Here is a 112,411-nt window from a genome sequence, read left to right on the forward strand (position 1 = left end):
GTCCAGGTCGGCCCGCAGGAACTGCGTCGGGTAACTGTCCGGGGAGACGCCGGTGGCCCACACGTCGGCGGCGGCCAGCTCCAGCTCGCTCATCCCGGGCAGCGCCGGGATGTGCGAGGACGACCCCACCCCGGGCAGCCGGCCCGGCCGCTGGGTGGCCGCCGCCCCGGCCGCCCACAACGCCTCGCGCCGGGACATGTCGAAGCAGCCCAGCGCCCCCGCCGTCGCCAGCGCCTCGGTCTGCGGCACCGAGAGCTGCAACCGGGTCGTCAGGTCCAGCAGAGACGTGAACGGGCCGTTGGCTTTTCGCTCGTCGACGAGTTGTTCGGCCAGATCGTCGCCGATGTGGCGGACCGCACCCAGACCGAGGCGGACCTCCGTCCCGGCGTTCTCGAGGGTGGCGTGCGCCAGGCTGGCGTTGACGTCCGGGCCGTGCACCGTCACGCCGTGCCGGCGCGCATCGGCCACCAGCGACTGCGGCGAGTAGAACCCCATCGGCTGGGCGCGCAGCAGCGCCGCGCAGAACGCCGCCGGGTGGTGCAGCTTGAACCACGACGAGTAGAACACCAGCGACGCGAAGCTCAGCGCATGGCTTTCCGGGAAGCCGAAATTGGCGAAGGCCTCCAGCTTTTCGTAGGTGCGGTCGATCACCTCGTCGTCGGCGCCGTGCAGCGCGCGCATGCCCTCGTAGAACCGGCCGCGCAGCCGGCGCATGCGTTCGGTCGATCGCTTGGAGCCCATGGCGCGGCGCAGCTGATCGGCCTCGGCGGCCGAGAATCCGGCGCAGTCGACCGCGAGCTGCATCAATTGCTCCTGAAAGAGCGGCACTCCCAGCGTCTTTCGCAGCGCCGGCTCCATGGACGGGTGGTCGTAGAGCACCGGGTCCAGGCCGTTGCGCCGCCGGATGTAGGGATGCACCGAGCCGCCCTGGATGGGGCCGGGGCGGATCAGCGCGACCTCCACCACCAGGTCGTAGAACACCCGCGGCTTCAGCCGCGGCAGGGTGGCCATCTGCGCGCGCGACTCCACCTGGAACACGCCGACGGAATCGGCGCGGGCCAGCATCTCGTACACCGCCGGCTCGGAGAGGTCGAGGCGGGCCAGGTCCACCTCGATCCCCTTGTGCTCGGCAACCAGGTCGATGGCATAGTGCAGCGCCGAGAGCATGCCCAGCCCGAGCAGGTCGAACTTCACCAAACCGATTGCCGCACAGTCGTCTTTGTCCCACTGCAGGACACTGCGATTCTCCATGCGCGCCCACTCCACCGGACACACGTCGGCGATCGGGCGGTCACAGATCACCATGCCACCGGAATGAATCCCCATGTGCCGCGGCAGGTTCCGGATCTGGTTGGCCAGATCGATCACCGGTTCGGGGATGCCGTCGACATCGGGTGAGTCGGCCAGCCCGCTCCAGTGACTGATCTGCTTGCTCCACGCGTCCTGCTGGCCCTGCGAGAAGCCCAGGGCGCGGGCCATGTCGCGCACCGCGATCTTGCCCCGGTAGGTGATGACGTTGGCGACCTGGGCGGCGTAGTCGCGGCCGTATTTGTCGTAGACGTACTGGATCACTTTTTCGCGCTGATCGGACTCGATGTCCATGTCGATGTCGGGCGGCCCGTCGCGGGCCGGCGACAGAAAACGCTCGAACAGCAGCTCGTTGGCCACCGGGTCGACGGCGGTGACGCCGAGGGCGTAACAGACCGCGGAGTTGGCGGCCGATCCCCTGCCCTGGCACAGGATGTTGTTGTCCCGGCAGAACCGGGCGATGTCGTGCACCACCAGGAAATACCCTGGAAATGTCAGCTGGGCAATGACTTTCAGCTCGTGCTCGATCTGGGCATACGCGCGCGGCGCACTTTCGGCCGATCCGTAGCGGTCGCGCGCGCCGGCCATGGTCAACTGCCGCAGCCAGCTGTCCTCGGTGTGCCCGGCGGGCACGTCGAACGGCGGCAGCTGCGGCGCGATGAGCGCCAGCCCGAACGCGCACTGCTCACCCAGGTCGGCGGCCGCGGCCACCACGTCGGGCCGCTGGGCGAACAGCCGGGCCATCTCCGCGCCGGAGCGCAGGTGCGAACCGCCCAGCGGGGCCAGCCATCCGGCGGCCGAATCCAGGGACTGCCGTGCCCGGATGGCTCCCATCGCCATGGCCAGCCGGCGCCGCGACGGCGCCGCGAAATGCGCGCCGGTGGTGGCGACGACGCCGACCCCGAAGCGTGGGGCCAGCGCGGCCAGCGCGGCATTGCGTTCGTCGTCGAGCGGTTGACCGTGATGGGTCAGCTCGATGCTGACCCGGTGGGCGCCGAACCGGTCCACCAGGTCGGCCAGCGCCCGCTCGGCCGCCGGTCGGCCGCCCTGGGAAAGCGCTTGTCGCACATGCCCTTTGCGACAGCCGGTCAGGATGTGCCAGTGCCCGCCGGCGGCCTCGGTCAGCGTGTCGACATCGTAACGTGGCTTGCCCTTCTCACCGCCGGCCAGATGCGCCGCGGCCAGTTGCCGCGACAACCGCCGGTAGCCCTCCGCCCCGCGGGCCAGCACCAGCAGGTGCGGGCCGGGCGGATCCGGCTGCTCGGTGCGGGCACCCGGGCCAAGCGACAGTTCGGCACCGAACACGGTGCGCAGGTCGAGTTCGGCCGCCGCTTCGGCGAACCGCACCGCCCCGTACAGGCCGTCGTGATCGGTGAGCGCCAGGGCGCGCAGGTCCAGCCGGGCCGCCTCCTCGGCCAGCTCCTCGGGCGTGCTCGCCCCGTCCAGGAAGCTGAACGCCGAATGCGCGTGCAGTTCGGCATAAGCGACGGACGAGCGGGGCGCCCGGCCGTCATCCGGAGGCCGGTAGGTTCCACGCTTGTGCGACAGTGGGGCGTCCTCCCCGGGCACCACCGGCACGCCGGCATGGCGCGGCTTGCTGTCGAGCACCCGCTCCATTTCCGCCCAACTCGGCGGCCCGTTAAACCAGCCCACCCGCCCGAGTATATCGAACTGATGTTCGATTCAACCTCCGGCTCAGTACAACCGTTGTTAAACCGATCTTCAACTCCTAAACAAGCTCTTAATGCTGCGGGACTACCGCGGATCACGCGTTGCGCCGATACTGGCACAAGTTCAACGAAGCGGACTACACGGGGACCGGGCATGGCACAGACACTGGATACGGCATTCCTTCAAGCCCATGACCCGGATCAGCACGCGAGCCTGGCGATCGGGGCGGTCGCCATCGTCGGCGGCGTCGCGCCCGACTACGAGCGGCTGAAACGCCTTCTGGCGGAACGTATCCAGCCGATCGCGCGTTGCACGCAGCTGCTCCGCGCGCATCCGCTGAACCAGGCGTGGGTCGACTGCCCCGACTTCAACCTGGCCCACCACGTGCGCCGAGTGGCGATTCCCCGCCCCGGCGACGAGGCCGAGCTGTCCCGGGCCATCGCCTACGCCCTGGAACGGCCCCTGGACCTGGACCGCCCGCCGTGGGAGTGCTGGGTCATCGAAGGCCTGAAGGGCAATCGGTGGGCGATCCTGATGAAAACCCATCACGGCCTGTTCGACGGCAACTCGGCCGCGCGCCTGATCAGCCGGCTGTGCGACGACGCCGACGCCGACACCTTCGCCAACAACGCTGCGGGCAAGCAGGTTTGCCCACCGCCGGTGGGCAAACCGGGCTGGGCGGAGGCGCTGTGGCGGGCGTCGTCGGTCGCCGGCAACGTCACCTGCGCCCTCCTCGGTGCGATGTGGCCGGCCGTGTGCACCGACGCGGCCACCACGTCGCAGCGCTATAGCACCGTGCGCGTCCCGATCGCCGACGTCGACAGCGTCTGCCGCAAGTTCAAAGTCAGCGCCAACGATGTTGCGCTCGCCGCCATCACCGAGGGGTTCCGCACGGCGCTGCTCGGCCGCGGCGAGGAGCCGCGGGCCGACTCGCTGCGCACCCTGGCGCCGATGCCGGTCCGCTCGGCCATGCTCTCGCACCTGCCCGTCGAACACGACGACCCGGTGCGGCGCTTGCAGACGGTGCACACCAGGTGGCAGGCCAAGCAAAGCGCCCAGCCGCGACCGGCCGGCATGGTGGAGTCGGCGATCGGATTCCTGCCAACCGTGTTGCGCAGCAACGTCTTACAGTTGTTATCCCGCCTGCCGCAGCGCGCCATCGTAACGTTGGCCACCAACGCGCCGGGCCCGCGCCGTCGGCTTCAGGTGATGGGCCAGACGCTGGAACGGCTGCTGCCGATCCCCCCGACCGCCACGGCGCTGCACACCGGCGTCGCGGTGTTGAGTTACGGCGACGAACTGGTCTTCGGGATCACCGCCGAACAGGGCGACGCGTTCGACGTCAAGCAGCTGGCCGCCGGCATCGAGCTGGGCATGGCGCGGCTGGTGGCGCTCGGCGAAGACTCCGTGCTGCTGTTCAACGGGCGCAAGCGTCCCGCGCGCCCGGTGGTCCGCCCCGTGCCGCCGACGCATCCGTCGGCGCCGGGGCACGCGCGCCACTGACCCGTTCGCCGAAAGACCAACCACCGTGAGAAGGTTGGTCATGGGCAAGTCGGGGCCGGTCATCATCGACCCGCGCCGCCATGACGCGGTGCTGTTCGACGCCGACGGCGCGCTCGGCTCGGCGTTGGCCACCCAACTGCGGGAGACCGGGGTGGGCACTGCCGTCATCGCGGCCGACGGCCCGGTGCAGGCGGCCGACCGGTTGACGGTGCGCCCCGGCCGCTGCGTCGTGGTCGCCGGGGACGCCGCGGGCGTCGAGGCCGCGCGCGCCGCGGGGTTCGCGTTGGTGATCGGCGTCGGCCCGGCCGGGCAGGGCGACGCACTGGGCGAGGCCGGGGCCGACGCGGTGGTCGGCGACCTCGACGACATCACCGTGCGGACCGGGGATCACCGGATGTCGCAGCTGCCCGATGCAGTGCAGGCCCTGATAGGCACCCCCGATGGCCCGGCCACCCGGCGACCGGCCGTGTTCTTCGATTTCGACGGCACGCTCTCGGACATCGTCGACGATCCGGACGCGGCACGGCCCGTCGCCGGGGCCACCGAGGCGCTGGGCAAGCTGGCCACCCGCTGCCCGGTCGCGGTGCTGTCCGGCCGCGACCTGGCCGACGTGACGAAACGCGTTGGCGTACCGGGTATCTGGTATGCGGGTAGCCATGGTTTCGAGCTGACCGCACCGGACGGCAGTCACCATCAGAACGACGACGCGGCCGCCGCCATCCCGGTGCTCGAACAGGCGGCCGGGCAGCTGCGCGACCGGCTGGGCGTGATCCCCGGTGTTGTGGTGGAGCACAAGCGATTCGGGGTCGCCGTGCACTACCGCAATGCCGCGCGTGACCGCGTCGGTGAGGTGCTGGCGGCGGTGCGCGCCGCCGGGCGCCGCGACGCGCTTCGGGTGACCACCGGCCGCGAGGTCATCGAGCTGCGCCCAGACCTGGACTGGGACAAGGGGAAAACGCTGCGCTGGGTGATCGACCACCTGCATGAGGCCGAGTCGGGTCCGCTGACGCCGGTCTACCTCGGCGACGACATCACCGACGAGGACGCGTTCGATGCGGTGCGCGCCGATGGCGTGCCGATCCTGGTGCGGCACAGCGACGACGGCGACCGCGCCACCGCGGCGCTGTTCGCGCTGGACAGTCCCACCCGGGCCGCCGAATTCACCGGCCGGCTGGCCGATCAGCTGGCGCGCTAGCGGCGGTCGCAAGCGCGGCGCAGCCGGGCGCAGCGGGCCGCCGCCATCAGGGCTAGGCGTATTCCACCGCGCCGTCATCAAGCACCACCCGACCGGCCTCCGACCCTTCGGCACCCGAAGCCTCGGTGCGGAAGACCGCCTTGCCCGGCTCGGTGCGCCAGATCAGCGTGGTCAACGTCTCACCCGGGAACACCGGCGAGGTGAACCGCGCGGCGATCGAGGTGACGTTGGCCGCGACGCCCTGGCCGAGCTCGGCCACCAGCGCGCGACCCGCCACCCCGTAGCTGCACAGCCCGTGCAGGATCGGCTTGGGGAAGCCGGCCATCTCGCGGGCGAACCACGGGTCGCTGTGCAGCGGGTTGCGGTCACCGGAGAGCCGGTAGATCAGCGCCTGGTCTTCGCGGGTGGGCAGGGCGATGCGGGCGTCGGGCTCGCGGTCCGGGAATTCGGGTGCCACCGGCCGCTGACCCGGCATGCCCCCGAAGCCGCCCTCGCCGCGGATGACCAGGGTGGTGAGCGTCTCGGCGATCAGCTGCCCGGACTCCGGCTCGGTGCCCCGGCCGCGCAACACCAAAATCGCGTTCTTGCCCTCGCCCTTGTCCTGGATGTCGGCGACCTCGGAAACCACCGAAAGCTTTCCCGCGGGCGGCAGCGGCGCATGCAGGCGGATGCTCTGCGATCCGTGTAACAGCATGGCCCAGTTGAACTTTCCGACCAGGCCGGCCGCGCCGAAGGCCGGGCAGCAGATCACGGCGTAGGTGGGCAGCACCTGTTGGTCGATGTCGTGGCTGTTCTCGGTGGTGAAAGCCAGGTCGTCGATCCCGGCGCCGACACCGAGCGCGTAGAGCAGCGTGTCCCGGTCGTTCCATTCGAACTGCATGGGCTCGGTGACCGCGCCGACGGCACTCGGATCAATCGCCATGGAAGTCTCCTTTCGAGGATTTTCTGCACGTAACCATCGCAAACCCTTCCCACCGAAGGCGTCGGCAGGGCAGGCTAATCGACATGCCCAAGCGCAGCATGATCCGAAAGGCCGCGATAGCGCTGGCCGCACTCACCGCCACGATGATCGTCGCCGGTTGCGGCGGCTCCCCGCAGGCGCGGTCCATCACGGTGACGTTCATCCGGCACGCCCAGTCGGAGGCCAACGCCAGCGGCACCATCGACACCGAGGTGCCTGGCCCGGGCCTGACCCCGGAGGGCAAAGGGCAGGCCGAACAGCTCGCGCACCAACTGGGCCGCAAGGACTACGACGCCGTCTACGCCTCCACCATGACCCGGGCGCAGCAGACCGCCGCGCCGCTGGCCGCCGAACTCGGCAAGCAGGTCGAGGTCCTGCCCGGCGTCCAGGAGATCAACGCCGGCTGGTACAACGGCAAACCCGAGTCGATGGCGAAGTCGACGTACATGTTGGCGCCGGTGAACTGGATCAACGGCGACACGTCCAACAGCATCCCCGGCTCGATCAGCGGCAAAGAGTTCAACGAGCAGTTCACCGCGGCCGTCAACAAGGTCTACAACAGCGGCCACCGCAACCCGGTGGTGTTCTCGCATCTGAACTCGATCATGGTGTGGACGCTGATGAACGCCCAGAACGCCAAGGACAGCCTGATGAACACCCACCCGATACCCAACACGGGTCGCGTGGTGATCAGCGGTAACCCGATGACCGGCTGGACGCTGGTCGACTGGGACGGGATCCGCGACTTCCGCAACTGACCTGGTCAGTAGCGCTTGACGGGTGCGGCTACCATTGCTTCATGCGGTATGTCGTTACCGGCGGTACCGGGTTTATTGGTCGCCGGATCGTGTCTCGTCTTCTGGAATCCCGGCCCGATGCGCGGGTGTGGGTGCTGGTGCGACGGCCGTCGCTGGGCCGCTTCGAGCGGCTCGCCGCAGACTGGGGTGAGCGGGTCAAGCCGCTGGTCGCCGCGCTGCCGGAGCTGGAGCTGAGCGACGCGGACCTCGCCGAGCTGGGCGAGATCGATCACGTGGTGCACTGTGCGGCGATCTACGACATCACCGCCGCCGAGCCCGAGCAGCGGGCCAGCAACGTCGAGGGCACCCGCGCGGTGATCGGGCTGGCGCAGCGCCTGGACGCGACGCTGCACCACGTGTCGTCGATCGCCGTGGCGGGTGATTTCGCCGGCGAGTACACCGAGGACGACTTCGACGTGGGCCAGCAGCTGCCGACGCCGTATCACCAGACCAAGTTCGAGGCCGAGTTGCTGGTGCGCTCGGCGACCGGGCTGCGGCATCGCATCTACCGCCCGGCGGTGGTGGTGGGCGACTCCCGCACCGGCGAGATGGACAAGGTGGACGGGCCGTACTACTTCTTCGGGGTGCTGGCCAAGCTGGCGGTGCTGCCGTCGCTGACCCCGATCCTGCTGCCCGACACCGGTCGCACCAACATCGTCCCGGTCGACTACGTCGTCGACGCGCTGGTCGCGCTGATGCACGCCGTGGGCCGCGACGGGCAGACGTTCCACCTGACCGCCCAGAAAACCATCGGCTTGCGCGGCATCTACCGCGGCGTGGCCAAGGCGGCGGGGCTGCCGCCGCTGCGCGGGTCGCTGCCGCGTTCGGTGGCCGCCCCGGTGCTCAACGTGCGCGGGCGCGCCAAAGTGGTGCGCAACATGGCGGCCACCCAGCTCGGCATCCCCGCCGAGGTGTTCGACGTCGTCGACCTGGCGCCCACGTTCGTCAGCGAGAAGACCCGGGATGCCTTGCAGGGCACCGGGATACGCGTTCCTGCGTTTTCCGGTTACGCGCCCAAGCTGTGGCGGTACTGGGCGGAGCACCTCGATCCGGACCGCGCGCGACGCGACGATCCGCAGGGACCGTTGCAGGGCCGGCACGTCATCATCACCGGCGCGTCCAGCGGCATCGGCCGGGCGGCGGCCATCGCGATCGCCGAGCGTGGGGCCACGGTGTTCGCGCTGGCCCGCAACGGCGAGGCGCTGGATGCGCTGGTCGCCGAGATCCGCGCGAACGGCGGTGCCGCCCATGCCTTTACCTGCGATGTCACCGATTCCGCGTCGGTGGAACACACCGTCAAAGACATCCTGGGACGCTTCGACCATGTCGACTACCTGGTGAACAACGCCGGCCGGTCGATCCGCCGCTCGGTGGTCAACTCCACCGATCGGCTGCACGATTACGAACGGGTGATGGCGGTCAACTACTTCGGCGCGGTGCGGATGGTGCTGGCGCTCCTACCGCATTGGCGCGAGCGCCGATTCGGTCACGTGGTCAACGTGTCGAGCGCCGGGGTGCAGGCACGCAATCCCAAGTACAGCTCCTACCTGCCGACCAAGGCCGCGCTGGACGCGTTCTCGGACGTGGTGGGTTCGGAGGTGCTGTCCGATCACATCACCTTCACCAACATCCATATGCCGCTGGTGCGCACCCCGATGATCGTGCCGTCGCACCGGCTCAACCCGGTGCCGGCGATCAGCCCCGAACGCGCGGCGGCGATGGTGGTGCGCGGCCTGGTGGAGAAGCCGGCCCGCATCGACACGCCCCTGGGCACGCTGGCCGAAGCCGGCAATTATTTCGCCCCGCGGACGTCGCGCCGGGTTCTGCACCAGCTCTATCTCGGCTATCCCGATTCGGCCGCGGCGCGCGGGGAGACCGCCGAACCGGGGCCGGCGGTGGCTGCTCCGCGGACGGCACGTCGCAAGCCCAGCCGGCCCGTGCGCGCCGTCACCCGGGGCATCCGGGCACCCCGGGGCGTCAAGCGGCTGGTCCGCCTGGTGCCCGGCGTGCACTGGTAGTCACTTCTGCAGCGTGAACTGGTTGACGTCGATGTATCCGATCCGGAATGCGTCGGCGCAACCGGTCAGGTATTTCATGTACCGCTCGTAGACTTCCTCGGACTGCACCGCGATGGCCTCGTCCTTATGGGCCTGCAGCGCGGCCGCCCAGATGTCGAGCGTCTTCGCGTAGTGCGGTTGCAGCGACTGCACGCGGGTCACGGTGAAACCGTTTGCGGTGGCGCGCTCTTCCACCATCGGTATCGACGGCAGCCGCCCGCCCGGAAAGATCTCGGTGACAATGAATTTGATGAACCGGGCGAATTCGAACGACAGCGGCATGCCACGCTCGGCCATCTCCCGCGGGTGCAGCCCCGTGATGGTGTGCAGCAGCATGACCCCGTCCTCGGGCAGCAGGTCGTGCGCCAGGGTGAAGAACGCGTCGTAGCGCTCGTGCCCGAAGTGCTCGAACGCGCCGATGCTGACGATCCGGTCGACCGGCTCGTCGAACTTCTCCCAGCCCTCCAGCAGGATCCGCGCCGAACGGGGGCTCTGCGACTTCGCGAGCAGCTCCTCGACGTGGTCGGCCTGGTTGCGGCTCAGGGTGAGGCCGACGACGTTGACGTCGTACTTTTCCATCGCGCGCATCATGGTCGCGCCCCAACCGCAGCCGACGTCGAGCAACGTCATGCCCGGTTGCAGCCCGAGCTTGCCGAGGGCGAGGTCGATCTTGGCGATCTGCGCCTCTTCCAGCGTCATGTCGTCGCGCTCGAAGTAGGCGCAGCTGTACGTCTGGGTCGGGTCGAGAAATAGCCGGAAGAACTCATCCGACAGGTCGTAGTGGGCCTGCACATCGTCGAAGTGCGGCGTTAACTCAGCACCCTCGGGGGGCTCCGACGTTGTTGGCATCGTGCCAGCCTAGTCGCCGAACTGAGTATGTTGGAAACAATGAATTCTCCCGTGTTCGTCGACGTCGATACCGGCGTGGATGATGCGCTGGCGCTGATGTATTTGCTCGCCAGCCCGGACGCCGAAGTGGTCGGCATCGCCTCGACCGGGGGAAACGTTGGGGTAGAGCAGGTTTGCGAAAACAATCTGGGGTTGCTGGCGCTGTGCCAACGCACCGACGTCCCGGTGTCCAAGGGTTCCGGACAGACCCTGACCGGCCCGATGCGGCTGCCGTCAAAAGTCCACGGCCCCAGGGGATTGGGCTATGCCGACCTGCCGCCGGGCGAGCGCGGGCTCACCGGCTACGACTCGGCGAGCGCCTGGGTGCGCGCGGCGCGGGCCTTTCCCGGTGAGCTCATCGGCGTGGCGACCGGTCCGTTGACCAATCTGGCGCTGGCGCTGCGCGCCGAGCCCGAGCTGCCGACCTTGCTGCGCCGGTTGGTGATCATGGGCGGCTCCTACGACCATCGGGGTAACACCACCGCGGTGGCGGAGTGGAACATCAGCGTGGATCCCGAGGCGGCGGCCGAGGTGCTGGCAGCCTGGTGTCCGGAAACCGTTGGGCAACAGCGGCTTCCAATACTGTGCGGCCTGGATCTGACCCGCAAGGTCGCGATGACGCCGGATCACCTCGCGCGGCTGGCGGCCGCCGCGCAGGCGACGACGACGCAGCTGAGCGAGCACGACGAGCGCGGAACCCGGTCGACGGCGTCCAACCCGCTGATTCGGGTGATCGAGGACGCGATGCGGTTCTACCTGGAGGCCTATCACGAACTCGGCCATGGGTATCAGGCACACATGCACGACCCGCTGGCCGCCGCCGTCGCGCTGGATCCCGGGCTCGTCGCGACACGTCCGGCCACGGTGGACATCGAACTGACCGGAACCCTGACCCGCGCCATGACGGTGACCGACTGGTCCGATCGCCGAGAACCCAACGCACTCATCGGGGTTGACGTGGATTCGGCGGCGTTCTTCGATCGGTTCATCGAACGGGTGGGGCCTTTTGCCCGTCGACTAGGGGGTGTCGGATGAAGATTCGTGCGATCGAACTGATCCGGGCGGGGTGGGGCGCGGTGCTGCCAGCCGCCCCCGCCGAGGTGCTCGGCCACCTGCACGGGGTGCAAGCCGATCGCAAGGCGCTGGTCGTCACCCGGATCCTGGGCGCGCGGCATCTGACCCAGGCGCTGCTGTCGGGAGTCGACCCCGGACCGGAGGTGCTGGCGGCCGGGGTCTGGGTAGACACCGTGCACTCGGCGACCGCACTCGGCCTGGCCGTGGTCGACCGGCACCGCGCCCGCGGCGGGCTGATCGACGCCGCCGTCGCCGCGTCCTGGGCGGGGCTGGGCTGGCGCCACCTGAGCGCCGGAAAAGTCCGCACCCAGGGTGTTCGCGGCCGGGACCGGTTGGCCCGCGCCGTCGTCGGCGCCCTGCCGGGCGGTCGCGGGTTGATGGCGCGAGCGCAGGCGGTGCGTGCCGACAGCGCCGGGTGATCGCAGGGGGTGAATTGTTAAGCCATCAAACGAAAGTCCGCGTCTCGGCGCACCGAAGCATTTACGTTGGGGACAACCGCGGATTATGTTTTGATGATTTGACGGGGTGAGTGGGGCCCGACCTCAAGCGTTGGCAGCTCGCAGCGAGTGAAAGGTTTCGCGAGTCATGACGGAGCTGGTTACCGGTAAAACGCTGCCGAATGTGGTCGTCACTGGCGTCGCCATGACGACCGCGTTGGCAACCGATGCCGAAACCACCTGGAAGCTGTTGCTGGACAGCCAAAGTGGTATCCGCAGGCTCGAGGACCCGTTCATCGAGGAGTTCGACCTGCCGGTGCGCATCGGCGGACACCTGCTCGAGGAATTCGACAGTCTGTTGACCCGCGTGGAGCTGCGTCGGACCGCTCACCTGCAGCGGATGGCCATCATCCTGGGCCGGCGGGTCTGGGAGAACATCGGGGATCCCGAGGTCGACGGCAACCGCTTGTTGGTGTCCATCGGCACCGGTTTGGGTCCGTCGGAAGAGTTGGTCTTCAGCTATGACGACATGCGCGCGCGCGGCCTGAAGGCCGTCTATCCGCTCGGGATCCAGAGGTTCATGCCCAACGGCGCCGCCGCGACGGTGGCGCTGGAGCGGCACGCCAGGGCCGGTGCGATCACCCTGGGGTCGGCGTGCGCGTCGGGCTCCGAGGGGATCGCGCAGGCCTGGCGCAGCATCGTGCTCGGCGAGGCCGACATCGCCATCTGTGGTGGCGTCGAGGCCAAGATCGAGGCGGTGCCGATTGCGGCGTTCGCCCAGATGTGCGACCTGATGTCGGCCAACAACGACGACCCGGTCGGCGCCTGCCGCCCGTTCGACCGCGACCGCACCGGCATGGTGTTCGGCGAGGCAGGCGCGCTGATGGTCATCGAGACCGAGGAACACGCCAAGGCCCGCGGCGCCAACATTTTGGCCCGCATCATGGGCGCCGGCATCACCTCCGACGGCTACCAGATGATGGCCCCCGACCCCACCGGCGAACGCGCCGGACACGCGATGACCCGCGCCATCCAGCTCGCCGGCCTGAGCCCGTCGGACATCCACCACGTCAACGCCCACGCCGCCGGCACCTCGGTCGGTGACGTCGCCGAGGGAAGAGCCATCAACAACGCGCTCGGCAGCAACAAGCCGGCGGTCTACGCACCCAAAGCCGCCCTGGGCCACTCGGTGGGAGCGGTCGGCGCCGTGGAATCCATCCTGACCGTGCTCGCGCTGCGCGACCAGGTGGTCCCCCCCACGCTCAACCTGGAAAACCTCGACCCCGAGATCGACCTGGACGTGGTGGCGGGCAAGCCACGGCCGGGCAACTACGAGTACGCGATCAACAACTCGTTCGGATTCGGCGGACACAACGTGGCCATCGCCTTCGGGCGGTACTGACGCCGGCGTCGGCCCCGGGCCGGATCCCCACGCGCTCGTTTGGTGGGTGAAACACGGGGTAAAGCAGCCAATATGGCTTTCGCCGAGTATCAAAACGAGTTGTACGACCAGTCGCTGCACGGCAATCAGCCGCAGTATCCGATCAGGTTCGAGGAGCTGGAGGCCAAGGCGGCGGCGGCGATGACGCCGAAGGTGCTGGGCTACGTGGCGGGCGGCGCCGGTGACGAGCACACCCAGCGCGCCAACTGCGCGGCCTTCAAGCGGTGGGGGCTGTACCCGCGCATGGGGATCGCCCCCGAACAGCGCGATATGTCCGTCGAGTTGTTCGGCATGAGGTTTCCGTCGCCGATATTCATGGCACCCATCGGCGTCATCGGGGTGTGCGACCCGGACGGCCACGGGGACATGCTTTGCGCGCGGGCCTCGGTCCGCACGGGCGTGCCGTTCTTCGTGGGGACACTGTCGGCCGACCCGATGGAAGACCTCGCCGCCGAACTGGGCGATACGCCGGCGTTTTTCCAGCTGTACACGCCGCCGGACCGCAAGATGGCCGCCAGCCTGGTGCACCGGGCCGAGGCGGCCGGCTTCAAGGGCATCGCCGTCACCCTCGACACCTGGGTCACCGGCTGGCGCCCCCGCGACCTGAGCGGCGGGAACTACCCGCAGGTGCCCAGTGGCTGCCTGGCCAACTACACCAGCGACCCGGTCTTTCGCGCCAACCTGAGCCGGGGCGAAGACGCCACCGAAGCGGCGGTGCGCAAGCTGCCGATCTTCGGTGGGCCGTTCCGCTGGTCCGACCTGGAGTGGCTGCGATCCGAGACCAGCCTGCCGCTGATGGTCAAGGGCATCTGCCATCCCGACGACGTTCGCCGCGCCAAAGACATTGGTGTGGACGGCATTTACTGCTCCAACCATGGCGGACGGCAAGCCAACGGCGGGCTGTCCTGCTTGGATTGCCTGCCCGGGGTGGTCGAGGCCGCCGAGGGGATGCCGGTGCTGTTCGACTCGGGTGTGCGCGGCGGCGCCGACATCATCAAAGCGCTCGCGCTGGGCGCGACCGCCGTGGGGATCGGCCGCCCCTACGCCTACGGACTGGCCGTCGGTGGCGTCGACGGCCTGGTGCACGTGCTGCGCTCGCTGCTGGCCGAGGCGGACCTGATCATGGCCGTCGACGGATATCCCTCGCTCAAGGACCTGACCCCCGACGCGCTGCGGCGCGTCGAATATACTCAATGACAACGACTTTCGTAGATTATTCGTAGCTGCCCTCTACATACCAGCGCCGCTGGCGATAGCACAGCAGCAGCGCGCGCTCGTTCTCCAGCAACACCTGGGCGCGGGCGGTGCGGCCCTTGCCCAGGTCGGGGTCCCACCAGCGCTCGTCGACCGGCCAGGGCCCCGACCACCAGCACAGCCGTTCGTCTCGGCCGTGGGCAACCATGCGCGCGGGGTCGGCGGAGAACAGTCCCCTGATGGTCACTCTTATCCGGTTTCCTTGGGCGTCAAGCAGTTCCACCGGATCGTCGAGCAGCACCGCCGGTGACGGCTCGGGCAGCCGGCCGGGCCACGGCAGCTCGGAATCTACGCGCGGTACCGGCTCGTCGCCGAGCGGGATCAGCGTGATGCGTTCGGCCGGGCCCCGCCCGCCGGACAGCACCGGCACTCGCACCGCCTCCGGGCCGAGCAGGCCCTGCACCCGCACCAGGGCGCGGCGGGCCCGCAGCCTGTCCTCCTCGCCCAAGCCGCCCCAGAGCGGCAGCTGCAACGCCTCGGCCGACACCACCTCGACCGCGTTGAGCCGCAACAGCGTCACCGCGGCCGTCGGGCGGGGATTGCGCGCCGTGCGGCTGCTCAACCAGCCGTCGAGCTGCCAGCGCACCCGGTCGGCGGTGGCGTCCTCGGTCAACGGCTCGGCGCACCGCCACACCCGGTGCAGTTCTTCGCCGTTGGCGGTGACGGCGTGGATGGCGAGCCGGGTGCATCCCACGCCGGCGGCCATCAGCGTCTGATGCAACCTGCCGGCCAGTGAGCGCCCGGCGAACGCCGCGGCATCAACCCGGTCGATCGGCGGATCGCAGTCCAGCACGGCCTCGAGCTCGGCCGGTGGTTCCCGGCCCGACGGCGGCCGTTCGGGTTCGCCGCGGGCCAACCGGTGTGCGGCCACGCCGTCGGCGCCGAACCTGGAGGCCACGTCGCTGCGCGCCAGCGCGGCGAACTGCCCGATGGTGCGAATCCCCATCCGCCACAACAGGTCCGTCAGTTCTTCGCGGCCCGCGCCGGACAGGCTCGGCTCGGTGGCGAGTTGGCGGATGGACAGCACCGACAAAAACCTCGCGTCGCCTCCCGGCTCGACGACGCGGCCCGCCCGCGCCGCGAAGACCGCGGTGGACAACTGGTCGGCGATCCCGGCCTGGCACTCGGCGCCGGCCGCAGCCACCGCGTCGATCAGCCGTTCGGCGGCGTCGGCCTCGGAGCCGAAATAGCGGGCCGCCCCTCGTACCGGCAACACCAGCAGGCCGGGCCGCAGCACCTCGGCGCGGGGCACCAGGTCGTCCACCGACGCGATCACCGCTTCGAAGAAGCGGGCGTCGCGGTCCGCGTCGGCGGCGGTGACGTGCAGTTGCGGGCACCGGGCCGCCGCCTCCCGGCGTCGCAGCCCCCGCCGCACTCCCGCCGCGCGGGCGGCCGACGAGCAGGCGATCACCCGATTGGCCAACGTGACCGCGATCGGGGTGGAGGCGGACAGGCCTGCGGCCGCCGCCGCCGCGACCGCGGGCCAATCCATGCACCAGATCGCCAAAGCCCTTGAACCAGAAGGGGATACCACGGCTTTACCCCGCTCGCGCTCGGGCCGTCACCCGTCGTCCCGCACACATCCCGCTGACCTGCAGCCGCACCGCCGCGATCCGGCCGAATCCAGGGACGGGCGCCCCCCGATCACCCGGAGTGATGTCATAACCGCAGACCCGGGCGGCAAGGCGCGTCGGCGCGCCCTGCCAATCACCGCCGGTGACCAACAGGGTGCAGCCCCTGTTCCGGGCGCGGGCCACCACCGCCCGCGCCCGACTGGGCGGCACCCGGCGCCCGCCCAGCCCCAGCACCACCAGATCCATGCCGTCGACGAGCACCGCGGCCACCTCCACCGGATCGGTTCCGGGATCCGGGATCACCGCGAGCCGGCTCAGGTCCGCCCCCATCTCCGCGGCGGCCAGCAGCCCGATGTCCGGCTGGCCGACGATTGCGGCGTTGCCACCGGCCGCCGTGACCGCGGCCACCATGCTCAACAACAGCGACCGAGCCCCCGAGAGCACCGCGACCGTTCCCCGCGGCACCGGCGCGGGCAGCAGCTCGGCCAGCCACTGCGGAAGCACCAACTGGGACTCCGAGTCCGGCAGCAGGTCCTCGGCGGGCACGGCGGCGGCCGGCCCGCTCTTCCCGGAGATGCTCGCCATCCGTCGGCGAAGCGATTCTAGCTGTTCAGCACGGGTTTCTTGGCGGTGACTGGAGGCAAAAGCCGCGGTCATGACAGCCTCCTATCACCCGCTTTCCGGGAGCTTCCGGGGAGTGTATTCGAATGTATGTTCGATACATTTCGAAGTAAACACCCGCCCTCCGACAACCGTCAAGCGACGCGAGGGGCAGCGTTATGCGATCGATACTGGTGGGGCTGATGGGTGGCCTGTGGCCGCATTTTCAACCGAAATCAGGCCGGGCCGGCTACTCCCACTCGATGGTGCCGGGGGGTTTGCTGGTGATGTCCAGCACCACGCGGTTGACCTCGGCCACCTCGTTGGTGATGCGGGTCGAGATGCGCTCCAGCACCTCGTAGGGCACCCGGGTCCAGTCGGCGGTCATGGCGTCCTCGCTGGACACCGGCCGCAGCACGATCGGGTGCCCGTAGGTGCGGTTGTCGCCCTGCACACCGACCGAGCGGACCTCGCCCAGCAGCACCACCGGGCACTGCCAGATCAGGTTGTCCAGGCCGGCGGCGGTGAGTTCCTCACGCGCGATCGAGTCGGCGCGGCGCAGCGTCTCCAACCGCTGCGCGGTGACCTCACCGACGATCCGGATGCCCAGCCCGGGCCCCGGAAACGGTTGACGCGCAACGATTTCCTCCGGCAGGCCAAGCTCACGCCCGACGGCGCGCACCTCGTCCTTGAACAGCAGCCGCAGCGGCTCGACGAGCCTGAACTTCAGGTCGTCGGGCAGGCCGCCGACGTTGTGGTGGCTTTTGATGTTGGCGGTCCCGCTGCCCCCACCGGATTCCACCACGTCCGGGTACAGCGTGCCCTGCACCAGGAAATCGACCTCAGACCCGGTGTCGCTCAAGATATCCCGCACCGCGCCCTCGAAGGCGCGGATGAACTGGCGGCCGATGATCTTGCGCTTGCCCTCGGGGTTGGTCACTCCCGACAGCGCCTGCAGGAAGGTGTCGGCCGCGTCGACGGTGACCAGGTTGGCTCCGGTGGCGGCGACGAAATCGCGCTGCACCTGCGCGCGTTCGCCGGCACGCAACAGCCCGTGGTCAACGAAGACACAGGTCAGCCGGTCGCCGATCGCGCGCTGCACCAGCGCGGCGGCCACCGCCGAGTCCACGCCGCCGGAGAGTCCGCAGATGGCGTGGCCGTCGCCGATCTGTTCGCGGACCTGCTCCACCAGCGCGCTGGCGATGTTGGCGGCGGTCCAGTCCGCGCCCAGCCCGGCGAAGTCGTGCAGGAACCGGCTGAGCACCTGCTGCCCGTGCGGGGTGTGCATCACCTCCGGGTGGTACTGCACGCCGGCCAGGCGCCGCTGGCGGTTCTCGAAGCCGGCCACCGAGGCACCGGAGCTGCTGGCCACCACCTCGAACCCGTCCGGCGCGGCCGTGACCGCATCACCGTGGCTCATCCATACCGGCTGCGAACTCGGCAGCCCCGAATGCAGTTCGCCACCAAGAACTTTCAGCTCGGTACGACCGTATTCACTGGTTCCGGTGTGGGCGACGGTGCCGCCGAGGGCCTGCGCCATGGCCTGAAACCCGTAGCAGATGCCGAACACCGGCACCCCGAGGTCGAACACCGCCGGATCGAGCTGCGGCGCGCCCGGCTCGTACACGCTGGACGGTCCGCCGGAGAGCACCAGCGCCAGCGGGTCGCGGGCCTTGATCTCCTCGACCGTGGTGGTGTGCGGGATGACCTCGGAGAACACCCGGGCCTCGCGGACGCGACGGGCGATCAGCTGCGCATACTGTGCGCCGAAATCGACGACCAACACGGGCCGCTGCGAGGGGGTTTCCACGGCAGCCAGCTTAGTGGCTACCCGAGGCTGCCCGGGTGCGGCCGTACCCTCGGAATCAGCCCTTACATTCCTTGGTTGGGAAGGGCATGAGCAAACACTCAGCGATAGGCCCAGGCAGCGTCGTCGCCGCGCGAGAACTGGTCACGGTCTTCGGCGAAGCGGTCCCCGTCCCCGATCCCGATCGACTCGTCCATGTGCAGTTCCGCCGTTTCGCCGGCTGCCCCATCTGCAACGTTCACCTGCAGTCGATCGCGCGCCGGCATGATGAGATCCAAAACGCCGGTGTCCGCGAGGTCGTCGTATTCCACTCGACCGATCAAGAGCTGCGGCGCTACGTCGGCGAACTGCCGTTCCCCATCGTCGGCGACCCTACCAAGGCGCTCTACGACGAATTCGGCGTCGGCTCGTCACCGCGGTCCGTGCTTCACCCGCGGGCGCTGACACCGGCGACACTGGCCTTCGGGATCCGCCAAGGGGTGGGCAATACGAACCTGCATCCGACCGGTGGCCATCTGGGGCTGCCTGCTGACTTCCTGATCGGCTCCGACGGCCGCGTGGTGGCGTGCAAGCACGGTAGCCACGCCAACGATCAGTGGACGGTGGACGAGGTGCTGGCCCACGCCTATAGCGAAAACGCCTGACGCACCGCACTGACGGTCTGAAGGTCACCTTCGAAGTGAAGTCGCCGCAGCGCCGCCTTACGCTTGGCCTCGGTTGACCCCAGCCGGGCGTTCACCAGATCGGTCGCGCCGGCGGTGAGCGTAACCGAGGGCTCGCCGCGAGCGGCGGCCAGGCGCCCCTGCGTTATCGCGAATTCGAATCTGCGGCCGTCGATCTCGGCGCGGCACGTCACCTCCAACCCGGCCGCGCGCGCCGAGTTGAAGCCCAGCAGGAGGCCGGCGAGGAAGCCGTTCAGGGGCGTCGCCGGGCCGTCCCCGATCGGGTCGAGCCGGTCCAGCCCGAACCACGCGACGCTCTGCAGGATGGGCAGTACCCGCTGCCACCCCATGTCGCTGAGGGTGTAGACGGTGCGCCCGATCGGCGCGGGCAGGTCGGCACGGTCGACGAGCCCGGCCTCCTGCAGTTCTTTGAGCCGCTCGGCCAGCAGATTCGTTGCGATGCCTGGCAGTTCGTCGCGCAGGTCACCGTAGCGGCGCGGTCCGCCGACCAGCTCACGCAGGATCAACAACGTCCACCGCTCGCCCAGGACGTCGAGCCCACGCGCGATCGGACAGTTCTGGTTGTAGTTCCTGCGGGACGCCACCCCGCCAGGCTACCGCATGCAAGACATCTTTTTCAACTCACTACTTGATTTATTTGTCTATCGGCTTTAACGTCTTGTGCATGCTTCTCACACCGATGGTCCGCAACCACCCGATTCCCGCACTCGCCGTCATCTGCCTCGGCGTCTTCGTCATCAGCGTCGACGCCACCATCGTCAACGTCGCGCTCCCCACGTTGTCGCGCGAACTCGGCGCCGACACCGCCCAGCTGCAGTGGATCGTCGACGCCTACACCCTGGTGATGTCCGGCCTGCTGCTATCCGCCGGCAGCCTGTCCGACCGTTACGGCCGCAGGGGGTGGCTCAACTCCGGGCTTGCCCTGTTCGCGCTCACCTCCGCCGTTGCGGCGCAGGTCAATTCGGCCGACGCGCTGATCGCGGCCCGCGCGGCCATGGGCGTGGGCGCCGCGGTGATCTTCCCGACCACGCTGGGGCTGATCACCAACATCTTCACCGACGCGGCGGCACGCGCCAAGGCGATCGGGCTGTGGGCGGCGATGGTGGGCGTCGGGGTGGCCGTGGGACCGATCAGCGGCGGCTGGCTGCTCGAACACTTCTGGTGGGGCTCGATCTTCATGGTGAACATTCCCATTGCCGCACTGGCCATCATCGGCGGCTTCATCTTCGTCCCTACCTCACGTGACCCGGCCGCGCCGCGCGTCGACGTCCCCGGCCTCGTCCTGTCGGCGGCCGGCATCACAACGCTGGTCTACACGGTCATCCAGGCGCCCACCTGGGGATGGACCGACGGTCGGACCGCGACCGGATTCGCCCTGGCGGCAACCCTTCTCGCCACGTTCGCGATCTGGGAACGGCGCACCACCCATCCCATGCTCGACGTATCGGTGTTCGTCAACCGCCGGTTCTCCGGCGGCAGCCTGGCCGTGACCGCCGGCTTCCTCACCTTGTTCGGGTTCATCTTCGTCATCACCCAATACTTCCAATTCATCAAGGACTACACGGCGTTTCAGAGTGGCGTCCGGCTGCTTCCGGTCGCCGTCTCGATCGCGCTGGCCAGCATCCTGGGGCCCCGGCTGGTGGAACGGATCGGCACCACGGCCGTCGTCGCCGCCGGCCTGACCGTGTTCGCCGCCGGTCTGGCGTGGGCGTCGACGGCGGATGCCGCCACACCCTACGACCAGATCGCCATCCAGATGCTGCTGCTCGGCGGCGGCCTCGGCCTGACCGTTTCACCGGCCACCGAGGCGATCATGGGATCACTGTCCGCCGACAAGGCCGGCGTCGGCTCGGCCGTCAACGACACCACGCGCGAACTCGGCGGCACCCTGGGCGTCGCCATCGCCGGCAGCATCTTCGCGTCGGTGTACTCGGGACACCTCGGGGCGGCCGCGTTGCCGGGATTGCCCGCCGAGCCCATGCGGCATTCGATGGCATTGGCGCACAGTGTGATTCAGCAACTGCCCGCACCGCAGGCCGGTTACGTCCGCGGTGTCGTCGATCGCGCGTTCCTGGACGGCCTGCAGGTGAGCTCGCTGGTCTGCGCGGGCATCGCGTTGGGCGCCGCAATCGTCGTCGGCTGGCTGCTGCCGGCGCGTCAAACCGAAAGGGAAGTCTCATGACCGACAGCACCTATGTTCTCGGCCACGCCGACGTGGAGGTGCGGCGGCTCCTCCTGCAGGGTCGGCTGTACAACCACCACACCGAGCACGCGCTGCGGCTCGCCGGGCTGCGTCCGGGCATGCGGGTGCTCGATATCGGGTGCGGGCCCGGTGACGTGTCGTTCGTCGCCGCCCGGCTGGTCGGCCCGACGGGAAGTGTCCTCGGGGTGGACGCCGCGCCCGCGATGGTCGAGCTCGCCCGCACCCGTGCCGCCGAACAAGGCTTGGGCACAGTACAATTCACCCAGGCTGTGGTCGACTCGCTCGCGCTGGACGAACCGGTGGACGCGGTCATCGGCCGGCTGATCCTGATGCACCTGCCCGACCCGGCCGCCACGCTGCGGTACCTGCGCTCGCAGGTACGCCCCGGCGGCGTCCTCGCGTTCTCCGAGAACGACATCACCGCGACGCGCACCATCCCGGGCATCCCGCTGTTCGGGCGGACGGTGGCGGGAATCGTGCGCGCCTTCGAGACCCTTGGGCTCAGTGCACAATTCGGCACGACGTTGCATGCCGTCTTCGCCGACGCCGGCCTCGGCACGCCTCAGCTGACCCAGAGCACACCCATCGGAACCGCCGCGGACACCGACATCCTGGCCTATGCCGCGGAAGTCTGGCGGCTGGTCTCCCCCGTCGCCGAACAGGGCGGCTTCGCCATCGACGAGCTTGCCGACATCGACGACTTCGTCCCGTTGTTGCGCGAACAGGTCGCGGCGGCCGACGCCCTGGTCGCCATGCCTCCGCTGATCACCGCATGGACGAAGGTGGACAAATGAACGACACGATCGCCGGCCAGTACTCGACCGGGCTGTCGCGGCGCAACATCGAGAACGCCCTGGCCGCCGCCGGCAAGGATCTCGACCACCTGGAGCCCGCGGACCTGGGGCTGCTGGAGGACTTTCACACCATGGGTCGCTTCGCCACCGGCCAACTGGTGGACCTGGCCGGCATCACCGGCGAAAGCCGGGTGCTCGACGCGGGCAGCGGGATCGGCGGCACCGCCCGCTACGTCGCCGACCGGTGCGGCTGCGCGGTGACCGCCGTGGACCTCACCGACGAGTACTGCGACACGCACCGCTGGCTCAACCGGCTTGTCGGGCTGGGTGATTCGATCACCGTCACGCAGGGTGACGTCACCGCATTGCCCTTCCCGCCCGGCGCGTTCGACGTCGTCGTCAGTCAGCACGTTCAGATGAACGTGGCCGACAAGGCGCGTCTGTACCGTGAAGCCCGCCGCGTACTCACCGCGGGTGGCCGGCTTGCCATGTGGGACTTGACCATTGGTGATGGCCGCGCGCTCGACTTCCCACTGCCCTGGGCCGGCACACCCGCCAACAGCCATCTGGTGACCCCCGAGGAGCTGCGGGCCCTCGTCGCTTCCGCGGGGTTCACGGTCGAGCGCTGGAACGATCTCACCGAGCAGGCGGCCGAGTTCATGCGGGCATTGCTGGCCCAGCCCGCCAACCCGCTGGGGCTGCATGCGTTCGTCAGCGATTTCGGCCGGAAGGTCGGCAACCTGACCGCCGCGCTGGCGGACGGGCGCCTTCGCGCCATCCAGGGGGTCGCCGCGGCCGCGGACAGGTGAGCGCTTGGCGACAGACATAGCGGCATGGTGGAGTGGGTATCGGTTTAACCAGCCCCCGACACCAGGAAGCGAGGACCGCCGGTGAGCTCACCCCTGGGTCTGCCAGAGAAAGTGCGTGCCTGCCTGTTCGACCTCGACGGAGTGCTCACCGACACCGCCAGTGTGCACACCAAAGCCTGGAAGGCCATGTTCGACGCGTACCTGTCCGACCGGGCCAAGCGCACCGGCGGCGAGTTCGTTCCCTTCGACGCGGCCGCCGACTATCGCGAATACGTCGACGGCAAGAAGCGCGAGGACGGGGTCCGCTCGTTCCTGGAAAGCCGCGACATCCACCTGCCCGACGGCAGCCCCGACGACGCGGGAGACGCCGAGACGATCTACGGCCTGGGCAATCGCAAGAACGACATGTTCCAGAAGGTCTTGAAGGAGGACGGCGTCGAGGTGTTCGACGGGTCGCGGCGCTACCTCGAGGCGGTGTCGGCCGCGGGATTGGGGATCGCGGTGGTGTCGTCGAGCGCGAACACCCGCGACGTCCTGAAGATCACCGGCCTGGAGCGGTTCGTGCAGCAGCGGGTGGACGGCATCACCCTGCGCGACGAACACATCGCCGGCAAACCGGCCCCCGACTCCTACCTGCGCGGGGCGCAGCTGCTCGACGTCCCCGCCGACGCGGCGGCGGTGTTCGAGGACGCGATCTCGGGCGTGCAGGCCGGCCATGCCGGTAACTTCGGCTATGTGGTGGGCGTCGACCGGGTGGGCCAGGCCGAGGACTTACGCAGCAACGGCGCCGACGTGGTGGTCACCGATCTCGCCGAGTTGCTGCAGTCATGATCACCGACGAATCGTTCCCCGTTGACCCATGGCACGTCCGCGAGACCCAGCTCGACCTCAATCTGCTGGCCCAGTCCGAATCCCTGTTCACCCTGTCCAACGGGCACATCGGGCTGCGCGGCAACCTCGACGAGGGTGAGCCGTACGGCCTGCCGGGCACCTACCTGAACTCCTTCTACGAGATCCGGCCGCTGCCCTACGCCGAGGCCGGTTACGGCTATCCGGAGGCGGGCCAGACGCTGGTCGACGTCACCAACGGCAAGATCATCCGGCTGCTGGTCGAGGACGAGCCGTTCGACGTCCGCTACGGCGAATTGATCTCGCACGAGCGGGATCTGGACCTGCGCGCCGGGACGCTGACCCGCAGCGCGCACTGGCGCTCACCGGCGGGCAAACAGGTCAAGGTGGTGTCCACCCGGCTGGTGTCCCTGGCGCAGCGCGGCGTCGCCGCCATCGAGTACTGCGTCGAAGCGGTCGGTGACTTCGTCCGCGTCACGGTGCAGTCCGAGCTGGTCACCAACGAGGACCAGCCGCAGACCTCCGGCGACCCGCGGGTGTCGGCCATCCTGGAGAACCCGCTCGAAGAGGTCGCTCACGAATACACCGACACCGGTGCGGTTCTCATGCACCGGACCCGCAGCAGTGCGCTGATGATGGCCGCCGGGATGGATCACGAGGTGGACGTTCCAGGGCGCGTCGAGGTCGGCACCGATGCGCGCGCCGATCTGGCGCGGACCACCGTGATCTGTGGGCTGCGCGAGGGACAGAAGCTGCGCATCGTCAAGTACCTGGCGTACGGCTGGTCGAGCATGCGCTCGCGTCCGGCGCTGCGCGATCAGGTCGCCGCCGCGCTGCACAGCGCCCGCTACACCGGCTGGCAGGGGTTGCTGGATTCACAACGCAAGTACCTGGACAGCTTCTGGGATTGCGCCGACGTCGAGGTTGAGGGCGACTCCGAATCCCAGCAGGCCGTGCGATTCGGGCTCTTCCACCTGCTGCAGGCCAGCGCCCGCGCCGAGCGACGCGCGATCGCGGCCAAGGGGCTCACCGGAACCGGCTACGACGGCCACGCCTTCTGGGACACCGAGGGCTATGTGTTGCCGGTGCTCACCTACACCGCGCCGCACACGGTGGCCGACGCGCTGCGCTGGCGCGCCTCCACGCTGGATCTGGCCAAGGAGCGGGCGGCCGAACTGGGCCTCGAGGGTGCCGCCTTCCCGTGGCGGACCATCCGCGGGCAGGAGTGCTCGGCGTACTGGCCCGCGGGCACCGCTGCCTGGCACATCAACGCCGACATCGCGATGGCCTTCGAGCGCTACCGCATCGTCACCGGGGACAACGACCTGGAAGCCGAGTGCGGCCTGCAGGTGCTGGTCGAGACCGCCCGGCTGTGGGTCTCCCTCGGCCATCACGATCGGCACGGGGTCTGGCACCTCGACGGTGTCACCGGTCCCGACGAGTACACGGCGGTCGTGCGCGACAACGTCTTCACCAACCTGATGGCCGCGCACAATCTGCGCGTCGCCGCCGAAGCCTGCAACCGTCATCCCGACGTGGCCAAGGCGCTGGGGGTCACCACCGAGGAGGCGGCGTGCTGGCGCGATGCGGCCGACGCCGCAAACATCCCCTATGACGACGGCCTGGGCGTTCATCAGCAGTGCGAAGGGTTCACCACCCTGGCGGAATGGGATTTCCGGGAGAACCATGCTTACCCGTTGCTGCTGCACGACCCGTACGTGCGGCTCTACCCCGCACAGGTGATCAAGCAGGCCGACCTGGTGCTGGCCATGCACTGGCAGAGCCACGCGTTCACGCCCGAGGAGAAGGCCCGCAACGTCGACTATTACGAGCCGCGCATGGTGCGCGACTCGTCGCTGTCGGCCTGCACGCAGGCGGTGATGTGCGCCGAGGTCGGGCATTTGGAGCTGGCCCACGACTACGCGTACGAGGCCGCCCTGATCGATCTGCGCGATCTGCACCACAACACCCGCGACGGTCTGCACATGGCCTCGCTCGCCGGCGCCTGGACCGCGCTGGTGGCCGGCTTCGGCGGCCTGCGCGACGACGAGGGCATGCTGTCGCTGGATCCTCAACTGCCCGATGGCATTTCGCGGCTACGGTTCCGGTTGCGGTGGCGAGACTTCCGGGTCACCGTCGACGTCAACCACGACGACGTCACCTACACACTGCGCGACGGGCCCGGCGGCGAGCTGACCATTCGGCACGCCGGGGACGAGCTCGAGCTGAGCACCGACGCCGCCACGACGGTCGAGGTGCGTCCCCGCAAGCCACTGCTGCCGCCGCCGCACCAGCCGCCCGGCCGCGAGCCCATGCACCGGCGGGTGCTGTCCCGGGGTCACTGAGTATCGGCGGGCCCGAGAATCCGCTGCACCTCGGCACCGGTGGCCTGGCGTATTTCGGCATCCGTCAGCTCTTCGATTCCGGTGGCGGAGCGCAGGATTGGCGCGAACAGCCGCCAACCGAATTGCAGGGCAAGGGCATTGGCGACCGCGAGCCGGGCCTTGACGTCGTCGTCGTACAGCGGCCGTACCCCGTCGAGCAGCGTCGCGATGTTGGGAAAGCGCTTCTGTAGCTGGCCCGCCGGATAGCCGTCGAGGACGGTGCGGGCCATCACCCGCATCTGCCGGTCCAGGGACTTCTCCAGCACCGCGGGGGGCGTATCGGTGCCCAGCAGCATGCTGAGGTTGGCCCCCAGGTGATCGAGGACGGCGCCGACCAGTTGCTCCTTGGTGCCGAAGTGCCGGAACACCAGGCCGTGGTTGACGTTGGATCGCGCGGCGATGTCGCGGATGGACGTCGCGGCCGGGCCGCGCTCGGCGAACAGGTCGGTGGCGGCCTCCAGGATCGCCGCGGCCACTTCCGCGCGGCCGGTCGGCGTTTTCTCGCGGCCCCTTGCGGAAGTTGTAGTCACGTGACTACAGTACCAAATGTAGTCAGTTGACTACACCGGTTTTTGACTCGAGGAAGACGAAAATGACAGGTCAGGTAACCGTCACCAAGCTGGGAAGCCGCATCGGTGCCCGGGTGGACGGGGTTCGCCTCGGCGGCGACCTCGGCCAGGACGCGGTCGAGAAGATCCGCGGGGCGCTGTTGACCCACAAGGTGATCTTCTTCCGTCACCAGCACCACCTCGACGACGAGCAGCAGCTCGCGTTTGCCAGTCTGTTGGGCACACCCGTCGGCCACCCGGCCGCCTCGGCCCTGGCGGCCAGGAACATGCCGGTGATCACCCCGATCGACTCCGAGTACGGCAAGGCGAACCGCTGGCACACCGACGTGACGTTCGCCGCGAACTATCCGGCGGCGTCGATCCTGCGCGCGGTCACCCTGCCGAGCTATGGCGGCTCGACGCTGTGGGCCTCGACCGTGGCGGCGTACGAGTATCTGCCCGCGCCGCTCAAAGCCCTGGTGGAAAGTCTGTGGGCGCTGCACACCAACCGCTACGACTACGTGACCACCGAAGCGGCGTTGTCGATGAGCGACGCCCAGCGGGCGTTCCGCCAGGCGTTCGAAAAGCCGGACTTCCGCACCGAGCATCCCGTGGTGCGGGTGCACCCGGAGACCGGGGAACGCACCCTGCTGGCCGGTGATTTCGTGCGCGGCTTCGTCGGCCTGGACGGTCACGAGTCAAGCGTGCTGCTGGAACTGCTGCAGCGACGAATCACACTGCCGGAGAACACCATTCGCTGGAACTGGGCACACGGCGACGTCGCGATGTGGGACAACCGCGCGACCCAGCACCGCGCGATCGACGACTACGACGACCAGCCGCGGCTGATGCACCGCATCACCTTGATGGGCGACGTGCCGGTCAACGTGCGCGGCGAGCGCAGCCGGGTGGTCAGTGGCGCACCGCTGCAGGTGCTCGCAAGCTGACTCAGCCCGCCGCGCTCGCGATCGTCACGCGAGCTAGCCGGCGTCGGCGGTGGAGCTTATGTGATTGCTCGGCAACCAGCGCAGCGCGCCGGGCGCCTCGGCCGGGACGACGGGCGCCTTCGGCGGGATCGGCAGCAGCCGGCGATACGGCTCGCCCTGCACCGGGCGCTCGTCATTCTCGCCAACGTTCGGCCACAACGATGCGGCCCGCTCGGCCTGGGCGGTAATTGACAACGAGGGGTTGACGCCCAGGTTCGCCGAGATGGCCGCGCCGTCCACCACGAACAGCGTCGGGTAGCCGTAAACCCGGTGATACGGGTCGATCACCCCGTGGTCGGCGTTGTCGCCGATCACCGCACCGCCGAGGAAGTGCGCGGTCAGCGGGATGTTGAACAGCTCCCCCCAGGTGCCACCCGCGACGCCGTCGATCTTGTCGGCGATGCGGCGGGTGACGTCGTTGCCGACCGGAATCCAGGTCGGGTTGGGCTCGCCGTGTCCCTGCTTGCTGGTGTACCAGCGGATGCCCAGCTTGCCGCGTTTGGTGTAGGTGGTGATCGAGTTGTCCAGGTGCTGCATCACCAGGGCGATCATGGTCCGTTCGCTCCACTGGCGGGGATTGAGCAGTCGCAGCGTGCCGCGCGGATCCTCGCGCGCGGCCTCGATCAGCTGCTTCCAGCGGGGCACGTCGGTGCCTTCCGGGCCGTGACCGTCGGTCATCAGAGTCTGCAGCAGCCCCATCGCGTTGGAGCCCTTGCCGTAGCGGACGGGTTCGATGTGGGTGTCCGATGTCGGGTGGATCGATGACGTGATCGCCACCCCGTGCGTCAGGTCGAGGTTCGGGTCGACCTCGAGTTTCCCGGCGCCGACGATCGACTCGGAGTTGGTGCGGGTGAGCATGCCCAGGCGCTTGGACAGCCGGGGCAGTCGGCCCTGATCGCGCATGTTGAACAGCAGATGCTGGGTGCCCCAGGTTCCCGCGGCCAGGACCACATGCTTCGCCGTGTAGGTGCGCCGGTCGCGGCGCAGCCAACTGCCGGTGCGCACGGTGCGAACCTCCCACAGCCCGTCCGGACGGTGCTCGAAACGCTTCACCGTCGTCATCGGAATCACCTGTGCGCCGGCCGATTCCGCGAGAGCGAGGTAGTTCTTCAGCAGGGTGTTCTTGGCGCCGTACCGGCAGCCGGTCATGCAGGCTCCACATTCGAGGCATCCGGTGCGCTCCGGCCCAGCGCCCCCGAAGTACGGGTCCGGCACGGTCTTGCCCGGGGCCTTGGTGCCGTCGGGACCGAAGAACACGCCGACCGGCGTCGGCACGAACGTGTCGCCGCAGCCCATCTCGTCGGCGACCTGTTTGACGATGCGATCGGCGTCGGTGAAGGTCGGGTTCTCCACTACGCCGAGCATCCGCTTGGCCTGCTCGTAGTGCGGCATCAGCTCGTCGCGCCAGTCGGTGATGTGCTTCCACTGCGGGTCGTTGAAGAACGGATCGGGCGGCACGTACAGCGTGTTGGCGTAATTCAGCGAGCCGCCGCCCACCCCGGCGCCGGCCAGGATCAACACGTTCTTCAGCGGGTGGATGCGCTGGATCCCGTAGCAACCCAACCGCGGCGCCCACAAGAACTTACGCAGATCCCAGGACGTCTCGGCGAAATCCTCGTCGGCGAACCGGCGGCCGGCCTCCAATACGCCGACGCGGTAGCCCTTTTCAGTCAGCCGCAACGCGCTGACGCTCCCCCCGAAACCCGAACCGATGATCAGTACGTCGTAATCCGGCTTCATCGCACCAGTATGGCCTTACCGGCGGGTAATAAACCAACACCCCTACCGCCTGGCTGACGTCCACCTGCCCTGCCGGCGTGTCCCCCGCAAGCGGGCGGTGCCCCCAGCTCGGCGGCGAGAAATCAGCTCCCGACGGTCAGGCCGACCTTCTGGAACTCCTTGAGGTCGCAATAGCCGGCCTTGGCCATCGACCGGCGCAGCCCACCGACCAGGTTGAGGCTGCCGAACGGGTCATCGGACGGCCCGTTGAGCACCTGCTGCAGCGGCGGGCGCTCACCGACGGCGATCTGCAGCAGCGCCCCGCGCGGCAGCGACGGGTGCGCCGCGGCGGCCGGCCAGAACCATCCCTCGCCCAGGGCCTCGGCGGACTCGGCGAGCGGCGTGCCCAGCACCACCGCGTCCGCGCCGCAGGCGATCGCCTTCGCCAGCTCGCCCGAGGTGTGGACATCGCCGTCGGCCAGCACGTGCACGTAGCGGCCGCCGGTCTCGTCGAGGTACTCGCGCCGCGCGGCGGCGGCGTCGGCGATCGCGGTGGCCATCGGCACGCTGATGCCCAAGACCTCGTCGCTTGTGGTCACCCCGCGGGTCGCGCCGTAACCGACGATGACGCCGGCGGCGCCGGTGCGCATCAGGTGCAGCGCGGTGCGGTGGTCCTGCACGCCGCCGGCGACCACCGGCACGTCGAGCTCGGAGATGAAGGTCTTGAGGTTCAGCGGTTCACCGTCGCTGGCCACCCGCTCGGCCGAGACGATGGTGCCCTGGATGACCAGCAGGTCGATGCCGGCCTGCACCAGCACCGGCGTCAACGCCTGGGCGTTCTGCGGGCTGACCCGGACCGCGGTGGTGACCCCGGCCTCCCGGATCCGGGCGACCGCGGAGCCCAGCAGGTCGGGGTTCAGCGGCGCCGCGTGAAATTCCTGCAGCAGCCGGATCGCCGCCGAGGGCTCGGGCTCCTTGCTGGCCGCCTCGACGAGCTGTGCGATCTTGGCCTCGACGTCGGCGTGCCGCCCAATCAGCCCCTCGCCGTTGAGCACCCCCAGGCCGCCGAGCTTGCCGAGCTCGATCGCGAACTCCGGGGACACCAGCGCATCGGTGGGATGGGCCAGCACCGGGATCTCGAACCGGTAGGCGTCCAACTGCCAGGCGGTCGACACGTCCTGCGACGAGCGGGTGCGCCGGGAGGCCACGATGCTGACTTCGCTCAGTTCATAGCTGCGACGGGCGACGCGGCCCATCCCGATCTCGACCATCTGGGCCTCAGCGTGCGTAGTAGTTGGGGGCTTCGACCGTCATCGCGACGTCGTGCGGGTGGCTTTCCCTCAAGCCGGCCGCGGTGATCCGGACGAACTGCGCCTGGTGGAGCGCCTCGATGGTCGGCGAGCCGGTGTAGCCCATCGCGGCGCGCAGACCGCCGGTCAGCTGGTGGATCACCGAGGAGAGCGGCCCGCGGAAGGGCACCCGGCCCTCGATGCCCTCCGGCACCAACTTGTCCTCGCTCAAAGCGTCGTCGGCGAAGTAGCGGTCCTTGGAGTACGACTTGCCGCCACCGCCGCCGGAACCCCGGCCGGCCATGGCTCCCAGCGATCCCATCCCGCGGTAGCTCTTGAACTGCTTGCCGTTGACGAAGATCAGCTCGCCGGGGGCCTCGGCGGTGCCGGCCAGCAGCGAGCCGAGCATGGCTGTCGACGCGCCGGCGGCCAGCGCCTTGGCGATGTCGCCGGAGTACTGCAGTCCGCCGTCGGCGATCACCGGGACGCCCGCCGGGCCACAGGCCGCGACCGCCTCCAGAATCGCCGTGATCTGTGGTGCGCCGACGCCGGCCACCACCCGGGTGGTGCAGATCGAGCCCGGCCCCACGCCCACTTTCACCGCGTCGGCCCCGGCGGCGACCAGGGCTGCGGCCGCCGAGCGGGTGGCGACGTTGCCGCCGATCACCTCGACCTTCTCGCCCACCTCGGCCTTGAGCTTGCCGACCATGTCGAGCACCAGCCGGTTGTGTGCGTGCGCGGTGTCCACGATCAGCACGTCCACCCCGGCGTCGACCAGCATCATCGCCCGGACCCAGGCGTCGCCCCCGACGCCGACGGCGGCCCCGACCAGCAGCCTGCCGTCGCTGTCCTTGGTGGCCAGCGGGTGTTGTTCGGTCTTGACGAAGTCCTTGACGGTGATCAGCCCGGTCAGCCGGCCGTGGCCGTCGACGATGGGCAGCTTCTCGATCTTGTGGCGCCGCAACAGTCCCAGCGCGGCGTCGGCGGACACGCCCTCCTGCGCGGTGATCAGCGGGGCCTTGGTCATCACCTCGGCGACCTTCTTGGTCTGGTCGACCTCGAACCGCATGTCGCGGTTGGTGATGATGCCGACCAGCGCGCCCGACTCGTCGACCACCGGCAGCCCGGAGATCCGGAACCGCGCGCACATCGCGTCGACCTGGGCCAGGGTGTTGTCCGGGCGGCAGGTGACCGGGTCGGTGACCATGCCGGCCTCCGAGCGTTTCACCATTTCGACCTGACCGGCCTGCTCGGCGACCGGCAGGTTGCGGTGCAGCACACCCATGCCGCCGGCCCGGGCCATCGCGATGGCCATCCGGGACTCGGTGACCGTGTCCATCGCCGAACTCACCAGGGGCACTTTGAGCCTGATCTTTCTGGTGAGCTGGCTGGAGGTGTCCGCGGTGGCGGGAACGACGTCGGAGGCCGCGGGCAGCAGCAACACGTCGTCGAACGTCAGGCCGAGCATGGCGATCTTGTGCGGGTTGTCGCCTCCGGTGGGCACCGGGTCATCCACCAGACCACCCACCCGCACATACGCACTGCCGACGAGGTCGGAGCTGTCTTCCAGGTGGGACGTGCCACGGGTCATCAGTGGGGCCCTCCATACGGTGCGGGGTGAGAGCCCCATCCTATCGGCTCGGTTTCGCCCGGTGACGATGCGCGCCGTGGCGGCGCGAGGAGAAACCCGACGCGCATCGCCCTGCTGGCGTTATCCCGGGCGGGCTGCGTAGGCTAGAGGGCGTGCGCGACCACCTCCCACCGGGTTTGCCGCCCGACCCATTCGCCGACGACCCCTGTGATCCGTCGGCGGCACTGGAAGCCGTCGAGCCGGGCCAGCCCCTGGATCAGCAGGAGCGGATGGCCGTCGAGGCCGACCTTGCCGATCTGGCCGTGTACGAAGCACTGCTGGCGCACAAGGGTATTCGCGGATTGGTGGTGTGCTGCGACGAATGTCAGCAGGATCACTACCACGACTGGGACATGCTGCGGGCCAACCTGCTGCAGCTGCTGATCGACGGCACGGTGCGTCCGCACGAGCCCGCCTATGACCCCGAGCCGGACGCCTACGTCACGTGGGATTACTGCCGGGGCTACGCCGACGCCTCGCTCAACGAAGCGACGTCGGACGCCGACGGTTTCCACCGCCGGCACTGATCACTTACTGATTCGGAGTCAGCGGCACCACCGGGGGTGGTGTCTGGCCGTGATGATGGTGCTTGCCCACTGAGGGAGTCGGCGACGCGCTCGCCGCCGGGCTGAGCGGCGCAGGCGGCGCCACCTTCGTCGGTGCGACCGAGGCGGCGGGCGGCTCCGCCGGAATCGCGGTGGCCGGCCCGGGTGACGCCGCCGGCGGCGACGCGACCGGCAGCGTCGCGTTCGGGTCGCGCGCATCGACCTTGGCGTTCAACAGCTTCAGCTGCTTCATCAGCTCTTGTTTGCTGGCCGGGTCGTCGATCGACTGCACCAGGCTGCTCACGTCCGTCAGCTGATTCTTGGCGTGGTCCCACTGACCCCGGTCGATCGATTCCTGCACCTTCGCCAGGTCGGCCTTGGCCGCCAGCATTTCCTGCTTCTCATGGACCTGGGGCTGGTCGAAGAACATCGCGTGCAACCCGTACAGGGTGCCGCCGGGCCGGGCCTCGACCACCATGGCGCCGAAACCACTGGCCACCAACAGCGCCGCGGCGACCGATCCGACCACGGTCAGGCCACGATGGCCGCGCCGGCGCTCGGCCAATCCGGTGCGCAACGCGTTGACGGCCTCTTCGGGCGTCACCAGCGCGCTGGCCGGGGGCCACCGCAGGTTGTCGCGCCAGTCCTCCAGCAGGATGGTGAGCACGTCGGCGTCGGGATTTTCGACCTCGACCGGGCGGCGCTGGGCGAGCGCATCGAGCAGCAGGTCGGTGCGGGCGAATTCATCCAGGGATTCAGGCACAGTCACCTGCCGCGATCATCTCGGACTTCAACCGCGACAGTGCGCGGTGCTGGGCAACTCGGACCGCCCCGGTGGTACTGCCGACCGCGACCGCGGTCTCCTCGGCGGACAACCCGACGACGACACGCAGGATCAGGATCTCGCGTTGCTTGGCCGGCAGGATCTCGAGCAGTTCGCTCATCCGGCTCACCGAATCCGCTTCGATTGCAAGCTGTTCGGGTCCCGCGTCGTTCGACCAACGGTCGGGAATCGTTTCTGTCGGGTAGGCGAGATCGCGTCCGGCGGCCCGGTGCGCATCGGCGACCTTGTGGGCCGCGATGCCGTACAAGAAGGCCAGGAAGGGACGTCCGCGATCGCGATAACGCGGCAGCGCCGTGATAGTCGCCAAGCACACCTCCTGTGCCACGTCATCGGCTGACAGGCCACCGCGATCGACTGTGCCGACACGCGCTCGGCAATATCGCACAACGATCGGACGGATGGTCTCCAGCACCTCCCTCAATGCGTTGTGGTCTCCGGTCACGGCCTTGGCGACCACAGCGTCGAGACGTTCCCCTGCTGGAATTGTCATCGACGGTGATATCTCCAACGTTACGAAGCGGACACATCGCGGGCCAACCGGGCTAACTTACGAAATGACAATAACGGGCAGAGGGCCGTTTCAAGCGGAACGCCACGTTCCACCGGCGCGCCGCACCTGGCCTGCGCAGACATCTCGGATTTCGTGCAGCTGATGTGTTGGGAATGAGACGCTTTCGATATCAATCAGCAAGCAGGCCAGCGCCCACCGAAGTGGAAGCAGCCCTAATTGGCCGGCGGTCTGCAACGCGGTGTCCGCGACCGCGCGGGCGCGGTCGAGATTGCCCGCGCAGCACAGCGCGGCGGCCAGCACCACCTCGCTCTTGACCCGGTGCCGCGGCGACGAGACGGCCATGGCCGCCGCCAGTTCCACCGCCTCGCCGGCATGACCGACGGCGACGTCGCCCTCGCCGCGGGCCATCGCGAGCTCGGCGGCCACCCACCGCCGGCGCACCGGCAACCGGTCGGGCAGCGCGGCTTCGGAGTTCGGCGACGCGAGCAGTGCGTCGGCGCGGGCGAGCAGCGTCGCCGCGGCCGCGAATCGCCCGACGCCCAACGCGTCGGCCGCCAGCCCGATGAGGGCGTCGGCGCTTGCTTCCGGGTCGCCGCCGGCCAGCGCCAGCGCGCGCCCATCCCAGCCTCGGGCCACGGTGTGCCAACCGAGTTGGCGCAGGAATGACCCCTGCGTGCTCATGCTCAACGACACCAGTCGCCCGGCCGGGGCGCTGCGCCGCAACACCGCGAGGTCGCGGTAGGCGGCGCCGTAGCGCCCCTGTCCCCCGGCCGCGACGGCGCGCAGCCACAGCTCTTCCGGCGTCGTCGCCGCGGGCAGTGGCCAGCTGCCGGGCCGGTCACCGAAGGCCGCGGCGGCCAACCGCCGCTCAATCAAGGAAGTGTGACGAGTTTCAATCACAATGATGTAGTAAACAGTTTGTGGTCTTCATGTTACCGAACCGTTAATCACTATAGCCCATGGATAAAATCTCCTTATCCCTCCTCCACGCGCTGAGCTGGGAAATCTCGTTTCGGTCAACTCCCTGGTAGCACGCCATAGGTTTCGCAATTTCAATCGAGATGAACGCAAAGTTAATTTTGCTCAGACGCGAACATACTTTGCCGGTCTAACTGGCTATTGACGGAAATTCACCGTCGCCCCTAACGTCTACGCATGACGGGTAGTCATCGGTGACTCCACTCCACTTAATTTAAGTTGCACCCAATCGCGTTCACGAACCTGACCTCGAGCGGGCGGTGCAGAGAGGGAACGAACCAATGCCACAGCCGGAGCAGCTACCTGGACCCAACGCCGACATCTGGAATTGGCAATTGCAGGGCTTGTGCCGCGGCGTTGACTCATCGATGTTCTTCCACCCCGACGGCGAGCGTGGCCGGGCCCGCATGCAACGCGAGCAGCGCGCGAAAGAGATGTGCCGGCAGTGCCCGGTCATCCAGGAGTGCCGCTCGCACGCCCTCGAAGTCGGTGAGCCGTACGGGGTTTGGGGCGGTCTGTCGGAGTCCGAGCGCGATCTGTTGCTCAAGGGCGACATCGGCCGCGGGCGCACCATCCGCCGCTCGGCCTAAACGCCCGTTTGGACTCACCCCCGTCGGGGGTGAACGATCCACGGTGCCAATCCGTGTCCTAGTCATGGACTAGGCCGTCCGGGTCGCGGTCCCAGTCGACGCGGCGTCGAGCCCGTTGCGTCACGCCGGCTCTCGCATAGACCGGAGGGACGCCGTGGCGAATCGGTGGCAGCTTCTCGAAAAACGGATCCGCACTGCCGGGCTGGCGGTGCGGACAACATTGGGACAACAAGCGTGGCTGGATCGACCTAGCTACCGGCTCGAGCACGCGTTGACCTTCGTGTTCGCGGCCATGGGCCGCAACCGCGATCGAGTCAGCAACGCATTGCACGGCACCTGGCTCGGTCACCCCGTGCACCCGGCGTTGACGTCGGTGCCGACCGGCGCGGTGACGACGGCGCTCGTCATGGACGCGGCCGGCGCACTGCCCGGGAGTGCCGCCCGGCTGCGGGACGGGTCGAGATTTGCGTTGGGTGTCGCACTCGCGGGAAGCGTCGGCGCCGCTGCGACCGGTGTGACGGACTGGCAGCACACGCACGAGCAGTCGCGCCGGATCGGCCTGGTCCACGGCGCGCTGAACGCGCTCGCAACCGCGCTGTATGCGGCGTCGTGGTGGGATCGCCGCCGCGGCCGCCACCGGCGCGGGATGGCGACCAGCGCGCTGGGCTATGGCCTCACCCTCGGCAGCGGCTACCTCGGCGGGGCCTTGGTGTTCGGGGCGGGCACCGGCGTGGATCGGTCCGGCGCCTTATTGCGCAGTGACCGCTGGATGCCGGTGCTGCCCGCAACCGCGCTGGATGGCCAGCCGCAACGGGTCACGGCCGACGGAATCGGCGTGGTTCTGTATCGACACGACGGCCGGGTTATCGCGGTCGGTGAGCACTGTCCCCACCTCGGCGCACCGATGAGGGACGGGTGGATCGACCGCGGTCGAATCGTATGTCCTTGGCACGGTTCCAGATTCGCGTGCGGATCGGGCGAGGTGCTGCGCGGACCGGCCACCGCGGCGCTGACAAATTACCCGGTTCGGATTCGCGACGGGCTCGTCGAAGTGCACGGGGTGACGAAATGAACGCCTATGAGGTGCTTTTCGAGCACCACACCGTCTTGCGCAACCTCTGCGCGAAGGTCACCGATATACCGGCGGACAGCGATGCGCGCCAAGACGCGCTGGCCGAATTGCTGGTTGAACTAGACATCCACATGCGCATCGAGGACGACTTGTTCTACCCGGCGATATCGGAGGCCAGCAGGTTGGTCGCCATCGCCCATGCGGAGCACAGACAGGTTTGGGATCAGCTGGCGGTGCTACTGCGCACGTCGCCCGCGGCGCCGGAATACGCCGACGAGTGGCAGTCGTTCGTGACGGTGTTGGACGCGCACGCCAGCGAAGAGGAGCGCGACTTATGCCCGCCCCCAATTGATTTGAGCGCCGACATGCTCGACGCGCTGGGAAGCCGAATGGTCGAGCGGATGGATCAGTTACATCAGTCCCCCATCAACAAGTTCCGCGTCCGCGGCCGCAAGACGTTCCTGAGTCTCCTCGGGACATAGGCGCGGCGGGGCGGTGCGCAAGCCCGCCGAGTAGATCGCAGTTTCGGCCCGGGCCAATGTGGGTAGGCACCGCAAATGAACAAGGCCGCATGCTTTGCGGTCGCGGCGCTGACCGCGGCCGTCGCCCCGCTAGCCGCATGCTCGAACCAGCAAAGCAGCCAGCCCAACACCTCGCCGCTAACCAGCTCGACTCCCGGCGCGGAGCGGCTGACCACCCAGCTGAAGACCGCCGACGGCAGCCCCGTCGCCAATGCCACCTTCGAGTTCGCCAACGGCTACGCGACGGTGACCGTTGAGGCCGGCCCCAACCAGGTGCTCAGCCCCGGCTTCCACGGGCTGCAGATCCACGCGGTGGGCAAGTGCGAGGCCAATTCGGCCGCGCCGAGCGGGGGCTCGACCGGGGACTTCGACTCCGCCGGCAGCGTCTACCAGGCGGCCGATCACACCAGCTACCCGGCCAGCGGCGACCTGACCGCCCTGCAAGTGCGCTCCGACGGCTCAGCGAAACTGGTCACCACCAGCAATGCGTTCACCTCCGCCGACCTGAGGAACAGCTCGGGCACCGCGCTGATCATCCACCAGACCGCGGACAACCTGGGCACCACCGCCCCCACCGGCGAATCGGGCAAGCGGCTGGCCTGCGGTGTGATCGCCGCGTCGTCCGCCACGACGACCTCGTCGACCACCAGCGTCACGACGAGTACCACCACCACCGTGGTGCCACCGGCATCCACCAGCACGAGCACCAGCACCGTCACCGTCACCAGCACCCCGAGCCTGACGACGTCGATGCCGACCACGACCGTGACGACGCCGCCCAACTATCCGCCCGGGCGCTGACGCTCAAGCCACCATGAAAGGGAACACCCCCGATCCGCAAGGGAACGGGGGTGTTTCGCGTCGAGAACTCCGCTCAGTCCTGGTCCGCAAGGATGGCGGTGGCCTGAATCTCGACGCGCATTTCCGGACTCGCCAAAGCGGCGACGCCGATGCATGTCCACAAGGGCGCGCGGTCGCCCATGCGCCGGCGGAACTGTTCGACCATGGTGTCCAGGTGCTCGCGCCCGATCTGGCCGTCCGCGTCCGGCAGGTGATAGGAGTGCACGTGCACTACGTCGCGCCAGGAGGCTCCGGCCGTCGCCAATGTCCGTTCGACGTTGTCGAAGGCCGCAACGACCTGGTCCCGAACCGACTCGCTATAGCGCCAGTGCTCGTCCCAACCGCCTTGACCGGCGGTCTCTACCCGGTCCCCGTACCGCACGACTTGTGAATAGTGGAATTTCCGCAGCTGATGGTCGCCATAGCCGGGAGTGACAGAGAATATCGGCGTACCCATGTGTGCCATCTTCGTCGCCGGCAATCAAACGCGCGCGCGGCCAGCGGCCTTTAAGGTGCTGGCATGCAGACACTGCTGTTCACGCTCGGGCTGGTCCTGTTCTTGCTCGGACTGCTGACCGGGTTCGCCGTCGCCGCGCTCAAGAACCCGCGCATGGGGCTGTCGAGTCACCTCGAAGCCGTCCTCAACGGCATGTTCCTCGTGCTGCTCGGCCTGCTCTGGCCGCACATCCACCTGCCCCACGCGTGGGGAGTCACGGCAGCGGTGCTGATCGTGTACGCCGCCTACACGAACTGGCTGGCAACCCTGCTCGCGGCGGCATGGGGCGCCGGCCGCAAACTCGCGCCGATCGCGGCGGGCGACCACGAGGCCTCAGCGCCACAGGAGTGGATCGTCAGCTTTCTGTTGCTGTCGCTCGCAGTGGCGTCAATCGCCGGCGTGATCATCGTGATCATCGGGCTATGACACCCCACTAGACGGCGTGCACGTCGGGCGTGCGGACATGCTCCGGACGGAAACCGCGCCCGACGAAGATCGGCGGAATCGCCTGCAGCGGGCCCCATCCCACGATCTTCGGGACGCGGATCGGGGACAGGTCACCGCTCAGATTGGGCGCGATCGCCCTGTCCTGCATCAACACCTGAAAAGCCTGGACGATCAGGGTGGGCAGCTCGCGCCGCCGCTGCACCTTCGCGAGATCGTTGTCGGTCAGGCGGTTGTCGCGCAGCGGGGCGCACAAGGTGTTGGCCGCGGCCACCGCATCGGCGACGGCGAGGTTGATGCCGACCCCGCCGGCCGGTGACATGGCATGCGCGGCATCGCCGATGCACAGCAGGCCCGTACGCCACCACGTCTCGAGCCGGTCCACCCGCACGTCGAGTTGGCTGGTGTCGTCCCACGAGCTCAGGTCATCGACGTGCTCGCGCAGCCGCGGCTGCGCGGACACGATCCGCGCCTTGAACTCCTCCAGCGATCCGTCGCGGGGGTTTGATCCCTTCGGCATCAGGTAGGCGATCTGCCAGTAATCGCCCCGATAGATCATGGCCATCATCAGGCCCTTGCGCAGCACCCCGAACAGTTCCTGAGGGTCGCCGGGGCGCCATTTCAGCCGGAACCACAGCACGTCCATCGGCGAGTGCGCCGCGGCGATCTGCAGCCCCGCCGCCGCGCGCACCGCGGACTTGCGCCCGTCGGCGGCTATCACCAGCTCGGCGCGCACCTCCAGATCCGGGGTGCGCACCCCGGCCACGCGATCGCCATCGAAGACAAGCCCGGTGACTTCGGCGTTGCGGACCAGGGTGAATTCCGGGTAGGCGGACGCCTTTTCAGCGATGAAATCGAGAAAATCCCACTGCGGCATCATCGCGATATAGGGCTGCTTGAAGCCGAGCCATTTGAGCACCGTGAAGTTGCCGAAGGTGCGAATCGAGCCGTCGGTGTCGAAGGCGACGCGGTCGATCTTGGTGTGCGGCAACCGCAGGAACTCGTCGATGAACCCCAGCTCGTCCATGATCCGCAGGGTGGTCGGGTGCACGGTGTCGCCGCGGAAGTCGCGCAGGAAGTCGTTGTGCTTTTCCAGGACGACGACCCGGATTCCGGCCCGGGCGAGCAGGAGGGCGTGCACCATGCCCGCCGGCCCGCCGCCGGCGACGCACACCTGGGTCTCCATCACTTGCGTCATGGTCGCGACTCCTCATGGAGTATGGAATACAATTGCAGGCTACATCAAGTAACGTATCACAGTGGTGGAGGGGGCGGTATGGCTCGACAGGTGTCGACGCCACAGGTGGTCGAGGCCGCACTGCGCGCCGCGGAAAAGCTGGGTAAGGACGTGGCCGACGTTTCCGTCGACAGGATCGCCGCCGAGGCCGGCATCTCGCGAAGCACCCTGTTGCGACGCTTCGGCGGCTCACGCACCGCATTGAACGACGCCATCCGCGCCGCCGGGGTCGACCCCGGCGGGCTTCCCCCTGTGCGCACCCGTGCCGTAGCCGCCGCCGCATCGCTGATCGGCGAATCCGGCCTTGCCGCAGCGACATTGGAAGCCGTTGCCGCCCGGGCACATTGCTCGGTCTACAGCCTGCACGCGGTGTTCGGCGGGCGCGATGAGTTGATGCGAGCGGTCTTCGAGCAGCACAGCCCGGTTCGCGACATCGAGGAATACCTCGCGGGTGCCGACGGTGAGCTGCCCGAAACGGTGCGGGGGTTCTACCGGACCGTGGCGAACGCGCTGGGCCGCGAACCCCGCGTCGCCCCAGCGATATTCGCCGAGGCCTTCGCGCGGCCGACAAGTCCCGCCGTGCAATCGCTGGCGGCCTACGGCGCCCCGCGCATGCTCGGCGTGCTCGGTCGTTGGTTCGCAGCCGAGATCCGAGCCGGACGCATCCGCGAGTTGCCCATGCCGCTACTGGCCCAGCTACTTTTGGGACCCATCATGATCCACCTGCTGACCCGACCGGTCTTGCCGAATGTCATCGCGTGGCCACTGCCCGAAATCGACACCGTCACAGATGTTTTCGCCGACGCGTTCGTGCGCGCCGTCGCGACGTAATTTCCCCTGGATCAGCTCGCGCCCGCCGCGATCACCTCGTCCACCTCGACGGCCCGGGCGGCCATCTCGGCGTGTGCCTGGTCCAGCGCGGCGGCCTGATCCTCATCGGCCTTCATCAACGCCTCGATGTCGGAGCCGGCCATGTCGAGCACACCCATGTCCCTGAAGGCCCCCTGCACCTTGTCGCCCCACAACCCGATGTCCTTGACGATCGGCACGATCCTGCTGAACAGGTGCGAGCGGAACTGAATCATCAGCGGCGACGTGTCGACCCACTCGGCACAGGCTTTCACGTCCATACCGAGGGTCTCGAAGACCTCCTCACCGCGGAACCGGTCGCGCATCAGGTAACAGGCGTCCACGACGAACTCTTCACGCTCGTCCCGCTCGGCCTCGGTCAGTGCGGAGTAGTAGTCCTTCAGCGAGATTCGGCCAAAGGCGACATGCCTGGCCTCGTCCTGCATGACATAGGCCAGCACGGACTTGGCCAGTGAGCCCGGCGCCGACATGTCACGCAGTACCCCGAAGGCGGCGAGCGCGAGCCCTTCGATGAGGACCTGCATGCCCAGGTAGGGCATGTCCCAGCGCGAGTCGCGCAGGGTGTCGTCGAGCAGTGCGGTCAGGTGCTTGTTGATCGGGTAGACCACGTCGACCTTGTCCTGCAGGAACCGCGAGAACGCCTCGACGTGCCGGGCCTCGTCCATGGTCTGGGTGGCCGCGTAGAACTTCGCGTCCAGGTCCGGGACGACCTCGACGATCTTGGCCGCGCACACCATCGCGCCCTGCTCCCCGTGCAGGAACTGCGAGAGCTGCCAGGCCTGGAAGTGCTGGCGCATCTCGGCGCGACGTGCGTCGTCTGCGGAGTCCCACATCGGGCTGCCGAACAGCGGATGGAACTCGTCAGGCAGCCCGACCGGGTTCATCGGGTCGACGTCTTGCGCCCAGTCGATGCGCGACTGGGCATCCCACTGCTTGTCCTTCCCCTTCTGATACAGGGAAAGCAGCCGGGCGCGCCCGTCGTCGTATTCCCAGGTGAAGCGCGCGTCGCCGGCACTGGGGACTTCCCACGAGTAGGGCGCGGGCACTTCGGTGTATTTGTCCCTCGTGGTCATGAGCGACCGCCTTCCTGCCTGATGTGACCAGTGGTCATATGACGAGTATCACATTTTTCACCGCGGGCGGGGGCGCGTCAACCCTAGTGATGGTGATGCCGTCGCGGGTCAGCCCCTTAGCAGCTCGTCGGTGACGCGCCGACCAGACTGCACCGGGGTGATCCACCGTTCCAGATCAAACCCCTGCCGGGCCGCTTCCGCCAGGTAGGCCGCTTCGGTGGCGGGGTCGATGCGGGGTTCGCGAGCAAGCAGCCAAAGGTTCTTGCGGTCGGGTGTACCGACCAGGGCGACCGTATAGGCCTCATCGATCTTCAGGACCCAATAATCACCCTTCGTGAACGGTATCCACCGCAGGAACTCCGGAAGAAACGAGACCTCCAACTGGCCAGGTTTGCCGTTCACCGGCATTGCCCGGCCGATCGCCTGTGACGCTGCGCCCTTGTCGAGGCACCGGTTGTCAACCCGCACGCTTCCGTCGTCCTCGAGCGTGTAGTTGGCGGTGATGTCGGCGGCGTTGGCGTCCTCCCATCTCAGCGGGAGCCTGCCGATCTCGTACCACAGGCCGCAGTAACGGTCGAGGTCGAGCGATTCGACGGACGTGACATCAGACTGCTGGCTCATCGCTTGTTTCTCCTTCAGCTGCGCTCGGTCAGTCCACCGCGCTGGGGCCGGGCGTCGAGCAAGCAGTACGGCTAATGACCACCCGACTTTTCGTCACCCTGCTTTTTCAGGGTCTCACTCGCGCCGCTGACGACGCTTCGGATGAACTCGTACTGGGTCTTGACGAGTTTGTCGGCCATGTCGAGGGCGGCGTCGACGATGGTCTCGCGTCTCGACGGGTGATCGTCGCCATGCCCCGGCAACGACTCTTCTACGGCGCCAACGAATTTGCGTACGGCATCGATCGCGCTCCGCTGTCCGGATTCCACCGATTTGAGCACTTCGTCAGACAAGCCTGCTGCGCGTTGCGCCAGCTCGGACGCACGTTCCGCTGGACTATTTTTCTCGGTCCCCTCCGCCATGATCACTCCTGATGGATTGATTTCAGAAACGAGCCTCAAACGACTCGCCATCAGGATGCGCTCGGACGCCGGGCTCTCATAGGGCCGATGGTCCTCACTTAAGCCAAACCTCACCCGAGCCCTAAATGCCGAATGTGGGGCTTGAGGACGGAAATCGACGAGATCCCATGCATAAGCCCCACATTCGAGGCCGCAAACAACTTCTAGTGAGCGTGGCCGTGGTGATGGCCGGCGTGCTGGTCCTCGTCGGCGGGCTTGTCTACGACCGCCGTCTCAGTGGTGCTGGATGTAAGCCGTTAGCTGAGGCGGTCTATCTGAATCACTGTCGGGTCAAGGCCGAATACCTGCACCTCTACTGACTTGCCTTTCAGGGCATGCGGTCCCCGGTCGAGCAGTCCATGTGGGCGAACATTTAGGGCGTCGACGGTGTGTTGAGTAAGAAGGATCGCGTCCCCGGTGGCCTTGGTGAGCTGCTCGATGCGCGCAGCGACGTTGACGGTGTCGCCGATCAACGTGAACTCGAGTTTTCCTGCGCCGCCGATGGTTCCGGCGATCACCTTGCCGGTGTTGATTCCGATGCCGATCCGAAGCGTGTCGCCAAATCGCTCGGCAACCAGGCGATGGATCGTCGCCGCCGCGGCCACCGCGGCGTCGGCATGATCGGCGAGATCGTTGGGTGCCCCGAACACCGCGAGCGCGCCGTCGCCCAGGAACTTGTTGACGTGCCCACCGGCATCGACCACCGCCGGCACTACGATTTTGAAAAGGGCGTTGAGGTGGGCGACGGTGTCCTCGGCGCTATTCGCTTCGGCGAACGAGGTGAAGTCGCGGATATCGACGAACATCACGGTCACCTGGCGGCGCTCTCCGGTGAAGACGTCATCGCCCTGCTGCAGTAGCCGCGCCGCCAAGGCTGGGTCGACGTAGGTGCCGAAGGCTGCCTGAAGTCGTTGCCGCTCTGCCAATCCCGCCTGCATGCGGTTGAACGACGCCGCCAGCGCGCCGAGGTCGTCGTCCTGCACCACCGGTAGGCGCTGCGAATAGTCGCCGGCCACAACCCGTTTCGTTCCTTCCGCCAGGTCACGAATGGGCCGCAGGGACGGCGCGAGCGCAGCACCGACGGTCATCGGCACCCCGAAGCCGATCACCAACGCGCACCCGATACCCGCAAAGAGCACCGGTTGCTCACGCGCCCAAGGGAATGCGACCACCAGCATGGTGCCGTCGACGGCGAACAGGAACGAACTCGCCAGTAGGGCCGCGCTTGACCAAAAGGCGAAAGTCGGACGCGAGCGGGGCAGGTTGTCACCAACCGCTGTGCCACCGCCGATCGCCATTCTGGCCGGCCGAGCCGCTGCTTCCGCCGTGCCATGCACTCCACTCATCACAACGGCCGTCCCCATCAAAGCGCCCAGGACTCCGTATTGAACGCTTTGCGACCAAGTCGCCCCGGCAATGGTGGAGACAACAATGGATAACAGCCCGGTCCACGCAGCATTGAAAGCCACCGCCCGCGCGACCGTCCCCCGGGCCCATGCGTAGGTGGCGTCCAATGCGCTCGCCCGATCGACATCGCGACCGGTCACCCATCCCTCCACCAGGCGAGCGCCGCCCGCACCCGGAAGCACGGCCACGTACCACAACACGGGTGCGGCGATAAGGGCGAGAACGGCCGCCTCGATGTACCGATCGGATCCCTGCACGGCAACAATCAAGAACAACCAGAACAGGTAGGTCCACAGCATCATGGGGATTCCGACGGCGTAGACCGCCCACGAGTATCTCGCCTTGAAACGGTCCCACGCCCACTGCCAGATACGTTCCATGACGCGAGGTTAAACTTTCACGCGGCCAAGCTGCGGCGTTTAGCATTCGCGTCGAGCCGTCGCTCGACGACGCCGAACGTGGGGCTCATGTACGAAAAGCGTTGCGCTTTTGTGCGTGAGCCCCACAGTCGGGTGTCAATCAGCTAGTGCGCGTGGCCGTGGTGATGGCCGTGGCCATGCTCGTCCTCGTCGGCCGGCTTGTCGACGACGGCCGTCTCGGTGGTGAGGACCATCCGGGCCACCGACGCGGCGTTGAGCACCGCCGAGCGGGTGACCTTGACCGGGTCGATGACCCCGTCGGCGATCAAGTCGCCGTAGGTCAGCTTGTCCGCGTTCAGCCCGTGCCCGCTGGGCAGCTCGGTGACCTTGTGCACCGCGACCGCTCCGTCGAGCCCGGCGTTGGTGGCGATCCAGTACAGCGGCGCCGCCAGCGCCTCGGAGAACACGTCGACGCCCAGCGCCTGGTCGCCGCTCAGCGATTTGCGGAGCTTTTCCAGCGCCTTGCGCGTCTGCAGCAACGCGGAGCCACCGCCCGCGACGATGCCCTCCTCGACCGCGGCCTTGGCCGCCGCGACGGCATCCTCGACGCTTTCCTTGCGTTCCTTGAGCGCGGTCTCGGTGGCCGCACCGACCTGGATCACGGCCACGCCGCCGGCCAGCTTGGCCAGCCGCTCCTGCAGCTTCTCGCGGTCCCACTCGGAGTCGCTCGCCTCGATCTCGGCGCGCAGCTGCTTGACGCGGTTGGCGACCGCATCCTTGGCGCCGCCGCCGTCGACGATGACGGTGTCGTCCTTGCTGACGACCACGCGGCGGGCCGAGCCCAGCACATCCGTGCCGACCTCGCGCAGCAGCAGGCCCGCATCGGGGTTGATCACCTGCCCGCCGGTCACGACCGCCAGGTCCTCCAGGAACGCCTTGCGACGATCGCCGAAGAACGGCGCCTTGACCGCGACGGCCTTGAGCGTCTTGCGAATGGAATTGACGACCAGGGTCGCCAGCGCCTCGCCCTCGACGTCCTCGGCGATGATCAGCAGCGGCTTGCCCGATTCGGCGACCTTCTCCAGCATGGGCAGCAGGTCGGGCAGCGAGCTGATCTTGTCCTGGTGCAACAGGATCAGCGGGTCGTCCAGCACGGCCTGCTGGGAGTCGAAGTCGGTGACGAAATACGCCGACAGGAAACCCTTGTCGAAACCGACACCCTCCGTGAACTCGAGCTCGGTGCTCAGGGTCGAGGATTCCTCGACGCTGACCACGCCGTCGGTGCCGACCTTGGTCATCGCCTCGCCGACCAGCTCACCGAGCAGCTGGTCGCGCGATGACACGGTGGCCACCTGCGCGATGCCGTCCTTGCCGGAGACGGGGGTGGCCGACGCCAGCAGCGCCTCGGACACCGTGTCGGCGGCCTTGCTGATGCCCGCACCCAGTTCGATGGGGTTGGCGCCGGCCGCGACCAGCCGCAGGCCGCCCTTGACCAGCGCCTGCGCCAGCACGGTCGCCGTCGTGGTGCCGTCGCCGGCGACGTCGTTGGTCTTGGTCGCCACCGACTTCACCAGCTGGGCGCCCAGGTTCTCGAACGGGTCTTCCAGGTCGATCTCACGCGCGACGGTCACACCGTCGTTGGTGACCGCGGGGCCGCCGAATGCCTTGGCCAGCACCACATGCCGGCCGCGCGGCCCGAGCGTCACCCGTACCGCGTCGGCGAGCGTGTTCACGCCGGCCTCGATGGCGCGACGCGCTGTCTCGTCGTACTCAATGATCTTGCTCATCAGGCTCCTTCACCCAAACGCATGCCGCCCCGGAAATCACCCGCGCAGGACGCGGGGATCGCCGGGGCGGAACACGGTTCTTTACTTGGAGACGACAGCCAGCACGTCGCGTGCCGACAGGATCAGGTACTCCTCGCCGCCGTACTTGATCTCGGTTCCGCCGTACTTGCTGTAGATGACGGTGTCGCCTTCCGAGACGTCCAGCGGGATGCGCTTCGCGCCGTCTTCGTCCCACCGGCCGGGGCCGACTGCGACGACGGTGCCTTCCTGCGGCTTCTCCTTGGCGGTGTCAGGAATGACCAGACCAGACGCGGTCGTGGTCTCGGCCTCGTTGGCCTGCACGAGAATCTTGTCCTCGAGTGGCTTGATCTTCACCTTCGCCACGATTGGAGCCCTCCAGTGTTTGGGTCGGGTCCGGGACGTGCCCGGACCGGAGTTGACGGGCGGTACGGGTTGACCCCGAACCTTCCGAGTTATCAGGTGTTCGGCATCCGACCGTGCCCGAGCGCCGTCGTCGCGGGTGCCGACACAGGGCTTGGCCGATTGCCACCTAGCACTCTATACATGCGAGTGCTAGCACTCAAGGGCGCCCTGCTGCTTCTCCGGAGTTGGTGTGTCCGCGCTGAGCGAACATCAGCTCACCTGCCCTTTTAGCACCGGCAGGCCGGGGTCACTCGGCACGTCCAACGGCGACGGCGACGCCCCGGCGGCCACCAGGTGCGCGGCGAAGGATGCGATCATCGCCCCGTTGTCGGTGCAAAGCCGGGGCCTGGGGACCCGCAGCGTCAGCCCGGCCGCCGCGCAGCGCTGCTCCGCCAGCTCCCGCAGCCGCGAATTCGCGGCCACTCCCCCCGCGATCAGCAACGTGGAGACCCCGAGGTCGGTGGCCGCGCGCACCGCCTTGCGGGTCAGCACGTCGGCGACGGCCTCCTGGAACCCGGCGGCGATATCGGCGTTCGCCGCGTCCGGGTGGCTTTCCAGGTATCGCGCGACGGCCGTCTTGAGCCCGGAAAAGCTGAACGCGTAGGGGTCATCGCGCGGCCCGGTCATGCCGCGCGGGAAAGCGATGGCGTCGCGATCTCCGGTGCGGGCCAGCTCGTCGAGCACCCTGCCGCCCGGGTAGCCCAGCCCCAGCAGCCGCGCCACCTTGTCGTAGGCCTCGCCGGCGGCGTCGTCGACCGTGCTGCCCAGTTCCAGGATCGGCTCGCCGAGCGAGCGCACATGCAACAGGTGGGTGTGGCCGCCGGAAACCAGCAGCGCCACACACTCGGGCAGCGGCCCGTGCTCGTAGACATCGGCGGCCAGATGTCCGCCCAGATGGTTCACCGCATAGAAAGGCACCCCCCAGGCGGCCGAATACGCCTTGGCCGCAGCGACTCCCACCAGCAGGGCGCCGGCCAGCCCGGGCCCGATGGTGGCCGCAACGACGTCCGGCTTGTCCAGGCCGGCGGTCGACAGCGCGCGGCGCATCGCGGGCCCCAGCGCCTCCAGGTGCGCGCGCGAGGCGATTTCGGGGACCACGCCGCCGAACCGCACGTGCTCGTCGACGCTGGATGCCACCTCGTCGGCCAGCAGCGTCACCGCGCCGTCGGCGTCCAGCCGCGCGATGCCGACTCCCGTTTCATCGCAAGAGGTTTCGATGGCCAAGATGTTTATGGTCACTGGACCTCCCGTCGCATCGTGTACGCGTCAGCTCCGCTGACGCGGTAATAGCGCCGGCGCAGGCCGATCCGCTCGAACCCAACACTGGTGTACAACCCGATGGCCGCCTCGTTGTCGGTGCGGACCTCCAGGTACACGGCACCGCCCTCGGCGAAGGTCAGCAACTCGTCGAGCAGCCGGCGTCCGATGCCCCGGCCCTGATACGCGGGATCCACGCCGATGGTGTGCACCTCGTACTCGTAGGGCGGGGTGCGGCCCAGCCGCGAGATACCGGCGTACCCGACCAGCGTCTCGCCGATCCGGGCACCCACGTAATGGTTGTGGACACTGGCCAGTGCGCGGTTGAACGCCGCCGCGGGCCAGGGGTCGTCGCCGTCGAAGAGCTGCGCCTCCAGCTCGGCGCAGCGCTGCGCGTCGGCCCGAGTCAGGCCGCCGACGGTCGCGGGTTCGCTGTGGGCGGTCATTGCCGCGCCGCCAACGGTTTTGCGTCCGGGCGGCGAAGATACAGCGCCACCAGCGGTTCGGGGTCGGCGGACCAATCGGGCACCGCGGCGACGAGCCCGGCCGGTGTGGGGTAGACGGGCTCGCAGTGCGGCAGGTCGAACATCGCCGCGTGCTCCTTCGAGCCGGCCACCGCCCGCGCGGCGCCCGGATCGAGGTCGGCCGGGGCGTTGACCCCCGGCCCCTCCGCGCGAAACCCGTCGCGGTAGCGGGCCCAGTAGACCTCGCGCCGGCGGGCGTCGGTGACCACCAGCACTTCGCCGGCGGTGCGCACCCCGATGGCGTCCAGGCTGCAGACCCCACGCACCGGGATGCCGAGCGCGTGCCCGTAGGCGGCGGCGGTGGCCATCCCGGCCCGCAGGCCGGTGAACGGGCCGGGGCCGCAGCCCACCACGACGGCATCCAGGTCGGCCATCGTCAACTCCGCATCGGCCAGTGCGGCAACCACATTCGGGGTGAGCCGTTCGGCGTGGGCCCGTGCGTCGACCGTGACCCGCTCGGCGAGCACGCACAGGTCGTCACGCCGCACGATCCCGGCCGTGACGGCCGGGGTCGCGGTGTCGAGGGCCAGCACGATGCTCATGCGCGAATCCATTGCCACGAAGCGATCCGCACGTCGGACTCGCTCAGGCGTTCCAGCCGGATGTCCAGGTGACGCTCGGCAAGCCGCTCGACCAGGCCTTCGCCCCATTCCACCACCACGACAGCGTCGTCGAGATCGCTGTCCAAGTCCAGGGAATCGAGTTCGCCGAGCAGGTCGGCGCCTTGGTTGTCGGTGTGGTCGAGCAACCGGTACATGTCGACATGAATCATGGCGGGGGTGCCGGCCCGCCGCGGCGGATGCACCCGCGCCAACACGTAGGACGGTGAGGTGACCGGTCCGTCGACGTCCATCGCCGCGGCAATGCCCTTGGCCAGCACCGTCTTTCCCGCCCCGAGCGGACCGGACAGCACCACCACGTCACCCGCCCGCAGGTCCTGCCCCAGCCTGGAGCCCAGCGCCATGGTGTCCTCGACGCGCTCGAGCGTCGCGGTGCCGCCGTCAACCCGCGGCGATCGCAAGCGCGGCGAAGCCGGGCGCGGCGGGTCGACGCCGTCAACCCGCGGCGATCGCAAGCGCGGCGAAGCCGGGCGCGGCGGGTCGACGCCGTCAACCATGGCGCCGCAACTTCTCTCGTATCCGTCGTAACCGCAGCGCCGCCCTGGTCGGGGTGGCCCGCCTGACCAGTCGGACCAGTCCGCCGTTGATGGCCTCGGGCTTGTCGAGCAGTGCCAGGTGGCTGGCCCCGGCGACGATGACCAGCTCGGACTGCGGCAGGCTGGCGGCCATCTTTCGCGAATACTCGTCCGGGGTGAGCAGGTCGTGATCGCCACAGGCGACCAAGGTGGGAACCCGCAGCAGCGTCCACAACCCGGCGGTTTCGTCATGTTGTTCCAGCGCGTCCAAAAATCCCACCATGGTGGGGATCGGGGTGCTGTTCATCATCTGCTGGGAGAACGCGTCCAGGCTGCGGCTGACGTGCAGGTCGCTGTAGGAGGCGGCCCGCAGCACCGGGCCGATCAGCGACCGGGACACGTTGCGGCCGCGATGCATCAGCTTCGGCGCGGACCGCGCGGCGACCCGGACCGCTTCCAGCGCAGGGTTTTTCAGGATCTCCCCCAGCGGTGATCGCGAAACACCCTCGGCCGCCGAGGAAATCAGCGCGGCGCCGACGATCCGGCGCCCGTACTGCTCGGGGAACTGGCGGGCGTGGGACAACACCGTCATGCCGCCCATCGAGTGGCCCACCAGCACGATCATTCCGCGCGGTGCCACCACGTTCAGCACGGTTTGAAGGTCCCTGCCGAGTTGGGTCAGCGTGTAGGTCTCGGGGTCCGCCTCGCCGGATCTGCCGTGCCCGCGCTGGTCGTAGAACACCATTCGCACGTCGGGGCCCAAGTGATCGGGCAGCCGCGTGCGCTGAAAATGAAAGGCGCCCATTTGCAGGCAGAATCCGTGGACGAACACCAGCGTCAGCGGTGCATCGCCGGGGCCGGCTTCGCGGACCGCCAGCGGTATCCCGTCGGGCGTGGTCACCACCAGGCTTCCGTCGTCCTCGAGCCTGTTGAAATCCTCCTGAGCGTACGGGTCTTCGACCGTGGTGCGCTGCGTCATCGACCGTCGGGCCGAGGCTCCGACGATGGTGGCGACGGCAGTCACCCCGGCGCCTCCCGCAAGCCAGGCCCTGCCCCTGTGGCGCCTGCGGGGTTTCTCAGGGCTCAACGGTGTTCGCCTCGCGGTAGGTCCTGGTGATCCGCCCGCGGGGGCTGGTCACCACTTCGTAGTGGATGGTGCCGAGCAGGTCGGCCCAATCCTGCGCCGTGGGTTCGCCGCCACCGCCTGGCCCGAACAGGATCGCCTCGTCGCCTTCGGCCACGTCGGTGCGCCCCGGTCCGAGGTCGACCACGAACTGGTCCATGCAGATTCGCCCGACACCCGGGCGCCGCCTGCCGTTGATCAACACCTCGAGCCGGCCGCCCAACGACCGGAAGACGCCGTCGGCGTAGCCGACCGGCAGCAGCGCGAGGTTGGTGTCGCGCTGCGCGGTCCAGGTGTGGCCGTAGGACACGCTCTCCCCCGCACGAATCGACTTGACCAGTGCCACAGTGCATTTCACCGTCATCGCCGGCACCAGACCCATGTCGCCGAGCTCGGGAACCGGACTCAACCCGTATATCGCGATGCCGGGGCGCACCATGTCGAAGGCCAGGTCTGGGCGGGACATGGTGGCCGAAGAATTCGACAGGTGCGCCACGTCGAACCGCACACCCTGGTCGCGCGCCTGGGAGAGCAGCTCGCTAAACCGTTGGGCCTGAAGGTTATTCACGGGATTGGCGGGCTGATCAGCGTAGACCATGTGCGACATCAGGCCCCGCAACACGATGGCCTCCTCGGCGACGGCCCGGCGCAGCGCGGTCAGCATCGAGGGGTATTGGGCCGGCGCCACCCCATTGCGGTTCAGTCCGGTGTCGGCCTTGACGGTGACCGTCGCGGTCCGGCCGGTGCGGCGCGCCGCGTCCAACAGCTCGTCGAGCTGGCGCTCCGACGACACGGCGATCTGAACGTCGGCCAGCAGCGCGGGACCGAAGTCGATGCCCGGCGGGTGCAGCCAGGCCAGCACCGGCGCGGTGATCCCCGCGGCGCGCAGCGCCAGGGCCTCGGCGACGGTGGCGACACCCAGCTCGGCGGCCCCCGCGGCGAGCGCGGCGCGCGCCGTCTGGATGGCTCCGTGGCCGTAGCCGTCGGCCTTGACCACGGCCATCACCTGCGCGCCGCCGGCCTGCTCGCACAGCAACCGCACGTTGTGCTCAATCGCGCCCAGGTCGACCAGGGCCTCGGCGAGGACGCCCGGTGTCAGGGATATCGGCGTAACGGCCAAGGATGTCGCGCTCCCACTCGTTTGTCTGTCAGTTCGCAGCAGCCATTCTCCCAGAACGGATCGGACACACCGTTCGCCGACGGCGGACGGACCGCACACAGCCGGGCCGTGTTGTCGCAATGATCACAGCGGCCACATGCGCCCCGGCGCGTCGGTAAACACGCAATTGCCCACCTCTGCGCGACAACGCGCAGGATGACGCGGTCGCCAGCGCGTTGTCGCTGCGAGGCGGGCATCACACACATCGCTTCCGGGCCCGGGACCACTGTGGCCCGTGTGACGGAAACTCAGTGCGCGAAGTGCTCGGCGCTGTAGTGCCCGCCCGGCTTGAGCTTGTCCAGCGACGCCAGCGCGCTGCGGGCGTCGTCGTGCAGCGCCCGGGCCAGGTCGGCGGACAGGCCCTCGCGCACCACGATGCGCAGCACCGAGATGTCGGTCGCGTTGTCGGGCATGGTGTAGGCGGGCACCTGCCAGCCATAGCCGCGCAGTTCGTGGGAGACGTCGAACTCGGTGTAGCCGCGGTCCTTGGCCAACCGGAAGCTGACCACCGGGATCGCCGAGCCGTCGGAGATCAGCTCGCAATGTTCGCCGACACGCAGCTGCTCAGCCAGCCAGCGCGCGGTCGACGACAGCGTCTGCATGACCTGCGTGTAGCCCTCGCGGCCCAGCCGCAGGAAGTTGTAGTACTGGCCGACCACCTGGTTGCCGGGGCGGGAGAAATTCAGCGTGAAGGTTGGCATGTCGCCGCCCAGGTAATTGACGTGGAACACCAGGTCCTCGGGCAGGTACTCCTTGCTGCGCCACACGACGAACCCCACACCTGGATAGGTCAGCCCGTACTTGTGGCCGCTGACGTTGATCGACACCACCCGCGGCAGCCGGAAGTCCCACTTCAGTGACGGATGCAGGAACGGCACCACGAATCCGCCGCTGGCGGCATCGACGTGCACCGGGACGTCCACGCCGCCGTCGGCGGCCAGCTTGTCCAGTGCCGCGCAGATCTGGGCGATCGGCTCCAGCTCGCCGGTGTAGGTGGTGCCCAGGATCGCGACCACGCCGATGGTGTCCTCGTCGACGGCGTCGACGACCTGCTCGGGGGTGATGACGTAGCGCCCCTCCTCCATCGGCAGGTAGCGCGGCTCGACGTCGAAGTAGCGGCAGAACTTCTCCCAGACCACTTGGACGTTGGAGCCCATCACCAGGTTCGGGGTGCGCGTCTTCCACTCCTTGCCGACTTTCGCGCGCCACCGCCACTTCATCGCCAGCCCGCCGAGCATCACCGCCTCGCTGGACCCGATGGTCGAGACCCCGCAGGCGCTGGAGGGGTCGTCGTCGCGCAGGCCGTCGGCGTGGAACAGGTCGGCCACCATGCACACGCAGCGCTGCTCGATGGCCGCCGTCGCCGGGTACTCGTCCTTGTCGATCATGTTCTTGTCGAACGTTTCCGCCATCAGCCGCCCGGCCTGGGGGTCCATCCAGGTGGTGACGAAGGTCGCCAAGTTCAGCCGGGAACTCCCGTCGAGCATCAGCTCGTCGTGGATGAAGCGGTAGGCGGCCTCGGGATCCATCGACTCGTCGGGCATCCGCAGGGCCGGTACCGGCGCGGTGAACAGGCGCCCGGTGTAGGCCGGGGCGATGGCATGCGCGGGCATGGAAGGGTGTTGGGGCACAACGAAATCCTTTCTACTGCTGCTACAGGGCGGCCAGGGCGGCTCGGATGTGCGGCACCATGCGCGACGCCGAGGTGGGCGCCTCGCCGGGGCCAGGGTCGGCGGCCGACAGTGCCGCGGCACGCGCATGCACGAAGGCCGCCGCGGCGGCCGCCTCAGAAGGTGGCAAGCCCGACGCCAGCAGCGCGCCGATCATGCCGGACAACACGTCACCGGAGCCGGCGGTGGACGCCCAGGATTGCCCGGCCGGATTGAGGTAGACCGGGCCGCCCGGATCGGCGATGACCGTGACGTTGCCCTTGAGCAGCACCGTGGCGCCCAACGCGTCGGCCAGCTTGCGGCACGCACCCACCCGGTCATCGCCGGGCGGGTTACCCGCCAGGCGGGCGAATTCACCGGCGTGCGGCGTCAGCACCGTCGGCGCGGTGCGGTTGGCCACGAGGTCGGGATGGGCCGCCAGGATGGTGAGTCCGTCGGCGTCCACGATCACCGGCAGGTCGGTTTCCAGCGCGAACCACAGCGCCGCGGCCCCGATGTCGTCGGTGCCCAATCCCGGCCCGACGACCCAGGATTGCACCCGGCCGGCCGACGCCGGGCTGGGCGAGGCGATCACCTCGGGCCAGTGTGCGAGCACCTCGCGGTGTGCGCTGCCGGCGTAGCGGACCATGCCGGAGGTCGCCGCGACGGCGGCGCCGGTGCACAGGACGGCGGCGCCCGGATATGTCGACGAACCGGCCATCACGCCGGTGACGCCCTGGGTGTACTTGTCGTCGTGCGGCCCGGGTACCGGCCAGCGGGCGGCGACGTCGGCCGCCTCGAAACCCAGCGTGTCGGTATCCGGCAGATCGAGCCCGATGTCGATCAGCCGCACCCGCCCGCAGTCGGCGAGCGCGTGCACGGGTTTGAGCCCGCCGAAGGTGACGGTCAGCACGGCGTGCACCGCGGGTCCGGCGATCGCCCCGGTCGCCGCATCGATGCCGCTGGGGATGTCGACGGCGACCACCGGGATTCCCGCGTCGTCGACTGCGGCGAACACCTCGGCCGCGGCGGGTCGCAGCGCTCCCGAGCCGGAGATGCCCACCACGCCATCGATGACGAGATCGGTTGTCGGCGAGACGCTTTCGACGATGCGGCCGCCGGCTTTCCGGAGCGCCGCCAGGCCTTTGCGGTGAGTGCGCTCCGGGTTGAGCAGGATCGCGTCGGCGGCCGCGCCGCGACGGCGCAGGAAGGTGGCCGCCCACAGCGCGTCACCGCCGTTGTCCCCGGAGCCGACGACCGCGCACACACGCCGCCCGGTTACCCCGCCGGTGCGGGCGGCTAACTCACCGATGATCTCGGTCGCCAGGCCGTAGGCCGCGCGCCGCATCAGGGCGCCGTCGGGCAGGCTGGCCAGCAGTGGGGCTTCGGCCTGGCGGATCGCGTCTACCGGGTAGTAATGCCGCATCAGAGTCAGATTACGTGTCGCCGTCGCGGTGTACAGCCGCGCACGGCCCGGCCACATTCACCGCTTCCGGCACCGTTGCGGAGTGGCTTGGGCCGCAAAGCCTTTCGGCGCCGCATCAGGTCGGGGTTTCCGGCGGCACGTTGCGGCGCGCCATGGCCCGCAGGCGCGCAGGGCTCAACGGGCTGCTGCGTTTGGTGCTGCTGCGAGTCATCGGGTAGAAGCACAAGCCGATGAGGATCGAGGTGAAGTGCCCGATCGCGGTGAAGTTCAATTGGCTGCCCATCGTGATCAGCGGGAAACCGAAGATGATGAACAACACCCCCAGATAGCCCCAGCGCCACGGCCGGGCGATGTGGAAGGTCAGCACGGCCATCACGCCGACGAGGAAATAGCTCACCCCGATGTCGCGGGAGTGCACCAGCCGCTGCGGGGCGTCGTGGTCCTCGATCGCGAAGTAGAGGATGCCTTCGCTGATGTAGGTGGCAAGGATGTGCGAGCTCAATCCCACAGTGAGCCAGCGCAGCTGGCCGAGCCAGTGCTCGGCCGGCGCGAGAAACAGGGTGAACAGCAGCAGGTAGGGCTCGAAGTTCTTGCCGTCGATCCACAGCAGGCTGGCGAACAGGACGCCGAGCGGGTCGCTGCCCAACTCGTGAATGTTGGTGGAGCGGTGCAGGAGTACGGAGTGCAGCTCCCGGCCGGTGAGATGGGTCTGGATGATCGTCGTGATCATCAGCACGAGCAGCCAGCCGTAGGTCAGCGGCGCGCTGGTCACGTAATGCCAAACCACCAGCGTCATACTGCGCACTCGCCTGCGAACCGATGGATGCACCACGCCATCAACCTTCGCACGCGGGGCGTGCCGCCGGACAACTTCGGCGGCAAACACGCCGCCGGCGCCCGGCTACTTCGCGGGCGCGGGAGCCGGATCCGCCGGTGCGGGGGCGGGATTCGCGGGCGCGACGGCGGGCATCGGTTTCAAATGCCGCCACCAGGTGCTGATGTAGATCACCATGGAGAGCGCCAGCGCGGCCAGGACCCAGATGACGACGGTGATGTCGACCCAGCTGCCGAACGGCGGCGAACCGGGCAGCGCGTTGCGCAGCGGCACCACCGCAAACAGCATGGCCGCGTACCACGTCGTCATCGGCGGCTGAAACGGGCGCCGGTCGCGCGCCGTCTGGACCGCGACGAACACCGCCAGACTGGCGATCGTGATCAGCACGCCGAGGATGACGATGGCGAACGCCGCGGTGCTGAGCGACCGCCGCACGTTCAGTCGGTACGGACCGTCGGCCTGGGATCTGGTGGCGGACAGCCGCCATCCCGAAAGATGGTCGACGAAGGTGACCGGCACGCGGACCGCCGCCCGTTCGGTATCGGGTCCGTAGAAGATCTCGACTTCGATCGGCCCCGAGCGGTATTGATCGAAGGGCCAGCGTTCGATCTGCCCGGCGATGGTCAGCGGGACCGCCATCAGGCCGGGCAGCATGCCCTTGGTCCAGGTGTGCCGGGCGGGCATCGCGGCCGATCTGACCCGCAGGCTCAGGTCGTCCTTCAGATGGTGGGTCGTCGGATCCAGCAGCGCGGAACCGGGATTGAATGCCAGGTTGACGGCCAGCACGCTGTTGTTGGACTGAATGTCTTCGACGTTGATGGTCGCCGACGGCTTGTCGCCGTCGGGAGTCGCGGCGGTCGCATCCAGACGCCGGCCCGTGCCGCTTTGCGCGTACATCCCGACGGCCACCACGTACGCCGCCAGGATGAGGACGACAAGGCCTACGACGCCGTACTTCGTGCCGGCCGATCGCATACTTCCTCCCGTACGGACTTAGCCCAACCCACCTGCCGCAAAAGCTGCCCGAGGGGAAATGTAGTGGATCGGCTGCGCCTCTGCCGGGTATCCGCGCGAAGCGGCGCGAGGCATGCCGGCCTATTCGACGGTGACGGACTTGGCCAGGTTTCGCGGCTTGTCGACGTCGTAGCCGCGCGCCTGCGCCACCGAGGCGGCGAACACCTGAAGCGGGATCGTCGACAACAGGGGTTGCAGAAGCGTTGACACGGAAGGAATTTCGATCAGGTGATCGGCGTGGGGGCGCACGGTGTCGTCGCCTTCCTCGGCGATCACGATGGTGATCGCCCCGCGCGCCTGGATCTCGCGGATGTTGGACAGCAGCTTGGCGTGCAGCACGGCCGAACCCTTGGGGGACGGCATGATGACGATGACCGGCAGATCGTCCTCGATCAGCGCGATGGGACCGTGCTTGAGCTCGCCGGCGGCGAAGCCCTCGGCGTGCATGTAGGCCAATTCCTTGAGTTTGAGCGCGCCTTCCAGCGCCACCGGGTACCCGACGTGGCGACCCAGGAACAGCACCGTCGGGGACTGGGCGAATTGATACGCCAGGGCGGCCACCGGCTTGATCGTCGCGATCACCCGCGCGACAAGGTCCGGCATCGCTTCCAGCTCGTGGTATTCGCGCTGCACCTCGTCGGGGTACTTGGTGCCGCGGGCCTGCGCCAGCGCCAGCCCGACCAGATAGTTGGCGGTGATCTGCGCCAGGAACGTCTTGGTCGAGGCCACCCCGATCTCCGGGCCGGCGCGGGTGTACAGGACGGCGTCGCACTCGCGCGGAATCTGCGAGCCGTTGGTGTTGCAGATCGCCAGGACCTTGGCCTTCTGCTCCTTGGCGTGCCGGACGGCTTCGAGCGTGTCCGCGGTTTCACCGGACTGCGAGATGGCGACCACCAGGGTGCTGCGGTCCAGAACCGGGTCGCGGTACCGGAATTCGCTGGCCAGCTCGACCTCGACGGGCAGCCGCGTCCAGTGCTCGATCGCGTACTTGGCCAACAGCCCGGAGTGATATGCGGTGCCGCAGGCCACCACGAACACCTTGTCGATCTCGCGGAGTTCCTGGTCGCTCAAGCGCTGTTCGTCGAGGACGATCCGGCCGTCGACGAAATGCCCCAGCAGGGTGTCGGCCACGGCGGCGGGCTGCTCGGCGATCTCCTTGAGCATGAAGTACTCGTAGCCGCCCTTTTCGGCGGCGGCCAGATCCCAGTCGATGTGGAACTCGCGGTAGGCGCCGGGTCCCAGGTCTTCATTGCCGTCGAAGTCGGTGATCCGATAGCCGTTCGCGGTGATCACCACGGCTTGGTCCTGGCCGAGTTCGATGGCGTTGCGGGTGTGTGGGATGAAGGCCGCCACGTCGGAGCCGACGAACATCTCGCCGTCGCCGATGCCGATCACCAGCGGGGTGGAGCGGCGGGCGGCGACGATGGTGCCCGGGTCGTCGGCGTTGGCGAACACCAGCGTGAAGTGACCATCCAGGCGGCGCAGCACCGCGAGCACCGAGGCGGCGAAATCGCCCGCGGTGTCGCCGTGCCGGTAGGCCTGCGACACCAGATGCACCGCGACCTCGGTGTCGGTGTCGCTGGCGAACTCGACGCCCTGAGCCTCCAGCTCGTGGCGCAGGCCGGCGTAGTTCTCGATGATGCCGTTGTGGACCACCGCGATCTTGCCGGGGGCGTCGCGGTGCGGGTGGGCGTTGCGGTCGGTGGGGCGTCCGTGGGTGGCCCACCGGGTGTGGCCCAGACCGGTGGTTCCGGTCAGCGACGACGGCGGCATCTCGGCGACCGCCTCTTCGAGATTGGCCAGCCGGCCGGCCCGACGGCTGACCGTCAGGGTGCCTGCTGAGGGGCCACTGCCGTTGACCAGGGCGATGCCCGACGAGTCATAACCGCGGTATTCCATCCGGCGCAGGGCGGCCATGACGACCTCGCAGGCGGGCTGCTGCCCGACGTAGCCGACGATTCCGCACATTCTGACCAGGGTAGTGCAGGCGGACCACCACCCCCGCACTCCACCGTCGTGGTCAGGCCGCCCACCTGCACGAAAGGCCCGCGTCGACCCCCTACCGCCAGTTCACCCGCCGCCGGGTTTCGGCGCACCGGGTCGGTGACGGTTTCATTCACTCAATCGTCATAAACGGCGGAAAGGTTTTTCACCTGATGTATTTGTGACGTTTTCGTTTGCCTCCTCACCCGCAAGATTTATCGACCTAGCATTCGAAACGTCAGCAAATATTGGAAAGAGCCCGAGCCAGCGGAAGGACGAGCTGCTTGAAGCCCGCCCGGTCACGATTGCGCAGCTTATCAGCCGCGAAACCGTCGTCATCGCTTTGCAGTCACGCATTAATTAGGCATAAGCCAAGTATTCTGGCTACCTGGGACCACGCTTTTAGCCGAGCCATGAATTCAGTCGTCAGTGGTTGTTAACCGGGAATTGTGCAACGGGTCGTATTGAGATGCGTAACTTTTCGGACCGCCCATCAGGCGCCATGAGGAGGCAATCATGACCGCAGTTCGCTACGACGACGTGGTGCCCGCCCCGATGGCACCGGCACCGCGGCGGCCGGGCAAGCCGCGCCCGCGGGCGGCGACCGGCTCCGGTAACCCCTTGATGGACATGACCACCCAGCTGCTGTCCGGCGCCCTAAACCAGCTCTATGCGGCGCTGTGGCGGGTGGGTGTCATCGAGGTCAGGGGCTAGAAAGGGCGCGGGAGCCCGGCCGGGCGGGCGGGGCGGCGTTCCTTCTCCTCCGGCGCCCGTTTGCGATGCGCTAACGTCAACGCGTGGCCCGCACCCGCAAGCTCGTCGCAGCTGTCAGCCGCCGTGGTCCGCATCGGGTTTTGCGCGGTGACCTGGCCTTTGCCGGGCTACCCGGAGTGGTGTACACCCCCGAGGAGGGGCTGAATCTGCCCGGCGTGGCGTTCGGCCACGATTGGCTCGCCGGCGCGGCCCGGTATGCGAACTTGCTCGAGCATCTGGCGTCGTGGGGCATCGTGGCCGGCGCTCCCGACACCCAGCGCGGCCTGGCCCCGTCGGTGCTGAACTTCGCCTTCGATCTCGGCACCGCGCTGGACATCGTGTCGGGCGTGCGGCTGGGCCCCGGCAAGATCAGCGTGCATCCCGCCAAGCTGGGTGTGGTCGGTCACGGCTTCGGTGGCTCGGCGGCGGTGTTCGCCGCGGCCGGGATGCCGGGCAAGCTCGCCGCGGTCGCGGCGCTGTTCCCCAGCGTCACCAGTCCGCCGGCCCAGCAGCCGGCCGCGACGCTGAAGGTTCCCGGGGTGATCTTCACCGCACCGGGCGACCCGAAAACGCTGAACTCCAACGCGTTGGCACTGGCCGACGTGTGGGACGCGGCGACGCTGCGCATCGTCAGCAAGGCCGAATCCGGCGGGCTGGTCGAGGGCCGGCGGCTGACCAAGGTGCTGGGGCTGGCCGGCCCGCACCGGCGCACCCAGCGGTCGGTCCGGGCGCTGCTGACCGGCTACCTGCTCTACACCCTCGCCGGCGACAAGACGTATCGCGATTTCGCCGATCCGCAGGCGCACCTGCCCGGCACGGATGCGATCGACCCCGAGGCCGAAGCGATTCCGCTGGAAGACAAGATCGTCGCCCTGCTGAAGTGAGGCGGCACGGCCGAAGGGGTAGTTGCCCAGTATGTCGACCGTGCGAGCGCTCTACGACCGCTGGATCATCGAGCTGTGGAACGGCCAGCCCATCGCTGCCGAGATCGTCACCGACGACTTCGTGGGCCACTGGCCCGGCCGGGAGGTGCACGGGCCGCAGGGGCTCGCGCAGGTCATCGAACAGACCCGAAACATGTTCTCGGACCTGAGCTTTGCCATCGAGATCGGACCGCTGTCCGACGGCGACCTGGTCGCCGGGCGTTGGGTGGGTACCGGCCTTGGTCCGGACGGCCCGGTCTCGTTCACCGGCAACGACATCCTTCGCCTCGCCGCCGACGGCCAGCGGTTCGCGGAGTACTGGACGGGCACGTCGACGGGCTGACGGTCCCGGCCCGCGCGGCGGCGTGGTAAGTGTCTGTGATGCGAATCGGGATCGCTCTTAACTATTCGGGTGGCTTCCACGAGGCCGTCGACCGCGTGGTCGAGCTGGAGAAGTCGGGCATCGAGGTCGTGGTGGTGGCCGAGGCGTATGCCTTCGACGCCATCAGCCAGCTGGGCTATCTGGCCGCCAAGACGAACACCGTGGAGTTGGCGTCCGGGGTGCTGCCCATCTACATCCGCACGCCGTCGCTGCTGGCGATGACGGCCGCGGGGCTGGATTACGTGTCGGGCGGGCGATTCCGCCTCGGCATCGGCACCTCCGGGCCGCAGGTGATCGAGGGGTTTCACGGCGTGCCGTTCGACGCCCCGATCGGCCGCACCCGCGAGATCGTGGAGATCTGCCGCAAGGTGTGGCGCCGCGAACGCGTGCAATACGACGGCAAGTACTACCAGCTGCCGCTGCCCGCCGATCGCGGGACGGGGTTGGGCAAGCCGCTGCAACTCATCAATCACCCTGTGCGCGAACGTATTCCGGTCAGCATCGCCGCGCTGGGACCGAAGAATGTCGAGCTCACCGCCGAGATCGCCGAGGGCTGGCAGCCCGTCTTCTACCTTCCGGACAAGGCCGCGTCGATCTGGGGTGACGCCTTGGCGGCCGGTGCCGCCAAACGCGATCCCGCACTGGGGCCGCTCGACGTTATGGTGCACGCCTCGTTGGCCATCGGGGACGACGTCGACGCGCGGCTGGCGTGGGTCAAGCCGCAGCTGGGGCTCTACATCGGCGGGATGGGCGCCAAAGGCCGCAATTTCTACCACAATCTGGCGACGCGGTACGGGTTCGGCGAGGTCGCCGACCGCATCCAGGAGCTGTACCTGTCCGGCCGCAAGCAGGAGGCCATCGATGCGGTGCCCGACGAGCTGGTGCGCGGCATGTCGCTGATCGGCCCGCCCGGATACGTCGCCGAACGCATGGCCGCGTTCGCCGAGGCGGGGGTGACCACGCTGTTGGTGAACCCGTTGGCCGCCGACCCCGCCGAATCCGTGCGCTTCGTCGAGGAAGCCCTCAAGCTGCAGCCCTGAGCGGTCATTGCCCCGCCTGCGGAAGCTGGTCCGCGGCAATCTCGCACGGCGTCGATCCCTGGCCCGCCGCGGGTGCAGGGGCGGCGGCCGGCGACGCGGGTGGTGCGAGCGGTGGCGGGTCGGCCGGCGGCGCGTTCACCGGTGCTGGGGCGCCGACGGGTTGGATCGATTCGTCGGGCTGGTTCGGCTCCGGTTCGCCGACGGGCTGGTCGGTCGTTGCGGGGCCGTCGGTTGTGGCGGCATCATCGGTTGTGGCGGGATCATCGGGCCCGTCGCCGGCCTTATCGCCGGCGTTCTCGGCACTGTCCTCGGAATCGTCTGTGTGGAAGGGGTTTTCGTCGAAGTCGCCGCCGTCCCCGGTCACCGGATCCGCGCCGCCCAGGCCGTCACCGGCGGATCCGATCAGCCCGCCCACCGCGTCGACGATCCGGCCGGCCAGCCCGAGAAGCCCACCGCCGCCGCCGAGTCCGCCACCCAGACCGCTACCGCCGAACCCACCCAGATCGCCCGCAGGCATGCCCAGGCCGTCACCGAGCGCGGATCCCCAGTCCGCGGGAGGCGCGGCAGCGACCGGCGACGGGGCGGGGGTCACCGGATCGGGTATGGCGGAGACCGGTCCGGGCGCGGCGGCCGTCAGCGTCGGCGCCGGATCCACCGGCGGTTCGGGCGCCGAATTCACCGTCGGTTCGGGCGCGGTCGCCGGCGGGGCCAGCTGCATCGGTACCACACCCGCCCCGAGGTCACCGGGAAACTCGAAGCGCGCCGTCGGGACGGCGGCCATCTTGTCGATGACCATGGCGTAGGACGTCTCGACCCCGTCCGAGGTGGACCGCATCGCGGTCAACCAGTCATGGCGAATAGCGTTGTCCACGTAGGGCATTACCTGCTGGCGCACCACCTCCGCGGCGCGGTCCCGGTCCCCGGCCATCACCGCGGCCGCGGCGGCCAGCCATGCCGGCCGCGCGGCGGCCACCCGGTCGTCGACGGCGATGGCCGTCGCCACCTCCGAATCGATCAGGTACCACAGGTTGTCGCGCAGCGACTCGCAGCGTTGGGCCGCCGCGCGCAGCTCGGTGGCCAGCGCGTCCGCGGTTTCGCAATGCCGCTGCAACAGCTGCACCGCGGCGTCTCCGCCCGGACCCGTCCACGCCGCGGCCAGCTCGGCCACCTGGGCGCGCTGCATCCGCAGCGCCTCGGCCGCGACCACGCCCGACGCCCGCAGCTCCGCACAGTCACGATCCAGCGCGCGCAGGTCCAGGCCGTCCTCACCGGCATACCATTCCCGGATTTGCGCGGGATGCGTTGTCAGATCGGGGTTTTGGTAGCCGAGCACCTGGCAGGCCTGCACGTAGGTCTGGGTGTGCTCGACGGCCACCCGGCCCTCCTCAAGGCGCGCGGCCACATCCAACCGGTCGGCCATCGGCTAGGCGATCCGCGCCGCGGCATACAGTTCGGCGTCGGCGTAGCGCTCGGCGCTGGACCGCAGGGCGGCCGCGATCTCGGCCGACGCGCGCGACCATTGCGACACCTGCGCCACCAGCCGCTCGAATTCGATGCGCAGCGCGTCGCCGCGCGCGGTGTGGTCGCGGCCGGCGCCGGCCCCGCCGAAAGCCAGTCTGGACAGGTGGTCGCTCACCGCGCGGTCGATGAACTCGGCCGCCATGGCGAATTGATTAGCCACCCGCTGCGCCGCCGGCGCGTCGATCTGCGTGCGGGCGATGGCTACCGGGCGTGTTCCCCCAACGGATTTCATGCCTTATCCGACGCCCGCGGGGGTGGCGGGGTTCCGGTGGGTTAGGCGATCTACAGCGCGCCGCTGACCGCGTCGGCGACGCGGGTGGCGATGCGCGCGGCGATGTCCTTTTCGGGCGCTTCCACCATGACGCGGATCATCGGCTCGGTTCCCGACGGGCGCAACAGGATTCGGCCGGTGTCGCCCAGCTCGGCCTCGGCCTGCCCGACGGCGCTCTGCACCGCGGGTGCGGTCGCGGCGATGTCCTTGTCGGCGACGGTCACGTTGATCAGCACCTGCGGCAGCGTCTGCATCGCCGAGGCCAGTTCGGCCAGCGTCGAGCCGGTCTGCACCATGCGGTTCATCAGCCGCAGGCCGGTGACGATGCCGTCGCCGGTCGAACCCAGCGCGGGCATCACGATGTGCCCGGACTGCTCGCCGCCCAGGCTGTAGTCGCCGGCCCGCAATTCCTCCACGACGTAGCGGTCGCCAACCCCGGTGGTGCGCACCTCGATTCCGGCCGAACGCATGGCCAGGTGCAGCCCCAGGTTGCTCATCACGGTGGTGACCAAGGTCTTGGATGCCAGCTCGTCGGCCTCGTGCATCGCCAGCGCGAGCACGACCATGATGTGGTCGCCGTCGACCAGGTTGCCGTCGGCGTCGATCGCCAGGCAGCGGTCGGCGTCCCCGTCGTGGGCCAGGCCCAGGTCGGCGCGGTGCGCGATGACCGCCGCGCGCAGCGAGTCCAGATGCGTCGACCCGCAGTTGTCGTTGATGTTGAGCCCGTTGGGGTCGGCGTTGATCGCGATCACCCTGGCGCCGGCGGCGCGGTAGGCGCGCGGGGCCACCGCGGAGGCCGCGCCGTGGGCGCAGTCCACCACCACGGTCAGCCCGTCGAGGCGCAGGGTGCTGGCCTTGCTCAGGTGGCGCAGGTAGCGGTCGTCCGCGTCCTCGGCGTCGATGACCCGTCCGATTCCGGCGCCGACCGGACGCAACCCGGGGTCGACAGGGACATCAGCGAGCAGCGCTTCAATGTCATTCTCGGTGCCGTCGTCGAGCTTGCGGCCGCCGGGGCCGAAGATCTTGATGCCGTTGTCGGGCATGGGGTTGTGGGACGCCGAGATCATCACGCCGAAGTCGGCGTCGTAGGCACCGGTCAGGTAGGCGACCGCCGGGGTGGGCAGCACCCCGACCCGCAGCGCGTCGACGCCCTGGCTGGTCAGCCCGGCGATCACCGCGGCCTCCAGCATCTCGCCGCTGGCCCGCGGATCGCGGCCGATCACCGCGACGCGCCGGCCCGGCGCCGGGACGCTCGCCAGGTGCCGCGCCGCCGCGGAACCCAGCGCGAGCGCCAGCTCGGCGGTCAACTCGCGATTGGCGACCCCGCGGACACCGTCGGTGCCGAATAGTCGACCCATGCGGTAAACCTCTCACAGTTGTCGGGCTAGCACCTAACGTGCCCGTTCCTTTGTCGATGAAACGGGCCGCGTCGGGGCGCAGACACGCCGCATCCGGCCACAACTTGTGCACCACGATGCCAAGTTGTGGCCGGATAGCGACCGCTGATCAGCGCTTGCTGTACTGAGGCGCCTTACGGGCCTTCTTCAGGCCGTACTTCTTGCGCTCGGTGGCACGCGGGTCACGGGTGAGGAAGCCGGCCTTCTTCAGCGGCGGCCGGTCCTCGGGCTGGGCCAGGATCAGCGCCCGCGCGATGCCCAGGCGCAGCGCGCCGGCCTGCCCCGAGGGGCCGCCACCGTGCAGCAGGGCGTAGATGTCGAAGCTGTCCACCCGGTCGACGGTGACCAGCGGGGCCTTGATGAGCTGCTGGTGCACCTTATTGGGGAAGTAGCCCTCCAGCGTGCGGCCGTTCAGGTTGAACTTGCCGGTGCCGGGCACCAGGCGCACCCGCACCACGGCCTCCTTGCGGCGGCCGACGGTCTGGATGGGCCGGTCGAACACGAAGGACTCGGCGGGCGCGGCGGCTGCGGTGGTCTCAGAGGCCTCCACCGGGGCTTCGGTCGCCTCGGCGGCGACCACTGTTTCCTCGACGGTCTCTGCGACTTCTGGGGTGTCCGGGTTCTCCGGGTTTTCCGGGGCCTCGGTCGTTTCGGTCACTGGGCCACCTGCTTGATCTCGTACGGAACGGGCTGTTGTGCGGCGTGGGGGTGTGTCGGGCCGGCGTAGACGTGCAGCTTGCGCGCGATCTGCCGGGCCAGCTTGTTCTTGGGCAGCATGCCGACGATCGCGTCCTGGACGACCCGGTCGGGGTGCTTGTCCATCAGCTCGCGGATGGTTCGGCTGCTCAGACCGCCGGGATACCCCGAGTGGCGGTAAGCCAGCTTCTTGTCCAGCTTCTGGCCGCTGAAGGCGACCTTGTCGGCGTTGATCACGATGACGAAGTCACCGCCATCGACATTGGGGGTGAACGTCGGCTTGTGCTTGCCGCGCAGCAGGGTGGCTGCCGCCACGGCAAGGCGGCCAAGCACCACGTCCGTGGCGTCGATGACGTGCCACGACCTCGTGGTGTCACCCGCCTTTGGCGTGTACGTAGGCACAGCGCTTACCTTCTCTTCTTCTCGAGGTGGATCCCGGGGTGACCCGGGGGCCGGTCAGGCGTTCGCGGTGAGGGCTTGGTCTCGGCGACCGACATTGACCCGAGGCCCCGGCGTACCGCACGCCAACGGAGCAGCTTACCGACCGCCATCCCCGCAGGTCAAAATGACTGTGTGGTCCCGACGGCTCTCCCCCGTCAGGACCACACAGGTCTCACGGCGCGGCCGGGGCCGCGCGGTGTCCATTCGGCCGCTACCGCGCCCACACCCCGGCCGCCCGGCGGTCGGCGTCGGCCACCTCTTGCGCGCCGTCGCGCACGGCATTTCCCAGCTCGGCCAGTATCTCGTTGAGCGCGGCCGCCGACTGCTGCCATCTCAGCTGCTCGGCCTGGTAGGCGGCGGCCGCTTCGCTGGTCCAGAGCTGCCGCAGCGGGGCGATTTGCGATCTCAGCTCGTCCAGCGCGGCGTTGAAGCGGGCCGACGTGGCGTGGATTTCCTGGCGCACCGAGTGTTCGATTTCGCCGAAGTCATAGGAAAGCATCGGGTCCACGGGGATCCTTTCTCGTCACAGGTTTCCACCGGCGGCGCCGATGCGGTGGGCATGGTTCTGGCCGGCCTCCTGCAGGGCGGCCGCGTTGTGCCGAATGGTGTCGGCGATGGTGTTCAGGGCGTGGTAGAGCCTCAGCGACTCCGCGTTCCAGCGATCCATCACGTCTTTGAAGCGCGCGGCCGCGAGCCCACCCCACGCCGACGGCGGTACGCCATTCATGCGGCCGACGAACGACTGCAGCATGGCCCTGAGTTCCTCGTTGCGGGCGTCGGTGGTAGCCGCCACCGACCGCATCAGGTCGAAGTCCGTGCTCAAAGTGTTCGATGCAGCCATACCAACTACGACCCCCGCGGCCGTCGATCGGTTCCACCGAATTTTCATCCGATCGCGTGGGCGGATCGCACGGCCTGCTCACACGCATCGCGGACGGCGTCTTCGTCGCCGGCCCGGCTCTGGCAACCGATGCTGATCCGAACCGGGCCGTCGAGCAGCACCGTCCAGCGCACGTGATGGCCGGGGCGCACTTCGCGGTACGTCACCGCCGGTCGACCGGCGCTGGTTCCGGACGGGTTGAAGTCGACAAACACCCCGGCGGACTCGGCGTCGATCGCGCGCTTCAACCGCTCGGCGGCGCCGCTCAACGTCTCGCCCGCGACCGGTGACTGGGTGATGTGCAATGCCACTTCGGGGTCGGCCGGCGACGTGACCTGGACCCGCGCCGAGCCCGGTCCGCTGACCACCCGTTGCGCCGACCAAGTCGCGGGTACCGACAGCGTCACGCGCCCTTCCATCAGAAACGTCGTAGGCGCGGTTTCCACCGGCTTCGGTGGGACCGCGGCGGGTCGGCCCATCGTCACTGCGGTCGGTGCCGCGGCGGCGACCACGATCGCGGCCGCCGCGAGTCCGCTCAGCCTCCGACCGTGCGATCGGACGGCACCGGCCGGTGCGGGGGCGACCGGACCCGACCGCGCGGCGGTTGCCCGGTAGGCCGATCCGGCCAGACGGGCGAACCGAAAGTCGCTGATTTCCAGGATGTCCGGCACCTGCTGCCCGCCGTTGCGCACCGCGTCGGCGATCAGCGCCGCCAGCGCGGACGCACCGGCGACGCTGCCCGGTGTGTCGATCAGCACGGCCGCGGGCGCCATCGCGGCGACGACGCCCGCAACGTCGCGGGCGACGGACTGCGGCTCGGCGTTGCGCGGAATGGCAGTGACCGTGCTGGCGATGACCGCGACCAGCCGCTCGGCGATCTCGATCACTGCCGTCGCATCCGGGTCGGCTCGGGACGCCCGCGTCAGCAGCGAGGATCGCGTCCGCGTCTCACCCGCCAACGCGGCAGCGGCGGTGCTCACCACACCCGCCCGCGCCGCCGGCCACCACGACGGATGGATGACGACCATCCCGTCGCGGTGCCCGCGCGTTGCCGATCGCAGCGCGGCCTCCCACAACGCGTCGACGGCCATCGGCCGCTCCCCGACCAGCGCCACCGGGTCGTCGATGGCGTCCAGCGCCGTTTGGCTGAGGACCGCCGCATCCTCGTCGGCGCTTGTGGCGCAACACAACCGGCGGATCGTGCCGGGCCCGGCTTCGACGATCGCCGGGTGCTGACTCATGGTGGGCTCCAGGCAACCTGGACGAATTCTTCGTCACCGCCGTGGGCGGTCAGGACGCCCCGGCCCGGCGGCAGCCGGACCGGCCGGGTCGAGCCGAACGATCCGCCCCCGGCCGGACATCCGCTCATCGAAAGCGACATGCAACCGAGGTCGCGCAGACTCGCCAGCAGTGGCTCGAACATCGCGCGCTCGACTCCACCGGTGCGGCGGGCTATGACCAGGTGCAATCCCAGATCTCTTGCATACGGCAGGAATTCGACGATCGGCGCCAACGCATTGCCCGCCGGCGTGGCAACCAGGTCGTAGTCGTCGACGATGACATAGAGGTCCGGTCCAGACCACCAGGAGCCGCTGCGCAACTGGTCCTGGCTGGCGTCGTGCGGCGGCATCCGCGCCTGCAACGACTCGAGCAGGTCGGGCAACATTGCCGCCAGCGCGGCGGGCGACATGGCGTAACCGCCGAGATGGTGCGACTCGACGACGCCGAGCAGTGCGCGCCTAAAGTCGACGATCGACAGCCGAGCTTGCCCGGCCGTCTTCGTCCGGACGATTTCCCGGCACAGCATCCGCAGTGTCGCGGTCTTGCCGCACTCGTTGTCACCGAGGACGAGAAGATGCGAATGGTGCTCGAAATCGATTGCCATCGACTGCAATCCGCGTTCCCGTAGGCCGAGTAGTATCCGCGTGCCAACCTCGGCGCTCGCCCCGTTCACCACGGCCTCGCGATCCACGTGCATCGGCAGCACCGGTATCGGCGGGGCAACCGAATCACCGGCGGAAACCTCGGCGGTGGGCGAGGCGATCACCATGTGCAGACCATCACGGGAAAGGCCACGGCCCGGCCTGTCACACGGCACGTGTTGCGCGGCCCTGCGGTCGATTTCGGAGTCCGCGGGGTCGCCCAGCCGCAACTCTATGCGAGTGCCGATCTGATCCCTCAGCGCGGGCCGCACCTCGGCCCACCGCGTTGCCGACAACACCACGTGCACACCGAACGAAAGTCCTTGAGCAGCCAGCGTTGTGATCGACTCCTCCAGCGTCTCCCCTTCTTGACGCACACCCGCCCAGCCGTCGATGACGAGGAAAACGTCGCCGAAGGGATCATCGGATGCAGCGGTGTCCCCGCGCCGCTGGCGGTACTGCGCGATCGACGCGATGCCATGCTCGCGGAACACGGCTTCGCGGCGAACGACGACCGACTCGCATGCGGCGACGATCCGTTCGGCGAGACGTGGTTCCGCGCGCCCCGCAACGGCACCCACATGCGGCAGCGTGTGCACCGACGACAGTGCCCCGCCACCGAAATCCAGGCAGTAGAACTGCACCTGGCCGGGGTCATGCGTGGCGGCCAGGGCGGTGATGAGCGTGCGCAGCGCCGTCGACTTGCCCGATTGGGGTGCGCCGGCGACCGCCACATTGCCTGCCGCTCCGGACATATCGATCATCAGCGGCGTCCGGCACTGATCGAACGGCCGGTCGACAACGCCAATGGGGACTGCCAGACCCCCTGGCGTGCAGTCAGCGTCGGCCAGCACGCTACGCAGCGCCGGTGCCGCCCCGAGCGGGGGTAGCCAAACCCGATGCGCGGGCGGTCCCTGGCCGCACAGCCGGTCCAGGACGACGTGCGAGATGCTCCGTGCGGGCGTCCCGCTCACCTCGACGGCCGAAGTGATCGCCCCGGTTACCCGGCTGCTGAACGCGCGCACCGAATGCGCCGTCATGGTCGGCGTACTTCCGGGTGTGTCCACCGGCAGCGGCGCCGAAACCGAGGCGGCCTGGAAGCGAATCGGTTCGTCGCCGCTGCTGCGCAAGAAGCCGGCGCCAGGGGTGCTCGGCAGTCGGTATGCGTCGAGATTCCCCAGTGCGGCCTGGGATTCGCCGGCGGATAGCGTTTTCAGACAGATGCGGTAGGACAGGTGGGCTTCCAGTCCGCGTAGCCGGCCCTCATCGAGACGCTGACTGGCCAGCAGCAGGTGCATGCCCAGCGAACGGCCGAGCCGGCCGATCGCGACGAACATGTCGGCGAAATCGGGATGCTGGCTGAGCATTTCAGAGAACTCGTCGACGATGATGAACAGCGTGGGCAGCGGTGGCAACGCAGCGACCCCGCGTGCTCGCTCGTATGCCGCGACGCTGACGCAGCCCGCTGTCCGCAGCAGCTGCTGGCGACGGTTCATCTCACCGGCCAGGGCATCGCGCATCCGGGCCACCAGCGGCGCTTCGTCGGCAAGGTTGGTTATCACCGCGGCCACGTGTGGGGCGTGCGCATAATCGAGAAACGTTGCGCCGCCCTTGAAGTCGACAAGAAGCAGGTTGAGCGCCGCCGGCGAATTGTGGGCCATCATGCCCAACGCGATGGTGCGCAACAGCTCCGACTTGCCCGATCCGGTAGCGCCGATGCACAGCCCGTGCGGCCCCATCCCACCGTCGGCCGGCTCTTTGATGTCCAGCTCGGCCGGGGCACCCGCCGCGGTGGTTCCGATCGGTACGCGAAGTCGGTCGCGGCGCCGTTGTCGACGCCACCGGGTTACCGGGTCGAAACGATCCGGGTCGCAAAGCCCGGCCAGTTCCGGCCAACCGGGCTCAGATCTTCCCGCGCGGTCAGTGCGCGCGTGGTACCCGGCCAGCCGGCGCGCACAGATCAGCGCGTCGATGGGCGCCATCCCGTCGGGACTCAATCCCGATGCGGGTTGACCGGACGTCCGAATGGTCAGCGGTGCGCCGTCGCGGCCGGTGCCGACCCCGATGGTGGCCGCGTCGACGATTGGATCGACGCCGTCGGAAAGATCGGTGAGCATCACCACGTGTCGTCCCTGCGCCGCGGCGTGCGCATGCCGTGCCGTTGCCGCGCTCGAATAGATCATCCGCACCCGGCCCGCGTCATCGGTATCGACCGGATGTTGGTTGTGCGGCAGCCATTTCAGCCACTCCCAGTGACCGCGACGCGCATCGTCGACGGCGGCGGTGATCAGCACCTGATCGGGCGCATGCAGCACGGCGAGCTGGCAGATCACCGCGCGCAGGAGTCCGCGCACTTCGCCCGGATCGCCGTCGATCGCCACGACCGTGCCGGCGCGCAGGTCGATCGTGACCGGGGCGTGGACCGTCGAATGCTTGTGCAGGAAGCGCCGCAGTGCGGCGGCGGTGACCGGGTCGCGGAACCCCTCGGGCGGAAGCTGCGGGGCGACCAGTCCGGGGTTGAGTGGCTGGGGCCCGATGCCCACCCGGACGACGCGGAAGTCCGCGTCGGTTGGTCGCCGTTCCCACATCCGTGGGCCGCCGATCAACGTCCACAGCGTGTCGGGATCGGGATGTCTCCTGATCGATGAACTGCGCTGTGTCACAGCTATTTCGGATAGGCGGTCACTCAGTGCGCTCAGGTAGGCGAGGTAGTGATCGCGGTCGGCATCGATGCCACCGCCATGCCGGCGGGCACGACCGGTCAGACCCGTCACCACGGTGGAAACCAGCATCATCACCGGGAAAGCCAGAAACATGGGGTGGCGGGTCACGCCGCTCCCGACGGTGAACACCGCGGCCATGATGCCCATGCACATCAGGGAGAGCAGCACTGGTGCCAGCCGCGCCAGCATGCCCGGCGAGGTGCGAGGTGGTAGCTCCGGTGGCGCGTCGATAACGATGTCCCCATTCGCCGCCTGTGGCGCGTCGACAACGATGTCCCCATTCGCCGCCTGCGGTAGCGCCGGCATCAGAGCCTCTGTCATCGCTTCCCTCCCCGGTGCGACGACGGTAGGTGGCACCGGCATCGACGACAAGTCACCTGTGGACAGCCGGATACCGGGTCGTGGCGACCTGGCTAAGTTGTCCCCTAATCCGACCGAAGGGTTCGCTGTTGCCTGCATCCGATACCGGGCTGCGACGCGTCTCGGTGCACTGGGACACCACCGTCGTCGATGTGACCCTGCCCGCCGGACTCCCTGTCGCCGTTCTGATTCCGCCACTTGTCGACATCCTCGAGGTCGACCACCCCGACAATGGGCGCTACCGCCTGTCGGTCCCCGGAGCGTCCGGGCTGGATCCGTCAATGACGCTGGCGCAGCATGGCATCGGAGACGGGGCGATGCTGGTGCTGAGCCGGCGCGGCACACCACTGCCCGCACCCCGCTACTTCGACGTGGCGGAGGCCGTGTCGGCCGCACTCGACGCGGCGGCAAAGCCGAGCGGCGACGCCTCACCCGGGCGCGCGGCCCGGCTCACCGGCGCGGCCGCGGCGATCGTGTTGACCGGCGTCGGAGGACTGGTCATCGCGCGTAACACGTTAGGCACCAACGCTATCGGAGATGTCGCCACGACGGTCATCGTGTTGGTGTCGGCCGCGGCCCTCGCCCTCGGGCTTTCGGCCGTGGCGCACCGCGGCTATCGAGACAGCACCGCCGCGCTGACGTTGAGCGTGATCGCCACCGCGTTCGCAGGTGTTGCCGGCTTCGTGGCGGTGCCCGGCGTGCCCGGCGCCCCCAATGTCTTGCTGGCGGCGGTGGCGGCCGGGGTCACCTCCGCGGTGGCGATGCGCGTATCGGGCTGCGGTGTGGTCACTTTGACCGCTGCGTCGTGCTGCGCCGCGCTCATCGCGCTGGCCGGGTTGGCGGGCGCGATCAGTGCGGCGCCATGGCCCGTCATCGCTTCGGCGGCCGCACTGGCATCCCTTGGCCTGCTCGGGGTGGCCGCACGCGCATCGATCGCGCTGGCGGGATTATCGCCCCGGCCGGGGACACCGGATATGGCCGGAATCGACCCGGGCGGCGCGGAGGTGCACCGCCGGGCCGTCCGCGCCGGCAGTTGGTTGTCGGGCCTGCTTGCCGGGTTGTCGGCATCGGCCACGGCGGGCGCGGTCGTCACCGTCCTTGCCGGCGCACCGCGCCTGGCGTGCACCGCGTTCGGCACCCTCACCGGCGCGTTGCTGCTGTTGCGTGCCCGATCCGCCGACGAGAAGAGAACGCTGGTGTTTGCGATCAGCGGAATTATCCTTGCCGCAACGACTTTCGCGGTTGCCGCGTCGCGGACACCGGTGCACATCCCGTGGGTCGCGACGGCGACGACCATCTCGGTCGCCGTGGCGATGTACCTCGGCTTCGTCGGCGCGGCAATACCCGCCTCGCCCGTCGTCCGCCGATGCGTCGGATTGCTGGAGTGGCTGGTGCTGGCCGCCATGGTTCCGTTGACCTGCTGGATATGCGGACTGTACGGGACGGTTCGGGGCTTGAGCCTCACATGATTTGCTCGTGCGCCGGCCGCCTGTTGGCGGTGTCGGTGCTGGCGCTTGTGTTCGGAACGCCGACGGCGCGGGCTGTTTCGCCCCCGGATGTCGATGACAGCTGGTTGCCCAAGCCCGCCTTGCCGGCGCCCCCGTGGCCGACCGTACAACGCGAGGTGTGCGCGACGATGACCGTCGACGCGGGACCGGGCCGTAACCCGCCGGCGGGCCTGGGCGACCTGTCGGCGGTCTGGCAACTCAGCCGCGGCGCCGGGCAACGGATCGCGGTCATCGACACCGGGATTTCCCGACACCGCCGGCTGCCCGATGTCGTGCCCGGCGGCGACTACGTATCCACTGGCGACGGCACCCAGGACTGCGACGCGCACGGCACGCTGGTAGCTGGAATCATCGCGGCCACAGCCGATTCCAAGTCCGACAGCTTCAGCGGGGTGGCACCGGAGGCCACGTTGATCAGCATTCGGCAGTCCAGCGCGAAGTTCGCCCCGACCAGCGACCGGTCCCGTGTCGGGGTCGGTGATGTCGACACTCTGGCGAAAGCCGTTCGGACGGCGGCCGATCTGGGTGCGTCGGTGATCAACATCTCGTCGGTTGCGTGCGCGCCGGCGGCTTCGGCGCCCGACGACCGCGCGCTGGGCGCCGCACTGGCCTACGCCGTCGACGTCAAGAATGCCGTCATCGTGGCCGCGGCCGGCAACACCGGCGGTGCGGCAGGGTGTCCACCGCAGCGGGCGGATGCCACCTGGCAGAACCTCACGGTGGTCGCCAGTCCCGCGTGGTACGACGACTACGTGCTGACCGTCGGTTCGGTGGATTCCGCTGGGGCGCCGTCGGCGTTCACCCTCGCCGGCCCCTGGGTGGATGTCGCCGCGCCCGGTGAAGGGGTGACTTCGCTCGCGCCCGAACCGGTGTCCGGCACGAGCTATGCGGCCCCGGTGGTCAGCGGATTGGCCGCGCTGATCCGCGCACGCTTCCCGGCGTTGACGGCCCGCCAGGTGATGCAGCGCATCAAGACCACGGCGCGTCATCCGGCCGCCGGATGGGATCCCCTCGTCGGGAACGGCACCATTGATCCGTTCGCCGCGGTCAGCACCGGCACGCATGCTTCCGGCAGCACTCCCAGTCCGTCGGCGGCGCCGGTACCGATCCCGGCGGCGCCGCCGGTCCAACCGCGCGATTCGCGCGGCCGGGACACCGCGCTCCGGGGAGCGGCGGTCTGCCTGATGGCCCTGGCCGTCGTGCTGGCCACCGCGTCGGTCAGGGGTCGCCTACGGCGTGCCCGCGACCGCATCGCGTGCGATTGAGGCGTTCTGTCGGCTCAGCTCCGGTCCGGCCGGGAGAAGCGTGAGCAGCGGCCACGGCGCCGGGCCCGGCTGCGTAAGACCGAGGTCCCGCGCGGCGGCGTCGTCGTGAACGGCGAACCGGACTCCGGTGTCGGTGATCAGGTAGCTGGTGCCGGCCGTGTCGGCTGCCCGCACGTAGGCGCTGCGGCCGGGCGGCACGTACACGGCGTCCAGCGCGGGGCCGGGACCGTCGGCCTGCGCCAAAATGACCGGCGCCCGGCCGGCCGGCACCGGCGGGCGGCTCTCGGCCAGAAATGCGACGTCGACCTGGCCGGGTCGGGCCTCCTCCCAACTCGCGCACAACGCGCCGGTGGGGGCCGCGAGCGTCGGCGCCCGGTCGGGATACAGGGCAACCGGTAGCTCGGTGACGACGGGAGCGGCCCGGATCACCTCGGGTGCAACGGAGACGGGGTTGGCCGTGGCCCGCGGGTTGCCGAAGCGCAAGAGGTCGGCGGCCACCTGGCCGATGCGCTGCACCCCGGCGGCCAGCACCGCGTAATACTCGTCGCCGTCGGCCCGTGTGATGCGAAGCACACTTCCGACCGGAAATCCCGGGACCTTCGCTGTCGCGCCGCCCGGGCCGCGGATCGGTGGCGACGCGATCGGCGGCGCCTCCGGCACGGCATTCAGCAATGCCTCCGAGACGCGCAGGGGCGCACGGCCCTCGAGGCGCAGCGCGCGCACCACCGCGGCATCGTCGAGGTCCACCGTCGCGCGGTGGCCGTTGTACAGCAGGTAGGCCGGCGAACCGGAGGTGGGAGCCACCAGCATCGCCTGCGCCGCGGGGACTTGGCGCACCGCCGGGGCCTCGGAGCGGCGGGCGACGATGACCGTCGTGGTTGTGTTAGCGCCGGTGCTAGCGCATATCGACCAACCCACCTCCTCCGGGGACAGCGGCCTGCCGAGAAATTGCGGTGCGCCCGGAATGCCCAGCAGCGGGCCGCGTTTGGTGGTGTCCAGGTCGGATTCGGTGACCGGCCGCGGGTTGGCGGCGGTCGCCGCGATCAGCCGGGCGGAGGCCAGGTTGAGCACCGGATGCCAGACGTCGCCCACCCGGACGAACAGGGCGCCGGATTCCCGGCTCACCACGATCTGCTCGCGGTCGAGCGCCGCGTGGGGTCGCAGCAGGGCCAGCACCGCGCAGCCGGCCACGGCGACGGCGGTGACCACGCACCCCAGCACCAGCGCCGCCGGATACGGGCGCGGGCCCGACCCGGCCACCCCGACACCCTCGTCCAGCAACGCGCCCTCGATGCGCCGCAGCAAATACCGGTACGCGCTGATGTGCAGCCAGGCTGCCGGCTGACGCGGCACCCGATCTCCTCACCCCGTGGATCCGTCAACGCCCACGGTAAGCCGCCGTTTCGCGGCGCACGGGCGGTTATCCACAGGTCGCGGGAGTTTCAACAGATCACAAATTGGGTAACATTGCCCGGTGCAAACTCACCGTGTACGTACCCGTCGGGCGGGCACCGCGCGGTCGGCAACACGCTTCGTCGGCCTGGGTGCTGCCGCCCTGGCTACCGCTGCTGGCCTGCTCGCGACCCCCGCCGCAGCGCCCAAAGCCTCCGCGTTCGACTGCCCGGACGTCGAGGTCATCTTCGCCCGCGGCACCAACGAACCGGCCGGCCTGGGCCGGGTCGGCGACGCCCTGGTGGAGTCGCTGCGCCAGCAGACCAACGGCCTGAACATCCTGCCCTACGGCGTGAACTACGCCGCCAGCAAGCTGCAGCTGCACGGCGGTGACGGCGCCAACGACACGATCGACCGCGTCAAGAAGAGCGTGGAAACGTGCCCCAACACCAAGATCGTGCTCGGCGGCTACTCGCAGGGCGCGTCGGTGATGGACATCGTGGCCGGCGTTCCCATCGGTGGCATCAGCTGGGGCAACAAACTGCCCCCGCAGTACGCCAACAACATCGCCGCCGTCGTCACCTTCGGTGACGTGGCCGACCGCGCCGGCGGAACCCTGCCCAGCCAGAGCGCGCTGCTGGGCTCCAAGGCCGCCGACTATTGCAACCCCAACGACCCGATCTGCCACGCGGGCCAGGGCAACGAGTGGAGCGGGCACACCGAGGGCTACGTCCCCGTGTACACCACCCAGGCGGCGGCGTTCGTCGCGCAGAAGCTGGCGGCCACCGGTGTCGGCCAGCAGTCGCCCGCGTTCGGCCCGCCGCTGGGCCCCGTCCCGCAGCAGCCCGGTTACGGCCAGCAGTCGCCGGTGTACGGGCAGAACCCGCCCGGGTCGGGCCCGTCGATCCACGACGGTACGGTTCCGACTCCAGGGCCGTCGCTGCCCGCACCCACCGCGCCCGGGCCGGCCACGGACTCACCGCAAGCACCTCTCGTCTAAATCGTTACCGTCGGGTTATCAACGCACCCGTAACATCGCTGTGTGAGGCTTATCCCGTTAGGGCTGGGCATCGTAATCGGCGCGACGGCCGCGTTATTGGTTGCCCCCCAATTGGTTCCGCGTGCGTCGGCATCGTGCCCCGGCGTTGAGGTGGTCTTTGCCCGGGGCACCGACGAGCCGCCCGGTGTCGGCAAGGTGGGCGGTGCCTTCGTCAGCTCGCTGCGCGAGCAGACCCGCAAAAGCGTTGGCACATACGGGGTGAACTACCCGGCCAGCAAGGACTTCCTGGCCGCCACCAACGGCGCCAACGACGCCAGCACCCACCTGCAGCAGATGGCGGCCAACTGCCCCGGCACCAAGCTGGTGCTGGGCGGGTACTCCCAGGGCGCCGCCGTCGTCGACATCGTCACGGCCGCACCGCTGCCCGGCCTCGGCTACCGCCAGCCGTTGCCGCCCGCGACCGCCGACCACGTCGCTGCCGTCGCACTTTTCGGCAACCCGTCCGGCCGCGCCGGTCAACTGATGAGCGCCCTCTCCCCCAATTTCGAGGGCAAGACCATCGACCTGTGCAACCCGGGCGACCCGATCTGCTCGGGCGGGATGCAGTGGAGTTCGCACCTGGGCTACGTGCCCGGATTGACCAACCAGGCAGCACGATTCGCCGCGGCCAGGGTTTAGCGCGAGCGCACGTCCCGGGTGATCAGGTTGCGCGCCGCCAACTGGTCATCGGGCGGGTAATCCACCCCGACCAGCGACAACCCGTGGGCGGGCGCGGCCGCGAAGTCGCTGGACCGCTCCGTGGCGCTGAGCAATCCGCGACAGTAGGACACCGGGCGGCGGTGTTCGCCGACGGCCAGCAGCGCGCCGACCAGCGAGCGCACCATCGACCAGCAAAACGCGTCGGCGCTGACGTGCGCGGTGATCAGGTCACCGTCGCGCGTCCAGTCCAGCCGCTGCAGGTCGCGGATCGTGGTGGCGTTCTCGCGGAAGCGGCAGAACGCGGCAAAGTCATGCAGCCCCAACAGGTCTCGCGAGGCCGCGGCCATCGCGTCGACGTCCAGCGGGCGGGGCCAGGCGGTGACGTAGCGGGCCTGCAGCGGCTGCACGCCCCAGGGCGCGGTGGAAAGCCGATACACATAGTGGCGGCGCAGCGCCGAGAACCGGGCGTCGAAACCCGCAGGGGCGCGGGTGATGTCGACGACCCGGACGTCGGTGGGCAGGAACCGGCCCAGTCGGCGCACCAGCGGTCCGAATTCGGGTTCACCGGCGTGCGGTGCCCGCGGATAGGCGTTCGGCAGGGCGTCCGGCGGCACGTCGACGTGCGCCACCTGACCGGTGGCGTGCACTCCGGCGTCGGTGCGTCCCGCCGCGCGCAGCCGCACCGGCGTGCGGAACACGGTGGTCAGCGCCTCGTCGAGAACTCCGGCCACGGTCCGCTGGCCGGCCTGAGCGGCCCAGCCAGCGAAACCCGTTCCGTCATAGGCGATATCAAGCCGCAGACGGATGTCCTCGCTAATCCTCGCTGGACCCTTCGGCCTCATCGGCCTGCGCTTCGCCGGCCTCGGCCTCGGCCTTGGTCTCCTCGACCTCGGCCGTGGCTTCCTCGGCCGTCGGGCCGACGGCCTCCTGCGGCTCGACAGCCGCCTGAGGCGCCGCCGCCGCGGCGACAGGAGCGTCAGTCTTCTTGGAAGCCTTCACCCGACGAGCCCGATCGGCCTCGGAGGTGACCGTCTTCTCCCGCACCAGCTCGATCACGGCCATGGGCGCGTTGTCGCCCTTGCGCGGCTCGACCTTGATGATGCGGGTGTAGCCGCCGTTGCGGTCGGCGAAGAACGGACCGATCTCCGCGAACAGGGCGTGCACCACGTCCTTGTCGCGGATCTTCTTCATCACCTCTCGACGGTTGTGCAGCTCACCCTTTTTCGCGTGGGTGATCAGCTTCTCCGCGTACGGCCGCAACGCCCGCGCCTTGGGCTCGGTCGTCTTGATCCGGCCGTGCTCGAACAGCGACGTGGCCAGGTTGGCCAGAAGGGCCTTCTGGTGCGAAGACGACCCGCCGAGGCGAGGACCCTTGGTGGGCTTGGGCATTGCGCTATCTCCTAAGTGGGGCCGACCCCCGTATCAGGTAGGGCCGGGACGGACGGTGTTGCATGTGTCCGGTTCCTCAGCGGCCGCTGCACGGCCGCATCGTCGCCGGACGGGTTTTACAGCTGTTCGGTTTCCGCGTAGTCCTGGTCGTCGTAGGCGGCCTCGTTGGACCAGGTGCCGGTGGCGACGTCGTAACCCGCGACCTGCGAGGGGTCGAAGCTCGGCGGGCTGTCCTTGAGCGACAGGCCCAGCTGGTGCAGCTTGACCTTGACCTCGTCGATGGACTTCTGGCCGAAGTTGCGGATGTCGAGCAGGTCGGACTCGGTGCGGCTGACCAGTTCGCCGACGGTGTGCACACCCTCGCGCTTGAGGCAGTTGTACGACCGCACTGTCAGGTCCAGGTCGTCGATCGGCAGGGCGAACGACGCGATGTGGTCCGCCTCGGCGGGCGACGGGCCGATCTCGATGCCCTCCGCCTCGACGTTGAGTTCGCGTGCCAGGCCGAACAATTCGACCAGGGTCTTACCCGCCGACGCCAGCGCGTCGCGGGGGTTGATCGAGCTCTTGGTCTCGACGTCCAGGATCAGCTTGTCGAAGTCGGTGCGCTGCTCGACACGGGTGGCGTCCACCTTGTAAGTAACCTTCAACACCGGCGAGTAGATGGAATCGACTGGGATACGGCCGATTTCGGCACCGGAGGCGCGGTTCTGCACGGCCGGCACGTAGCCGCGGCCGCGCTCGACGACCAGCTCGACCTCGAGCTTGCCCTTGTCGTTCAGCGTCGCGATGTGCAGGTCGGGGTTGTGCACCGTGACACCGGCGGGCGGCACGATGTCACCGGCGGTGACCTCGCCCGGGCCCTGCTTGCGCAGGTACATGGTGACCGGCTCGTCCTCCTCGGAGGACACCACCAGGCCCTTGAGGTTCAAGATGATCGCGGTGACGTCTTCCTTGACGCCCGGCACGGTGGTGAACTCGTGCAGCACGCCGTCGATGCGGATGCTGGTGACGGCCGCACCCGGGATCGAGGACAGCAGCGTCCGGCGCAACGAATTGCCCAGGGTGTAGCCGAATCCCGGCTCCAGCGGCTCGATGACGAACTGGGAGCGGCTGTCGGTGAGAACTTCCTCCGACAATGTGGGTCGCTGAGAGATCAGCATGGTGTTTCTTCTTCTCCTTCTCGGCACCCGCTATTTGATGCCGTTAGGTTTCCGGGCCGGCTGGCCCGAAAAGTCTTTACTTCGAGTAGAACTCGACGATGAGCTGCTCGGTGAGCGGCACGTCGATCTGCGCCCGTTCGGGCAGCTGGTGGACGAGGATGCGCTGACGCTCCCCCACCACCTGCAGCCAGCTCGGGATCGGGCGGTCGCCCGCCGTCTCCCGCGCGATCTGGAACGGCACGGTGTTCAGCGAGGAGTCCCGCACGTCGATGATGTCGTGCTGCGACACCCGGTAACTGGGGACGTTGACGTGCACGCCGTTGACGCTGAAGTGCCCGTGGCTGACCAGCTGACGCGCCATCCGGCGGGTCCGCGCCAGGCCGGCGCGGTACACGACGTTGTCCAGCCGGCTCTCCAGGATGCGCAGCAGCTCCTCACCGGTCTTGCCGGATTGCCGCACGGCCTCTTCGTAGTAGCGACGGAACTGCTTTTCCATCACGCCGTAGGTGAAGCGGGCCTTCTGCTTCTCCTGCAGCTGCAGCAGGTACTCGCTTTCCTTGATCCGCGCGCGGCCGTGCTGGCCGGGCGGGTAGGGACGCTTTTCGAAGGCCTGGTCGCCACCGACGAGGTCGGTGCGCAACCGGCGGGACTTGCGGGTGATGGGTCCGGTGTAACGAGCCATGGTTCCTAGACCCTTCTGCGCTTCGGCGGGCGGCAGCCATTGTGCGGCTGGGGGGTGACGTCGGAGATCGCGCCGACCTCCAGGCCGGCGGCCTGCAGCGACCGGATCGCGGTCTCCCGGCCCGAGCCCGGGCCCTTCACGAAGACGTCGACCTTCTTGACGCCGTGTTCCTGCGCCTTGCGCGCGGCGTTCTCGGCGGCCAGCTGGGCCGCGAACGGGGTCGACTTCCGGGAGCCCTTGAACCCGACGTGACCCGACGACGCCCAGGCGATGACGTTGCCCTGCGGGTCGGTGATCGTCACGATCGTGTTGTTGAAGGTGCTCTTGATGTGGGCGGCACCGTGCGGGATGTTCTTCTTTTCCCGCCGGCGGGTCTTCTGGCCCTTCTTGGGCGCCGCCGCGCCTGCCTTCTTTGCTGGTGGCATCGGGGGTTACCTGGCCTTCTTCTTGCCGGCGATGGTGCGCTTGGGGCCCTTGCGGGTGCGCGCATTGGTCTTGGTCCGCTGGCCGCGCACCGGCAGGCCGCGGCGGTGCCGCAGGCCCTGGTAGCAGCCGATCTCGATCTTGCGGCGGATGTCTGCCTGCGTTTCGCGGCGGAGGTCACCCTCCACCTTGAGATTTGCCTCGATGTAGTCACGCAGGTGGGTCAGCTGATCGTCGGTCAGGTCCCGGGTGCGCAGGTTCTTGTCGATACCCGTCGCTGCCAGGATCTCGTTGGAGCGGGTGCGGCCGACGCCGAAGATGTAGGTCAGCGCGATCTCCATCCGCTTGTCACGCGGCAGATCGACGCCTACTAGTCGAGCCATAGGTGGCGTTTCCTCTTTTTCTAGGCGGAGGTCTGATCCCAGCCCGTTCCCGATCTGATCGGGGCCCGGCCTCCGACCGGGCGTGGATGAGCTGGCCCATCTCTAAAGATGCGGGCAGCTCAGTGGTGCTGGGAGGTCTGCATTCAGTTGTGTTGATACTGCGGGGCGCCGAAGCGCTTATGGACTAGCCCTGGCGCTGCTTGTGGCGTGGATCGGAGCAGATCACCATGACCCGCCCATGCCGACGGATCACCCTGCACTTGTCACAGATTGGCTTGACGCTCGGGTTCACCTTCACGGCTGTTCGATCCTGTTCTGTCTATTCGTAGGTTGCTGGTGATCAGGCGCTTTACTTGTACCGGTACACGATGCGGCCGCGGGACAGGTCGTAGGGAGACAACTCCACCACCACCCGGTCCTCGGGCAGGATGCGGATGTAGTGCTGCCGCATCTTGCCGCTGATGTGGGCAAGCACCTTGTGACCGTTTTCCAGCTCAATGCGGAACATCGCATTGGGCAGGGGCTCGACCACCCGGCCTTCCACCTCGATGGCGCCGTCCTTCTTGGCCATAACTAAATAAGAATCCTCGTCGTATAGTTTCGTTCGCGCCTAGTCGACGCGACAGTGCACCGACTTGGAACGTGAGCCGGTGACAGGAAATTCCTAGGGACTTGGCACACAAAAAGTCGGCGCGTATGCCGCACCGTTGTTCCACAATACCCGGTTATTCCGCTCCACCAAAATCGCTGCGGGCGGAACGCCGCCCGTCTCGCCGACCTCCCACAGGGCCGCTGACGAGCGCATACTTAACGCCGATGACGAATCCCGATGCTCCCGGCGCGGCCCAGTCCCGCAAGCCCGTCATGTTGACCGTCGATGATGATCCCTCGGTTTCCCGGGCCGTAGCCCGGGACCTGCGTCGCCACTACGGCGAGGACCACCGGATCGTGCGCGCCGAATCCGGGCCCGACGCCCTCGGCACGCTCAAAGAGCTCAAACTGCGCGGCGAGACCGTAGCGCTGCTCATCGCCGACTACCGGATGCCGCAGATGAGCGGCATCGAGTTCCTCGAACAGGCGATGGACCTGTATCCGGCGGCCCGGCGCGTGCTGCTGACCGCGTACGCCGACACGCACGCCGCCATCGACGCCATCAACGTCGTCGACCTGGACCACTACCTGCTCAAGCCGTGGGATCCCCCGGAGGAGAAGTTCTACCCGGTGATCGACGGGCTGCTGGACGCCTGGCGGGCCGCACCCGAGCACCCCATCCCGCACACCAAGGTGATCGGTCACCGCTGGTCGGCGCGGTCCTGGCAGGTCCGCGACTTTTTGGCCCGCAACGGCCTCTACTACACCTGGTTCATGGCCGACGAACCCGCCGGCGAGCGGCTGCTCACCGCGGCCGGCGAGGACGGCAAGCGGCTGCCCGTGGTGGTCACCCAGCGCGGCGACGCCCTGGTGGATCCCACCGACGCGCAGCTGGCCGAGACGCTGGGCCTGACCACCACGCCGTCACAAGAGTTCTACGACCTGATCGTGGTCGGCGGCGGGCCCGCCGGCCTGGCCGCGGCCGTGTACGGCGCCTCCGAGGGGCTGCGCACCGTGCTCATCGAGCACACCGCCACCGGCGGTCAGGCCGGGCAGAGCTCGCGCATCGAGAACTACCTGGGCTTCCCGGACGGGGTGTCGGGCGGCCAGCTGGCCGACCGCGCCCGGCGGCAGGCGGAGAAGTTCGGCGCCGAGCTGATCACCGCCCGCAAGGCCACCGCCCTCGAGGTGAACGGATCCAAGCGCACCGTGCGGTTCGCCGACGGCGGCTCGATCGACGCGCACGCGGTCATCCTGGCCACCGGCGTCTCCTACCGCCAGTTGCAGGCCGAGGGCTGCACGGAGCTGACCGGCTGCGGCATCTACTACGGGGCGGCCATCTCGGTGGCCTCGGAGTGCGAAGACGAGGAGGTCTACGTGATCGGCGGGGCCAACTCGGCCGGCCAGGCCGCCATGTACCTGTCCCGGACGGCCAAGTCGGTCAACATCGTGGTGCGCGCGCCGTCACTGGAGGCCTCGATGTCCTACTACCTCATCCAGCAGATCGAGGCGAACCCCAAGATCAACGTGCTGACCTGCACCGAGGTGCAGCGCGCCACCGGCGACGGCCACCTCGAGCGGCTGCGGTTGGTGAACAACCGGACCGGCCAAACCGAGGACGTCACCTGCGGCCGGATGTTCATCTTCATCGGCGCCGCCCCCCGCACCGACTGGCTCGACGGCGTACTGGCCCGCGACGACCACGGCTTCATCATCACCGGCCCGGACCTGCGCAACGTGTGCGGCTGGACACTCGAGCGTCCGCCGCATCACCTGGAAACCAGCGTGCCCGGGGTGTTCGCCACCGGCGACGTCCGCTCCATGTCGGCCAAACGCGTCGCCGCCGCCGTCGGCGAGGGGTCGATGGCGGTCATGCTGGTCCACCGCTACCTGGCCGAATCATGACCATCGACATGCCCTGCGAGCCCGACGAGCTACGCAGCCTGTTCCTGTTCGAGGCCCTGACCGACGAACAGCTCGCGGTGCTGTGCAACCGGGGCCACATCGAGAACTATCAGCCGGGCCCGATCTGCGTCGAAGGCGAACCGGCGACGTGTTTCTACGTGCTGATCGAGGGCGAGCTGATGATGTCCAAGCTCTCCGGCGGGCAGGACATCGAAACCAACCGCACCTCGCAGCGCGGCGTGTATTGCGGCGCCTGGCGGGCGTTCACCGGCGGCAAGCAGAAGAACTACGACGCCTCCGTGCACGTCACCAAGCCGTCGCGCTTCTTCGTCATGGACGCGCCGGTCTTCGCGCAGTTCATGCGCGACCAGTTCCCCATGGCGGTGCACCTGCTCGACGGCATCGCCGTCGGCACCGACCGCACCCGCCGGATCATCGACAACCGGGAGAAGCTGCTGGCGCTGGGCCGGCTGTCGGCCGGGCTGACCCATCAGCTCAACAACCCGGCGGCGGCGATCTCTCGGGCCGCGTCGGATCTGCGCGAGCGGGTGGCCAACATGCGGCACAAGCTGGCGATGCTCGCCGACGGCACCATCACGCCCGAGGCGCTCGGCGCCCTGGTGCAGCTGCAGGAGCGGGTCGCCGAGCAGGTCGCCAAGTCTGCTGCTCCAGGTGGGGGACAGCATTTGAGCGCGCTGGAGACCTCCGACCGTGAGGACGCCGTCGGCGACTGGCTGGAGGACCACGGCATCGAGGGTGGGTGGGACATCGCCCCGACGTTCGTCGAAGGCGGCGTCGACACCGATTGGCTGGAGCGGATTTCCGCGGTCAGCGACGAGCTCCCGTCAGCCTCGCTGGAGATGGCGATTCGATGGATCAACTACACCATCGAAAGCGAACTGCTGATGAACCAGATTCTGGAAGCCAGCAAACGGATTTCGGCGCTGGTCGCCGACGCCAAGCAGTATTCGCAGATGGATCGGGCCCCGTTCCAGGTGGCCAACGTGCACGACCTGCTGTACAGCACGCTGGTGATGTTCGCCGACCGGTTGACCAAAGACGCCGGCAGGGACGGCCCCAAGGACACCCCCGCCATCACCCTGGTCAAGGATTTCGACAAATCACTTCCCGAAATCCCTTGCTATCCAGGTGATCTCAATCAGGTGTGGACCAACATCATCGACAACGCGATCGCCGCCATGCGCGATACGGGCGGCACGCTGACCGTGCGCACCTGCCGCTACGGCGACAACATGGCCCGCGTCGAGATCTGCGACACCGGGCCGGGCATCCCCGCGGACATCCGCGAGCACATCTTCGAGCCGTTCTTCACCACCAAACCGTTCGGCGAGGGCACCGGCCTGGGGCTGGATCTCGCCTTCAACATCGTCGTCAAGAAACATCGCGGGGACCTGCGGGTGGAATCGGCGCCCGGCGACACCCGCTTCATCGTGCTGCTCCCGCTCACGGCGCCCGCCGCCGACGTCGCCGTTGCCGACCTCGACGACGTCGACGAGGGTGTGGCGACCGCGGAATAGCTCTCACCGGTCGCAGGTTGGGAACACCATGACCGATGCAGCAAGCAAGCCCGATCTCGGCCGGTTCGGATCGTTCGGACGCGGCGTCACACCGCAGCAAGCCAAGGACATCGAAGCGCTGGGCTACGGCGCCGTCTGGGTCGGCGGTTCACCGCCCGCCGAGCTGGCGTGGGTCGAGCCCCTCCTGGAGGCGACGACGACGTTGCAGGTGGGCACCGGCATCGTCAACATCTGGACCGCACCCGCCAAGCCGGTGGCCGAATCGTTCCACCGCATCGACAAGGCCTACCCGGGACGGTTCCTGCTGGGCATCGGCGTCGGCCACCCCGAGGCCCACACCGAGTACCGCAAGCCCTACGACGCGCTGGCCGACTACCTGCAGCAGCTCGACGACTACGGGGTGCCCGCCAACCGCCGGGTGGTGGCTGCACTGGGCCCGCGCGTCCTCAAGCTGTCCGCGGAGCGCTCGGCCGGGGCACACCCCTACCTGACCACCCCGGAACACACCGCGCGGGCTCGCGAGATCATCGGGCCGTCGGCCTTCCTGGCACCCGAGCACAAGGCGATCCTGACCACCGATGCCGAGAAGGCCCGGGCGGTTGGCCGCAAGGCGCTCGACGTGTATTTCAATCTCGCCAATTACCGAAACAACTGGAAACGGCTGGGTTTCAGCGAGGACGAGGTCACCCGGCCGGGCAGCGACCGGCTGGTCGACGCGGTGGTGGCGTATGGCACCGTGGACCAGATCGCGGCGCGGCTCACGGAGCATTTGGACGCCGGCGCCGATCACGTCCCCGTGCAGGTCCTGACGAAGGATGAAAACCTGGTCTCGGCGCTGGCCGAACTGGCCGGGCCGCTGGGGCTCAAGCGGTCCTGACCCGAACTCGTAGGGGGAGCTGGATGACCGAAGGAGTTTCGCTCAAGCCCGAGCTCGGCCGGTTCGGGGTGTGGTTGCCCACCCGATCCATCTCCCCCGAATTGGCCGCCGGGATCGAAGACCTGGGCTACGGCGCCGCCTGGATCGGTGGATCGCCGGACGCCGGGCTGACCTGGGCGGACCCGGCCCTGGCGCGGACGACGTCGCTGCAGCTGGCGACCGGCATCGTCAACATCTGGAACGCACCCGCCGCGGAAGTCGCGCAGTCCTTCCATCGGATCGAATCAGGCCATCCGGGAAGGTTTTTGCTGGGTATCGGGGTGGGTCACCCCGAGCACACCGAGGAATACGTGAAGCCATACGACGCCCTGGCCTCCTACCTCGACGAACTCGACGCGGCCCTGGTGCCGACCAGCCGGCGGGTGATCGCGGCGCTGGGGCCGCGGGTGCTGGGCCTCGCGGCGCGGCGCAGCGCCGGTGCCCACCCCTATCTGACCACGCCGGAACACACCGCCAAGGCGCGCGAATTGCTCGGCGGTGCAGTGTATTTGGCGCCCGAGCACAAGGTGGTGCTCACCACGGATGCGGCGAAAGCCCGCGAGATCGGGCGTCGCACGGTCGAGTTCTATCTGGGCCTGAGCAACTACGTGAACAACTGGCTGCGGCTGGGGTTCACCGAGGCCGACGTGCGCAAGCCAGGCAGCGATCGGCTGATCGACGCGGTCGTCGCCTACGGCACGCCCGAGAACATCGCGGGGCGGTTGTGTGAACACTTCGATGCCGGAGCCGACCACGTGGCGGTCCAGGTGCTGGGCGGGCACGACGAGGAAACGCTGCTACCTGCGCTGAGTGAATTGGCCGGGCCTCTGGGGCTAACTGCCACAAACTGACCGAGCGGCTCGGTTAGGGTTTGGGCATGCGGTTACTGGTCACCGGCGGCGCTGGATTCATCGGCGCCAACTTCGTGCACAGCACGGTCCGCGAACACCCCGAGGATTCCGTGACGGTGCTCGACGCCCTGACATATGCGGGCCGGCGCGAGTCACTGGCCGACGTCGAGGACTCCATCAAGCTGGTGGTCGGTGACATCACCGACACCGAACTGGTGTCGCGGCTGGTCGCCGAATCCGACGCGGTGGTGCATTTCGCCGCGGAGAGCCACGTCGACAACGCGCTGGACAGCCCCGAGCCTTTCCTGCACACCAACGTCGTCGGGACCTTCACCATCCTCGAGGCGGTGCGACGTTACGGTGTGCGGCTGCACCACATCTCGACCGACGAGGTCTACGGCGACCTGGAGCTCGACGACCCGCAGCGGTTCACCGAGGCGACGCCCTACAACCCGTCCAGCCCGTATTCGGCGACCAAAGCCGCCGCCGACATGCTGGTGCGCGCCTGGGTGCGCTCGTATGGGGTGCGCGCGACGATCTCGAACTGCTCCAACAACTACGGGCCCTACCAGCACGTCGAGAAGTTCATCCCGCGCCAGATCACCAACGTGCTCACCGGCCGGCGGCCCAAGCTGTACGGCACCGGCGCGAACGTCCGCGACTGGATCCACGTCGACGACCACAACAGCGCGGTCCGGCGCATTCTGGACAAGGGCGAGATCGGGCGCACCTACCTGATCAGCTCCGAAGGCGAGCGCGACAACCTGACCGTGCTGCGCACGCTGCTGAAGATGATGGGCCGCGAACCCGACGACTTCGACCACGTCACCGACCGGGTCGGCCACGATTTGCGTTACGCCATCGACCCATCCACGCTTTACGACGAATTATGTTGGGCGCCAAAGCATACCGACTTCGAGGAGGGACTGCGTGCAACCATCGACTGGTATCGCGCAAACGAATCGTGGTGGCGTCCGTTGAAAGACGCCTCGGAAGCACGCTACGAAGAACGTGGGCAGTAGCGTGGGAGTCCGCGAACTGAAAATCCCCGGCGCCTGGGAGATCACCCCTACGGTTCATGGCGATTCGCGGGGCCACTTCTTTGAATGGCTCACCGACAAGGGATTCAGCTCCTTCGCCGGCCATCGATTGGACGTCCGGCAGGCCAATTGCTCGGTATCATCGGCAGGCGTGTTGCGCGGCTTGCATTTCGCCCAGGTGCCGCCGAGCCAGGCCAAGTATGTGACCTGCGTTCGTGGTTCGGTGTTCGACGTCGTCGTCGACATCCGGGTGGGTTCGCCGACGTTCGGCCAGTGGGATTCGGTTCTGCTCGACGACTCCGAGCACCGGACGATCTACATTTCCGAAGGCCTGGGGCACGGCTTCCTGGCGCTGCAAGACAATTCGACGGTGATGTATTTGTGTTCGGCGGAGTACAACCCGCAACGGGAACACACCATTTGCGCGACCGATCCGGCATTGGCGATCGAATGGCCGCTGGTAGATGGGTCGCCGCCCAACCTGTCCGACCGCGATGCCGCGGCGCCCAGCCTCGAAGAGGTGCGAGCCTCCGGCCTGTTGCCGACCTGGGACGAGACGCGGGCGTTCGTCGACGGTTTGCGCGGCTGATCGCGCGCATCGCCAGAGATTTTCTCGGGCAATGCAATTGGCGGAAGACCGGCGCCGGGGCCACTCACCCATTGGCGCTCACCGAGCGCGAATAGGCATTTACCGGCTCACCAGCATAATTGCACACGTATGCAGTGAGCTTCGTTTGCGGTCCCCCGAGCCGTCGGATAACGTCAAGCGGCGCTTTTCTGTGGCGGGTGAGGCTAAGATTGCGCCGATGATGCCGACGACGCCCAGTGCAGGCGGAGGCCGCCGATGAAACTCGGGCAGGTTTTCGATCCGCGAAGTAACGCGCTCAACGCATGGCGGTTGGCGCTCGCGGCCGAGGTCATCTTCTGGCACACCTTCCCGGTTCGGGGTCATCTCCCATCGGTGCGGGCCGTCCTTCAGCTCCTGCTCTGCGTGGGTGTGGACGGGTTCTTCGCGATCTCGGGATTCCTCATCACCGCGAGTTGGGTGAGCAATCCGCGGCTGCGCGCTTACCTCGCCGCCCGGGCCCTGCGCATCCTGCCCGGCTTCTACGTCTGCATGATCGTGACCGCATTCGTGTTCGCCCCGCTCAGCGTGGCGATTCAAGGCGGGTCGGCAACCAAGCTGCTGTTCTCGTTCGCCCCGTTCGAGTACGTCCTGAAAAACGCCGCGGTCTTGTGGCTCAAGCCCGACGTCGGTGGCACTCCCCTGGGCATCCCGAACGCGGGCATCTGGAACGCGTCGCTCTGGTCGCTGTTCTGGGAGGTGATGTGCTACCTGGTCGTCGCCGTCATCGGCGTGGCCGGACTGGCCAACCGCAGGTGGGTCTCCCCGGCGATCTTGGTCGTGGCAGCGATCGGGGCGTCGATGATGCCGCCCGTCACCTTCCCGGACGTGTTCAATCGGCCCACGGGCAATTTGGGCACCGTCATCATCTTCATCGCGTGCCGGGCCGCGATCATGTTCGCGGCCGGGGCGCTGCTCTTTCAGTGGCGGGACGTCATTCCCGCTCGCTGGTCGCTGGTCGCGGTGTGTGTGGTCATCGTGCTGGTGGCCGGCCAGCTGCCGGATTACCGCGTGGTCGCCGCGGTTCCGCTGGCCTACGCCGTCGTCGTCTCCGGGGCCCTCCTGCACCACAAGCGATTGAGGTTGCGCACGGACCTGTCCTACGGCATGTACATCTACGCGTATCCGACCCAGCAGCTGCTGGCCGTCCTAGGGCTTCTCAGCCTCAATCCGTTCGTGTTCTGCCTGACCGTGGCGGTGGCTACCCTGCCGCTGGCCGCGGCGAGCTGGTTCCTGGTCGAAAAGCCGGCGAGGTCGCTGAAGGCGCGGTTCAGACGAAGGGCCGAAGGCGCCAAAGGGCAAGCGGCCATGGCGATGCCGCCGGAGGTTCCCGGTGCGGCCTAGCGACGGAGTCGCGACCTGATCAAGGCCATCGCCCGTGTCAGCGCCCGTCAGCTTTCGGCCCGTACGATGGCGCCGACGATGCGCGGTGCGCAGGGGGAGGCTGGATGAAGCTAGGGCAGGTATTCGATCCGCGCAGAAACGCGCTCAACGCGCTGCGGTTGGCGCTGGCCGCCGAGGTGATGCTGTTCCACTCCTGGCCCGCCACCGGCCACATGCCGCCGAAGTCGATCCTGCAGCTCATGTTCTCCGTCGGCGTCGACGGATTTTTCGCGATCTCCGGTTTCCTCATCACCCGCAGCTGGCTCACCGACCCGCGCGTCCGTGACTACCTCACCGCCCGCGCCCTTCGCATCCTGCCCGGTTTCTACATCTGCCTGATCATCACCGCGTTCGTCTTCGCCCCGCTCAGCGTGGCGATCCAGGGCGGGTCGCCCGCCAAGCTGCTCGGATCCGTCGCTCCGCTGCAATACGTCCTGAGGAACAGCGCGGTCGCCTACCTGCAGCCCACCATCAGCGGAACGCTCCACGGTGCGCCCGGCGGACCCGCCTGGAACGGTTCGATGTGGTCGTTGGTCTGGGAACTGCTGTGCTACCTCGCAGTTGCCGGCCTCGGTGTGGCGGGGCTGGGCAACCGCCGGTGGATTTCTCCCGCGATCCTGGTGCTGGCGTCATGCCTGGCCCTGTTACTGCCGCCGCTGACCTTCCCGGGCACCTGGACAATCCCGCAGCTGGCGGTGCGGTCGGCCATCATGTTCTCGGCCGGCGCCGTCATGTATCAATGGCGGGACGCGATCCCCGCCCGATGGTCGCTCGTCGCCGTCAGCATCGTCATCGTGGTGGCTGCCGGGTTGCTGCTGCCCGATTACCGGGTGGTCGGCGCCCTGCCACTCGCCTACGCCGTCATCGTGTCGGGCTCCCTACTCAAGAACGGCCGCCTGAGACTACGCACCGACCTGTCCTACGGCGTCTACATCTACGCATTCCCGACACAGCAGTTGCTCGCCATCTCCGGGCTCACATTTCTGCATCCGGCGCTGTTCTTCCTCGCCGCGGTCGCGGCCACCCTGCCGCTGGCCGCGGCGAGCTGGTTCCTCATCGAGAAGCCCGCGATGGCCCTCAAGCGGCGGCTTCGGGTCAAATGGTCCGCCCCCGTCGCGTCCAGCTCCGACGAGTCCCGGCCCATCAGCACGGCCGACGCCCTTGCCGAGCGGCCCGCTCCGGATCTACCCGATTCCGTCTGACTTTCGCCCTCCCGACGGCGCCGGGGCCTAGCATGGGCGCACTCCAATGGCACTCGGGCAGGTATTCGACGCGCGAAGTAACGCGCTGAACGCTTGGCGGCTGATACTGGCCGCCGAGGTGATGCTGTGGCATTGCTGGCCCGTGACGGGCCGCCTGCCGCCGGCACCGACTCTCCAACTTCTGTTTTCGATAGGTGTCGACGGCTTCTTCGCAATCTCTGGATTCCTCATCACCAGGAGCTGGCTCGAGGGCCCGCGACTGCGCGATTTCCTCACTGCCCGCGCGCTCCGCATCCTGCCCGGCTACTACGTCTGCCTGACCATCACGGCGTTCGTCTTCGCCGCGCTCAGCGTGGCGATCCAGCGTGGTTCGGTGCGCGAGCTGCTGTCCTCGGGCGCGCCGCTGGAATACATTCTCAAAAACAGTGCGGTCGCGTACGTCCATCTGGACATCGGTGGAACACCGCGCGGGATACCGCATTCCGGAGTCTGGAACGGCTCACTCTGGTCACTGTTTTGGGAAGCGATCTGCTATTTCGCGGTCGCCGGTATCGGCGTCGCCGGGCTGGCCCACCGCCGGTGGATTTCGCTCGCTATTTTGGCACCGTCGGTGCTCGCCGCGGCGGTGATGCCCCCGCTGACCTACCCGGGGGACTGGACCCTCCCGCAGCTGGCCGTTCGCTCGGCCATCATGTTTGCGGCGGGCGCCGTCATCTATCAATGGAAAGACGTCATCCCCGCCCGCTGGTCGCTGGTCGCGCTCAGCACCGTCATCGTCCTGGCGTCCAGCCTGCTGCCCGACTACCGGGTGGTCGCCGCCCTGCCGCTCGCCTACGCCATCATCGTGTCCGGTGCCCTGCTGAAGAACAGCCACCTGAGACTGCGCACGGATTTGTCCTACGGCGTCTACATCTATGCGTTTCCGATTCAGCAGTTGCTGGTCGTGTGCGGGCTCGCCCGCCTGCAACCCGGCATACTCTTTCTCGTCGCCGCGGTGGCCGTCCTGCCGCTGGCCGTGGCGAGTTGGTTCCTCATCGAAAAGCCCTCGATGTCACTCAAACGCCGGCTGAAACGGAAGCGGTCGGAACTCCCCGAAGCCGAGGGCGAACTCCGAGCCCCCACAACGCCAGCGTGAGCAGTTCGGCACCGACGGTGATGGCCGCGTACGGCGCAGGCTCCCAGCCTCGCTCCGAAAAGCCTTCCAGGCCAACGGTTCGCGACAGCGTGAAGGCGACCAGCGAAGCGCCCGCCACCGCGGCGCCTGCCCAGCGCAGCCACCCCGGGCCGCCCACCACGATCAACAGCGCGATCGCGAACGAGAGGCTGGCCTGAACCAGGAATCCGCTGCCGATGGCCGGAATGTGTTGATAGCCACGCACATACAGGAAGGCGTGGCTGAGTGCGCTGATGATCAACGACGCGGCGAGGCCGAGCCGGACCAGAATGCCCGTCACTGCAGGGTCCGCTCTTTGAGCGCCAAGGCGGCTTCCCCCTTGGTGTAGCTGACCTCGCGGATGCCCAGCGCGTCGCGCAGCCTGCCGGCCGGCAAGGTGACCGGCTTGGGCGCGGGCCCGTCGCCCGGGTGCGGCAGCGGGTACGCGGTGGTGGTCCCGCTGTAGAAGGTGATCCGGTCTTCGGTCTTGGAAAACAGTTGGTGGACATGGCCGTTGAGGCAGGTGACCGAGGAGAACCGGCGCAGGTAGCTCAGCACCTGGGTGGCATCGTCGGTACCCCAGCCCCATTGCGGGTACATCGCGAACAACGGGATGTGGCTGAACACGATGATGGGAGTATCGCTGGAAAGAGCCGCGACGTCCTTGCGCACGAACTCAAGCTGGTCGACGCCCAGGTGACCGAGCTTGCGCAGGTTCAACGTGTTGACCAGCGCGATCAGATGCACTCCGGAGACGTCGAGGCTGTACCAGCCGTCACCCACCGACCCCGCCCCGAAGGCGTTTCGGTACTTCTGCCCCGCGTCGTCCACCGAGTCGTGTTCCCCGGGAACGGTGAACACGTGTGGCGTCTTCAGCCCGCTCATCATCTGCTTGGCCTGGTCGAACTGCTCGGGGCTGGACAGGTGCGTGAGGTCCCCGGTGTGGATGACGAAATCCGGTGTGTAGCCCAGGTTGTTCACCTGATCGATCGCGCGTCCAAAGGTGGCGGAGACATCCGGGTTGGGCGCACCGGTGAAACCGAGGTGGCTGTCGCTGATCTGGGCGAATCGCAAACTCGGCGCCGCGTGCGTGCGCGCGGCGGTCGCTTCGCCGGCGACGTGTGAGATGACCTCCCCACCGGCCACCGCGAACCCGACCGCCGCCCCGAACCATGCCGTGTGCCGGATGAGCTGGCGACGGGTCATGGCCTTCGGGTCGGTGGGGCGGCTCATCCCGTCACCACCACGGTGCCGCGCATCATCGGGTGAATCGAGCAGACGTAGTCGAAAGTCCCGGCGGTGGAAAAGGTGTGGGTGAAGGTGGCTCCCGTTCCCATGCCGGGTGAGTGAAAGGAGCCGTCGCTGGCGGCCACCGTATGGGGTTCTTCGTCGCGGTTGGTCCACGTGACCGTGGTCCCGGCGCTGACGGTCAACGTGGTTGGCGCGAAGGCGAAGCCGTCGATGGTGACCTGATCGCCGCGCACCGGAGCCGCCGGCGCGGTGACCGACACCTGGGTGGTGGGCGCGGCGGAGGTCGCCACCGGCCGCGATTGGGAGCATCCGGAGACCAACAGCGCACCGACGGCCAGCGCGGCCGCCATGCGCCGGCGAAGCATGGCAATTTCCATGCCCAGAGATAGGAAGGCGGGTTACACCCCGGTCAGGCCGGCCGCTCGGGACGCGGCGGGGCGAAGACCTCGACGACCCCGTCGACCTCACGAACCATCAACGCGGGCAGGGGCTTTGGGGCTATCGGCAACTGATGCGTGAGCACCTGTCCGCTGGGTGAGAACGAGGTGGTGTGGCAGGGGCAGCGCAACGTGTCGTCGGGAGCGTCGAACCACAGCCGGCAGCCCTGATGGGTGCACACCCCGGAGATCGCCTGGACTTTGCCGTCGACGCGGCGGACGAATCCGCTCACCGAGCCCAGGTCGAAGGCGTGCATGGCCCCGTCGGGCACATCCGATCCGGACGCGACCCGCTGCCAGCTGCCCTGGTTGGGGGTGAGTTGCCCGGCGGCGATCTCGGGGGCGCGACCATCGCCGGACCGGGCCGCGATCAGGGTGCGATCGACGGAAACCGCGGCGACCGCCGCCGTGGCAGCGGCCGACGTGCCGACGATGACCTGCCGGCGGGTGCTACCCCGCCCCGACGCCGGTTCCGTTGGCGCGCCGGACATCTGGTCGGCCAGCCGCCGGTGCAGGTCGGTGACGAATTCCTGGCGTGGCGCGTCGCCACCGGCGCGGGCCGCGCGCAGCTCGATCGCGGTGCGCAGTTGCGCGGCCTCGAAGTCGTCGGGCGCGAACGGCCTGGGCCGGCGCCCCCGCAACAGATCGTCGACATAACGTCGCAACCCGCGCGCGTTCATGACCGGCCCCCATCGTTGACCTGCGCCGCCAGCCGCAGGGCGCGGTGCTGGAGCACTTTGGCGTTGGCCACGCTGATCCCGAGTTCCGCGGCTGACTCCTTTATCGAATTTCCCTGCAGGAAACGCGATTCCAAAATCCGGCGGTAATGATCCGGCAGGCTGTCCAGAACCTGGGCAACGCGCTGCGGCGCGGTGCTGATGGCGTCCTGGCTCTCGGCTGGTTGCTCGACATCCTCGATCGAGGTTATCTCCCGCCCCAGCGTCTCGCGCCAGTGCGCGGCCAGCACCGTCCTGGCCGTGGCCCGCAGATACGCGCGCACCTCGGCGGCGCTCGCGGACAGCCGCAGCGGCCGCAGCGCGGCGAGGAAAACCTCGGCGGTCAGGTCTTCGGCGTCGGTTCGGTTGCCGACGCGCGCGAACAGCGTGCGGTACACCCAGGTCACGTTGTCGGTGTACACGGCTTCCCAGCTCGGGTAGCCGGCATCATGGCCACTGTCGGGCACCGCGCGCAGCGGTCGCGGGCCGAGGGGTTCGCTTCTTGCCGCCACATGCCTCCTTCACCCGATAGATACCGGCGCGGGTTACACGGGTCAGGGCGCCGCGAGCGCGGCTTCGGCGGCCATCAGCTGCTCGAGCCTGGTGGCGGTGGTGGCGAACACGGACTTGGCGATGCTCAGGATGCGGTCGCGGACCCGGGGCTTCGCCGCGGCCGACGGCAGCAGGTGCCCGATCAGGTGACCGAACAGGTCCAGCCGCGCCGCGGACAACCACGACATCAACTCCGGGTCGTCGAACCAGCGCAGCTGGTTGGTGTAGTCGGCCAGCGCCAGCCGCAACCAGTCGACGTCGGTGTCCGGATGCGGCAGGGGCACGCAGAGTTCGTTCTTGACGGCGTCGTCGGGGTATGCGGCTTCGACGTGCGCGATCAGCGCGGCGCTGAAGATCTGTTGGCATCCGCGCACGCTTTGCAGTGTGATGCGTCCAGGATCGAAAATTGGTGTGGCGGGCCGCTTCTCGGCACCATCGGCGGTGCAGTCGATGAACAGCTCGTCGCCGCCGACCGTGACGGCGCCGCCGTCGAGGACCATCCTGTCCGCCTCGATCGCCCGCAGGTGGCCCAAGCGCACCACGTCGGTGATGCGGCGCAGCTGCTCGAGTTCGAGCCGGGTGACGGTGGCGCAGCGATACATGGCGGGCCGGATCGCCGGGTCGATGCGCAGCAGCACGCCGGCACCCTCGAGTCGCGCGAACAGATCCTCCGTCGAGGCCGCGTCGTTGATCGCGCGCAGTTGCGCGGTGAAGCTCGCCTTGAGCTTGTCGGCGAACAACGTGCCCGGCTGCATCGTCTCGCGGTCCAGCAGCCAGGAGTCGCGGGGCGTGATCCAGGTCAGCCGATCCGGGTCGACGCCCTGACTCAGCAGCCACAGGCAGGTGTCGATTCCGGTCTTGCCTGCCCCGACGATCACGTAGCGCCGGTGCGCGCCGAGTCGGGGCAGGTCGTTGGGCGCGACGCAGTCGATGCCGTCGGCGACCCGGTAGGGCGGGCGGCGCATCGCCGGGACCGTGACCCGCATGTAGGTGGCGTCGACGACGCGGCGGGCCACGCGGACGGTGTAGTCGACGCCGGCCAGCGTGCGAAACCGGCCTTGGCCGCGGTAATGGCCGCGGTATTCGCTCATCGGGAAATAGCCGACGCGCCCGGTCGGCAGGAATTGCCGGCGCATGACGTGGTCGTAGTACGCGCAGATTTCGCCGGCGGTGGCCAGTTCGTAAAGGCCGTGGTTCCAACCGACTTGGTCGATGCTGTCGCCGCCGAGCCGCAGCGAGTTGACACCGTAGAACGCCGAGGGCTGATGCAGCCGCACGAACGGATAGGCCATGGTCCAGTGGCCGCCGGGGGCGTGCTGGCGGTCCACCACCACGACGCGGGCCTCCGTCTCGGAGACCAGCGTGTCGATGAACGCCATGCCCATGGCGCCGGCGCCGACTACCAGGTAATCGGCCTCGATGGTGTGCATACAGCTGTCAGGCTAGCCCGGCGCCCACCTTGCCAAGGTCCGAACACAGTTACTAGGATATCCAAGTATCCGCTTAAGCGCCGTCAACACACTCGAGGGCCCCATGACCACACAAATTCCGCACTTCATCGACGGGCAGCGCACCGCCGGCCGGTCCGGCCGCAGCGCCGACGTCTTCGACCCCAGCACGGGCAGTGTCCAGGCGACCGTGCCGATGGCCGGCCAGGCCGACATCGACGCCGCGGTGGCGTCGGCAGTCGAAGCCCAAAAAGGTTGGGCCGCAACCAATCCACAGCGTCGCGCCCGGGTGATGATGCGCTTCGTCGAGCTGGTCAACCAGTCAGGCGACGAGCTGGCCGAGCTGCTGTCGCGCGAGCACGGCAAGACACTGGCCGACGCCAAGGGTGACATCCAGCGCGGTATCGAGGTCATCGAGTTCTGCATCGGGATCCCCCACCTGCTCAAGGGCGAGTACAGCGAAGGCGCCGGACCCGGCATCGACGTCTACTCGCTGCGCCAGCCGCTGGGCGTGGTCGCCGGCATCACGCCGTTCAACTTCCCGGCGATGATCCCGCTGTGGAAGGCCGGACCGGCGCTGGCCTGCGGTAACGCGTTCGTGCTCAAGCCCAGCGAGCGTGACCCGTCGGTCCCGGTGCGCCTGGCCGAGCTCTTTCTGGAGGCCGGCCTCCCGCCCGGGGTCTTCCAGGTCGTGCACGGCGACAAGGAGGCCGTCGACGCCATCCTGAACCACCCGGACATCCAGGCGGTCGGGTTCGTCGGCAGCTCCGACATCGCCCAGTACATCTACGCCGGGGCCGCGGCCACGGGCAAGCGCTCGCAGTGCTTCGGCGGCGCCAAGAACCACATGATCGTGATGCCCGATGCCGACCTGGATCAGGCCGTCGACGCCCTGATCGGCGCCGGCTACGGCAGCGCCGGCGAGCGCTGCATGGCGATCAGCGTCGCGGTCCCGGTGGGCGACAAGACCGCCGACCGGTTGCGCGCCCGGCTCATCGAACGGATCAACAACCTGCGCGTGGGCCACAGCCTGGACCCCAAGGCCGACTACGGTCCGCTGGTCACCGAGGCCGCCTTGGCGCGGGTGCGCGACTACATCGCCCAGGGTGTCGACGCGGGCGCCGAACTGGTCATCGACGGCCGCGAACGCGCCAGCGACGACCTGACATTCGGCGACGCCAACCTCGAAGGCGGCTTCTTCATCGGCCCCACCCTGTTCGACCACGTCACACCGGACATGTCGATCTACACCGACGAGATCTTCGGGCCGGTGCTGTGCATCGTAAGAGCCACAAACTACGAAGAAGCGTTGGCGCTTCCTTCTCAGCACGAATACGGCAACGGCGTGGCGGTTTTCACCCGCGACGGCGACGCCGCCCGCGACTTCGTCGCCCGCGTGCAGGTCGGCATGGTCGGCGTCAACGTGCCGATCCCGGTGCCGGTGGCCTACCACACCTTCGGCGGCTGGAAGCGTTCCGGCTTCGGCGACCTCAACCAGCACGGCCCCTCGTCGATCATGTTCTACACGAAGACCAAGACCGTGACGTCGCGGTGGCCGTCGGGCATCAAGGATGGCGCCGAGTTCGTCATTCCCACAATGGATTAGGGACATGGCTTCGTTTACCCTCGACGACGACGAACGGGTGATCACCGAGACGGCCGCCGCGTTCGCCGCCAAGCGCCTCGCCCCCTACGCCCTGGAATGGGATGCGGCCAAGCATTTTCCGGTCGACGTGCTGCGCGAATCGGCCGAACTCGGCATGGCGGCGATCTACTGCCGCGAGGACGTCGGCGGCAGTGGGCTGCGCCGCCTCGACGGGGTCCGCATCTTCGAGCAGCTGGCCATCGCCGACCCGACCACCGCCGCGTTTCTGTCCATTCACAACATGTGCGCGTGGATGATCGACACCTTCGGCACCGCCGAGCAGCGCAAGGTCTGGGTTCCGCGGCTGGCGGCGATGGACGTCATCGCCAGCTACTGCCTCACCGAGCCCGGCGCGGGATCCGACGCCAGCGCGTTGAGCACCCGCGCGGTCAAGCACGGTGACGACTACGTGCTGGACGGCGTCAAGCAGTTCATCTCCGGCGCGGGCGCTTCGGACGTCTACGTGGTGATGGCCAGGACCGGCAGTGAGGGTCCGCGCGGCATATCGGCCTTCGTCGTCGAAAAGGGCACTCCCGGGCTGAGTTTCGGCTCCCTCGAAGAGAAGATGGGCTGGCACGCCCAACCCACCGCGCAGGTGATCCTGGAGGGCGTCCGGGTGCCGGCCGACGCGATGCTGGGTGGCGCGGACGGCGAGGGCGCCGGATTCGGCATCGCGATGAACGGCCTCAACGGCGGCCGGCTCAATATCGCCGCGTGCTCGCTCGGCGGCGCCCAGGCCGCCTCGGACAAGGCCGGAGCCTACGTTCGCGACCGGCAGGCGTTCGGGTCGTCGCTGCTCGACGAGCCGACCATCCGGTTCACCCTGGCCGACATGGCCACCGGCCTGGAGACGTCGCGAATGATGTTGTGGCGCGCCGCCAATGCGTTGGACGCCGACGATCCCGACAAGGTCGAATTGTGCGCGATGGCCAAGCGCTACGTCACCGACACCTGCTTCGAGGTCGCCGACAAGGCCCTGCAGCTGCACGGCGGCTACGGCTACCTGCGCGAGTATGGTCTGGAAAAGATCGTCCGCGACCTGCGGGTGCACCGAATCCTGGAAGGGACCAACGAAATCATGCGAGTGGTCATCGGTCGGGCCGAAGCCGCGCGGGTCCGCGCAACCGCATAGAAGGGCCTTGTAGATGACCGAGCACCTGACGGTGGCCTTCCTGGGCCTGGGAAATATGGGCGGGCCCATGGCGACGAATCTCGTTGCGGCCAAACACGCGGTGCGCGGATTCGATCCGGTGCCCGCGGCCCTGTCCGCGGCGACCGGGGCCGGCGTCACCGGATTCGGCAGCGCCACCGATGCGGTGACGGGCGCGGACGTGGTCATCACCATGCTGCCCAACGGCGAGCTGGTCAAACGCTGCTACGCGGAGATCCTGCCCGCCGCACGACCCGGCGCGCTGTTCATCGACAGCTCCACGATCTCGGTCAACGACGCCCGCGAGGTGCATGCGCTGGCGGAAGCCAACGGCGTCGTGCAGCTGGATGCGCCGGTGTCGGGCGGAGTGAAGGGGGCCGTCGCCGGGACGCTGGCGTTCATGGTGGGCGGCGACGAGGCCGCCCTGCAGCGGGCCCGCCCGGTGCTGGAACCCATGGCGGGCAAGATCATTCACTGCGGTGCGGCCGGGGCCGGGCAAGCCGCCAAGGTGTGCAACAACATGGTGCTTGCGGTGCAGCAGATCGCGATCGGCGAAGCGTTCATCCTGGCCGAGAGGCTTGGGTTGTCCGCCCAGTCCCTGTTCGACGTCATCACCGGGGCGACCGGCAACTGCTGGGCCGTGCACACCAATTGCCCTGTGCCGGGTCCGGTCCCGACATCGCCGGCCAACAACGACTTCAAGCCGGGCTTTGCCACCGCGCTGATGAACAAGGACCTGGGCCTGGCGATGGATGCGGTGGACTCGACCGGCTCGGCGGCCCCGCTGGGCAGGCACGCCGCCGACATCTACGCCAAATTCGCCACCGACCACGCCGATAAGGACTTCAGCGCCGTCATCGAATTGCTGCGTGGCAGCTGAGAATCAGAAGTCCCCTGCGCCGCGGCGCAATGTCTCGATCGAGGTCACCAGCGCCCGCGATTCCTCTTCGGTCATCCAGATGTCGGCGAACACCTGCTTGTTCAGTGTGACGGTGGCGTCCTCGACCGTCGAACGGCCCAGGTCGGTGATCTGCACCAGCGTGGTGCGCCCGTCGGTGGGATGCGGCACGCGCTGCACCAGCCCGTCGGCCTCCAGCCGGCGGATCGCGTGCGTCACGCTGGTCACGTGGACCTGCAACCGGTCCGACGCCTTGGTGATGGGCAGTGCGCCGGTCCGGCTGAACGCCAGCAGGCGCAGCAGTTCGTACCGGGAGAAGCTCAGGTCGTAGGGACGCAGCGCCGTCTCGACACGGGCCAGCAGGATCTGATGCGCGCGCATCACCGAGGTCACCGCGACCATGCCCGGCGCCACGTCGCCCCACCCCGCGCGCTCCCAATTGGAGCGCGCGGCTGCGATCGGATCACGCTTGTCCGGTGATTGCGCCACGCCCCTTCTTACCGCACTTGCAGCCCGGGCGTGGCCTTTCCCAGCGCCGACAGCACCGCCCGCGTCGACGCGCGGCTGCCGACGGTGATGCGCGCGCCTCCGTCCGCGTAGTACCGCACCCGCGGCTCACCGTCGCCGAAAACCTCACGCCAGGGCCGACACTGCTCATCCCAGCCGTCCCCGTCGGGGGGCAGATACAGGAAATTCGCATGCGTGTCGGTCGTGTAGATCCCCATCGCGCTCAGGCGCATCCGCAGATAGCGGCGTTCGGCGGTGATCAGCCGGATTCGTCGCCGCAGTTCGTCTTCCGCGCGATACGACGCCGCGACCGCGGGCAAACTGGTGATCGCGACGCCGAACGGCAGCTGGTAGGACCACAGTGTCCGTGCCAGCTCATGGGAGGCCACCGCGTAACCGATCCGCAGCCCCGCCAGACCATAGGCTTTGGAAAAGGTCCGCACCACCGCCACGTTGGGGTGACGCGCGACCAATGCCGGCACGTCGAGCCGGTGCTCGGGCGCGGCGAACTCGATGTAGGCCTCGTCGAGCAGCACTATGGTGTCGCGCGGCACGCGCCGCAGAAACCGCAGCACGGCGGGCGTGGGCTCCAGCGTGCCGGTCGGGTTGTGCGGGCGGCACACCACCACCACGCGCGCCGCCGCGGCCGCATCGGCCAGGCCGTCGAGGTCGTTGTGGCCGTGCTCGTCCAGCGGAACGAGCAGCGTGTTCAGCCGCGCCATCCGCGCGAGGATCGGAAAGCCGTCGAACGTCGGCGATGCCATCACCATCGTGTCGCCCGGCACGGTCAGCGCCTGCAGGGCCTGCAGCACCACCCCCGTCGCCCCGGCGCCCGGCACCACCCGGTCGGGGCGCACACCGATACGCCTGGCGATCAGGTCACGTAACCGCTCGGGCAGGAACTCCGGATACCGGTTCGCCGCGCAGACGGACCGGATCAAGGCCGAACGCACCGCCGGCAGCGGCGGAAAGGGATTCTCGTTGAGCGACACGGCAAACGGATCGACCGCGTTGGGCAGCCCGTCGCAGATCTCGCCGGCCACCAGGCTCCGGGCGGGTTGCATCAGCCCCGCCCACCCCAGCGCACCGCGGCGGCCCCGGCGAAGTCACCGGCATGCGCGAACGCCGCCATCATGACCACTTCCCCGGTCTTGAGCTGGCCGTCGGATATCGCGCGGTCCAGGTTGATCGGGATCCCCGCACCGAACAGGTTGCCGCACTGGTCAAAAGTGTCGCGGTGTCTGGACTCGGGCAGCTCCAGCGCGTCACGCCAGTTGCGCAGGAACGCCCGGTTCGGCTGATTGGTGACCAGCAGGTCGATGTCCTTGGCGGCCAACCCGATTCGGTCGCACACCGCCAACGCCACCTCGGGAACCTGCCGGTTGCCGCGGGCCAGCACCTTGGTGATCTTGCTTTCGGTGAAGCCGATGCTGCCCTCGCCGGGACCGGCCTGCCACCATTTGCGTGGCGGGTCGTAGGAGAGCGTCATCTCCCCCGCGTATTCGCCGTAGGTGCGGCACTCGACATCCAGGATCGGCGACTGGTCGCTCACCGCGACGAGCCCCACCGCGGCCCCGTCGCCGGGCACCGCCGACTGCGCCTTGCGCCGGATCGTCGGTTGATCGAAGAATTGGCCGGCCGCGTTTTGTGCGATGGCGATGAGCGCGGTACGCCCTTCGCCCGCACCCAGCAGCCTACGGGCCACGTTGAGCGCCAACACAAATGCGGCGCAACCGCCGTTGTTCAGGTCGAGCACCCAGGATGGCCGCATGCCGAGCCGATGCGCGATGCCACCACCTTGGCCGTAGAACGCCATGTCGGGCACCTGAGTGTGGGTGATCAGCACGTCGGCGCCCTCGACGACGTCGTGGCCGTGCCGCTCGATCAGGCCCTGGGCGGCGCGCTCGATCATGTCGATGGAACTCTCGTCGGCGGCGACGTGATGGCGAAACTTCGGGGCGCGGAACATCACGTTGTCCCGCAGTTCGTCGGATTCGGCGTAGCGCGCGTAGTAGTCGGCGGGGATCGGCTCGCCCGGCAGGTAGGTGGCGACGTCGATCAGGCTGACGTTCGGGTTGCCCATGGTGCGCTCATCTCATCCATGCCGGCGTCACCGGCAGCCCGTTGCGGTGGCGGTACTCGGCGATCGCCTTGAGGTTGTTCATCTCCAGCTGATGGCCGGCGCCGAACATGTCCCAGAAGTCGCCGACCCATACCGGCCGCTGGGCGGGTGCGGTCTCCGGATACGGGTTGTGGTCGTAGAACGGGTGATGGCAATTCGTCCACAGCACAACCGATCCCGGCTTGTTAAGGACGGTCTGGGCATCGACGACGCGCATCAGGTAGATCATCCACAGATGCTTGCCCTGATCCCAGGCACAGTGGTAGTCCACGGTCCGGGCCGCCGCGTTGGCGACGGTGCGGGTGTAGATCTGGGTCTCCGAGCCGAGCCGGTCGTAGGCCAGCCACAACCCGGGTTCGTCGGTGGGGGTGAATCCGCGCAGGCTGTAGGTCCACTCCTCCAGGCTGCGCGTGTCGGCCATGTAGTCGTACAACTCGTCGGGTGGGCAGTCGACGTAATCGTTGACGGTGCAGTACTGCCCGAACACCTGATCGTGCGGATACACCGACCGCATCATGTCCATGATGATCGGCGTGGCCTTCTCCCTGGGGCTGGTTTCGATGCGGGTGACCCCGTCGATGACGTCGGGGATATCCTCAAGCGCTGGCAACGACATTGGTGCGGGTCTCCTTGTCAAGTGAAATATGGCCCACGGCAGCGGCTTTCGTCGGCGCCGCGGTGATGAACGGTGCGAAGGGCGGGACCTCGTCGGCGGCACACTCGACGCTGATCACCGCCGGGCCGTCGATGTCGAGCGCGGCTCCCATGGCGGCGGCAAGACCGTCGACATCGCTGACGTCCACCGACGTCAGGCCCGGGAACATCGCCGCCAGACCGGCGCCCAGCCGGCTGGGCCGGAAACGGTTGTAGCTGTAGAGGTCGTCGTAGAACAGCTGCTCGCGGGTCACGCACATGGCGTGCGCGTTGTTGTTGAACAGCACGAACGTCATCGGTAGCCGGTATTGCACGGCCGTGTGCACCTCCATGCCGTGCATGAAGAACGCGCCGTCCCCGGCGATCACCACGGTGCGGCCGTCGGGGCGCCCGGAGTTGGCCCGCCCGAACGACATTCCGATTCCGGCGCCGAAGCTGTAGCCCATGCCGCCCATGCCGAGCGCGGCCACGAACTTGCCGCCGCGCCGCGCCGGCAGGTAGTGGATCGCCGAGGCGCCGGTGTTGCCGGCGTCCACCACGATGTCGGCCCCGTCGGGCACGACACCGTCGAGCACCGCCATGGCCTCGCGGTACCGCACACCCGGTCCGGCGCAGGGCGGGGGCGTCAGCTCGGTTCGCCGCACCGCGTCGGGCACGCGCAGACCGGTTGGGCGGGCGCGGCCGCGAAGCGCCTGGGTCAGCTGGCGCAGCGAGCCGCGCAGGTCGTCGGTGTGCACGTGCGTGCAGGCGACATAGGGCGGCGCCGACCCGAGCGAGACCGTCCGCACCGACGCCAGCGCGTCGTCCAGCCCGCCGCGTGCGGTGACCGTCAGCCGGGTGCCGACGATCAGGCACAGCGCGCTGGCGGCCACCTCTTCGGCCACGCTCGGGTGGCCCATGACGCCGGTCACCCCCAGCGCCGACGACGACCCGTAACCCGGCGCGCCGGCGACATCCTTGGCGTCCGGAACGGTGGCGACCCGCGCGCGCAGCGCCGCGCGCAGCGCCTCGAGCTCGGTCCGGGCGTCGTCGCGGGCCACCTGCTCGCCGGCGATGATGGTGACCGGGCCCCGGGCACGGCGCAGCGCCCGCAGGATCGGATGCGGGTCACCGATCGGCGCCCGACCGCCATCGGAGTCATCACCGCCATGCCCGACGTCGATGAGCGCCTGCTGAATGTCCTTGGGCAGCAACAACACCGCCGGTCCGGCGGTGCGCGTCGCGGCGACGGCCCGAGGCAGCAGCGAAACGATGTCGGCGGGCGTGCGCAACCGCTCGCAGAACACCGACACCGCCGAGAACAGCGCCTCGGCGTTCAACGACCCGTTCACGCCGCTGGTGTCCTGGAAGCTGCCCCGGCCGTCCATCGTGCTGGCGGGCTGGCCGACCAGTGCCAGCACCGGGACCCGGCTCGCCAGCGACTCGCCCAGTCCCGCGACCAGGTTCAACGATCCCCCGCCGGAGGTCGCAGCCACCACACCCAGGCCCGCCCCGCTTCGGCTGTAACCGTCGGCCATGGTGGCCGCCGAGAACTCGTGCTTGGCCAGCACCGCGTTGACCTCGGGGCGGAAATACGCCGCGTCGTACAAGTCCTCGATGTTGGCGCCGTCCACACCGAAGATGTGATCGACTCCGATTGCCGCGAGGTGCCCGACGATGTGGTCGACCACCCGATACCTGCCGGGCATGCCTGGGATAACGAAGGGGCCGCCCGGTCGGTTCATCGCCGCCCTGAACCGATCGCGGCGCGCCATCGTGGTGCCTAGATGACCATCGAACTGCGCGACGTCGTGCGCCGGTACCGGGTCGGCGGTCAGACGGTGCGGGCGCTCGACGAGGTCAGCCTGCGACTGGCGGACGGGCAGTTCGTGTCGGTCGTCGGGCCGTCCGGGGCGGGTAAGAGCACGCTGCTGCACCTGCTCGGTGCGCTGGACTCGCCCGATTCCGGGTCGATCCTGTTCGACGGCGAGGAGATCTCGCGCCTGCGCGACGAAGAACAGTCGCGGTTCCGCCATCACCGGGTGGGCTTCATCTTTCAGTTCTTCAACCTGCTGCCGACCCTGTCGGCGTGGGAGAACGTGGCGATTCCCAGGCTGCTCGACGGTGTCCGGCTGGGCAGGGCCAAACCGGAGGCGATCCGGCTGCTGGACCGGGTCGGGCTCGGCGACCGGACCCAGCACCGGCCGGCCGAGCTGTCCGGCGGCCAGATGCAGCGGGTCGCGGTGGCTCGCGCGCTGATGATGAACCCGCCGCTGATCCTCGCCGACGAGCCGACAGGAAACCTGGACTCCACGACGGGCGCGTCCATTTTGGCGCTGCTGGCCGAGGTGGCCCACGAGGACGGTCCGGGCCGGCTGGTGGTGATGGTGACCCACAACTCCGACGCGGCCGCGGCCACCGACCGGGTGATCACGCTGCAAGACGGCCGGGTCGGTTCGGACGTCCTGGCGGTCGCCGGGTGAAGCCCGGGGCCGCGATCACGGCCGCGGCCAGCAGGCTGCGGGTCTTCAGCCTGCGTGAGCTCGCCGTGCACCGCCGCCGCACGTTCGCGTCGGTAGCCGTAATGGCAGTATCGGCAACGTATTTGGTGGCCATCTTCGGAATCTTCGGGTCGATCACCGGATCGGTCAGCCGGCTGGCCGACGGGATCGCCGGCGTCGCCGCACTCGAGGTGTCCGGCATCACCGATGCCGGCTTCCCCGACTCGATACTGGCCGAGGTGGCCGCGGTCCCCGGCGTGGCCACCGCGGCGCCGATGATCCGCACTTCGACGTCCACACCGTCGGGGCCGGTGCTGCTGCTCGGCGCCGATGCGAACACCGCCGCCCTGGGCGGCGCCCTGAAGGGGGCGCTGCAACGGCCGGTGCAGGCGCTGTCCGCGACGCCGTCCGGCGTCCAGGTCGGACCCCGCGTCGGCTACGCGAAAGGCCAGAGGTTCCCGTTGGGCTCGGCGTCGGTCACCGTCACCGAGGTGCTCGCGGGCAAGCAATATGCCGACCTCAACGGCGGACATTACGTGCTGGCGCCACTTGCGTTGGCGCAGAACGTCACCGGTCGCACCGGCCAGCTCGACTCGATACTGATCACCACGAAGCCCGGCGCCGACCTGGGCGCCGTTCGCGCGGCCGTGACCGGCGCCGTGCACGGCCGCGCGATCGTCGCGACCCCAAGCTTTCGGGCGGCCCGGGCCGGTGACGGCGTGAAGCTGATGAACTACATGGCCCTGCTGGGCGCCGCGGTCGCGTTGGTGGTCGGCGCGTTTTTGATCTACACGACGATGACGATGGCCATCACCGCGCGCCGGCCGGTCATCTCGATGCTGCGCGCGATAGGCGGGCGGCGTGTCACCATCGTCGGCGACATGCTCGCCGAGGCCGCGCTTCTGGGCCTGATCGGCGGGGCCGTCGGGTCCGGCATCGGAATTGTGGCGGGGCACATCGCGATTGGCCGGCTACCCCCGGCGGTGACGCAGGGCCTCGAAGCCCGCGTCGAGTACTGGCTGCCCGGCTACGCGCTACCGCTGGCGCTGGCGGTGACGACGCTGACGAGCGTGGCGGCCGCGGCGATGGCGGCCCGGCAGGTGTACAAGGTTTCGCCCATCGAGGCGCTGGCGCCGGTGGGGGCATCGGCGGCCGACGCCGTGCCGCGGTGGCTGCGCACGGCCTGTGGCGTCGGTGCGGTCGCGGTGTTCGCGGTGTCGACGTGTGTCGTCACCGGTCAGCGCGGCAGCTACGCCGTCGTCGCGATGGCCGCCGTGCTGAGCGCCGAGCTCGCGCTGGGCTTCGCGCTCACCGTGCCCATCGTCAACGCCACGGCGGCGACCGCGCGAATGTTCGGATCGGTCGGGGCACTCGCGGCGGCGACGATCCAGCGCGCCCCGCGCCGGGTGTGGGCGACCGTGATGACCGTGCTCATCGGGGTGCTCACCACCGTCGTGATCACCGGTACGAACGCCGACATGATCCGCTCGGCGCGGGACATCTTTTCCCCGGTCGCCGACGCCGACGTCTGGGTGAGCGCGGACGCTCCCGACAGTTACCCCACCGACGTTCTGCCGCAAGGACTCCGCGAGAAGGTCGCCGCGGTACCCGGCGTCGCGCAGGTCGTCGAGGGCGCATACGGATTCGCCGTCGTCGGCGGCACCCGCGTCCTGCTCGACGGGTTCTCCGCCGGCAGCCACGATGCGCTGTTCCGTGCGCTCGACGAGCGGGTGCGCACCGAGGCGCTCGGCGGCCGGGGTGTGGTGCTCACCCAGAATCTGGGCGCGGTCCTGCACGTCCGGGCCGGCGATCAACTGCGGTTGCTGACGCCGCACGGCCCGCGGGAGACGAAAGTGCTTGCGCTGGTGCCGTTCTTCTCGACCGTCATCGGCACCGTGGGAATCGACCTCGACCACATGCGGGCGTGGTTCGATCGCCCGGCGGCGACGACTCTGCAGATCGCCGCCGCCCCCGGCGTGGATCGGCAGCGGCTGCTGGCCGGCGTCCGCGCGGTGGTGCCGGCGCCGAACCACGTGTACGACGGTCCCGCGGCGCTGGCGGGGCTGCAGGCTCCGCTGCATCAGAGCATGTTCATCGCCAACGCGGTGTGGATCATCGTCGTGGCGGTGGCCGCGGTCGCACTGCTCAACACGTTGACGCTGTCGGTGATCGAACGCCGGCGCGAGATCGGGGTGCTGCGCGCGATGGGATCCAGCCGGCGGTTCGCCTTGCGGATGGTCCTGGCCGAGGCGGCCGGAATCGGCCTTGTCGGCGGGGTTTTCGGCCTTGCGCTCGGACTCCTGGATCAGTGGCTGTTCAGCCGCATCAGCGGCGCCATCATGAATTTCGAAGTCGGCTTCCGGCTGAGTCCGCTGGCGCTCGCGTTCACGCTCGGGGCGCTGGCGATCAGCCTGCTCGGCTCGGTGCCACCGGCACGGCGCGCGGCGCGGCTCAACATCGTCGAGGCGGTCAGCGTCGATTGAGGGTGGCGAATCCCTGCAGATGGGGTTTGCACGGGAAGGGCACCGGCGTTCGCGGAATGCTGCGCAGCGCGGTGGTATCGAATCCGGCCGCGGCGATCGAGTCGAGGGTTCGGCGGTTGGGCTCGCAACCGCCGGCCAGCCATGACCACGGCTTGGCGATCAGGTCTTGGAACCGGCCCATCGCGCCGTCCCCGCGCACGTGCTCGAGGACCACGAGCCTGCCCCCGGGAACCAGCACGCGCCGGATCTCATCGAGGGTGGCGGCCACATCGTCCACCGAACACAACACCAGACCGATATGCACCGAATCGAAAGAGTTGTCCGGGAACGGGATTGACTCGCCGTTTCCCGCCACGATGTCGACCGCGACGCCGCGGCGCCGGGCGAGCCTGGCGGCCATCCGCCGAAACGACACTTGGGGTTCCACGGCGGCGACCGAGGTCACCGCGGCGGGCAGGAACCTCAGGTCGGTGCCCGGGCCCAGGCCGAGCATCAACAGCCGCCCGGTTGCGTTGCTCATCGCCTCCCGCCGATAGCGGTGGTAGAACAGCCGATCGAACACCGGCTGACCGAACCGGTAAACATACGGGAACAGGAGATTGCGGGGGGTCATGCGTTGCCCAAATCCATTCGGTACGGCGGATATTCGTCACGCATCAAAGACACGTACACCGCGACCCGATATCGCCAGCGCACCATGCCCATCAGGAGATCGAAGATGCCCCGCGGGATCGTCCCGGTGCGCAACAACGTGAGCGCGGAGATGAGACACAGCACCTGCAGCGGCGCCTCCATCGACCAGCACATCACCACCTGGGGGATCGCCAGCAGCCACTTCACCAGCACCCGCCGGTTGTTCAGCCGGTCCGGATAGTCGACGTGCAGGTCGCCGGGGTAGTCGGGTCGAGATGCGAGCGTGAAGGGCGGGTATTTGTCGGTGCTGTTCATCGGGAACCGGTAGTTCATCACCCGCCACGACCAGCGCAACACCCCGACGTTGAAATCGAAGAGCGGCCGCGGATATCGCCCGGTGCACAAGATGGCAACCCCGGCGGCGACGGTCGAGAACGGATACACCAGGTAGAGCGCGATCAGGATCGGGTAGTGCGGCAAGGCCAGCACGCACCACTTCAACAGCCAGAGCCAGCGCGAGGGTGAGTCGAAATCGCCTCGCACTCTTACCGAATCGGCCGGATCGTTCATGGGGGTGACGGGATCGTCGCCGCTACCCCCAGATTTCGGCTGATTTGCGCGGACATCCGGCGGTGGCTCGTCAGGCGCAGGAACGTCGTCAGCGCCGATGCCTGCAGCCGGTCCGAGACCAGTGCGGCCGGCCTCAGCACGAGTTCACCGTGCGACACCGGCAGCGACGCCACCCGGGACACCGCCATGACTTTGCGTCGCCGGGTCTTCTCGTACCAGCGCAGCGCGCGCGCAACATCGGCGCCGCTGCCGTTCGTCCGGAAGTCGGTCAGCGCCTTGCACAGCACCATGGTGTCGAGCAGCGCCTGGTTGGTCCCCTGCGCCAGGGTGGGCGGCATCGTGTGCGCGGCATCGCCGAGCAACGTGACCGGGCCGCGACCCGCGCGCGGTATCGGATGCCGGAAATGCGGGAACGGCGAGCGGGCCAAATCGTCGTCGGTCAACGTCGCGAGCACCCGATCGACCGAGGCGGACCATCCGGAGAAATGCGACCGGATCATCTCGATCGGACGCTGCGGTCGGACGAAGTCATCCGACCACGGCAGGTCGAACCACCACTGCACGTCGGTGCCGCCGGCCGGCCACAGGCCGAGGTTGCCGCGCGCCCCGATGATCATGAGCGCGGCATCGGAGTCCGCGATCTCCGGAACGGCGGCCAGCCCCTGCCAGCTGCACCAGCCGGTGGGCTTCGCGCCTTGCGCGCCAACGTGATCGCGCACCACCGAGTGCAGACCGTCGGCACCGATCAGCACGTCCCCCTCTGCCGCGCTGCCATCACCGAAGTCGGCGCGGACCCCGTTTGCCGTGCCGCCCAACGCGATCACCCG

The 112,411-nt window shown here is 68.6% G+C and carries 109 protein-coding genes (1 of these 109 cut by a window edge); 44 read left to right on the forward strand and 65 right to left on the reverse strand.

The genetic code is table 11. From position 1 onward, the window contains the following. Positions 1 to 2,961 (reverse strand): error-prone DNA polymerase (locus A5688_RS12650; RefSeq protein WP_067834110.1); only part of this gene is annotated, 2,961 nt, incomplete at its 3' end. A 171-nt stretch (positions 2,962 to 3,132) separates the two neighbouring features. Between A5688_RS12650 and A5688_RS12655 the strand changes: the two genes are divergently transcribed. Together A5688_RS12655 and otsB are read left to right on the forward strand one after the other, a co-directional pair. Then, positions 3,133 to 4,482, forward strand: coding sequence for a wax ester/triacylglycerol synthase domain-containing protein (locus A5688_RS12655; RefSeq protein ID WP_067911125.1), 1,350 nt, complete (start codon positions 3,133 to 3,135; stop codon positions 4,480 to 4,482). A 40-nt stretch (positions 4,483 to 4,522) separates the two neighbouring features. Continuing rightward, positions 4,523 to 5,677, forward strand: coding sequence for a trehalose-phosphatase (gene otsB / locus A5688_RS12660; protein ID WP_067911123.1), 1,155 nt, complete (start codon positions 4,523 to 4,525; stop codon positions 5,675 to 5,677). A 52-nt stretch (positions 5,678 to 5,729) separates the two neighbouring features. On the opposite strand, the gene A5688_RS12665 is transcribed toward otsB, so the two are convergent. After that, complete coding sequence (locus tag A5688_RS12665) at positions 5,730 to 6,599, reverse strand: MaoC family dehydratase (RefSeq protein ID WP_067911122.1); 870 nt, start codon at positions 6,597 to 6,599, stop codon at positions 5,730 to 5,732. 83 nt (positions 6,600 to 6,682) lie between these two features. On the opposite strand from A5688_RS12665, the gene A5688_RS12670 reads away from it, so the two are divergent. Both A5688_RS12670 and A5688_RS12675 read left to right on the forward strand, forming a co-directional pair. Continuing rightward, positions 6,683 to 7,396, forward strand: a complete 714-nt coding sequence (locus A5688_RS12670) for a histidine phosphatase family protein (RefSeq protein WP_067834081.1) — start codon at positions 6,683 to 6,685, stop codon at positions 7,394 to 7,396. Positions 7,397 to 7,437: 41 nt separating this feature from the next. Then, positions 7,438 to 9,453 carry an SDR family oxidoreductase gene (locus A5688_RS12675; RefSeq protein WP_067911120.1) on the forward strand — a complete coding sequence of 672 codons (2,016 nt, stop codon included), beginning with the start codon at positions 7,438 to 7,440 and terminating at the stop codon, positions 9,451 to 9,453. On the opposite strand, the gene cmaA1 is transcribed toward A5688_RS12675, so the two are convergent. Then, entirely contained in the window at positions 9,454 to 10,341 is an 888-nt protein-coding gene (gene cmaA1, locus A5688_RS12680) for a cyclopropane mycolic acid synthase CmaA1 (RefSeq protein WP_067834077.1), read from the reverse strand. A 39-nt stretch (positions 10,342 to 10,380) separates the two neighbouring features. Between cmaA1 and A5688_RS12685 the strand changes: the two genes are divergently transcribed. From A5688_RS12685 to A5688_RS12700, 4 genes are all read left to right on the forward strand, one after another. Further along, complete coding sequence (locus tag A5688_RS12685) at positions 10,381 to 11,415, forward strand: nucleoside hydrolase (protein WP_067911116.1); 1,035 nt, start codon at positions 10,381 to 10,383, stop codon at positions 11,413 to 11,415. Next, a complete protein-coding gene (locus tag A5688_RS12690; protein WP_068268180.1) occupies positions 11,412 to 11,873 on the forward strand; it encodes a hypothetical protein in 462 nt (153 codons plus the stop codon). The genes A5688_RS12685 and A5688_RS12690 overlap by 4 nt, the downstream gene beginning before the upstream one ends. A gap of 166 nt (positions 11,874 to 12,039) precedes the next feature. Beyond that, entirely contained in the window at positions 12,040 to 13,293 is a 1,254-nt protein-coding gene (gene kasB / locus A5688_RS12695) for a 3-oxoacyl-ACP synthase KasB (RefSeq protein ID WP_067834070.1), read from the forward strand. A 72-nt stretch (positions 13,294 to 13,365) separates the two neighbouring features. Continuing rightward, complete coding sequence (locus A5688_RS12700) at positions 13,366 to 14,529, forward strand: alpha-hydroxy-acid oxidizing protein (RefSeq protein ID WP_067911106.1); 1,164 nt, start codon at positions 13,366 to 13,368, stop codon at positions 14,527 to 14,529. 16 nt (positions 14,530 to 14,545) lie between these two features. Here A5688_RS12700 and A5688_RS12705 read toward each other — a convergent pair whose 3' ends face one another. From A5688_RS12705 to guaA, 3 genes are all read right to left on the reverse strand, one after another. Next, positions 14,546 to 16,078: a DNA polymerase Y family protein gene (locus A5688_RS12705; protein ID WP_068268181.1), complete on the reverse strand. Its 1,533-nt coding sequence runs from the start codon at positions 16,076 to 16,078 to the stop codon at positions 14,546 to 14,548. Positions 16,079 to 16,124: 46 nt separating this feature from the next. After that, the gene (locus A5688_RS12710; protein WP_067911102.1) at positions 16,125 to 16,817 is read right to left on the reverse strand and encodes a hypothetical protein; all 693 of its coding nucleotides are present in this window, start codon (positions 16,815 to 16,817) and stop codon (positions 16,125 to 16,127) included. A gap of 193 nt (positions 16,818 to 17,010) precedes the next feature. After that, positions 17,011 to 18,570 (reverse strand): glutamine-hydrolyzing GMP synthase, encoded by a 1,560-nt coding sequence (guaA, locus tag A5688_RS12715; RefSeq protein WP_067834062.1) that lies wholly within the window; start codon positions 18,568 to 18,570, stop codon positions 17,011 to 17,013. Between the two features lie 86 nt (positions 18,571 to 18,656). Here guaA and A5688_RS12720 point away from each other — a divergent pair, with 86 nt between their 5' ends. Then, complete coding sequence (locus tag A5688_RS12720; protein WP_067911100.1) at positions 18,657 to 19,211, forward strand: peroxiredoxin-like family protein; 555 nt, start codon at positions 18,657 to 18,659, stop codon at positions 19,209 to 19,211. On the opposite strand, the gene A5688_RS12725 is transcribed toward A5688_RS12720, so the two are convergent. Further along, on the reverse strand, positions 19,193 to 19,834 hold the full coding sequence (locus A5688_RS12725) for a winged helix-turn-helix transcriptional regulator (protein WP_067911098.1): 642 nt from the start codon (positions 19,832 to 19,834) through the stop codon (positions 19,193 to 19,195). The two genes, A5688_RS12720 and A5688_RS12725, sit on opposite strands and share 19 nt — an antisense overlap. 80 nt (positions 19,835 to 19,914) lie before the next feature. Between A5688_RS12725 and A5688_RS12730 the strand changes: the two genes are divergently transcribed. The 5 genes from A5688_RS12730 (at position 19,915) to A5688_RS12750 (ending at position 26,250) form a co-directional block, all read left to right on the forward strand. Further along, positions 19,915 to 21,432, forward strand: a complete 1,518-nt coding sequence (locus A5688_RS12730) for an MFS transporter (RefSeq protein WP_067834055.1) — start codon at positions 19,915 to 19,917, stop codon at positions 21,430 to 21,432. Beyond that, on the forward strand, positions 21,429 to 22,247 hold the full coding sequence (locus A5688_RS12735) for a class I SAM-dependent methyltransferase (protein WP_067834053.1): 819 nt from the start codon (positions 21,429 to 21,431) through the stop codon (positions 22,245 to 22,247). Before A5688_RS12730 ends, A5688_RS12735 begins: the two co-directional genes overlap by 4 nt. Next, on the forward strand, positions 22,244 to 23,056 hold the full coding sequence (locus A5688_RS12740; protein ID WP_067911096.1) for a class I SAM-dependent methyltransferase: 813 nt from the start codon (positions 22,244 to 22,246) through the stop codon (positions 23,054 to 23,056). The genes A5688_RS12735 and A5688_RS12740 overlap by 4 nt, the downstream gene beginning before the upstream one ends. An 81-nt stretch (positions 23,057 to 23,137) precedes the next feature. Beyond that, positions 23,138 to 23,887 carry a beta-phosphoglucomutase family hydrolase gene (locus A5688_RS12745; protein WP_067834046.1) on the forward strand — a complete coding sequence of 250 codons (750 nt, stop codon included), beginning with the start codon at positions 23,138 to 23,140 and terminating at the stop codon, positions 23,885 to 23,887. Next, positions 23,884 to 26,250, forward strand: coding sequence for a glycoside hydrolase family 65 protein (locus tag A5688_RS12750; RefSeq protein WP_067834044.1), 2,367 nt, complete (start codon positions 23,884 to 23,886; stop codon positions 26,248 to 26,250). The genes A5688_RS12745 and A5688_RS12750 overlap by 4 nt, the downstream gene beginning before the upstream one ends. On the opposite strand, the gene A5688_RS12755 is transcribed toward A5688_RS12750, so the two are convergent. Continuing rightward, positions 26,244 to 26,819 (reverse strand): TetR/AcrR family transcriptional regulator, encoded by a 576-nt coding sequence (locus A5688_RS12755; RefSeq protein WP_067834042.1) that lies wholly within the window; start codon positions 26,817 to 26,819, stop codon positions 26,244 to 26,246. The genes A5688_RS12750 and A5688_RS12755 overlap by 7 nt on opposite strands. A gap of 62 nt (positions 26,820 to 26,881) precedes the next feature. On the opposite strand from A5688_RS12755, the gene A5688_RS12760 reads away from it, so the two are divergent. Then, positions 26,882 to 27,784, forward strand: coding sequence for a TauD/TfdA dioxygenase family protein (locus tag A5688_RS12760; protein WP_067911090.1), 903 nt, complete (start codon positions 26,882 to 26,884; stop codon positions 27,782 to 27,784). 33 nt (positions 27,785 to 27,817) lie between these two features. Here A5688_RS12760 and A5688_RS12765 read toward each other — a convergent pair whose 3' ends face one another. The 3 genes from A5688_RS12765 to guaB form a co-directional block, all read right to left on the reverse strand. Further along, positions 27,818 to 29,563: a GMC family oxidoreductase N-terminal domain-containing protein gene (locus tag A5688_RS12765; RefSeq protein ID WP_067911086.1), complete on the reverse strand. Its 1,746-nt coding sequence runs from the start codon at positions 29,561 to 29,563 to the stop codon at positions 27,818 to 27,820. A 122-nt stretch (positions 29,564 to 29,685) separates the two neighbouring features. Continuing rightward, entirely contained in the window at positions 29,686 to 30,813 is a 1,128-nt protein-coding gene (locus tag A5688_RS12770) for a GuaB3 family IMP dehydrogenase-related protein (RefSeq protein ID WP_067834035.1), read from the reverse strand. Positions 30,814 to 30,820: 7 nt separating this feature from the next. Then, on the reverse strand, positions 30,821 to 32,422 hold the full coding sequence (gene guaB, locus A5688_RS12775; protein WP_067834033.1) for an IMP dehydrogenase: 1,602 nt from the start codon (positions 32,420 to 32,422) through the stop codon (positions 30,821 to 30,823). Between the two features lie 152 nt (positions 32,423 to 32,574). Here guaB and A5688_RS12780 point away from each other — a divergent pair, with 152 nt between their 5' ends. Then, entirely contained in the window at positions 32,575 to 32,988 is a 414-nt protein-coding gene (locus A5688_RS12780) for a DUF5319 domain-containing protein (protein ID WP_007773416.1), read from the forward strand. A gap of 4 nt (positions 32,989 to 32,992) precedes the next feature. Here A5688_RS12780 and A5688_RS12785 read toward each other — a convergent pair whose 3' ends face one another. The 3 genes from A5688_RS12785 to A5688_RS12795 form a co-directional block, all read right to left on the reverse strand. After that, the gene (locus A5688_RS12785; RefSeq protein WP_207546657.1) at positions 32,993 to 33,775 is read right to left on the reverse strand and encodes an anti-sigma-D factor RsdA; all 783 of its coding nucleotides are present in this window, start codon (positions 33,773 to 33,775) and stop codon (positions 32,993 to 32,995) included. Further along, positions 33,762 to 34,340, reverse strand: a complete 579-nt coding sequence (locus tag A5688_RS12790; protein WP_067834028.1) for a sigma-70 family RNA polymerase sigma factor — start codon at positions 34,338 to 34,340, stop codon at positions 33,762 to 33,764. Before A5688_RS12790 ends, A5688_RS12785 begins: the two co-directional genes overlap by 14 nt. A gap of 90 nt (positions 34,341 to 34,430) precedes the next feature. Continuing rightward, entirely contained in the window at positions 34,431 to 35,261 is an 831-nt protein-coding gene (locus A5688_RS12795; protein ID WP_068268183.1) for a hypothetical protein, read from the reverse strand. 359 nt (positions 35,262 to 35,620) lie between these two features. Here A5688_RS12795 and A5688_RS12800 point away from each other — a divergent pair, with 359 nt between their 5' ends. The 4 genes from A5688_RS12800 (at position 35,621) to A5688_RS12815 (ending at position 38,323) form a co-directional block, all read left to right on the forward strand. Then, entirely contained in the window at positions 35,621 to 35,929 is a 309-nt protein-coding gene (locus A5688_RS12800) for a WhiB family transcriptional regulator (protein WP_064883744.1), read from the forward strand. 280 nt (positions 35,930 to 36,209) lie between these two features. Beyond that, positions 36,210 to 37,001 carry a Rieske 2Fe-2S domain-containing protein gene (locus A5688_RS12805; protein ID WP_082951209.1) on the forward strand — a complete coding sequence of 264 codons (792 nt, stop codon included), beginning with the start codon at positions 36,210 to 36,212 and terminating at the stop codon, positions 36,999 to 37,001. Further along, a complete protein-coding gene (locus A5688_RS12810; RefSeq protein WP_067911077.1) occupies positions 36,998 to 37,483 on the forward strand; it encodes a hemerythrin domain-containing protein in 486 nt (161 codons plus the stop codon). The genes A5688_RS12805 and A5688_RS12810 overlap by 4 nt, the downstream gene beginning before the upstream one ends. 75 nt (positions 37,484 to 37,558) lie before the next feature. Further along, positions 37,559 to 38,323: a superoxide dismutase family protein gene (locus tag A5688_RS12815; RefSeq protein WP_067911075.1), complete on the forward strand. Its 765-nt coding sequence runs from the start codon at positions 37,559 to 37,561 to the stop codon at positions 38,321 to 38,323. A gap of 73 nt (positions 38,324 to 38,396) precedes the next feature. Here the strand turns inward: A5688_RS12815 and A5688_RS12820 are convergent, their stop codons facing one another. After that, a complete protein-coding gene (locus A5688_RS12820) occupies positions 38,397 to 38,819 on the reverse strand; it encodes a Rid family hydrolase (protein WP_067834020.1) in 423 nt (140 codons plus the stop codon). A 63-nt stretch (positions 38,820 to 38,882) separates the two neighbouring features. Here A5688_RS12820 and A5688_RS12825 point away from each other — a divergent pair, with 63 nt between their 5' ends. Next, entirely contained in the window at positions 38,883 to 39,284 is a 402-nt protein-coding gene (locus tag A5688_RS12825) for a hydrogenase (RefSeq protein ID WP_067834018.1), read from the forward strand. A gap of 7 nt (positions 39,285 to 39,291) precedes the next feature. Here A5688_RS12825 and A5688_RS12830 read toward each other — a convergent pair whose 3' ends face one another. Next, complete coding sequence (locus A5688_RS12830; RefSeq protein ID WP_082955109.1) at positions 39,292 to 40,500, reverse strand: FAD-dependent oxidoreductase; 1,209 nt, start codon at positions 40,498 to 40,500, stop codon at positions 39,292 to 39,294. Positions 40,501 to 40,578: 78 nt separating this feature from the next. Between A5688_RS12830 and A5688_RS12835 the strand changes: the two genes are divergently transcribed. After that, entirely contained in the window at positions 40,579 to 41,370 is a 792-nt protein-coding gene (locus A5688_RS12835) for a TetR family transcriptional regulator (protein WP_067834016.1), read from the forward strand. A gap of 11 nt (positions 41,371 to 41,381) precedes the next feature. Here A5688_RS12835 and A5688_RS12840 read toward each other — a convergent pair whose 3' ends face one another. The 17 genes from A5688_RS12840 to glmS form a co-directional block, all read right to left on the reverse strand. Further along, positions 41,382 to 42,482: a ferritin-like domain-containing protein gene (locus A5688_RS12840; RefSeq protein ID WP_067834013.1), complete on the reverse strand. Its 1,101-nt coding sequence runs from the start codon at positions 42,480 to 42,482 to the stop codon at positions 41,382 to 41,384. Positions 42,483 to 42,590: 108 nt separating this feature from the next. Then, entirely contained in the window at positions 42,591 to 43,103 is a 513-nt protein-coding gene (locus A5688_RS12845; protein ID WP_067911073.1) for a lipocalin family protein, read from the reverse strand. Positions 43,104 to 43,174: 71 nt separating this feature from the next. After that, positions 43,175 to 43,504 (reverse strand): hypothetical protein, encoded by a 330-nt coding sequence (locus A5688_RS12850; protein ID WP_067834104.1) that lies wholly within the window; start codon positions 43,502 to 43,504, stop codon positions 43,175 to 43,177. A gap of 296 nt (positions 43,505 to 43,800) precedes the next feature. Continuing rightward, complete coding sequence (locus A5688_RS12855; protein ID WP_067834009.1) at positions 43,801 to 45,330, reverse strand: adenylate/guanylate cyclase domain-containing protein; 1,530 nt, start codon at positions 45,328 to 45,330, stop codon at positions 43,801 to 43,803. A gap of 143 nt (positions 45,331 to 45,473) precedes the next feature. Then, complete coding sequence (gene groL / locus A5688_RS12860; RefSeq protein ID WP_067834007.1) at positions 45,474 to 47,096, reverse strand: chaperonin GroEL; 1,623 nt, start codon at positions 47,094 to 47,096, stop codon at positions 45,474 to 45,476. 81 nt (positions 47,097 to 47,177) lie between these two features. Further along, entirely contained in the window at positions 47,178 to 47,480 is a 303-nt protein-coding gene (groES, locus tag A5688_RS12865) for a co-chaperone GroES (protein ID WP_007773431.1), read from the reverse strand. A gap of 249 nt (positions 47,481 to 47,729) precedes the next feature. Next, complete coding sequence (gene tsaD, locus A5688_RS12870; RefSeq protein WP_067908986.1) at positions 47,730 to 48,752, reverse strand: tRNA (adenosine(37)-N6)-threonylcarbamoyltransferase complex transferase subunit TsaD; 1,023 nt, start codon at positions 48,750 to 48,752, stop codon at positions 47,730 to 47,732. Between the two features lie 2 nt (positions 48,753 to 48,754). Continuing rightward, positions 48,755 to 49,222: a ribosomal protein S18-alanine N-acetyltransferase gene (gene rimI, locus A5688_RS12875; protein WP_067908818.1), complete on the reverse strand. Its 468-nt coding sequence runs from the start codon at positions 49,220 to 49,222 to the stop codon at positions 48,755 to 48,757. Continuing rightward, positions 49,219 to 49,854: a tRNA (adenosine(37)-N6)-threonylcarbamoyltransferase complex dimerization subunit type 1 TsaB gene (tsaB, locus tag A5688_RS12880; protein ID WP_207546658.1), complete on the reverse strand. Its 636-nt coding sequence runs from the start codon at positions 49,852 to 49,854 to the stop codon at positions 49,219 to 49,221. Before tsaB ends, rimI begins: the two co-directional genes overlap by 4 nt. Then, positions 49,839 to 50,417: a tRNA (adenosine(37)-N6)-threonylcarbamoyltransferase complex ATPase subunit type 1 TsaE gene (gene tsaE / locus A5688_RS12885; RefSeq protein WP_278184176.1), complete on the reverse strand. Its 579-nt coding sequence runs from the start codon at positions 50,415 to 50,417 to the stop codon at positions 49,839 to 49,841. The genes tsaB and tsaE overlap by 16 nt, the downstream gene beginning before the upstream one ends. Next, positions 50,410 to 51,459 carry an alpha/beta fold hydrolase gene (locus A5688_RS12890; RefSeq protein ID WP_207546659.1) on the reverse strand — a complete coding sequence of 350 codons (1,050 nt, stop codon included), beginning with the start codon at positions 51,457 to 51,459 and terminating at the stop codon, positions 50,410 to 50,412. The genes tsaE and A5688_RS12890 overlap by 8 nt, the downstream gene beginning before the upstream one ends. Positions 51,460 to 51,511: 52 nt before the next feature. Further along, entirely contained in the window at positions 51,512 to 52,678 is a 1,167-nt protein-coding gene (gene alr, locus A5688_RS12895; protein WP_067833998.1) for an alanine racemase, read from the reverse strand. A gap of 287 nt (positions 52,679 to 52,965) precedes the next feature. Next, positions 52,966 to 54,330, reverse strand: coding sequence for a glutamate decarboxylase (locus A5688_RS12900; RefSeq protein WP_120312153.1), 1,365 nt, complete (start codon positions 54,328 to 54,330; stop codon positions 52,966 to 52,968). A 40-nt stretch (positions 54,331 to 54,370) separates the two neighbouring features. Next, positions 54,371 to 55,792, reverse strand: coding sequence for a bifunctional ADP-dependent NAD(P)H-hydrate dehydratase/NAD(P)H-hydrate epimerase (locus tag A5688_RS12905; protein WP_067908821.1), 1,422 nt, complete (start codon positions 55,790 to 55,792; stop codon positions 54,371 to 54,373). A 115-nt stretch (positions 55,793 to 55,907) separates the two neighbouring features. Continuing rightward, a complete protein-coding gene (locus A5688_RS12910; RefSeq protein ID WP_067833993.1) occupies positions 55,908 to 56,588 on the reverse strand; it encodes a rhomboid-like protein in 681 nt (226 codons plus the stop codon). 105 nt (positions 56,589 to 56,693) lie between these two features. Further along, positions 56,694 to 57,602 (reverse strand): DUF4436 domain-containing protein, encoded by a 909-nt coding sequence (locus tag A5688_RS12915; protein ID WP_067833991.1) that lies wholly within the window; start codon positions 57,600 to 57,602, stop codon positions 56,694 to 56,696. A 120-nt stretch (positions 57,603 to 57,722) separates the two neighbouring features. Continuing rightward, positions 57,723 to 59,609 (reverse strand): glutamine--fructose-6-phosphate transaminase (isomerizing), encoded by a 1,887-nt coding sequence (gene glmS, locus A5688_RS12920; protein ID WP_067833989.1) that lies wholly within the window; start codon positions 59,607 to 59,609, stop codon positions 57,723 to 57,725. A gap of 531 nt (positions 59,610 to 60,140) precedes the next feature. On the opposite strand from glmS, the gene A5688_RS12925 reads away from it, so the two are divergent. From A5688_RS12925 to A5688_RS12940, 4 genes are all read left to right on the forward strand, one after another. Further along, on the forward strand, positions 60,141 to 60,338 hold the full coding sequence (locus A5688_RS12925) for an Rv1535 family protein (RefSeq protein ID WP_067833988.1): 198 nt from the start codon (positions 60,141 to 60,143) through the stop codon (positions 60,336 to 60,338). Between the two features lie 83 nt (positions 60,339 to 60,421). Next, the gene (locus A5688_RS12930; protein ID WP_067908824.1) at positions 60,422 to 61,261 is read left to right on the forward strand and encodes a dienelactone hydrolase family protein; all 840 of its coding nucleotides are present in this window, start codon (positions 60,422 to 60,424) and stop codon (positions 61,259 to 61,261) included. Between the two features lie 31 nt (positions 61,262 to 61,292). Then, positions 61,293 to 61,643, forward strand: a complete 351-nt coding sequence (locus A5688_RS12935) for an ester cyclase (RefSeq protein WP_067833983.1) — start codon at positions 61,293 to 61,295, stop codon at positions 61,641 to 61,643. 38 nt (positions 61,644 to 61,681) lie between these two features. Continuing rightward, on the forward strand, positions 61,682 to 62,722 hold the full coding sequence (locus A5688_RS12940; RefSeq protein WP_067908827.1) for an LLM class F420-dependent oxidoreductase: 1,041 nt from the start codon (positions 61,682 to 61,684) through the stop codon (positions 62,720 to 62,722). A gap of 4 nt (positions 62,723 to 62,726) precedes the next feature. Here A5688_RS12940 and A5688_RS12945 read toward each other — a convergent pair whose 3' ends face one another. The 9 genes from A5688_RS12945 to eccCb all read right to left on the reverse strand — a co-directional run bounded on the left by A5688_RS12945 (position 62,727) and on the right by eccCb (position 72,894). Further along, positions 62,727 to 64,142: a hypothetical protein gene (locus A5688_RS12945; protein ID WP_067908830.1), complete on the reverse strand. Its 1,416-nt coding sequence runs from the start codon at positions 64,140 to 64,142 to the stop codon at positions 62,727 to 62,729. 3 nt (positions 64,143 to 64,145) lie between these two features. Further along, positions 64,146 to 64,475: a hypothetical protein gene (locus tag A5688_RS12950; protein WP_067833979.1), complete on the reverse strand. Its 330-nt coding sequence runs from the start codon at positions 64,473 to 64,475 to the stop codon at positions 64,146 to 64,148. A 50-nt stretch (positions 64,476 to 64,525) separates the two neighbouring features. Continuing rightward, a complete protein-coding gene (glmM, locus tag A5688_RS12955; protein ID WP_067833977.1) occupies positions 64,526 to 65,872 on the reverse strand; it encodes a phosphoglucosamine mutase in 1,347 nt (448 codons plus the stop codon). A 148-nt stretch (positions 65,873 to 66,020) separates the two neighbouring features. Next, a complete protein-coding gene (rpsI, locus tag A5688_RS12960) occupies positions 66,021 to 66,461 on the reverse strand; it encodes a 30S ribosomal protein S9 (RefSeq protein WP_165606934.1) in 441 nt (146 codons plus the stop codon). A 104-nt stretch (positions 66,462 to 66,565) separates the two neighbouring features. Further along, positions 66,566 to 67,009 carry a 50S ribosomal protein L13 gene (rplM, locus tag A5688_RS12965; protein WP_067908833.1) on the reverse strand — a complete coding sequence of 148 codons (444 nt, stop codon included), beginning with the start codon at positions 67,007 to 67,009 and terminating at the stop codon, positions 66,566 to 66,568. 250 nt (positions 67,010 to 67,259) lie between these two features. After that, positions 67,260 to 67,562 (reverse strand): WXG100 family type VII secretion target, encoded by a 303-nt coding sequence (locus A5688_RS12970; RefSeq protein WP_120312151.1) that lies wholly within the window; start codon positions 67,560 to 67,562, stop codon positions 67,260 to 67,262. A gap of 9 nt (positions 67,563 to 67,571) precedes the next feature. After that, positions 67,572 to 67,889: a WXG100 family type VII secretion target gene (locus tag A5688_RS12975; protein WP_067833971.1), complete on the reverse strand. Its 318-nt coding sequence runs from the start codon at positions 67,887 to 67,889 to the stop codon at positions 67,572 to 67,574. A 44-nt stretch (positions 67,890 to 67,933) separates the two neighbouring features. Beyond that, a complete protein-coding gene (locus A5688_RS12980; protein ID WP_067908836.1) occupies positions 67,934 to 69,169 on the reverse strand; it encodes a type VII secretion-associated protein in 1,236 nt (411 codons plus the stop codon). Next, positions 69,166 to 72,894 carry a type VII secretion protein EccCb gene (gene eccCb / locus A5688_RS12985; RefSeq protein ID WP_082955029.1) on the reverse strand — a complete coding sequence of 1,243 codons (3,729 nt, stop codon included), beginning with the start codon at positions 72,892 to 72,894 and terminating at the stop codon, positions 69,166 to 69,168. Before eccCb ends, A5688_RS12980 begins: the two co-directional genes overlap by 4 nt. A gap of 128 nt (positions 72,895 to 73,022) precedes the next feature. On the opposite strand from eccCb, the gene eccD reads away from it, so the two are divergent. Both eccD and mycP read left to right on the forward strand, forming a co-directional pair. After that, positions 73,023 to 74,402 carry a type VII secretion integral membrane protein EccD gene (gene eccD / locus A5688_RS12990; protein WP_067833964.1) on the forward strand — a complete coding sequence of 460 codons (1,380 nt, stop codon included), beginning with the start codon at positions 73,023 to 73,025 and terminating at the stop codon, positions 74,400 to 74,402. Continuing rightward, positions 74,399 to 75,706, forward strand: coding sequence for a type VII secretion-associated serine protease mycosin (gene mycP / locus A5688_RS12995; RefSeq protein ID WP_067908840.1), 1,308 nt, complete (start codon positions 74,399 to 74,401; stop codon positions 75,704 to 75,706). The genes eccD and mycP overlap by 4 nt, the downstream gene beginning before the upstream one ends. On the opposite strand, the gene eccB is transcribed toward mycP, so the two are convergent. Further along, on the reverse strand, positions 75,671 to 77,059 hold the full coding sequence (gene eccB, locus A5688_RS13000) for a type VII secretion protein EccB (RefSeq protein ID WP_067908843.1): 1,389 nt from the start codon (positions 77,057 to 77,059) through the stop codon (positions 75,671 to 75,673). The two genes, mycP and eccB, sit on opposite strands and share 36 nt — an antisense overlap. 187 nt (positions 77,060 to 77,246) lie before the next feature. Between eccB and A5688_RS13005 the strand changes: the two genes are divergently transcribed. Both A5688_RS13005 and A5688_RS13010 read left to right on the forward strand, forming a co-directional pair. Continuing rightward, positions 77,247 to 78,098, forward strand: a complete 852-nt coding sequence (locus A5688_RS13005; RefSeq protein ID WP_067908992.1) for a cutinase family protein — start codon at positions 77,247 to 77,249, stop codon at positions 78,096 to 78,098. A 42-nt stretch (positions 78,099 to 78,140) separates the two neighbouring features. Beyond that, on the forward strand, positions 78,141 to 78,776 hold the full coding sequence (locus tag A5688_RS13010; RefSeq protein ID WP_067833958.1) for a cutinase family protein: 636 nt from the start codon (positions 78,141 to 78,143) through the stop codon (positions 78,774 to 78,776). On the opposite strand, the gene truA is transcribed toward A5688_RS13010, so the two are convergent. The 8 genes from truA to infA all read right to left on the reverse strand — a co-directional run bounded on the left by truA (position 78,773) and on the right by infA (position 83,405). After that, positions 78,773 to 79,639 carry a tRNA pseudouridine(38-40) synthase TruA gene (gene truA / locus A5688_RS13015; protein WP_082951203.1) on the reverse strand — a complete coding sequence of 289 codons (867 nt, stop codon included), beginning with the start codon at positions 79,637 to 79,639 and terminating at the stop codon, positions 78,773 to 78,775. The genes A5688_RS13010 and truA overlap by 4 nt on opposite strands. Next, the gene (gene rplQ, locus A5688_RS13020) at positions 79,611 to 80,186 is read right to left on the reverse strand and encodes a 50S ribosomal protein L17 (protein WP_067908846.1); all 576 of its coding nucleotides are present in this window, start codon (positions 80,184 to 80,186) and stop codon (positions 79,611 to 79,613) included. Before rplQ ends, truA begins: the two co-directional genes overlap by 29 nt. A 116-nt stretch (positions 80,187 to 80,302) precedes the next feature. Beyond that, positions 80,303 to 81,346, reverse strand: coding sequence for a DNA-directed RNA polymerase subunit alpha (locus A5688_RS13025; RefSeq protein ID WP_067833949.1), 1,044 nt, complete (start codon positions 81,344 to 81,346; stop codon positions 80,303 to 80,305). Positions 81,347 to 81,422: 76 nt separating this feature from the next. After that, entirely contained in the window at positions 81,423 to 82,028 is a 606-nt protein-coding gene (rpsD, locus tag A5688_RS13030; protein WP_067833946.1) for a 30S ribosomal protein S4, read from the reverse strand. A gap of 5 nt (positions 82,029 to 82,033) precedes the next feature. Continuing rightward, entirely contained in the window at positions 82,034 to 82,453 is a 420-nt protein-coding gene (gene rpsK, locus A5688_RS13035; RefSeq protein WP_067101453.1) for a 30S ribosomal protein S11, read from the reverse strand. A 6-nt stretch (positions 82,454 to 82,459) separates the two neighbouring features. Further along, positions 82,460 to 82,834, reverse strand: coding sequence for a 30S ribosomal protein S13 (gene rpsM, locus A5688_RS13040; RefSeq protein WP_067833943.1), 375 nt, complete (start codon positions 82,832 to 82,834; stop codon positions 82,460 to 82,462). A 184-nt stretch (positions 82,835 to 83,018) separates the two neighbouring features. Then, the gene (gene rpmJ / locus A5688_RS26890; protein WP_003879483.1) at positions 83,019 to 83,132 is read right to left on the reverse strand and encodes a 50S ribosomal protein L36; all 114 of its coding nucleotides are present in this window, start codon (positions 83,130 to 83,132) and stop codon (positions 83,019 to 83,021) included. Positions 83,133 to 83,183: 51 nt separating this feature from the next. Next, positions 83,184 to 83,405, reverse strand: a complete 222-nt coding sequence (infA, locus tag A5688_RS13045) for a translation initiation factor IF-1 (RefSeq protein ID WP_003418601.1) — start codon at positions 83,403 to 83,405, stop codon at positions 83,184 to 83,186. Between the two features lie 245 nt (positions 83,406 to 83,650). On the opposite strand from infA, the gene A5688_RS13050 reads away from it, so the two are divergent. From A5688_RS13050 to A5688_RS13090, 9 genes are all read left to right on the forward strand, one after another. After that, positions 83,651 to 85,330 carry an FAD-dependent oxidoreductase gene (locus A5688_RS13050; RefSeq protein WP_067908848.1) on the forward strand — a complete coding sequence of 560 codons (1,680 nt, stop codon included), beginning with the start codon at positions 83,651 to 83,653 and terminating at the stop codon, positions 85,328 to 85,330. Beyond that, positions 85,327 to 86,868, forward strand: a complete 1,542-nt coding sequence (locus A5688_RS13055; RefSeq protein WP_067833936.1) for an ATP-binding protein — start codon at positions 85,327 to 85,329, stop codon at positions 86,866 to 86,868. Before A5688_RS13050 ends, A5688_RS13055 begins: the two co-directional genes overlap by 4 nt. Positions 86,869 to 86,896: 28 nt before the next feature. Beyond that, the gene (locus A5688_RS13060; RefSeq protein WP_067908851.1) at positions 86,897 to 87,745 is read left to right on the forward strand and encodes an LLM class F420-dependent oxidoreductase; all 849 of its coding nucleotides are present in this window, start codon (positions 86,897 to 86,899) and stop codon (positions 87,743 to 87,745) included. 23 nt (positions 87,746 to 87,768) lie between these two features. Next, positions 87,769 to 88,635, forward strand: coding sequence for an LLM class F420-dependent oxidoreductase (locus A5688_RS13065; protein WP_067833930.1), 867 nt, complete (start codon positions 87,769 to 87,771; stop codon positions 88,633 to 88,635). 26 nt (positions 88,636 to 88,661) lie between these two features. Continuing rightward, a complete protein-coding gene (gene rfbB, locus A5688_RS13070; RefSeq protein WP_067908854.1) occupies positions 88,662 to 89,657 on the forward strand; it encodes a dTDP-glucose 4,6-dehydratase in 996 nt (331 codons plus the stop codon). Between the two features lies 1 nt (position 89,658). Then, positions 89,659 to 90,264, forward strand: a complete 606-nt coding sequence (gene rfbC / locus A5688_RS13075) for a dTDP-4-dehydrorhamnose 3,5-epimerase (RefSeq protein WP_120312542.1) — start codon at positions 89,659 to 89,661, stop codon at positions 90,262 to 90,264. Positions 90,265 to 90,519: 255 nt separating this feature from the next. Beyond that, positions 90,520 to 91,644: an acyltransferase family protein gene (locus A5688_RS13080; protein ID WP_067833922.1), complete on the forward strand. Its 1,125-nt coding sequence runs from the start codon at positions 90,520 to 90,522 to the stop codon at positions 91,642 to 91,644. Between the two features lie 104 nt (positions 91,645 to 91,748). Further along, positions 91,749 to 92,885 (forward strand): acyltransferase family protein, encoded by a 1,137-nt coding sequence (locus A5688_RS13085; protein WP_067833919.1) that lies wholly within the window; start codon positions 91,749 to 91,751, stop codon positions 92,883 to 92,885. Positions 92,886 to 92,931: 46 nt separating this feature from the next. Next, entirely contained in the window at positions 92,932 to 94,020 is a 1,089-nt protein-coding gene (locus A5688_RS13090; protein ID WP_067833916.1) for an acyltransferase family protein, read from the forward strand. Here the strand turns inward: A5688_RS13090 and A5688_RS13095 are convergent. From A5688_RS13095 to A5688_RS13120, 6 genes are read right to left on the reverse strand one after another with little or no spacing between them, the layout of a single operon-like run. Continuing rightward, entirely contained in the window at positions 93,941 to 94,339 is a 399-nt protein-coding gene (locus tag A5688_RS13095) for a hypothetical protein (protein WP_067908866.1), read from the reverse strand. The genes A5688_RS13090 and A5688_RS13095 overlap by 80 nt on opposite strands. After that, positions 94,336 to 95,271, reverse strand: coding sequence for a metallophosphoesterase family protein (locus A5688_RS13100; RefSeq protein WP_067833910.1), 936 nt, complete (start codon positions 95,269 to 95,271; stop codon positions 94,336 to 94,338). The genes A5688_RS13095 and A5688_RS13100 overlap by 4 nt, the downstream gene beginning before the upstream one ends. Continuing rightward, positions 95,268 to 95,672 carry a cupredoxin domain-containing protein gene (locus A5688_RS13105; RefSeq protein WP_067833907.1) on the reverse strand — a complete coding sequence of 135 codons (405 nt, stop codon included), beginning with the start codon at positions 95,670 to 95,672 and terminating at the stop codon, positions 95,268 to 95,270. The genes A5688_RS13100 and A5688_RS13105 overlap by 4 nt, the downstream gene beginning before the upstream one ends. 26 nt (positions 95,673 to 95,698) lie before the next feature. After that, entirely contained in the window at positions 95,699 to 96,406 is a 708-nt protein-coding gene (locus A5688_RS13110) for a Rieske (2Fe-2S) protein (RefSeq protein WP_067833904.1), read from the reverse strand. Then, entirely contained in the window at positions 96,403 to 96,954 is a 552-nt protein-coding gene (locus A5688_RS13115) for an RNA polymerase sigma factor (protein ID WP_067908869.1), read from the reverse strand. The genes A5688_RS13110 and A5688_RS13115 overlap by 4 nt, the downstream gene beginning before the upstream one ends. A 42-nt stretch (positions 96,955 to 96,996) precedes the next feature. Beyond that, positions 96,997 to 98,424, reverse strand: a complete 1,428-nt coding sequence (locus A5688_RS13120; RefSeq protein ID WP_067833898.1) for an NAD(P)-binding protein — start codon at positions 98,422 to 98,424, stop codon at positions 96,997 to 96,999. A 103-nt stretch (positions 98,425 to 98,527) separates the two neighbouring features. On the opposite strand from A5688_RS13120, the gene A5688_RS13125 reads away from it, so the two are divergent. Genes A5688_RS13125 through mmsB form a run of 3 tightly spaced genes read left to right on the forward strand, consistent with a single transcriptional unit; the run spans position 98,528 to position 102,117 of the window. Beyond that, on the forward strand, positions 98,528 to 100,048 hold the full coding sequence (locus A5688_RS13125) for a CoA-acylating methylmalonate-semialdehyde dehydrogenase (protein WP_067908871.1): 1,521 nt from the start codon (positions 98,528 to 98,530) through the stop codon (positions 100,046 to 100,048). A gap of 4 nt (positions 100,049 to 100,052) precedes the next feature. Then, a complete protein-coding gene (locus A5688_RS13130) occupies positions 100,053 to 101,219 on the forward strand; it encodes an acyl-CoA dehydrogenase family protein (protein WP_067908874.1) in 1,167 nt (388 codons plus the stop codon). A 13-nt stretch (positions 101,220 to 101,232) separates the two neighbouring features. After that, complete coding sequence (mmsB, locus tag A5688_RS13135; protein ID WP_067908877.1) at positions 101,233 to 102,117, forward strand: 3-hydroxyisobutyrate dehydrogenase; 885 nt, start codon at positions 101,233 to 101,235, stop codon at positions 102,115 to 102,117. A gap of 3 nt (positions 102,118 to 102,120) precedes the next feature. Here the strand turns inward: mmsB and A5688_RS13140 are convergent, their stop codons facing one another. From A5688_RS13140 to A5688_RS13160, 5 genes are read right to left on the reverse strand one after another with little or no spacing between them, the layout of a single operon-like run. After that, positions 102,121 to 102,624, reverse strand: a complete 504-nt coding sequence (locus tag A5688_RS13140; protein ID WP_067833888.1) for a MarR family transcriptional regulator — start codon at positions 102,622 to 102,624, stop codon at positions 102,121 to 102,123. Between the two features lie 8 nt (positions 102,625 to 102,632). Beyond that, the gene (locus A5688_RS13145) at positions 102,633 to 103,706 is read right to left on the reverse strand and encodes a pyridoxal phosphate-dependent aminotransferase (protein ID WP_067833886.1); all 1,074 of its coding nucleotides are present in this window, start codon (positions 103,704 to 103,706) and stop codon (positions 102,633 to 102,635) included. Continuing rightward, positions 103,706 to 104,725 carry a 3-oxoacyl-ACP synthase III family protein gene (locus A5688_RS13150; protein ID WP_067908881.1) on the reverse strand — a complete coding sequence of 340 codons (1,020 nt, stop codon included), beginning with the start codon at positions 104,723 to 104,725 and terminating at the stop codon, positions 103,706 to 103,708. Before A5688_RS13150 ends, A5688_RS13145 begins: the two co-directional genes overlap by 1 nt. 7 nt (positions 104,726 to 104,732) lie before the next feature. Further along, positions 104,733 to 105,380: a hypothetical protein gene (locus A5688_RS13155; protein ID WP_067908884.1), complete on the reverse strand. Its 648-nt coding sequence runs from the start codon at positions 105,378 to 105,380 to the stop codon at positions 104,733 to 104,735. Continuing rightward, entirely contained in the window at positions 105,361 to 107,106 is a 1,746-nt protein-coding gene (locus A5688_RS13160; protein ID WP_120312543.1) for a thiamine pyrophosphate-binding protein, read from the reverse strand. The genes A5688_RS13155 and A5688_RS13160 overlap by 20 nt, the downstream gene beginning before the upstream one ends. Positions 107,107 to 107,184: 78 nt before the next feature. Between A5688_RS13160 and A5688_RS13165 the strand changes: the two genes are divergently transcribed. Both A5688_RS13165 and A5688_RS13170 read left to right on the forward strand, forming a co-directional pair. After that, positions 107,185 to 107,880, forward strand: coding sequence for an ABC transporter ATP-binding protein (locus A5688_RS13165; protein ID WP_067833876.1), 696 nt, complete (start codon positions 107,185 to 107,187; stop codon positions 107,878 to 107,880). Next, the gene (locus A5688_RS13170; RefSeq protein WP_067908887.1) at positions 107,877 to 110,381 is read left to right on the forward strand and encodes an FtsX-like permease family protein; all 2,505 of its coding nucleotides are present in this window, start codon (positions 107,877 to 107,879) and stop codon (positions 110,379 to 110,381) included. The genes A5688_RS13165 and A5688_RS13170 overlap by 4 nt, the downstream gene beginning before the upstream one ends. Here A5688_RS13170 and A5688_RS13175 read toward each other — a convergent pair. The 3 genes in view from A5688_RS13175 to A5688_RS13185 are tightly spaced (at most 23 nt apart) and all read right to left on the reverse strand, a layout consistent with a single transcriptional unit that may run on beyond the window. Then, positions 110,368 to 110,994 (reverse strand): class I SAM-dependent methyltransferase, encoded by a 627-nt coding sequence (locus A5688_RS13175; RefSeq protein WP_067833871.1) that lies wholly within the window; start codon positions 110,992 to 110,994, stop codon positions 110,368 to 110,370. The genes A5688_RS13170 and A5688_RS13175 overlap by 14 nt on opposite strands. Then, positions 110,991 to 111,557 carry a DUF4389 domain-containing protein gene (locus A5688_RS13180; protein WP_067908997.1) on the reverse strand — a complete coding sequence of 189 codons (567 nt, stop codon included), beginning with the start codon at positions 111,555 to 111,557 and terminating at the stop codon, positions 110,991 to 110,993. The genes A5688_RS13175 and A5688_RS13180 overlap by 4 nt, the downstream gene beginning before the upstream one ends. 23 nt (positions 111,558 to 111,580) lie before the next feature. After that, positions 111,581 to 112,411, reverse strand: partial view of an FAD-dependent oxidoreductase gene (locus A5688_RS13185; protein WP_067833866.1) — the 3' portion only. Its footprint extends 381 nt past the window's final position; only the last 831 of its 1,212 coding nucleotides appear in the window; the start codon falls outside the window, past its right edge; the stop codon is at positions 111,581 to 111,583.

The organism is Mycobacterium mantenii (assembly GCF_001667865.1).
GTDB lineage: Bacteria > Actinomycetota > Actinomycetes > Mycobacteriales > Mycobacteriaceae > Mycobacterium > Mycobacterium mantenii_A.

What these genes read in the sequence shown, in the direction of transcription:
- A5688_RS12655 (WP_067911125.1), top strand. Translation starts at nt 3,133, where the DNA reads ATGGCACAGACACTGGATACGGCATTCCTTCAAGCCCATGACCCGGAT.
- otsB (WP_067911123.1), top strand. Translation starts at nt 4,523, where the DNA reads ATGGGCAAGTCGGGGCCGGTCATCATCGACCCGCGCCGCCATGACGCG.
- A5688_RS12665 (WP_067911122.1), bottom strand. Translation starts at nt 6,599, where the DNA reads ATGGCGATTGATCCGAGTGCCGTCGGCGCGGTCACCGAGCCCATGCAG.
- A5688_RS12670 (WP_067834081.1), top strand. Translation starts at nt 6,683, where the DNA reads ATGCCCAAGCGCAGCATGATCCGAAAGGCCGCGATAGCGCTGGCCGCA.
- A5688_RS12675 (WP_067911120.1), top strand. Translation starts at nt 7,438, where the DNA reads ATGCGGTATGTCGTTACCGGCGGTACCGGGTTTATTGGTCGCCGGATC.
- cmaA1 (WP_067834077.1), bottom strand. Translation starts at nt 10,341, where the DNA reads ATGCCAACAACGTCGGAGCCCCCCGAGGGTGCTGAGTTAACGCCGCAC.
- A5688_RS12685 (WP_067911116.1), top strand. Translation starts at nt 10,381, where the DNA reads ATGAATTCTCCCGTGTTCGTCGACGTCGATACCGGCGTGGATGATGCG.
- A5688_RS12690 (WP_068268180.1), top strand. Translation starts at nt 11,412, where the DNA reads ATGAAGATTCGTGCGATCGAACTGATCCGGGCGGGGTGGGGCGCGGTG.
- kasB (WP_067834070.1), top strand. Translation starts at nt 12,040, where the DNA reads ATGACGGAGCTGGTTACCGGTAAAACGCTGCCGAATGTGGTCGTCACT.
- A5688_RS12700 (WP_067911106.1), top strand. Translation starts at nt 13,366, where the DNA reads ATGGCTTTCGCCGAGTATCAAAACGAGTTGTACGACCAGTCGCTGCAC.
- A5688_RS12705 (WP_068268181.1), bottom strand. Translation starts at nt 16,078, where the DNA reads ATGGATTGGCCCGCGGTCGCGGCGGCGGCGGCCGCAGGCCTGTCCGCC.
- A5688_RS12710 (WP_067911102.1), bottom strand. Translation starts at nt 16,817, where the DNA reads ATGACCGCGGCTTTTGCCTCCAGTCACCGCCAAGAAACCCGTGCTGAA.
- A5688_RS12720 (WP_067911100.1), top strand. Translation starts at nt 18,657, where the DNA reads ATGAGCAAACACTCAGCGATAGGCCCAGGCAGCGTCGTCGCCGCGCGA.
- A5688_RS12730 (WP_067834055.1), top strand. Translation starts at nt 19,915, where the DNA reads ATGCTTCTCACACCGATGGTCCGCAACCACCCGATTCCCGCACTCGCC.
- A5688_RS12735 (WP_067834053.1), top strand. Translation starts at nt 21,429, where the DNA reads ATGACCGACAGCACCTATGTTCTCGGCCACGCCGACGTGGAGGTGCGG.
- A5688_RS12740 (WP_067911096.1), top strand. Translation starts at nt 22,244, where the DNA reads ATGAACGACACGATCGCCGGCCAGTACTCGACCGGGCTGTCGCGGCGC.
- A5688_RS12750 (WP_067834044.1), top strand. Translation starts at nt 23,884, where the DNA reads ATGATCACCGACGAATCGTTCCCCGTTGACCCATGGCACGTCCGCGAG.
- A5688_RS12760 (WP_067911090.1), top strand. Translation starts at nt 26,882, where the DNA reads ATGACAGGTCAGGTAACCGTCACCAAGCTGGGAAGCCGCATCGGTGCC.
- A5688_RS12765 (WP_067911086.1), bottom strand. Translation starts at nt 29,563, where the DNA reads ATGAAGCCGGATTACGACGTACTGATCATCGGTTCGGGTTTCGGGGGG.
- A5688_RS12770 (WP_067834035.1), bottom strand. Translation starts at nt 30,813, where the DNA reads ATGGTCGAGATCGGGATGGGCCGCGTCGCCCGTCGCAGCTATGAACTG.
- guaB (WP_067834033.1), bottom strand. Translation starts at nt 32,422, where the DNA reads ATGACCCGTGGCACGTCCCACCTGGAAGACAGCTCCGACCTCGTCGGC.
- A5688_RS12790 (WP_067834028.1), bottom strand. Translation starts at nt 34,340, where the DNA reads ATGACAATTCCAGCAGGGGAACGTCTCGACGCTGTGGTCGCCAAGGCC.
- A5688_RS12800 (WP_064883744.1), top strand. Translation starts at nt 35,621, where the DNA reads ATGCCACAGCCGGAGCAGCTACCTGGACCCAACGCCGACATCTGGAAT.
- A5688_RS12810 (WP_067911077.1), top strand. Translation starts at nt 36,998, where the DNA reads ATGAACGCCTATGAGGTGCTTTTCGAGCACCACACCGTCTTGCGCAAC.
- A5688_RS12815 (WP_067911075.1), top strand. Translation starts at nt 37,559, where the DNA reads ATGAACAAGGCCGCATGCTTTGCGGTCGCGGCGCTGACCGCGGCCGTC.
- A5688_RS12820 (WP_067834020.1), bottom strand. Translation starts at nt 38,819, where the DNA reads ATGGGTACGCCGATATTCTCTGTCACTCCCGGCTATGGCGACCATCAG.
- A5688_RS12825 (WP_067834018.1), top strand. Translation starts at nt 38,883, where the DNA reads ATGCAGACACTGCTGTTCACGCTCGGGCTGGTCCTGTTCTTGCTCGGA.
- A5688_RS12830 (WP_082955109.1), bottom strand. Translation starts at nt 40,500, where the DNA reads ATGACGCAAGTGATGGAGACCCAGGTGTGCGTCGCCGGCGGCGGGCCG.
- A5688_RS12835 (WP_067834016.1), top strand. Translation starts at nt 40,579, where the DNA reads ATGGCTCGACAGGTGTCGACGCCACAGGTGGTCGAGGCCGCACTGCGC.
- A5688_RS12840 (WP_067834013.1), bottom strand. Translation starts at nt 42,482, where the DNA reads ATGACCACGAGGGACAAATACACCGAAGTGCCCGCGCCCTACTCGTGG.
- A5688_RS12845 (WP_067911073.1), bottom strand. Translation starts at nt 43,103, where the DNA reads ATGAGCCAGCAGTCTGATGTCACGTCCGTCGAATCGCTCGACCTCGAC.
- A5688_RS12850 (WP_067834104.1), bottom strand. Translation starts at nt 43,504, where the DNA reads ATGGCGGAGGGGACCGAGAAAAATAGTCCAGCGGAACGTGCGTCCGAG.
- A5688_RS12855 (WP_067834009.1), bottom strand. Translation starts at nt 45,330, where the DNA reads ATGGAACGTATCTGGCAGTGGGCGTGGGACCGTTTCAAGGCGAGATAC.
- groL (WP_067834007.1), bottom strand. Translation starts at nt 47,096, where the DNA reads ATGAGCAAGATCATTGAGTACGACGAGACAGCGCGTCGCGCCATCGAG.
- rimI (WP_067908818.1), bottom strand. Translation starts at nt 49,222, where the DNA reads ATGACCGCCCACAGCGAACCCGCGACCGTCGGCGGCCTGACTCGGGCC.
- tsaB (WP_207546658.1), bottom strand. Translation starts at nt 49,854, where the DNA reads ATGGATTCGCGCATGAGCATCGTGCTGGCCCTCGACACCGCGACCCCG.
- tsaE (WP_278184176.1), bottom strand. Translation starts at nt 50,417, where the DNA reads ATGGTTGACGGCGTCGACCCGCCGCGCCCGGCTTCGCCGCGCTTGCGA.
- A5688_RS12900 (WP_120312153.1), bottom strand. Translation starts at nt 54,330, where the DNA reads ATGCCCGCGCATGCCATCGCCCCGGCCTACACCGGGCGCCTGTTCACC.
- A5688_RS12905 (WP_067908821.1), bottom strand. Translation starts at nt 55,792, where the DNA reads ATGCGGCATTACTACCCGGTAGACGCGATCCGCCAGGCCGAAGCCCCA.
- A5688_RS12910 (WP_067833993.1), bottom strand. Translation starts at nt 56,588, where the DNA reads ATGACGCTGGTGGTTTGGCATTACGTGACCAGCGCGCCGCTGACCTAC.
- A5688_RS12915 (WP_067833991.1), bottom strand. Translation starts at nt 57,602, where the DNA reads ATGCGATCGGCCGGCACGAAGTACGGCGTCGTAGGCCTTGTCGTCCTC.
- glmS (WP_067833989.1), bottom strand. Translation starts at nt 59,609, where the DNA reads ATGTGCGGAATCGTCGGCTACGTCGGGCAGCAGCCCGCCTGCGAGGTC.
- A5688_RS12925 (WP_067833988.1), top strand. Translation starts at nt 60,141, where the DNA reads ATGACCGCAGTTCGCTACGACGACGTGGTGCCCGCCCCGATGGCACCG.
- A5688_RS12935 (WP_067833983.1), top strand. Translation starts at nt 61,293, where the DNA reads ATGTCGACCGTGCGAGCGCTCTACGACCGCTGGATCATCGAGCTGTGG.
- A5688_RS12940 (WP_067908827.1), top strand. Translation starts at nt 61,682, where the DNA reads ATGCGAATCGGGATCGCTCTTAACTATTCGGGTGGCTTCCACGAGGCC.
- A5688_RS12945 (WP_067908830.1), bottom strand. Translation starts at nt 64,142, where the DNA reads ATGGCCGACCGGTTGGATGTGGCCGCGCGCCTTGAGGAGGGCCGGGTG.
- A5688_RS12950 (WP_067833979.1), bottom strand. Translation starts at nt 64,475, where the DNA reads ATGAAATCCGTTGGGGGAACACGCCCGGTAGCCATCGCCCGCACGCAG.
- glmM (WP_067833977.1), bottom strand. Translation starts at nt 65,872, where the DNA reads ATGGGTCGACTATTCGGCACCGACGGTGTCCGCGGGGTCGCCAATCGC.
- A5688_RS12975 (WP_067833971.1), bottom strand. Translation starts at nt 67,889, where the DNA reads ATGGCTGCATCGAACACTTTGAGCACGGACTTCGACCTGATGCGGTCG.
- A5688_RS12980 (WP_067908836.1), bottom strand. Translation starts at nt 69,169, where the DNA reads ATGAGTCAGCACCCGGCGATCGTCGAAGCCGGGCCCGGCACGATCCGC.
- eccCb (WP_082955029.1), bottom strand. Translation starts at nt 72,894, where the DNA reads ATGACAGAGGCTCTGATGCCGGCGCTACCGCAGGCGGCGAATGGGGAC.
- mycP (WP_067908840.1), top strand. Translation starts at nt 74,399, where the DNA reads ATGATTTGCTCGTGCGCCGGCCGCCTGTTGGCGGTGTCGGTGCTGGCG.
- truA (WP_082951203.1), bottom strand. Translation starts at nt 79,639, where the DNA reads ATGAGGCCGAAGGGTCCAGCGAGGATTAGCGAGGACATCCGTCTGCGG.
- rplQ (WP_067908846.1), bottom strand. Translation starts at nt 80,186, where the DNA reads ATGCCCAAGCCCACCAAGGGTCCTCGCCTCGGCGGGTCGTCTTCGCAC.
- A5688_RS13025 (WP_067833949.1), bottom strand. Translation starts at nt 81,346, where the DNA reads ATGCTGATCTCTCAGCGACCCACATTGTCGGAGGAAGTTCTCACCGAC.
- rpsD (WP_067833946.1), bottom strand. Translation starts at nt 82,028, where the DNA reads ATGGCTCGTTACACCGGACCCATCACCCGCAAGTCCCGCCGGTTGCGC.
- rpsK (WP_067101453.1), bottom strand. Translation starts at nt 82,453, where the DNA reads ATGCCACCAGCAAAGAAGGCAGGCGCGGCGGCGCCCAAGAAGGGCCAG.
- rpsM (WP_067833943.1), bottom strand. Translation starts at nt 82,834, where the DNA reads ATGGCTCGACTAGTAGGCGTCGATCTGCCGCGTGACAAGCGGATGGAG.
- infA (WP_003418601.1), bottom strand. Translation starts at nt 83,405, where the DNA reads ATGGCCAAGAAGGACGGCGCCATCGAGGTGGAAGGCCGGGTGGTCGAG.
- A5688_RS13050 (WP_067908848.1), top strand. Translation starts at nt 83,651, where the DNA reads ATGACGAATCCCGATGCTCCCGGCGCGGCCCAGTCCCGCAAGCCCGTC.
- A5688_RS13055 (WP_067833936.1), top strand. Translation starts at nt 85,327, where the DNA reads ATGACCATCGACATGCCCTGCGAGCCCGACGAGCTACGCAGCCTGTTC.
- A5688_RS13060 (WP_067908851.1), top strand. Translation starts at nt 86,897, where the DNA reads ATGACCGATGCAGCAAGCAAGCCCGATCTCGGCCGGTTCGGATCGTTC.
- A5688_RS13065 (WP_067833930.1), top strand. Translation starts at nt 87,769, where the DNA reads ATGACCGAAGGAGTTTCGCTCAAGCCCGAGCTCGGCCGGTTCGGGGTG.
- rfbB (WP_067908854.1), top strand. Translation starts at nt 88,662, where the DNA reads ATGCGGTTACTGGTCACCGGCGGCGCTGGATTCATCGGCGCCAACTTC.
- A5688_RS13080 (WP_067833922.1), top strand. Translation starts at nt 90,520, where the DNA reads ATGAAACTCGGGCAGGTTTTCGATCCGCGAAGTAACGCGCTCAACGCA.
- A5688_RS13085 (WP_067833919.1), top strand. Translation starts at nt 91,749, where the DNA reads ATGAAGCTAGGGCAGGTATTCGATCCGCGCAGAAACGCGCTCAACGCG.
- A5688_RS13090 (WP_067833916.1), top strand. Translation starts at nt 92,932, where the DNA reads ATGGCACTCGGGCAGGTATTCGACGCGCGAAGTAACGCGCTGAACGCT.
- A5688_RS13100 (WP_067833910.1), bottom strand. Translation starts at nt 95,271, where the DNA reads ATGAGCCGCCCCACCGACCCGAAGGCCATGACCCGTCGCCAGCTCATC.
- A5688_RS13110 (WP_067833904.1), bottom strand. Translation starts at nt 96,406, where the DNA reads ATGAACGCGCGCGGGTTGCGACGTTATGTCGACGATCTGTTGCGGGGG.
- A5688_RS13120 (WP_067833898.1), bottom strand. Translation starts at nt 98,424, where the DNA reads ATGCACACCATCGAGGCCGATTACCTGGTAGTCGGCGCCGGCGCCATG.
- A5688_RS13125 (WP_067908871.1), top strand. Translation starts at nt 98,528, where the DNA reads ATGACCACACAAATTCCGCACTTCATCGACGGGCAGCGCACCGCCGGC.
- A5688_RS13130 (WP_067908874.1), top strand. Translation starts at nt 100,053, where the DNA reads ATGGCTTCGTTTACCCTCGACGACGACGAACGGGTGATCACCGAGACG.
- mmsB (WP_067908877.1), top strand. Translation starts at nt 101,233, where the DNA reads ATGACCGAGCACCTGACGGTGGCCTTCCTGGGCCTGGGAAATATGGGC.
- A5688_RS13145 (WP_067833886.1), bottom strand. Translation starts at nt 103,706, where the DNA reads ATGCAACCCGCCCGGAGCCTGGTGGCCGGCGAGATCTGCGACGGGCTG.
- A5688_RS13150 (WP_067908881.1), bottom strand. Translation starts at nt 104,725, where the DNA reads ATGGGCAACCCGAACGTCAGCCTGATCGACGTCGCCACCTACCTGCCG.
- A5688_RS13155 (WP_067908884.1), bottom strand. Translation starts at nt 105,380, where the DNA reads ATGTCGTTGCCAGCGCTTGAGGATATCCCCGACGTCATCGACGGGGTC.
- A5688_RS13160 (WP_120312543.1), bottom strand. Translation starts at nt 107,106, where the DNA reads ATGCCCGGCAGGTATCGGGTGGTCGACCACATCGTCGGGCACCTCGCG.
- A5688_RS13165 (WP_067833876.1), top strand. Translation starts at nt 107,185, where the DNA reads ATGACCATCGAACTGCGCGACGTCGTGCGCCGGTACCGGGTCGGCGGT.
- A5688_RS13175 (WP_067833871.1), bottom strand. Translation starts at nt 110,994, where the DNA reads ATGACCCCCCGCAATCTCCTGTTCCCGTATGTTTACCGGTTCGGTCAG.